Here is an 83,948-nt window from a genome sequence, read left to right as displayed (position 1 = left end):
ACCAGCGAGACCGAACGCGAACAGGCCTACGACCAGTGGCTCCACCACTACAATCACCACCGACCCCACACAGGCATCGCAGGCCAAACCCCCTCACAACGCGTTCACAACCTCACGAGGAAGAACAGCTAGGGCAGGCGGTGCTGGCGCGCCCGTCGGCGGCGCTCAGAAGTGCGAGCTGGAGCCCGCCCCCGAGAAGCCGCCCCCGGAGTAGCCCCCGCCGGAGAAGGAGGACCCGGAGAAGCCGCCTGAGGAGCCGCTGCTGGCGGGCGTATAGCTCACCGCCGAGCTGTAGCCCGTCACCAGCCCCGAGATCGGCGAGGAGAACTGGGAGGACGAACCCGCCCCCGTCCACCGCACTCCCGAGGCGCTCGCACCGGGGGAGTCGGGGTTGATCCGGATCGTCGCGGCCGGGCTGTAGGAGGAGCGGTGCCCATCGAGCACCCACCAGCCCGCGTAGTGCGCGGAGCCGAAGCGGGCCCTGCGGGAGTAGTCGCTCTCGTAGCGCTGCAGCCGCGTGCGCCCCAGTGAGGAGGTATCGGCCTCCAGCGCCCTGCGCGCCAGGGAGTCGGCGCGCACGCCGACCTCCTGGGAGGTCGCGTCCAACTCATCGAGAGCGGCCGACGGGGTCAGGCTGCCGTGCGCGAGCGCACCCGCCATCTGAGCCAACCGGTCGCTGCGCTGGCGCACCCAGGCCCGGTCCGGCTCGACGTCAACACCGCTGTTCTTCGAGGCCACCGAGGCGCACAGCGATTTCAGGGAGGCCAGGTCCTCCTGGACCGGCCCCAGCTCGTTGTGCCAGGCCTTCTGCCACCCCTCGGACAGGGTGAGCAGCGCCGCTGCGTTGGCGATCGCGTCGTCGAGGGAGTCCAGCTCACGGGCCTGCTCCTCCATCGCCCGGGCCTTGACCCGCAGCCCCATCTCGAACCACTGGGCGCCCCGCCGCTCCCCGAACCCGTTGAAGGCGCGGGTCAGGCTGGCGTAGCGGTCCTCGAACCAGCCGAAGCGCGCCAGCACCTGCGCCCCATGGGCGTCGTCGGCGGGGATGAGCTCGGCCCGGATCCGGGTGACGTCATAGTCCGTGGTCACCTGCGTGTAGTGCCGCGAGGCGCGCTTGAAGCGGCTGCGGGCCTCGCCCCGCGCCCACAGCATCCACCCCAGGATGATCACCCCGCCGCCGACCCCCAGGATGCACAGCAGGACGACTGCGGTGTCGGAGGGAACCGGCCTGCCGATCACCTCCGCGCTGGTGCGCGCCATCGCCTCGATGCCCCCGGCCCAGTCGGCGGCCCGGAAGCGGCTCTTGGCCGACTCCTGGATCTGGGACTGGATGCCCAGGTCTACCTTGACGTCCTCACCGAAGTAGCACCCCACCCAGCGCCCCGAGGGCGAGACCGCCAGGATCACCAGGCCATCGGCCCAGTAGTTGGGGTTGTCATCGATCCAACCGGGCTCATTGGCGCGGGCGTACTCCAGGACGGCGGCGTTGAGATTCTCGTCGTACCCCACATCGAGGGTCACCACCGCCAGGCGCACATCCTGGCGGAAGCGGACCTCCTCCAGGTCCTGGCGCACCGCATCAGCTTGAAGCACCTGCGCCTCATCGTGCACCTCCACCTGGGGGACGTGGCTGCGGCCGAAGGGCCACAGGGCCCACAGGGGCAGCCCCACCAGCAGCACCAGGGCCAGGATGAGCCTGAGGCTCAGGGAGGCGAGAGCTCGCAGCCCGCCCCAGCGGATGATCAGATCGGACATGTCGCCCTCCGATGAGAGTGGGGATGGGAAGCGCCACCAGGCTAGTCGCCGGCAGCGCCCCCGCGCTCAGGACCGGGCGGCGACGGCCTCGATCTCCACCCGCGCCCCCAGGGGGAGCCCGGCGACGGCGAAGGCGGCGCGGGCGGGCAGGGCCTCACCGGTGAAGTAGCGGGCGTAGACCTCGTTGACGGCGGCGAAATCGGCGATGTCGGCCAGCAGGACGGTGGTCTTGACGACGTCGTCGTACCCCAGGCCCGCCTGGGCGAGGATGGCGCCCACATTCTTGAGCACCTGCTCGGCCTGGGCCTGCACGTCGCCCTCGACCAGCGTGCCGGTGGCGGGGTCGAGCGGCACCTGACCGGAGACGAAGACCAGTGAGCCGGCGCCGTCCCCCGTGGAGACGCCCTGGGCGTAGGAGCCCACAGCGGCGGGGGCGCGGTCGGTGGCGATACGGGTGACGGTCATCATTCCTCCATTGGTTCTCGGAACAGTCCTGGGAGCGCGCGCAGACGAGGCGCAGTCGACGCAGGCACGGCGGGCGACCCGGGCAGGGGGGCGCCCGCGCCCGGCCCGCTCCCACTCTAGGTGCACTTCCCCGGGAGATGGCCAACGGCGGCCGGCGGAGCTCGGTGGCGCACGGCCCGCGGTGCCGGCACCTGGGCGCCGCGGCACCGGGGAGCCCGGCGAGGAGCGGGCTGGACCTCACGTGGCGGCCGGGGCGTCACTTCGCGACTTGGACGGTACTTGTAGGTGTCGCTCTTTGCGCGAAGTGACGCCTCTGTCGCGAAGTGACGCCCAACCGCACCCCACCACCAGCCCTGGCCCGCTACCAGCCCCACACCGCCTCAAGCCCCCACCCTCCCCGCCCACAACCCCCAGAGGGCGCACCTAGGACCATTGCCCCGCCGCGAGCACCCCGCATGTCCGCGCTACGAGACGCCGTGATGCCCGGGCAGCGAAACGGGCTGACGGCTCCAGTGGCCCGTGACACACTGCCCCCATGCATCCACGCGCAGGACAACCAGCCCAGCCCGACGACCTCATCGATGTCGATGAGGTCCTCTCCGCCTACTACGACCTCGTCCCCGACCCCGCCATCGCCTCCCAGCGGGTGGTCTTCGGCACCTCCGGACACCGCGGCTCCTCCCTGGACACCGCCTTCAACGAGGCGCATATCGTGGCCACCACCGCCGCGATCGTGGAGTACCGCCGATCCCAGGGCACCGACGGCGTCCTGTACCTGGGGCGCGACACCCACGCCCTGTCCGAGCCCGCCTGGCGCACCGCCATCGAGGTGCTCTCCGGCGCCGGGGTGATGACCGCCATCGACGCCCGCGGCTCCTACACCCCCACCCCGGCCGTCTCCCACTCGATCCTCCTGGCCAACGGCGCGGGCACCGAGGCCGGCGTGCGCACCTCGGGGCCGGGCCTGGCCGACGGCATCGTCGTCACCCCCTCCCACAACCCGCCCCGCGACGGCGGGTTCAAGTACAACCCGCCCACGGGCGGCCCCGCCGGCTCCGACGCCACCGGGTGGATCGCGGCGCGCGCCAACGAGCTGCTGGACCAGGGGTGGCGCGAGGTGCCGCGCGTGCCGATCGCCGAGGCCCTGGACGGCCCGTACGTGCTCAAGCACGACTACCTGGAGACCTATGTCGCCGACCTGGACAGTGTCATCGATATGGAGGCGATCCGCGAGGCGGGGGTGCGCATCGGCGCCGACCCGCTGGGCGGTGCCGCCGTGGACTACTGGGGGGCGATCGGGGAGCGCTACGGCCTGGAGCTGACGGTGGTCAACCCCGAGGTCGACCCGGCCTGGCCCTTCATGACCCTGGACTGGGACGGCAAGATCCGCATGGACTGCTCCTCCCCCAACGCCATGGCCTCCCTGCGGGGGATCATGACCCCCGACGCCGAGGGCCGCACCCCCTACGACGTCGCCACCGGCAACGACGCCGACTCCGACCGCCACGGCATCGTCACCCCCGACGGGGGCCTGATGAACCCCAACCACTACCTGGCCGTGGCCATCGACTACCTCTTCACCCACCGCCCCGGCTGGGCCCCGGACTGCGCGGTGGGCAAGACCCTGGTCTCCTCCTCGCTCATCGACCGCGTGGCCGAGGCCATCGGCCGCCCCCTGGTGGAGGTCCCGGTGGGCTTCAAGCACTTCGTGCCCGGGCTGCTCGATGGCTCCCTGGGCTTCGGCGGGGAGGAGAGCGCCGGCGCCTCCTTCCTGCGCAAGGACGGGACGGTGTGGACCACGGACAAGGACGGCATCCTCCTGGCCCTGCTGGCCAGCGAGATCATCGCCGTGACCGGCCGCTCCCCCTCCCAGCTGCATGCCGAGCTGGTGGAGCGCTTCGGGGACAGCGCCTACGCGCGCATCGACGCCGCCGCCTCCAAGGAGGAGAAGGCCAAGCTCGCCGCGCTCTCGCCCTCCGATGTCACCGCCACCGAGCTGGCCGGTGAGGAGATCACCGCGCGCCTGGTGGAGGCCCCCGGCAACGGCGAGGCGATCGGGGGGCTGAAGGTGACCACCGAGTCCGCCTGGTTCGCGGCCCGCCCCTCGGGGACCGAGGACGTTTACAAGATCTACGCCGAGTCCTTCAAGGGCGCCGACCACCTGGCCCTGGTCCAGGAGGAGGCCAAGAAGGTGGTCTCCGCGGCCCTGGGCGGCTGATCCCCTCCCCGTCCCGCCGAGCCCCCCCGCTTTCCTCACCGATACCGACGGCGCTCCCGCCCGGTTCGCTGAGGGGTGCCGGGGGCTCGGCGCAGGTGCGGGCAGGGTCATCGTCTCGGGGCGCAACCCGCTGCGCCGGCGGGTCGCCGAGGACCTGGGCGCCGTGGCGGTGGCGCCCGAGGATGCCGCGTCGGCGGTGGCTGAGGCGAGCGGCGGATGGGGCGCCGACGTCGTCATCGGGGCCATCGGGGCCGAAGAGCTGGAAGACGCCTCCCTGGAGCTGGCGGCGCCCGGGGGCGGGGCAGCTGGTTCGCGGGATTCCCCCGGGGCTCGCGCGCCTCGATCCAGCCCAACACCGTGCACTACGAGGAGCTGACGGTCTCCGGGGGCTCCAATGCCATGCGGGCCGATGTGCATGACGCCGTCGCCCTGCTGGCGGGCGGGATCCTCGACGAGGCGCCGATCGTCACCCACACCTTCGGCCTGGACCAGTGGCGCGAGGCCATGGAGGCGGCCCGCGACCACACCAGCGTCAAGATCGCCATCGACCCGGGGCGGGCGACGCTGAGATGACCGGGCCCCGTGGCCGCGCGGGCGCTACTGGCCACGCCCGGTGAGGGGAGCACAAGAGGCGGGACGATAGGCTGCTCCATGTGAGTCAGTCCCGCCCCTCCGGGCCCTCCCAGCGCAGGGTGGAGCGCCTCTCAGACCAGCACGGCGTCCCCGAGCAGGCCGCCGTCAGCGCCAGTGCGCCGTCGGAGCCGGCCGGGCCGCGCTCCGCCCCCTCCCACCAATCACGGCCCGGCCCCTCTGACGACGTCATGCTCTCAACAGGCCGGCCCCGGCCGGCCCCGCCGCCCACCCAGGAGCAGATCCGGCGCCAGCCCGGCCGCAAGGCATGGGTGCCCAACCAGCACGGCGCCTGGTCGATGCTGGTGCTCCCACCGATCGTCGGCTGGGTGGTGGGGGGCTGGTCCTGGGTGAACCTGCTGCTCCTGCCCGCCTGGTGGGGGGCCTACCTCACTTACTGGGCGTGGTCGCAGTGGCTGCGCACGCGCTCGCCGCGCCGCCGCGCCCTCATCCTTCTGCCGCTGCTGGTCTACACGGGGTGGACCGCCCTGCTGGCGCTCATCACCCTCATCGCCGCGCCCTACCTGGTGCAGTGGGCGGTGCCGCTGGCGCCCCTGTTCGCCATCGCCGTCCACCAGGTGTGGCGGGGCCATGAGCGCTCCCTCATCTCGGGGCTGGTCACAACGGCGGCCGCATCCCTCATGGCCGCGGTCACCTACAGCCTGGCGGTGCGCGGCGCGGGCGGCTTCCTGGGCCTGGGGGCGGGGGCCTCCGAGCTGCCGGGGGGCTCCCCCAACGGCGCGCTGACGGGCTGGCCCTGGATGTGGCTGGTCACGGGCCTGACGGCGGCCTACTTCTGCGGGACGGTGCCCTACATCAAGTCGATGATCCGCGAGCGCTTCAACTACCCGCTGCTGGCCGGTGAGGTGGCGGCCCATGCGGCAATGGCCGGGGTTACGATCTGGCTGGCCTCGGGCGGCTACCTGCCGGTGGCGCATGCGGCGCTGTGGGTGGTGCTGGCGCTGCGATCCCTGGTGATGCCCCTGTGGCAGTGGCGCCTGGTGCGCACCCGCCACCGCCCCCTGCGGCCCGGGGTGCTGGGGATCGTCGAGGTCGTCATGTGCGTGGCCTTCCTGCTGACCCTGTCCACCCCCTGACTTTCGACAATTTGCATGAGATCGTACTTCTCCAGGCCTGGAGAAGTACGATCTCATGCAAATTGTCGAAAAGAAGGGGTTAGCACTCGATGACGTTGACGGCCAGGCCGCCGCGGGAGGTCTCCTTGTACTTGGCGAGCATGTCCTCCCCGGTCTGGCGCATCGTCTCGATGACCGTGTCGAGGCTGACGGCGTGGCGCCCCTCCCCCCACAGGGCCATGCGCGCCGCGTTGATGGCCTTGACCGCGGCCACCGCATTGCGCTCGATGCAGGGGATCTGCACCAGCCCGCCCACGGGGTCGCAGGTCAGGCCCAGGTTGTGCTCCATGGCGATCTCGGCGGCGTTCTCCACCTGGGCCGGGCTGCCGCCCAGCGCCTCGGCCAGGCCGGCGGCCGCCATGGAGGAGGCCGACCCCACTTCCCCCTGGCAGCCCACCTCGGCCCCGGCGATGGAGGCATTGGTCTTGATCAGGCCCCCCACGGCGGTGGCGGCCAGCAGGAAGCGGCGGGCGCCGTCGTCGTCGGCCCCGGGGATGAAGCGCTCGTAGTAGGCCAGGACGGCCGGCACGATCCCGGCGGCGCCGTTGGTGGGGGCGGTGACCACGCGGCGCCCCGCCGCGTTCTCCTCGTTGACGGCCAGGGCGAACAGGTCCACCCAGTCCATGCCGCGCAGCGGGTCGGCCATGGCGAAGGCCTTGCCGGGGCCGAGGGCCTGGGCCTGGAGGCGCTCATGGAGGGCCTTGGCGCGGCGCCGCACCCCCAGCCCCCCGGGCAGGGTGCCCTCGGCGCGGATACCGGCCTCGATGCAGGCGCGCATGGTGGAGCGCAGCCGGTCCAGGTAGGCGATGACCTCATGGCGGGGCCGCGCGGAGATCTCATTGGCCAGCACGACGTCGGCCACCCCCAGCTCCTCGCGCCGGCAGATATCCAGCAGCGCGGCCGAGGTGGTGAAGGGGTAGGGGGCGGGCGTGGCGTGCACCTGGGTGGCCGAGGCGGTCGACAGGGCCTGGATCGAGGGGGCACCGGGGGCGCCCACGTCCTCCATGACGAAGCCCCCGCCCACCGAGTAGTAGGTGCGGCGCAGGATCTCGCTTCCGTCGGGCCGGTAGGCGGTCAGGGTCATGCCGTTGACGTGGTAGGGCAGGACCCGGCCGGGCAGGAACTGGATGTCGGCGGCGGGGGCGAGGGGCACCGGCCCGACGCCGTGGATGACCAGCTCCTCGGCCGCCTCGACCTGCTCCATGTGGGAGGCGCAGACGTCGGTGGGCACGGTCTCGGGCTCGTGGCCCGCCAGCCCCATGAGGACGGCCCGATCAGTGGCGTGCCCGCGGCCGGTGGCGCCCAGGGAGCCGTAGAGCTCGATGGTCAGGCGGCTGACGGCGGGGGCCGGCCCCTGCCCGGGGCCGACGGCGCTCAGGGCCTGCGCCAGCGCGGTGGCGTAGGCGCGGCCGGCCCGCATGGGGCCCACGGTGTGGGAGGAGGAGGGGCCGATGCCGATGCGCATGAGGTCGAAGACGCTCAGGGGGCGGGGGGCCCGCTCGGCGGGCAGCGCCCCGGCCATGAGGGCGGCGGGGGTGGTCTCCTCCAGGGCCGTGGAGACCAGGGCCTCGTCAGGCTCGACGGCGATGTCGCGAATCGTCATCCCACCATGATGCACCACGGGCACCACGCCGTGACGCCGCGTCGCAGCCGCGGGCCACCAGCTCGTTCCCGCACCCGCTCACCCCACGACGTCGGGGCGGCAGGCGGCAGCCAAGCCCTTGAGACCCTCATGCTCAAGACGATCGAGCACCTCTTCTACCGTTCTCGGCGCACCTCATCGGGATCCAGGTCGTATGGCCTGCGCGTCTGACACCATGTCCGACAGGGCCTCCCGGGCGTCACGGCGCTGGCGCCTCTGGTACTCCAGCACATCCGCGAGATACAGGCGGCGATGCTGACGGACCCTCTCACAAGGGATCTCCCCAGCATCCAGCATCCTCACAGGATCCCAGTCACCCCCGACCAGCCCACTGACCCTCAGTCGGTGGAGCGCACCAGCCACCAGGCGGCGTAGGGCGGCACCGGCACACGGCCGTCGCCGGCGCCCTCCAGGGAGGCCGAGCCGAAGGGCACCGTGTCGGTCAGGACATCACTGGCCCCCATGACGCCCAGCTCGGCCAGCCGGGCCGCCGAGACCGAGCGCCACTCGGGGGTGACGTTGTAGACGCCCACGAAGCTGCCCCGCGGGTGATCGCGGTGGGTGACCAGCACCCCGGGGTCGTCCACATCCATCACCCGGGTGCGGGTGCTGGCCTCCAGCTGGGGCAGGCCCGCACGCACGCGCGCCATGCGGGCCAGGTCGGTGAAGACCCTGCCCTCGGCGGTGGAGCGGTCGTGGCGGTTGGCAGCGCGGGCCGTATCGAGCCGCGGGCGCCCCGCCCACCGGGTGTCGGCCTCATGGCCCGGCTCGGTGTCCCAGTTGGGGTCGTTGGGCTGGGCGAGCTCATCCCCACTCCACAGCACCGGGATGCCGCCCCAGCCGTAGATGATGGCATAGGCCATGCGCATGGCGTTGAGGCGCTCCTCGCGCCAGGTCCACAGCTCCTCGGCCTTGAAGCCCGGGGCGTCGTCGGACACGCCCTGCCAGGCCTCGTCGGCGGCCTCGATGCCGATGAGGGAGGCCGCGGTGCCGGCGATGCGGCGGTCCCCGGTGGCCGGGTTGTGCTGGAAGACCAGTCCGCGCGCGTCACTCCAGGGCCACTGGCCCCGGTACCAGTCGGCCAGGAAGGCGCGGTGGTCGTAGCCGTTGAGGCCGACGGCGGCGGCGTCGCCGTCGTCGATCGCCCAGCCGATGTCGTCGTGGCAGCGCAGGTAGGTGATCCAGGTGGCCGACGACGGCTCCACCGGCAGGCTCTGGAGGGCCTCAACCGCCAGGGTGGTGTCCCGGGCGGCCAGCATCGACCAGATCTGGACCATGAGGGAGTTGTGGTAGGCCAGGTCGGAGACCTTGCCGGTGTACTTGCCCTGCCCCAGGTACTGGAGGAGCTCGGTGGGGGCGACGATCGCCTCGGCCTTGAGGTCCACCGCCGGGCAGGCGATGCGGGTCAGGGCGCGCAGCACCTCAGTGATCGCGTGGACCTCGGGCTGGCCCTGGCAGTCGGTGCCCTTGCGCTTGATGGTGAAGGCGATGGCGTCCAGGCGCAGCACCTCCACCCCGCGGTTGGCCAGGTCGAGCACGATCTGGGCGTACTCCTCCATGACGCGGGGGTTGCGCCAGTTGATGTCCCACTGGAAGGAGTTGAAGGTGGTCCACACCCAGCCGCCCAGCTCCTCGTCCCAGGTGAAGTTGCCCGGGGCGAAGTCAGGGAAGACCTCGGGGAGGGTCTGCTCGTAGGCGTCGGGCTCGGTGCGGTCGGGGAAGATGAGGAAGTAGTCGCGGTAGCGCTGCTCCCCGGCGCGGGCGCGCCTGGCCCACTCGTGCTCGGCGGCCACATGGTTGAGGACCAGGTCCACCACCAGGGAGATGCCGGCCTGCCGCAGCTCGGCGGTCAGGGCCTCCAGGTCCGCCATGGTCCCCAGGTCCTCGCGGACGGTGCGGTAGTCGGCCACGGCGTAGCCGCCGTCGGAGTCCCCGGGGCGGGGGGTGAGCAGGGGCATGAGGTGGAGGTAGGTGACGCCCAGTTCGCGCAGGTAGTCGATGCGCTCCTCCACGCCGCGCAGGGTGCCGGCGAAGCGCTCGGTGTAGGCCGCGTACCCGATGCGGCCGGGGTCCTGGGCCCAGGCGGGGTCCAGGGTGCGGGCCAGGTCGAGGCGCCGCAGCTCGGGATCCCTCTCGGCGTAGGCGTGGGCGGCGCGCTCCACCAGGGTCATGGCGGTCTCCGCGGCGGCCTCCCCGTACAGGACGGTCAGGCCGTCGAGCAGGTCGGGGTACCAGCGCTCGACCCGGGTGAGGAAGACATCGCGCTCGGCGGCCTCCAGCGGGTCCAGGGCGTGGAAGACGAGGTCGTACAGGGCTTCGGGGACGGGAGTGGCGGCGCTCATACCTCTATCCTCCCCTGTCCGGGGCCCTGACGGAAGCAGTCCCGGGAAGGCCACGCGATGGCGCCGTATCCCGGGCTGCCGGGGCGCCACGCGGGCCCGCGCGCCGGGGTCGACGACGGCACACCCCGCGGCGGGGCGGCCGCACCGCCCCCGACCCCCGACTGCTAATAACTGCTAATCTTGCCAGAACTAGCAGTTCGGAGTGCCAGCCGCCCCACACCCCCGCCCGAGCCCCTGAGGCTGCCCGCATCAGCCCTCAACTGCTAGTTGCTGCTAATCTTGACTGGATTAGCAGCAACTAGCAGTTGAGGGCTGAGATGAAGACACCGGTCCCGCCACCCAAGCCGTACGCCGAGCTCCTCACCACCACGACCCAGGACTCCCACCTCCTGGCGATCCTGAGCGACCCGCGCCTCTCCTTGGACCCCGACTACCACCCTTGGGAGTGGTTCCTCCGCCATGAGCCGCCCGCGGGCTTCACCCGCCAGGAGTGGTGGCTGGCCGTGCGCGGCCGCCGCATGCAGGCCGCCCGCACCACCCCCTTCACCCTGAGCGACGGGACCCCATTGACCTACAACCTCCCCGACCCCCTTCTCAGGCTCATCGATGACGCCTCCTCACGTGCCAGCGGCCAGATCCAGATGCCTGAGCCCATCGCCAATCCCGCCAGTCGCGACCGTTACCTCATCTCCTCACTCATCGAGGAGGCCATCACCTCCTCCCAGCTGGAGGGGGCCTCGACCTCCCGCGTGGAGGCCAAGCGAATGCTGCGCGAGAACCGCCGCCCCCGCGATCGCAGCGAGCAGATGATCCTCAACAACTACGAGGCGATGCAGAATATTCCCGCCTTGCGCGACGCCCCCCTGACGCCGGAGCTCATCTGCCAGATCCATCGCCAGGTCACCCAGGGCACCCTCGATGACCCCGACGACGCCGGGCGCATCCAGCGCCCCGGAGAGGACCGCGTGCGTATCTACGGGGGCCGGATCACCTCCCGTGGTGAGCAGGTGCTCCATGTGCCGCCACCCGCCGAGGAGCTGCCCGAGCGCATGAGGATCCTGTGCGCATTCGCCAACTCATCGGACTCCCCAGGCAGTGGGCAGCCGTACATGCCCCCGCTGCTGCGCGCCATCACACTCCACTTCATGATGGGCCACGACCACTACTTCGCCGACGGCAACGGGCGCACCTCCCGGGCGGTCTTCTACTGGTCGATGCTGCGCCAGGGGTTCTTCCTCACCGAGTACCTCTCCATCTCCAGATTGCTGCGGCGAGCACCAGCGGAATACGCACGATCCTTCCTCCACACCGAGTACGACGAAGGAGACCTCACCCATTTCTTCCTCTACCAGGCGGAGATCATCTCCCGGTCCATCGATGAGCTCAGCGCCTACCTCACACGCAAGTCTGGGCAGGTCTCGCAGGCGAGTCGCCGACTGCGGGACCTGGAGCTCAACCACCGTCAGGTCAGCCTCATCGAGTCCTTCCTGCGCGATCCCGGGGCCTCGGCGACGGTGGCCGGGCATCAGCGCACCCACGGCGTGTCCACCCAGACCGCCCGCACCGACCTCCAGGACCTTGAGGCGCGCGGGCTGCTCACCTCCGCCAAGCAGGGCCGTCGCGTCGTCTGGTACCCAGTCGCCGACCTTCCCGATCGCATCGGCGCCTGACCGGCTGCACATCTTCACCGGCCCGCCCCGCCGCGCACCCGCAGGATCCCGCGGATCTGGAATCCGCCACCGCACCACGAGCGCCTGAAGATGTGCAACGCGACTGCCGTTGCACATCTTGGGCCCTGGAATGCCTGGATCAGCACGGCACGATGGCGTGATTCCGCGGTTCCTCCACCGATAGGGCACCCGAAGATGTGCAGGGCCGGCAGAGCGGCAGGCAGGAGTTGGCCGCAGGGGCCGGGCGGGTGCACGCTAGGGGCATGACTCGTATCGCACTGGCCATCGCGGGCTCCGAGGCCTCCGGCGGCGCCGGGGCCCAGACCGACCTCAAGACCTTCCACCAACTCGGTGTCTTCGGCTGCACGGCCCTGACCTGCATCGTGTCCATGGACCCCAAGGACGCCTGGAATCACCGCTTCGTCCCGGTGGACCCCGACGTCATCGCCGACCAGATCGAGACCTGCGCCACCGTCCACTCGCGGATCGACGCCGTCAAGATCGGCATGCTCGGCACCGCCGCCACGATCGAGGTGGTGGAGGCGGCCCTGAAGGAGCACGACTTCCCCATCGTGGTCCTCGACCCGGTGCTCATCTGCAAGGGCCAGGAGTTCGCCGGCGCCCTGGAGGTGGACAACGCCCTGCGCTCCCGGATCCTGCCCCGCGCCACCATGACCACCCCCAACCTCTTCGAGGCGGCCACGCTGGCGGGCATGGAGGAGATCACCACGGTGGACCAGCTCAAGGACGCCGCCAGGCGCATCCACGACCAGGGCGTGCCCAATGTCCTGGCCAAGGCCGGCCCGAGCCTGGGCACGGGCACCGCCCTCGATGTCTTCTACGACGGCGCCACCTTGGAGGTCCTGGAGGTGCCGGCCGTGGGGGACGAGCGCGTCCACGGCGCGGGCTGCACCCTGGCCGCCGCCGTGACCGCCGAGCTCGCCAAGGGCGCCACGCCCCTGGAGGCCGCCGTGAGGGCCAAGGAGGTCGTCGCCTCCTCCATCGAGCACGGCCTGCGCGGCAACATCCCCTTCCCCTACGTCTACCAGGGCGGCTACCAGCAGTCCTGAGGCCCCGCTGGCCGACGACCTGACTCGCCGCCCCCACCGGCCCCGGCAGGGGCGGTCCCGGGACCGCCCCTGCCCGAGCCCCGCTCAGCCGCGCAGGCGCACCGACAGGCAGGTCACGCAGCCCTCGAGCTTCTCGAACTCGGAGATGTCGACCTCGGTGACCTCGTAGCCGCGGTCCCGGAAGAGCTGGGCCGAGCGCGGCGCGTCGGCGGCCATGAGGATCCGGTTGCCGCCCAGCAGCACCACATGCGCCCCCGACTCCTCGGGAACGGCCAGGAAGCGCTCCCACACGCCCGGGTCGTCCACGAGGGGCTCATAGCCGATGACCGTGCCGTCGGGCAGGGCGGTGACCGCCGACTTCAGGTGGAGCACCTTGGTCAGGGGCACCGCGATGGTGGTGGCCCCCTCGGCGGCCAGGTGCTCGGCGAGCTGGCGCACCCCCTCGGCATTGGTGCGCCCGCCCTGGCCCACCCACACGGTGCCGCCGAACTTCAGCACATCCCCGCCGTCGAGCGTCCCGGGCGCCTCGATGCGCCTGATCGTGTAGCCCTGAGCGCGCACGGCCTCCTCGGCCGCCTCCACCTCGGGCTTGCGCTCGTCGGCCCCCGGCCGGGTGATGACGGCGGTGCTGCCGTAGACGACGACGGCGTCCTCGACGAAGACGGCGTCGGGGCAGTCGGGGGCCGGGTCGACCTCGATGGTCTCCCACCCCGCCTCGCCCAGCGCCGCGACGTAGTCCCGCCACTGGCGCTGGGCCAGCTCCAGGTCCACCTCCGTGCGCTCGATATGGGTGACCAGGCCCTCCGCCAGCCGCGGGCCGGGCCTGCGCACCAGCGCCTTCTTCCTCTCCACGCTCTCCATCGAGACCTCTTCCTTTCCGTTGGGCTCCTCGTGGCCTTCGCGGTACCAGGCCGGGTGTGGTAGAAAACTCACCTGGTATGAATCCTCATGCAGGCCACTGCATCCTTGGAGGATACCTGATGTACTCGATGAGGAGGCTCTATGAATACGCCGACCCCCACCGCCTCTGAGCACGGCGCCGCGGGCTCGGGCCCCACCAGTGCCTCCGAGGAGTCGGGCTGCCTGCACCGCAACCTCAAGATCCGCCACGTCAACCTCATCGCCATCGGCGGTGCGATCGGCACGGGCCTGTTCGTGGGCACGGGCCAGTCCATCTCCGCGGCGGGCCCCGGAGGGGCGGTCCTGTCCTACGGGATCATCGGCCTGGCCATCTTCTTCATGATGGGCGCCCTGGGCGAGATGGTCACCCACCGGCCCGTGGCGGGGGCCTTCGAGACCTATGCGGGCTCCTACGTGGAGCCGGCCCTGGGCTTCACCGTGGGCTGGATGTACTGGTACTCCTGCGCCATGACGATCGCCGTCGAGCTCGTGGCCAGCGCCATCATCATGAAGTACTGGTTCCCCGACTCGCCCTCCTGGCTGTGGAGCACGCTGTTCCTGACCATCATCCTGGTCCTCAACCTCTTCTCGGCACGCATCTTCGGGGAGTCGGAGTTCTGGTTCGCCGGGATCAAGGTCATCACCATCATCGTCTTCCTCATCGTGGGCGTGGCGATGATCGTGGGCATCATCGGCGGCCACGAGACCGGCTACTCCAACTGGACGCGGGGGGAGGCGCCCTTCGTGGGCGGCGCGGCCGGCACCTTCTCGGTGCTCATGGCAGCGGGCTTCTCCTTCATCGGCGTGGAGTCCGCCGCGGTGGCCGCCGGGGAGGCGGAGGACCCGCGCAGGACGATGCCCCGGGCGATCAACTCGGTGTTCGTGCGCATCATGCTGTTCTACATCGGCGCCATCGCCGTGGTCTCCACCCTGGTGGCCTACACCGACCCCAACCTCCTGAGCGCCTCGGAGGACAACATCGCCGCCAGCCCCTTCACCATCGTCTTCGAGCGGGCCGGGCTGGCCCTGGCGGCGGCCCTCATGAACACCGTCGTGCTGACCTCGGTGCTCTCGGCGGGCAACTCCGCCCTCTACGTGGCCTCGCGCCTGCTGTACTCCATGGCCTGCGCAGGCCGGGCGCCGCGCGTGTGCAGCCGGGTCTCGGCCCACGGGGTGCCGGTGTGGGCGGTCCTGGCCACGGTGGCGGTCTCGATGCTGGGCTTCCTGTCCTCCCTGGTGGGGGACTCGGTGGCCTACACCTGGTTCTACAACGCCACGGGCCTGACGGGCTTCATCGTGTGGGTGGGGGTGTGCCTGGCGCACCTGCGCTTCCGCGCCGCCTGGCGGGTCCAGGGCCACGCAGCGGCCGAGCTGCCCTACAGGGCCTGGCTCTTCCCGGCGGGCACCTGGTTCGCGCTCATCGTGTTCATCGCCGTCATCCTGGGCCAGGGGGCCGCCCTGATGCTGGCCGGCTTCACCTGGTACGGGCTGCTGGTGGCCTATGTGGGCCTGCCCATCACCCTGGTCCTGTGGCTGGGGTACCGCCTGGCTCGCGGCTCGCGGGTCATCCCGCTCCAGCGCATCGACCTGTCGGCCTCCGACGTCCAGGAGTAGGCCTCGCGGAGCGAGGGGCCGGCCCCTCGCTCCGCCGCTCTACTCGTAGGCGGGCTCGGGGGTGATGTCGCGCGCCATGTTGGCGAAGCGCGACAGGTGCCCCTGGAAGGCCACGGGAATGGTGCGGGTCTGGCCGTTGCGGTGCTTGGCCACGATGATGTCGGCCTCCCCGGGGCGCTCCTCGGGGCTGTAGTACTCGGGGCGGTGCAGCAGCATGATGATGTCGGCGTCCTGCTCCAGGGAGCCGGACTCGCGCAGGTCGCTCATCTGGGGCTTGTTGCCGGTGCGCTGCTCGGGCCCGCGGTTGAGCTGGGCGACGGCGATGACCGGGATCTCCAGCTCCTTGGCCAGCAGCTTGAGGGAGCGGGAGAACTCCGAGACCTCCTGCTGGCGCGACTCCACCCGCTTGCCCGAGCTCATCAGCTGGAGGTAGTCGATGACCATGAGGCCCAGGTGGTGCTGCTGCTTCATGCGCAGGGCCTTGGAGCGGATCTCGGGCATGGTGAGGTTGGGGGAGTCGTCGATGAACAGGGGGGCGTTGGACACCGGGTTGTAGGCCAGGGCCACATCGGTCCAGTCCCGGTCCTCCATCTGGCGCGAGCCGCGCAGCTTGTTCATGTCCACCCCGGACTCGGCGGCCAGGATGCGCATCATCAGCTCCATGCGGCCCATCTCCAGGGAGAAGTAGCAGCTGGCGATGCCGTGGTGGATGGAGGCGGCGCGGCAGAAGTCGACGGCCAGGGTGGACTTGCCCATGGCGGGGCGGGCGGCCACGATGATCATCTGGCCCGCGTGCAGGCCGCCGGTGAGCTCGTCGAGCTCCAGGAAGTCGGTGGGCACGCCGGTCATGGCGCCGTTGTCCCGGTTCTGGGCGGCCTCGATCTCCAGGTTGGCCTCGTTGAGGAGCTCGGCGACCGGGATGTAGTCCTCCTTCTCCCCCTCGTGGTGGGCCACGGCGTAGACCTCGGCCTCGGCCAGGGTCACGAGGTTGGCGATGTCCCCGGCGTCGGTGGAGTAGCCCAACTGGGTGATGCGGGTGCCGGCCTGGACCAGTCCGCGCATGAGGGCCTTGTCCTTGACGATGCGCGCGTAGTAGCCGGCGTTGGCGGCGGTGGGGACGGTGGCCATGAGGGAGGCCAGGTAGGGGGCTCCCCCGATGCGCTCGAGCTCCCCGCGCCGGGCGAGCTCGTCGGCGACGATGAGCGGGTCGGCGGGCTCGGAGCGGTTGTAGATGTCGACGACGGCGTTGAAGATCGACTCGTGGGCGGAGCGGTAGAACTCGGGGCCGCGCAGGACGTCGATGACGTCGGTGATGGCCTCCTTGCTCAGCAGCATGCCCCCCAGGGTGGCCATCTCGGCGTCGAGGTCCTGGGGCGGCAGGCGGTCGAAGGCCCCGTCGTAGGCCTCGTAGCGGGCAACCGGGGCTCCACCCTCTCCCTGGTCCCTGCCGTCCCTGTCGTCCATCCCGGAGCCCTCCTCACGTCCCGTGCGCAGCCGCCGCGCTGCCCGCGCCGTCCCGGCGGCAGGCCGCTGGGGCGCCGCTGACGGGCAGCCGGCGGGCAGCCGATGAGCAGCTGGCGGGCGTTGCGCGCGCGTGACCATAGCGGCTGCAGCAGCGCCTCGCAAACGCTCCGCCGATGAGGGCTGGGGATATCTCAGGAGCGCCTGTGGACTCCGCCCCCGGCCCTGTGGAGGATGGGCGGTGACCTGTGGGCGCAGGTGTGCACGACCCTCCTGAACAGCGCCTGAACAGACAGAAGAACGTTGACATCCCAAGGAAAAGTGCCGTCAGGCAATCCATAGGAAGTTCCCACCGGATCACAACTTGGATCTGTGGATAAGTGTGTATCTCTGTGGACAAAGGTGATTCTGGACTTGAGGTCCGCGATGTTTGTGGGAGTCCCACAGCCTCATTGGCAGAGGTTTTCCCCAGGCTCGTACTCTCTTATTGGCGTCAGCCGCTTTGCCGCATGCTTGCAGCATGCTCCCAGGTTCAACTGGTGCGGCCCCGCCGGCTCACTTGAGGGGATCCACAGGCGGCACCCGCCCGCGCGGTGCCTCAGCGCCCCGGCCCTCGCCCTCCGCCTCCACGGCGCCGGCCCCGGCTGCATCCCCGGCGTGCGCATCGCCGTCGCCCCGCCGTGGCCGCACCGGGGCGGCTGCGACCGCCCGGGGCCCGACAATAGGGGCGTGCCCCTCACCGCTCGCCGCACCGGCCCCGACTCAGCCCCCGGCCTCAACCGCCGCATCCTGTCCCTGGCACTGCCCGCCCTGGGCGCCCTGGTGGCTGAGCCGCTCTTCGTCCTCATCGACTCGGCGATGGTCGGGCACCTGGGGGCCACGAGCCTGGCGGGCCTGTCCCTGGCCTCGACGATCCTGACCACGGCCGTGGGGCTCTTCGTCTTCCTGGCCTACTCCACGACGGCGACGACGGCGCGGCTCTTCGGGGCGGGGCGCCGCCGTCAGGGGCTGCGCGCCGGCGTGGACGGGGTGTGGCTGGCCCTGCTCCTGGGTCTGGGGGCCGCCGTGGTCCTGGGCGCGGGCGCCTCGGGGATCGTGGCAGTGATGGGGGCCGAGGGCGAGGTGGCCAGTGCGGCGAGGGCCTACCTGTGGGCCTCGGCCCCGGGCCTGCCGGGCATGCTCGTGGTCTTCGCCGCCACGGGGGTGCTGCGGGGCCTGCTCGATACGCGCACGCCCTTCATCGTGGCCTGCGCGGGGGCTGTGCTCAACACGATCCTCAACGCCTTCCTGCTCTACGGGCTCGGCTTGGGGATCGCGGGCTCCGGCGCGGGCACGGCCATCTCCCAGACTCTCATGGCGGTGGCCCTGGTGGCGCCGGTGATGCGCGCGGCTCGCGCCGAGGGCCTGGGCCTGCGGCCGGGCCGGGCCGGGGTGAGCGGCTCACTGGTGGAGGGGCTGCCGCTGCTGGTGCGCACGTTGAGCCTTCGGGCGGCCATTGTGGCGACGGTGTGGGCCGCCACCGCGCTGGGGCCGGTGCCGCTGGCGGCCCACCAGGTGGCCTTCACCCTGTGGAGCTTCGCCGCCTTCGCCCTCGATGCCCTGGCGGTGGCTGCCCAGGCACTCATCGGCACCGCCCTGGGCCAGGCGGACGCCGAGCAGACGAGCACCGGGCCAGGGGACGCTGGCATGACCGGCACTGGGTGGACGGATGCTGAGTCCGGGGAGGCTGGGCGGATGGGCGCTGAGCAGGCGCAGCAGAGCGAGCCGGACGGTCGGGCCGCCCCGGATCATCCGGCCGCCAGTCCTGGGGCCGACGTCCCCGGGGGCCTGGGGGCGGCGCCGATCGATGCGGTGCTGCGCCGGAGCCTGGCCTGGGGCGTGGGGACGGGCGCTGTCATCGGCCTGGTCCTGGCGGCGGCGAGCCCTTGGCTGCCATGGGTCTTCACCTCCGATGCGTCCGTGAGGGCCCTGGCGGCGCCGGTGCTGGTCATCATGGCCTCGGCCATGCCGCTTGCCGGTGCGGTCTACCTCTTCGACGGCGTGCTCATGGGGGCGGGGGACGGGCGGTACCTGGCCCGGGCGGGGCTGCTCACCCTGGTGGTGTACCTGCCCCTGGCGGTGGCCGTGGGGCAGGGGTGGGTCGGTGGGGGCCTGGCCGCGCTGTGGCTGGCCTTCGCCTGGGTGTTCATGGGGGCCAGGGCCGTGACCACGGGCCTGCGCGCCCGGGGCGGCGGCTGGCGGGCCTGAGCTCCCGCTGGGCCGCCAGGTCTCCGGATCGCAGTGCTCGTTTCACCATGCGCTCGGTGGCCGGGCTCTCACGGGCGGCCGTCCATCGGCGGCACAGGTCGAGGGCCCAATCGAGGCGGGTCCTGGCGGCGTCGTTGATCCAGTTGGCCACTGAGTCCTGCACGTAGCGAGAGGGGTCGGCGCACGGCGATGAGGAAGCAGGCCCACCCCCGCACGGTGTCACTGGGGTGGGAGGCCAGCCGCTCCACCTCGACGGCCTCGGGGCGATCAGCCAAGGCTGCTCCGAGGTGCGCCATACGCTTGAGGATGCCCAGGGTCTGGGCGCGGTCGGCCTCGGCGAGAAGGTCATCGTCAGCCTCGGACACAACGGCGCGCAGCAGCAGGGACTGGCCTCTGGTCAGTGCCTCGGTGAGCGTGCGCGCAGGCGCCGTCCCGGCATTGAGTGCCTCAAGATGCGCCGGGTCGATATCCCCCATGAGCGCCGCGCCTCGGCGCCCCAGGATCCACTCCCCGCGGGCGGTCAGCGAGGCCGGGGGTGGACGGCAGTGACGGCATGCGCGCGAGCCTACTGGGGCCACTGCGGCGGAGCGATACCTCATCGCCGTCAGGCTGGAGCCTCGTCTCCGTTAACATGCCGGGCCCTTTCGAGGTTCTCCCGAACAGCGACAGTCGTCGGATGATCGGAGCCCAGCACCCGCTCACAGTCTGCCAGGGTCCGCTCATACAAGGGAACCGCACGCTTCAGATCCCCAACCGACTCATAGGCGCCCGCCAGGTTGTTGCGCGAGACCAGAGTGCTGGGGTGGTCCACACCCAGCACCCGCTCATGATCAGCCAGGGTCTGCTCATACAAGGGAACCGCACGCTTCAGATCCCCAACCGCCCCATAGGCATAGGCGAGGTTGTTGCGCGAGACCAGAATATCAGGGTGATCCGCGCCCAGCACCCGCTCACAGTCTGCCAGGGTCTGCTCATACAAGGGAACCGCACGCCCCAGATCCCCAACCGCCCCATAGGCATAGGCGAGGTTGTTGCGCGAGACCAGCGTGCTGGGGTGGTCCGCACCCAACACCCGCTCATGATCAGCCAGGGTCTGCTCATACAAGGGAACCGCACGCCCCAGATCCCCAACCGCCCCATAGGCGCCCGCCAGGTTGTTGCGCGAGACCAGAGTGTCGGGGTGGTCCGCACCCAACACCCGCTCGCGATCAGCCAGGGTCTGCTCATACAAGGGAACCGCACGCCCCAGATCCCCAACCGACTCATAGGCATAGGCGAGGTTGTTGCGCGAGACCAGCGTGCTGGAATGATCAGGACCCAGAACCCGCACCCGGTCAGCCAGCACCTGCTCGAAGAGAGTGACGGCCTCACCCAGGCGCCCCACCGCCAGATAGGCATAAGCCAGGTCCATGCGGGCATCCAGCACAGCGGGATCATCCATCTCTCCGGGCACGGTGACCCCCACCGTCGCGAGCACGGCCTCCGCCTCCTCCAGCCGCCAGGCGCTCGCCAGCCAGCGCACGAGCATGAGCCGGCTCTCCAGGACCGCCTCCTCGGCATCGAGCCGCTCAGCCCGTTCCACCCACTGGCCTGACTCCGGCTCGTGGGGCACCTCGCCCATCTCCCGATATGCGAGTTCAAGGAGGTCCAGGCGGATGGGCGCGAGCCGGCGCTGAGGACCGGCCCGGTGCTCCAAGGCCTGGCGCACTGTGCTCGACAGATCCATGACGGGCCCCGCGTCCCCCTGCTGAGCCGCCGCCAGCGCATCCTCCACCTGCCCTAGGAAGGCCAGTGAGGGCTTGCGCGTCACCGGGAGGCTCGTCAGGTGCTTGGTCAAGCCGATCGTCTCGTCCCCAGAGAGGATGCTCATGGCCATCTCGCAGTAGGGCGCGGCGCTCCCCTCCTGCCCTGCGGCACCAAGCTCGGACAGGTCGTACCACCCGGTGAGGAAGTCCACGACCAGCCGCAGCGGCTCCCCGCGGGACTCCTTGATCTGGAAAGCCAGCCGGGCCAGGGGCTCAGCCAGCTCGTAGTAGGTGCGGCGCCCATCCAGGAGATCCGCGAAGATCGTGTCCGCGGGCCGCAACCACCCGCGGTCACCGAGGTCGATCACCGCCCTGGCGACGGTCCGCTGGTCGATCTGCGTGCGCCGGGCGATCTCCTTGACCGGTAGGGGCCGGTCCGCACTGGCCAGCTCGGAGACAATGAGCCGGTGCTGGGGCGACAGGCGGGCGAGGCGCTCCTGGTAGTAGGGGGTCAGGTCATCGAACCGGCCCAGGAGCAGATCGACCAGGTGGTTCAACTGCTCCACCGTCAGTGCATCGCCCAGGAGTGCCCACAGGCGCGGCTGGCCTCCGGCAAGATGGGCAATGGTCCTGATCTTGGCCAGGGCGGCGGGCGTCTTCAGCTCCTTGAGCAGGCTCTCATTGTCCTGAGCGCCGGCCAGGGCCGTCAGCATGGCGATCGCCTGCTCGGGCGTGAAGGGATCGAGCCTCATGGTGTCGAAGTAGCCGAACAGCGGCAGGTCCTGGGAGACCAGGTTGTGGTCCAGCCGCGTGGTTGAGCCAATGACCAGGAGGGCGGACTGGGTCTGCAGGAAGTGGCGGAAGCGCTGCTGCCCCAACTCCCCGATGGACTCCAGAACCTGGTCCACGTTCTCCATGAGCACCAGCACCGGCCCCTCCGCCATGAGGCCACGCAGGCGGGCCACCGCCTCCTCCTCGCTCAACGCCCCCAGGTCCTCGTGCTCGACCAACTCCCGGAGCATGGCCAGCACCAGATGACGGTAGGAGACGATCGTCCAGGGGTCCTCGGGCAGCCAGGCAATGCGTATCCCGGCCCCCAAGGCGCGGGTGCGATGGTAGACCAGGGAGATGAGGTGGGTCTTTCCCGCGCCCCGGGGCCCCACGAGGAGCGTGTGGTGGGGGCTCCGCGTGCTCCCAAGTTCCTGGACGCGGTCCATGAGCCGGTCCAGAAGAGGCTCGCGGACCACGAAGAGCCTCTCAAGGTGCTCCGCCGGCATGGTGGAGGGCGTGAATCGCGAGGTCCTCATGAGGCCGCCGCCCAGATCCGATAACGCCGCGCCCAGATGTACTGCAGCGCCGGGTAGCGCCACCGGCAGGCCATGCCCTGCTGCACGTACTCCAGGTAGTGGTCATTGATGAGTGCATCCAGGACGTCCTGTGACGCCTTATCCGGACACAGGTCCTTAACGGGTTTGGGCTCACGGTCAGGGGACAGGCAATCGTTGAGCAGGCGCCGAGCCAGTTTCAGGGAAGAAGGGTCGTAATACACGTCGAGGCGCTCCAGAAAGTGCGCGAAGACCTGGTGCTGGTCCGGGTCATCAATGCTCCGCTCCCAGCAGGCCCGCATCCCAGCAGCGTCCAGGCGCGCCACATGAGCCTGATCCACCAGGCTCATGACCTGGTGCATGAGGAAGGGGATGCCGTCGGTGAGACGCACCAGCTCAGCGGCAACCTCCGGGGCCGGATCAAGCCTCGCCTGGGCGGTCCCACCGATCCTGACCCCAAGCAGGAGGCGCTGGGCCAGCTCTTCGGCCTCCTGCCACTCCAGGGGCCCCAGGGTCAGGGGATGCAGGTCATTAACGTCCCCTGAGGTCGCCCCCACAGTGCGCAGCACGTGATGGAAGCCGATGGAACCGGTGACGATCCACCGGACCCCTCTGAGGTTCTGGCGCAGGTACCGCATGGTCTGGAGCAGCGCCCGCGCACTGTCTCCATCCTCCTTGGAGGCGATGTTCTTGATGGCCAGCGGCACCTCATCCATGAGGATGATCGGGGTCTTCCCGCTGCCAGTGCCCTCCAGGGACCCGAGGATCATCCTCAGGAGATCCTGCGGCGGCATCTCCCTCATCGAGGGCTTGATGGTCACCCACCCGAGGTTGATGCTGTCGATGTTCCCAACGAGGGTCGCGATCATCTTGCGCACCCGCTCTGGCAGATCTGCTCGTTTTCCGAGTCCCTCGATCGTCCGCTCGATGAACCCTCTGGCCGTATCCACCCCCTCGTAGTCAATGAGGTAGGACTCGAACCCGTCCTGAGACTCGGCGAAGTAGTGCAACCAGAAGGTCTTACCCATGCGGCGCGGGTCACACAGCAGCAGGTTCTTCCCGCCGTGCAGCGACCGGAGCGCATGGTCCGTGGTCTGCCGGCGCCCGACGAAGAACTGTGGGTCCAGGAGATTCCCGGGCTGGGGGCGGATGGGACTCAGGCGTGCCTGGTTCATGATCGTCCTTTCGTACGTGACCCATCACGTACGAGTGTACGTCAGCCTCCACGTACATTTCTACGTGCTTGGTCACGTACATCATGGGTAGCTCGACGGCCCAGCCCGAACCGCGACCTGCCGGCTCGTCTGCCGGGGACGCCATGCCTTACCCCAGATACTCAAAACTCGATGCTTGGCGGCGAGCTCGTAGACAGAACTCACCACCAAGCATCGAGCTCGGTGTAGTGCGGGGCCAACGACGACCTGCTGGCTCCCCATGGGGCCGGCGTTATGCGAGCCGGAGCAGGGGCAGGCCGCGGCCTGCCCCGGGGGCCTCAGCGAGCAGCGACGACGTTGACCTCGATGGGGGCCACGACGTCGGAGTGCAGGCGCACGGAGGCGCTGTGGCGGCCGGTGGACTTGATCGGCGGGACGGCCTCGATCTTGCGCCGGTCGATGGTCGGGCCGCCGGCGGCCTTGACGGCCTGCGCCAGGGCGGCCGTGGTCACCGCGCCGAAGAGGCGGCCGTTGGCGCCTGCCGAGGCGCTGATGGTCACGACGTTCTCGGTCAGCCACACGCGGGCGCTCTGGGCCTGCTCCAGGGACTCGATGGAGCGGCGGCGGCGAGCCTCAGCCATCTGGTCGATCTGGCGCTGCGCACCCTTGGACCACGGGGTGGCCAGCTTGCGCGGCAGCAGGTAGTTGCGGGCGTAGCCGTCCTTGACGTCCACGACGTCACCGGCGCTGCCCAGGTGGGACACGTCGTGGGTGAGGATGAGCTTGGTGGTCATGAGGTCCCCTCCGTTCAGCGAGCAGAGCTCGAGTAGGGAAGCAGGGCCATCTCACGCGCGTTCTTCACGGCCTTGGCGATCTTGCGCTGCTCCTGGACGGAGACGCCGGTGACGCGACGGGCGCGGATCTTGCCGCGGTCGGAGATGAACTTGCGCAGGGTGGCGGTGTCCTTGTAGTCGATCTTGCCGACCTTGATGGCCTTGACCGGACCGACCTTCTTCTTGGGCTTGCGAAGTTGGGGCTTCGCCATGGTGGTACTCCTTGGTCTGAGCGCTCAGGCGCTCCACGAGATGAATAGTGGGGGGAACGGGAGAGTCGGCCCTGCCCGGCAGGATCAGAAGGGGGGCTCGTCCCCGAAGGAGGTCGAGCCTCCCGTGGCCCACGGATCGTCCGGGGCGCCGCCGGCGGGGGCGTTGTAGCCGCTCTGGCCGCCGAAGCCGCCGCCCTGACCGCCCTGGTTGTAGCCGCCCTGGCCCTGCTGGCCTCCGAAACCGCCCTGGGGCTGGCCGCCGAAGCCTCCGCCCTGGCCGCCCTGCTGGCCTCCGAAGCCGCCCTGCCCGCCGCGGGGCTGGCGGGCGACCTGGGCCTTGGCGTAGCGCAGGGAGGGGCCGATCTCATCGACCTGCATCTCCACCACCGTGCGGTTCTCGCCCTCGCGGGTGGTGAAGGAGCGCTGGACCAAGCGGCCCTGGGCGATGACCCGGGTGCCCTTGGTCAGGGACTCGGCCACGTTCTCAGCGGCATCACGCCAGATGGAGCAGCGCATGAACAGCGTCTCGCCGTCCTTCCACTCCTGGGCCTGGCGGTCGAAGGTGCGCGGGGTCGAGGCGATGGTGAAGGAGGCCACCGCAGCCCCCGAGGGGGTGAAGCGCATCTCAGGATCCGCGGTGAGGTTCCCGATAATGGTGATGACAGTGTCTCCGGCCATGGGTGTTCTCCGTTCCCGGTTGAGGCTCAGGCCTCGGGACGCAGCAGCTTGGTGCGCAGGACGGTCTCGTTGAGGCCGAGCTGCCGGTCCAGCTCCTGAGCGGTCTCAGGAGTGGCGGTCAGGTCGGCGACGACGTAGAAGCCCTCGGACTTCTTCTTGATGTCGTAGGCCAGGCGGCGCTTGCCCCAGACATCGACCTTGTCCACCGAGCCCCCGCTGCTGGGGACGACCTGCAGCAGCTTCTCCAGCAGCTGGGAGACTGTGCGCTCGTCCGTCTCGGGGTCGAGGATGATCATGATCTCGTAGTGACGCATGCTTGGTACCCACCTCCTCTGGTCTCAAGCGGTCACGGTCCTTCCGTGACAGGAGGGTGATGCGTGCGGCGCGCTGTCGGGGCGACCCGACAGTGCGACCAGTCGGCCACACTACCGGAGAGCCCCACCGGCCGGAACCCGAGGGGGCGGGCCGACGACGTGCCATGCAACACGTCGTCGGCCCCCCGGGCCGCCCCCCCCCGGGCCCCCCCCCCCCCCCCCCCCGGCCCCCCCCCCCCCCCCCGCCCCCTCCTCAGGCGCCGGCGCCGGACTCAGCCGTCGCGCTCGTTCTGATTGCCCCGGTTCTGGTTCCCCCGGTTGTTCGGGCCGGCGCCCTGGCCCCCACCGTTCTGGCCATTGTTGTTGCCCTCCGGGTTCGGATTCGGGTTCGGGCCGCCCGGGGGCTCGGGCAGCTCCTCCCAGCCCGGCGTGCCCAGGCCCCCGCCGTTGCCGCCGGTGGGCTCGGCATTGCCCGTCGGCTCGGGCGGGGCCTCGGCCGTGGGCTGCTGCTCCTCGGGCGTGGCCTCGGCCGTGGGCTGCTGCTCCTCGACCGTGGGCTCGGCCGTGGGCTGCTCCTGCGGCTGCTCGGCGGTGGGCGCCGCCGTGGGCACCTGGGTCTGGTAGTCCTCAGCCACCTCCCCGGGCTCGCCGTACAGGGAGCCCCGCGAGTACGAGGCGTCGGTGCGCGGCGGGAATTCCTCGACGGGCACGTCCTGAAGCGCCTGGTCCATGTAGCCGATGAACAGGTCGGCGGGGTAGGTCGATCCGGTGATCTCCGGGTACTCGCCCCAGGGGGTGATGGACTCCTCCTCCCCGTTGGGCCCCGACTGGTAGAGCGTCACGGCCGTGACCACCTGGGGGGTGAAGCCCACGAACTGGGCGGACTTGTTGTCCGAGGACGAGCCGGTCTTGGCGGCGATCGGCCGGCCCAGGACCTGGACCTTCTCCGCACTGCCGTAGCGGACCACCTGCTGGAGGGCGTAGGTCGTGTCGGCCATGACGCCCTCATCGAAGGCCCGCTCGCCCTCCGTGGGCCCGGTGTAGGCCGCCGAGCCATCGGGCTTGGTGGCCGAGGCGACGATGTGGGTGTCGTGGCGCATCCCCTGCGAGGCGAAGGTGGCGAAGGAGCTCGCGATGTCGATGGTGTGCGGCGAGGCCGAGCCCAGGACGTTCTGCACGAAGGCGTCCATGCCCTGGGTGTCCTCGGGGTAGCCGGCCCGGATCGCCACCTTGTTCGTCTCCTCCGGCCCCAGGTCGGCATTGAGCTGGAGGTAGGGGGTGTTGATCGAGTAGGCCGTGGAGTCGATGAGGTCCCGCCAGCCGTAGGAGGCGCCCTGGAAGTTCTGGAAGGAGTGCCCGTCGATCGTCATGGGCGAGTCGCCGCGGTAGCCGTTGGACAGGGTCAGCCCGTTCTCCAGCCCGGCCACCAGGGCGAAGGGCTTGTAGGTGGACCCCGCCTGGGCCACCGCATCCGTGGAGGTGTTGACCTGGTTGGTCAGGTAGTCGGGCCCGCCGTAGAGGGCGAGGATGCCCCCGGTCTTGGCGTCGATGGAGACCATCCCCACCCGCAGGTTCTCCGAGTACCCCTCGGGCAGGGACTGGGCGGTGGAGACGATGGCGTCCTGATCCGCCTTGTCGATGGTCGTGGTGATCTTCAGGCCGCCGGTGTCGATCTGCTGGTCGCTCAGGCCCGCATCCGCCGTCAGCTCGGCGCGCACCATCTGCAGCAGGTGGCCATTGGGGCCCTCATAGACCTGCTCATTCTTCGGGGTGATGGTGGCGGGGAACTGGGCGGAGTCGTAGTCGGCCTGGGAGATGTAGCCATCGGCGAGCATGAACTCCAGGACGCGCTGCCAGCGCTCCTGGGCCTTCTCCGGGTTCTCCTCCGGATCCCAGCCGCTGGGCGCGGGCAGGATCCCCGCCAGCAGGGCGGCCTCCGAGACCGTCATCTCACTGGCGGGCTTGTCGAAGAAGGCCTGTGAGGCCGCCTCGATCCCGTAGGCGCCGCGCCCGTAGTAGACGGTGTTGAGGTAGGCGTCCAGGATCTCCTGCTTGGACTGCTCCCGGTCGATCTTGACCGCCATGATCGCCTGCTGGAACTTGCCGAAGTAGGAGTCCGTGGTGTCCACGTAGTAGTTCTTGACGTACTGCTGGGTCAGGGTCGAGGCGCCCTGGGTGTCCCCGCCGCGCAGGTTGTTCCACAGGGCTCGGGCGATTCCCTTGGGATCCACGCCCTTGTTGGTGTAGAAGCTGCGGTCCTCCGAGGCCACCACCGCCTGGCCCACGTAGTCGGGAATGGTCGAGCCGTCCACAATGGTGCGGTCGACCTCGGCGAACTCGCCCATGACGGTGGTGCCGTCGGCGTAGTACACCGTGCTGGTCTGCGCCTGGGCGAACTCGCTGGGGTCGGGGACCTTGATGGTGGAGTAGGCATAGGCGAACAGGCCGAAGACGGCCAGGACCGCCAGGAGGAAGCACCCCAGGACGAAGCGCCAGCTGGGGATCCACCGGTGGATGGGGCCCTTGCCCGCACGCGGGTAGTTGAAGAACCGACGGGCGCCGGTGCGCGCCGGCTTGCGCGCCTTCCCCGCTCGGGCCGCCTTGCCCGCACCGCCGGACGCCGCGGCCTGGGCCATCGTGCCGCCGGCCACCGGGGAGGCGGCCATCGTTTGAGTCGCCTGACCGCCCGCTGAGCCCTTGATGGATGTGCGGGCCGGCCTGGCGGGACCCTGCCGGTCCGCATTCGCCGCCCGGGCGAGCTTGCCGCCGCCAGGACGCGGACCCGCCCCGTTCCTGCTGTCTGCCACGCGTTCCTCGTTTCCATTGACCGACACGGACCGGCACCGGAGGCCGCGGGCGGGCGTGCGCCGACCACGGCGACCATGATGGTTGCCGAACTGTTGTCAAGTATGGCGCTCCCAGGGCCTCCATGGATAGCGGAAGAAACCCAGGAAACCTTCAGGATCTCCCGAGATCGTCTCAGGCCGCCGCTCCTCGACGACGGGGCGAGCGCCGTCGTCGGGGCGCCGGATGGGCATGAGCGCAAGCCAAGACCCGCGCCGGCCACCGCCTGCGGGGCGCGCCACGGGGCCCGCCCCGCAGTGAGCCAGGCGCCACCGCTATGACCAAGACCTCCACGAGCCCCCGTGGACCTCAATCGCCCCCGGTGGACCTCCACGGATCCGCACGCGGCCCGCCCCGATCCACGACCGGAGCGCCGAAGAGCCGACGCCCCCGACGACGCCGGGGCGAGGACCTCTCCAGCCCATGGCCCGGCCCTCCGGCGCCACCCGAAGGTCCTAGAGATCAGATGAATGAAGGCCCCGCCGGCCACTCCCCCGGTCTTCTCACGGAGAAGAAACCAGAGGATCGGCGTGCCGTCCGCCCCGCCGTCCTACGGTGGATGGAGCCGGGCTATGCGCGCCCCGACCCGGGACCGCCATGGGAGGAGCCCCTCGAGCGGGGCCTCAACGGCATCGACCCGCCCCACCTGGAGGCACCGCAATGGACACAGTCGTCATCCTCCTCCAAGTCACCATCATCCTGGCCTGCCTGGTCCTCGGGGCCAAGAAGGGCGGGATGGCCCTGGGCCTCATCGCCGGGATCGGATTGGTCATCCTCGTCTTCGGCTTCCGCCTTGAGCCCGGGGAGCCGCCGGTCTCCGTCATCCTGACCATCCTCGCCGTCATCGGCTGCGCCGCCACCCTCCAGCAGTCCGGCGGGCTGGACGTCATGATGCAGGCCGCCGAGCGCCTCCTGCGCAGGCACCCCGAGCATGTGACCATCCTGGGGCCACTGGTGACCTGGACGCTCACCGTCCTGTGCGGCACCGGGCACGTCGTCTACACGATGCTGCCCATCATCGCCGATATCGCCATCAAGAAGAGCATCCGCCCCGAGCGCCCCATGGCGGCCTCATCAGTGGCAGCCCAGATGGGGATCACCGCCTCACCGGTCTCCGTGGCCACCGTCTCGATCGTGTCGATCATCGCCGACCACACCGACAAGCACTGGTCGGTCCTCCAGATCCTCATGATCTCCATGCCCGCCTCCCTCGCGGGCGTGGTGCTGGCCGCCCTGTGGTCCATGCACCGCGGCAAGGACCTGGACGAGGACGAGGAGTTCCAGCGCCGCCTGGAGAACCCCGAGTTCCGGGCATCCCTCTCCTCGGGGTCCGAGACCCTCATCGGAAAGACCTTCCCCGTCGAGGCCAGACGGGCCACCTGGATCTTCCTGGGGGCGATCGCCCTGGTCGTGGTGCTGGGCGCCTTCGACGCCCTGCGCCCCTCCTTCTGGAACGAGGAGGACAGGGCGTTCGAGCCGCTGAGCATGAACCTCGTCATCCAGATGGTCATGCTCTCCGCCGGAGCACTCATCCTGCTGACCTGCAATGTCAAGGCGGGCAAGATCGCCTCCACCACCGTGTTCAAGTCCGGGGCCACCGCCATGTTCTCGATCTTCGGGGTCGCCTGGATGACCGAGACCGTGGTGGGAGCCCACCTGGAGGCGCTGGAGTCAGGGCTCACCGGCATCCTGGCCGATCACGTGTGGATGTACGCCATTGTGCTGTTCATCATCGGCAAGCTGGTCAACTCCCAGGCCGCCGGGCTGCTCATCGTGGCTCCCATGGCGCTGTCCCTGGGGGTCGACCCGGTCGTCGTCGTGGGCTTCATCGGCGCCTCCTACGGCTACTTCATCCTGCCCACCTACCCCTCGGACCTGGCCGCGATCGGCTTCGACCCCACGGGCACCACCCGGATCGGCAAGTATGTCGTCAACCACTCCTTCCTGGTGCCCGGCCTCATCGGTGTGGCCACCTCCTGCCTGGTCGGATCCGCCCTGGCCCAACTGCTCCTGCGCTGATCCCCGGCCGGCCCACCCGGCCGGGGCAGCGCACGACCGCAGGAGCGCGCGCCGGCCCCCGCCTCCCAGTACTCGGACGGCTCCGGCCCCAGTGGCGCACCGGCGGCACGGCGTCGCTACCCTGAGACCATGAACACCGTTGCGGCAACAACATCAGCCATCGCCCTGCGCCTGGAGCTGCTGGGCCTCCCCGTCCCCGCCGATGCCGTCCATGCCGAGACCGACCGCCTCATGTCCCCGATCCTGGCGCGCCAGCGTGAGCTCTCCCGCCGTCTGGCCCACCGCCCCTGCGCCGCGGACAAGCGCATCCAGTCCTTCCTCGACTCCTACCTCGACGGCGCCCCGGCCGCCCCCCGACTGCCGCGATCCACCTTCGTCCTGGACCAGCCCGGCCTGGCCCGCGAGCTGTCCCTCCCCGTGGGCGCCACCAGCTTCGAGTCCGACTACGTCTCCAGCTACCGCATCCTGGGCGGGGTCCTGCACAACCCCCGCAACGACCGGCGCACCACGGCCGGCGTCTTCCACATCGCCGAGGGCGGCCTGCCCATCCCCGACGACAAGATCGCCGTGCCCCGCGACGCCTTCGCCCAGCTGCTGGCCCGCGCCGTCGAGGCCCCCGACAGCCTCCTGACCCTGCCCTGGAGCGCCCACCAGGACAACCCCGCCCGCGCCTGGGTCTCCCTGCTGCTGCGCCCCGTCGTCGTCCCCGAGGTGCCCGGATTCTCCGCCCAGCGCACGATGGAGACCCGCTTCATCGCCCCCGGCGGCCTGGTCTCCAACCTCGACTTCGTCGAGGGCATCTTCGGCAATGCCGGCGACCCCTACCTGCCGGAGAACGACTCCTCCCTGGCCCCCGAGTCCTGGACCGGGCACACCGGCTGCGTCATCCTGGCCCCGCACCTGACCCGGGTCACCAAGAAGGAGCTGGGCCTGCCCCGCTGGGAGGAGGCCACCGAGCGCCAGCGCCGCGACGGCATGTGCTACCGGGACGAGGGCGAGCTGTACAACGGCGGCCAGGCCTTCAAGTGCTGCGCCCGCGACGAGCGCGGCGTCATCGTCACCATCATCGCGGACAACTACTTCGGCTACTGCAAGAAGGAGGTCAAGACCCAGATCGGGTACTCGGCCAACCTCTTCGGCTGCGTGGAGGAGGAGCACGCCGGCGGCGCCATCGCCTTCCCCCGCTACAACCTGGGCCAGGAGTACACCGAGAAGCACACCCCCGCCGAGGCCACCGTGGCCGGGGTCATCGAGCTCAGCGGCGGCCGCTTCCAGGCCCGGCCCGAGGGGCACGCCGTGGACCCCTCCGATGGGAGCATCATCATCGTCCCCGGCGGCGCCCACTACTCCATGCGCACCCAGACCGTCACCTGGCCCCGGCCCGACGGCGCCACCGCTTCCATCCCCCTGCTGGTGGGCACCACCTACATCACCCCCTCGGGCTACCGCGTCCACGCCAAGCACCGCGAGGGCGACCCCAAGCAGTGGCACCTGGTGGGCACCGCCCCCTGGGCCACCCACGCCCACAAGCCGGCCACCGTATCGGGCGGGGGCAAGTCGGAGATCTCCAAGTCGCTGCTGGACGCCTTCGTCTTCGGCGAGGCCTACATCGGAGACGTGGAGGCCGATCTCGACGCCGTCCAGGCACTCCTGGACCGCGACTACTCCCAGCGCTTCGCCGATCCGCAGGCCAACGGCAAGGACCACCGGCCCATCCTGTCCGCCGAGCGCTCCCTGGGCAGCGTCATCAAGCTGTTCACCCCCTCCTCGGCCTTCAGCGAGGACCACAACGCCTTCCTGGGCCGGATCCCCGCCCACATCAAGGAGCTCGTCTTCACCGTCAAGCGCTACTACCAGCCCGACTGGGGGCAGCAGTGGCGCCACCACTTCTCGGTGGGGCTCATCAACGGGCGCCAGGGCAACTCCCTGCGCCTGGATGGGGAGGTCGTCAAGGTCAACATGCTGCGCGTGGGCTTCGAGGCCGACGGCTCCTGGCGCCTGCTGTCCCTGCGCCCCGACTTCTCCCCCGCCGCCAAGGTCCAGACCGAGGACGACATCACCGCCTCCATCACCGTTCCCGGCGGCCTGCGCTCCACCGCCGGCGCCAGCGCCTCGCGCAAGTTCGTCGCCAACTGCGAGCGCCTGCTCTTCCAGCGGCCCGACGACGCCATCGTGCGCGGCTACGACAAGCAGACCGAGGCGGATATGGCCGCCCCGGGGCCCGAGGGCATCTTCGTGTCCAACTTCGAGCCCCTGACCCCCGCCGATGCCCGCCGCATGCTCGACGACGCCCCCGGCCTGTCGCAGTTCACGGCCCCCATGCAGGACCTGGTGCGCCGCGCGGCCCAGCAGGACGACGAGGAGGTCTACTGGGTCTCCTCGGCCGACCCGCGCCTGGTGGACGGCAAGCGCTCGAAGAACCCCCGCTACCTCCAGGTGCGCCCCGACCTGGCCCGCCCCCAGGAGGCGGCCCTGGCCGAGCTGTCCACGCACCTGTACCACGGGCTGCCCCTGGCCGAGCCGCTGCGCCACTACGTCGACGTCGTCGCCGCCGGGCGCCGCAACAACCCGCCGGAGGAGGGTGTGCCGGCCCTGTGCGCCTACAACCCCCTGCACTACATGGAGCTGCCCGAGCTGTTCATGGAGTTCATCTCCTCCATGACCGGCAAGTCGCCCTCGACCACGGGCGCGGGCAGCGAGGGGGCCCTGACCAAGGCGCCCTTCAACGCCCTGCCCGCCATCTACGACCTCAACGCGGCCCTGCTGTCCTACGCCCTGGGCGGCTACGACGGCTGGCTGTCCTCCGCGGGATACATCGGCCCCAAGGTGAAGGTCGCCCACGACATCTCGCTGCTCATCCCCGAGATCTTCTCGCGCATGAGCGCCGAGGAGCGCGACGCCGGGGCCCTCATCGAGCACGGGTTCCTGGAGCGGATGGAGGACTTCACCCACGAGGGCCGCACGATTGAGGCCTCGCGCCTGGGCTACCGCATGAACCAGGCCTTCGCCTCGACCTTCTTCGGGCGCATCTTCCTGCACCCCGACGTGGTCTTCACCGAGGAGATGCTGTGCCCCGAGCTGCAGGACCCGGCCGTCTTCGCCGACTCGGTGGAGGTCATCGTCACCACCCACAAGGTGGTGGCCGAGCACTACCGGGCCGACGGATCCATCGAGTGGGCGGTGCCGCCGCTGCGCGCCCTGCTGGAGATCATGATCGACGGCACCAGCCGCGAGGGCTGGACGCTGGCCAGCCCCGAGTTCCGGGCCCTGTTCGAGCGCGACGCCATCCTCGCCTCGGACTGGTACGCCGACCGCCTGGATGCCAAGGTGGCCCGCGACACCCGCCAGGCCCGCCAGGCCATCGAGGACCTCACCCGCTTCTCCACCGCGGAGAACAACGAGGAGGTCGCCGCCCGCCTGGACACCGAGGGGCGCCTGGCCGAGGCCCGCGCCTGGCTGGACGAGGTGACCTCCCCGGCCTACCGCGAGCACCTGGTGGGCACCCTCGGCCTGGAGCCCTCCCTGGGCTGAGCCAGGATCGATCGAGACGGTGGTGGGGCCCGGCCCGCCCCCGCCCCCCCCCCCCGCCCGCCCCCCCCCCCCGCCCCCCCCCCCCCCCCCCGCCCCCCGGCCCCCGGGGCCCCGCCGGGCCTGGCCCCACCCGCGGCCGACGCGTTTAGCCTGGGGGGGGGGGGGGGGCCCGGCCCCCCCCCCCCCCACCACCGTTGAATGCCGCCCAAGAGCACCCCACCCCGGCCCCGTTGCACATCTTCACCGCCCCCATCAACCTCAGCACACGACGACCCCACCGACGACCCGAACCACCGAATCCCTCATCCGCCGCGGTCGCCCCGCCAGCCCCATCACCATGACCATGAGAACCCCACCGCACCATCAGCACACTCCATCCACTCAGCAGCCAGAACCACCCTCATCCTAGTTCGTCTCGAGGAGATTCATAGCCTTCTGGCTGGGCATTCTTCGAGCCGGGATGTTCTGCTACTATTTCGACCGCCCACGGAAGCCAGCGCCTTCGCGAGACAGGGCAACTTCGTCGGCCTGCCACATCCACCTGAAGGGCGCCCCGACCTGGAACCGCCTTGGGGCTGATCCAATGCTCCTGTCGGACTCAACGGTAGCCGGTCCGCCGCAGAAGGTGATTCTGCAGTGAATCGGTCCCCCATGAGAAACCGCACTGTGCGCTCCATGCGGGAGGCAAGCAAGTAGGTATCAGGGAACCAGGCGCAAGTGCGCAGGTGGGCGACGAGCGCCTGGGTAGTCGGGACCGCTCGTAGCGCAAGGCGCTGCCCGGCTCATCGTCGTCGAAGCAGGGCGTGCGAAGAAGGACGCCGGTTGACCGGCGGCAACCGACAGATCGGCGCTCCTGGCATCGGGGGCGCGATCACGCGCCCAGGTGGTCAGGGTCCTGGTGGTCACGCCGCCCCCCGCCAGGGCTGCTCGCATCAGGCATTGGCGCTGTCTGCGAGCCGGATCCTGGTGGTCTGGATTGTCGACCGATCGCAGCGATCTCGAAGTCGACGTCGTCTGACGGAGCCGTGCCTGACCTCTGCTGCATATCTGCCGCCTTCGCCTCATCAAGGCTGATCTCGGGAAGGAGGATGCGGCGCTCCCAGCTATCCACGGCACCGTCCCGGCAGCTGGACGGCAGCGATACCATCGCGGACTCGAAGGGACCGTGCTGACTGTTCGCAGCGCTCGGGCCCTCCACCCAGGCGGGTGTCACCAGCTCCGCGGTGCGACCCATGCTCGTGAGCGCCTGCGCGGTATCGGCGCCCACGAGGACTTCAGGCTGCGCAGACGTGCCCGCAGGTGAAACGGATGGGCCTACCTGCTGATCCGCGGGCGGGTTCGCAAGGACACGGAAGGACCTCCATGAAGGTTCTCGAAGGAGTGCGTATAACCGGGGATACACGCTGTCGAGCAGGACCACGCAACCATCTTCCCTCCGGCGTGGTGCCCTCACCGCCGTTCATCACCGGCCAGGAGCGCCCCACCCCGGCCCCGTTGCACATCTTCACCACCCCGACCGGCCTCCGATCCCCACCTTCCCGCATGATCCCGTCCAGCCCGCCGCCGAAGATGTGCAGCGGCCCTCGCGTTGCACATCTTCACCGCCCCCACAGGCCTCCGATCCCGACCTTCCCGCATGATCCCGTCCAGCCCGCCGCCGAAGATGTGCAACAGGCGGATGCGGCCGATCCCACAGACGCCAGGGGAGAAAGCCCTCGCACGAGCCCGCCCGCCTCTGATGTGATGGGGCCGTGACCGCATCATCATCAGCCACCACTGTGGCGCCCACCGATCACCCCTGGGCCCAGCCGGCCGACGCCGTCGCCGCCGCCCTGGGCACCGACGCCTCCACCGGCCTGAGCGCAGCCGAGGCCGCCCGGCTCCTGGCCGAGCACGGCCCCAACGAGCTGCCCTCCAAGCCCCCGGTGCCGGCCTGGAAGCGCTTCCTGGCCCAGTTCAACGACCCGCTCGTCTTCCTCCTGCTGGGGGCGATCGTCATCTCGGCCATCGCCTGGGTGCTGGAGGGCGCCCACGGCGTCCCCGTGGACTCGCTGGTCATCCTGGCGGTAGTCACCCTCAACGCCGTCCTGGGCTTCGTCCAGGAGAGCAAGGCGGCCGACGCCGTGGCGGCCCTGTCGGAGATGACCAAGGCCACCTCCACCGTCCTGCGCGACGGGGCGCGCCTCGTCGTGCCCTCCTCCGAGCTCGTCGTCGGCGACATCCTCATCCTGGGCGAGGGCGACCAGGTGGGGGCCGACGCCCGACTGCTGTCCGCCGCCGCCCTGCGCGTGGTGGAGTCCTCCCTCACCGGTGAGGCCGACGCCATCACCAAGTCCTCCGACCCCGTGGCCGCGGACGCCGATCTGGCCGACCGCACCGGCATGGTCTACCGCGGCACCTCCGTGGCCCAGGGCACCGGCAAGGCCATCGTGGTGGCCACCGGCGGGGACACCGAGATGGGTGCCATCGCCCGCATGCTCGACGCCGTCGAGGAGGAGCCCACCCCGCTGCAGGAGGAGATCCACCAGATCTCCAAGATGCTGGGCATCATCGTGGTCGTCATCGCCGTGGTCGTGGTGGGCACCCTGCTCATCCTGGCCGATGACCGCAGCGCCGAGACCGTCATCCACGCCCTGCTGCTGGGGGTCTCCCTGGCGGTGGCGGCCGTGCCCGAGGGCCTGCCGGCCATCCTGTCGGTGGTGCTCGCCCTGGGCGTCCAGCGCATGGCCCTGCACAAGGCCGTGGTCAAGAAGCTCACCAGTGTGGAGACGCTGGGCTCGGCCTCGGTCATCTGCTCGGACAAGACCGGCACCCTCACCCGCTCGGAGATGACCATCCAGGAGGTCGTCACCGCCTCCGGCACGGCGGTGGTCACCGGAATCGGCTACGCCCCCGACGGCCAGGTCTCCCCCGACGCCGATCGCGACGGCCAGCCCGACGCCGACCCCCTGGAGGGCGCCCTGGCCGACGAGGTCATGGTGGTCCTGTCCGGGGGCACGCTGGCCTCCGACGCCGAGCTGAGCGTGACCGACGAGGTGTGGAGCGTCGTGGGCGATCCCACCGAGGGCGCCTTCCTGGTGGCCGAGAAGAAGCTCGGCACCGATGGGCACCGCGAGGGCCGCTTCGAGCGCGTGGGCGAGGTGCCCTTCACCTCCGACCGCAAGATGATGTCCGTCCTGCACACCGACACCAAGCACGGGATGATCATCATCTCCAAGGGCGCCCCCGACGTGCTCATGGAGCACTGCGCCCAGGTGCGCATCGACGGCGGCGCCCAGCCGCTGACCGATGAGATCCGCCAGCGCTTCACCGACCACATCGCCGACATGTCCGGGCGCGCCCTGCGCACCCTGGGCGTGGCCTACCGCGTGCTGGATGAGGCCGAGGCCGCCCGCGTCAGGGCCGCCGGCCAGGGCGACGCCGACTTCTCCGACATGGAGCGCGACCTGGTCATGGCCGGCGTCGTGGGCATCATCGACCCGCCCCGCCCCGAGGCGGCCACGGCGGTGGCCGAGGCGCACCGCGCCGGGGTGCGTGTCCTCATGATCACCGGCGACCACCCGGCCACCGCCGGGCGCATCGCCGCGGACCTGGGGATCGCCGAGCGCGGTGCCCCGGTGCTCACCGGCCGCGAGCTGACCGTGATGGACGATGAGGCGCTCCGCGAGGCAGTCGCCGGGACCAGCGTGTACGCCCGCGTGGCGCCCGAGCACAAGATGCGGATCGTCGATGCCCTGAAGTCCCAGGGGCACACCGTGTCCATGACCGGCGACGGCGTCAACGACGCCCCCGCGCTGCGCGCCGCGGACATCGGGGTCGCCATGGGGATCACCGGCACCCAGGTGACCAAGGAGGCCGCCACCATGGTGCTGGCCGACGACAACTTCGCCACCATCGTGGACGCCGTGCGCGAGGGCCGGCGGATCTTCGACAACATCAAGAAGTTCCTGCGCTTCCTGCTGTCCTCCAACATGGGCGAGGTGCTCACGGTCTTCTGCGGCGTCGTCCTGGCGGGGGTGATCGGCCTGTCCGACCACTCCGAGACCGGCGTGGTGCTGCCCCTGGTGGCCACCCAGATCCTGTGGATCAACCTGGTCACCGACTCCGGGCCGGCCCTGGCCATGGGAGTGGACCCCAGCGTGGAGGACGTCATGGGCCGCCCGCCGCGCAAGCCCACCGACCGCGTCGTCGACGGCGCCATGTGGGCAGGCGTGCTGCTCGTGGGCGCTGTCATGGCCTTCTCCACCCTGGCGACCCTGGACATCTTCCTGCCCGGCGGGCTGATCGAGGTGGGCGTGTCCACCGACGACCTGGCCACGGCGCGCACCGCGGCCTTCACCACCCTGGTCTTCGCCCAGCTGTTCAACACCCTGAACTCGCGCTCGGAGACCGTCAGCGCCTTCCGCCACCTCTTCGTCAACAAGTGGCTGTGGGGCTCCATCGCCCTGGCGATCGTGCTGCAGGTGGCCGTGGTGGAGATCCCCCTCCTGCAGACGGCCTTCTCCACCGCGCCGCTGGACCTCACCCACTGGATGGTCGTGGTGGCCATGGCCTCCCTGGTGCTGTGGGTCGATGAGATCCGCAAGCTGATCATGCGCGCCCGGGGCTGAGCTCCCCGCGGGTGGGCGTGCCCGTGCGGGCCCGCCCACCCGGCGACGGCTGGCGTCCAGGCCATGTCGGCGCGACGATCTGCTTGAGAGCCCGGGCGCGGTCGGTGACGGCCCTCCGCCCGGGCCCCGCGTCTCAATCGGCAGGTGCCCCCACGGGGAGCTGCAGGTGCGGCTCCGCGGCCTGACCCACCGCAGGCCGTGCGGTGTCGTAGGCCTCGCGGGCCCCCAGGACCTGCTCGGCATGCTGCTGCGCCCACTGGCGCAGAGCGGCCACCGGCGCCCTGAGGCTCAGGCCCAGCGGTGTCAGGTCGTAGTCGACGCGCGGCGGCACGCCCCCGGCCTGCGAGCGCGTGACCAGGCCGTCGCGCTCCATGGACCGCAGGGTCTGGGTGAGGACCTTGGGAGTCACCCCGCCAACCCGGCGCCGGATCTCGGTGAAGCGCAGCGGCCCCTCCTCCAGGGCGGTGACGACCAGGGGCGTCCATCGATCCACGACGTGGCGCAGCACCGTGCGCGAGGGGCACCGCGGGGACATGACATCGAAATCGATGAGCGAGCCCTCCGGGCGCTCCGCACCGGAGGAGGGCGCGGTGATCTCCGCAGCCGGCCTCCGTGCAGGCGGCTCGGGCGCCGAGGCGGGCGTGGGATGGTGGAGGTCGGTCACAATCACTCCTTAGTATCCTTGAGGTACTCGATACCTAAAGCATACCGTACGGATTGCGGCCCACTCCCGGGCCGCAATCCAACCGCACAGGAGGAATCATGAGGATCGCAGTCATCGGTGGGACCGGGATGATCGGATCGCGCGTCGTGGCCGAGGCGGCCGCCCGCGGGCACGAGGTCACCAGCGCCACCCGCTCGGGCCGGCCGGTTGAGGCCGCCACCACGAATGCCGTCGTGCCGCTGTCCGACACCGAGGGGGTGCGCCAGCTGCTGGCCGACCACGACGTCGTCATCATCACCACCTCCCCGGACCGCAGCGGGGGCCCCGTGGAGCCCACCATCGAGGAGCACCGGGCCCTGGTGGACTCCCTGAGCGCCGACCCCGTGGGCCGCCTGGTCGTGGTCGGCGGCGCCGGGGCGCTGGAGACCGAGCCGGGCTCGGGCCTGCTCATCAAGGACGCTCCCGGCTTCCCCCAGAAGTTCTACCCCGAGGCCAACGCCTACGCCCAGATCCTCGAGCTCTACCGGGCCGCCGGCCCCGCCCTCGCCTGGTCCATGGTGGCCCCCTCGCCCCTCATCGCACCCGGCCAGCGCACCGGGGAGTACGCCCAGGCCACGGACTCCCCCGCCGGCCAGCGGGTCTCAGCAGAGGACATGGCTGTGGCACTGGTCGACGAGGCCGAGACCGACGCCCACCGCGGCATCCGCTGGACCGTGGCCTCCGAGGGGATCACTGCCGGCTGAGGCGGCCCCGGCACCGCCCTCAGCCGCCTGGGCGCCGCCTGCGGGCCTCGGCCCAGGCGCCCAGGCGCAGGACGATCAGGCTGCCGGCCTCCGCGGCCACGGCCACCGCCCCTGCCCACCACCAGCTCAGGTTCACCGCGAGGGACCAGAGCAGGACCGCCATCAGCATGATCACGACCGCCGCCGTCACCGGCCCCAGGGCACTGGTCCCGGCGGGCGCCGCCTCACAGCCGGCCGCCCCGGCACCGGTGGGGCGGCGGGCCGGGACGAGGAGCCCGGCTGCCAGCGCCCCCGCCCCCACGAGGGCACCGGCAGCGGCACAGGCGGCGGCGTGCAGCAGAGGCTGGGGTGCCCCGCCCAGGCGCAGGCCCAGGGCCAGGGCCAGGGCCCAGGGCGTGAGGGCCAGGTCCAGGACCAGGAGCACCAGGCCCGCCCAGGCGCCGGGGCGCAGGCGGGCGCCCCGCGGGCCGTGGGCGTGGCGCAGCGCGATGTGCCCGGCGCCCAGCGAGCAGACAGCAGCAAGCCACGGAAGGGCGGGAACGCCCGCCCAGCCGGCAGCCAGGAGCGCCAGGAGTCCGCCCACGATGAGGGGGCCCTCAAGACGCAGCATGGCCCGCACATGCTCGGCCATGACGACAATCTCGGCGAGCCAGGCGGGGACGTCCTCGTCGTCGATGCTGGTCGCGATGCCACCGCCGCCCATGCCCGCCGGGTCCCCGGCGCCGCTGGCACCCGTGCGCGGCCGCCCACCAGCGGGCTGAGCGGTCCCAGCGGGCTCAGACCCCGCCGAGGGGTGGGTCCGCGCCTCCGGCGGCTCGGCGCGCCCGCGACCTGCGCGCTCCGAGGAGAGCTCATCGCCGGGCGGGCCACCGGCTTGCCCGTTGCTCATGCCGGCCCCGACGCGGCCACTTCCGCTGACTCCCTCGGGTGGTCCACAACCGCCGGCTCCGCTGAGGCCGCCGGCTCGACACTCGCTGCCCGCGGCGCCGATCCCCTCTCCCCCGCAGGCTGGGCCCCCGGCCGGCGCAGGCAGAGCACGGCATCGGCGCGGCGGCCGGTCTGGCCCTGCGGTCCGGCGGCCTCGCGCCAGCGCTCCTCAGCCACCACCGCCTGCCAGCCCGCGGTGGCCTCGCCGATCTCCTCCAGGAGCTCAGCGGCGGTGTAGGTGCGGGCATGGTGGGTGTGCCAGGGCGGGTTGATGGCGTGCACCGCCACCAGGAGATGACCGCCGGGGGCCACACGCCCGGCGGCGTCGGCCAGCAGGTCGCCCAGGCGCAGGCCGCCCTCCTCGGGCCCGCCGTGGACGTAGAAGCAGGTGACCAGGTCGAAGGGGCCCTCGGGCAGGCCCTGGCCCCCGTCCTGGGCCAGGGCGCTGATCCTCTGGTCCAGGCCCCGGCGGGCAGCCTCCTGGCGCAGGCGGGCGATGGCGGTGGCCGACAGGTCCACCGCGGTGACCCGCCATCCGCGCTCGGCCAGCCACAGGGCGTCGGCGCCCTCCCCGCAGCCGATGTCGAGGCCGGCCCCCGGCTCCCAGGCCCCGGCGAGCTCCGGCAGCCAATCGTTGGGATGGCCGGACCACAGGCGATCCACGGAGGCGTAGCGCGCCTCCCAGTGCGCGGCGCGTGAGGTCGTCATGGGGGGAGCCTAACGGGTCACCTGCCCGGCACCACGGCGGGAAGCGGCCTGACAGGGCGGCCGGTGTCCGAATCCCTGACAAAGGGCCCTGACCGGGAGCACCTGCCGATGAGGAACCGCGGAATCCCAAGGGTGCTATGACCGCGCAGATCGCGCGCGCTCACCTTTGTCAGGGATCTGGACACTCCGGGCCGCTGTCGGGAGCCGCTGTCGGGAGCGCCCTGCGCGGGCGGGCCCCGCGCCCCTCAGGGACGTCGCGCCCGCAGCCGGAAGCGCCGGGCGGTCAGGCGCACCGGCCCGCCCCCGCTCTCGCGGTGAATCCGGGCCAGGGTGGTGGCATAGCCGCACACGCTGAAGTCCTCGGGGACGTCCCAGGGCACGTAGCCCCAGTACTCCACGAGGGCCTCAACATCGGCCAGCTCCAGAGGGCCCTCCCAGGCCTCGCAGTCCTCAACCACCAGACCCGCCTGCCGGCAGCGCTCGGCGACGATGCCAGGGCGCACCTCGGGGAACAGCGGCTCAGTGGCGAACCACCGGTGGGCCTCGGGGACCTCGGTGCCGTCGACCTGCTGGGTCAGGAGCAGGCCGCCTGGCCGCAGCACCCTGGCCGCATCGGCGGGGACGAGGGCCTCGTGGCGGTTCATCACCAGGTCGATGGTGGCCTCGGGCACCGGCAGGGGGTCGGGACCATCGGCATCATGGGCGAGGACCTCGACCGCGGGCTCCAGTCCGCCCAGGCGATCGCGGGCCACCGGAAGGTTGTCCTGCCAGCCCTCGGTGGCCAGGACCTCCAGGGCCCGGCGCTGGTCATCGCCGAGCTGCGCGAGGAGCCCGGCCAGGCGCTCGCCGCCACCGGTGCCCATGTCCAGGACTCGTGGCCGGCGGGCCTCCCGGCCCTCCAGGGCCCGGGCGGCCAGGGTGCGCAGGGCCTCCAGGCACTCGGCCTCGAAGTCCCAGGGCGCGCTGCCCATGGTCATCCGCCCGGACAGGGAGGAGAAGTCCCAGCCGACCATGCGCGCCGCCCGGTGCGCGCGCTCCCAGCGCTCGATGAGCGCGGGCCCGGGCTCGGCGCGCTCGCAGCGGAAGCGGGGGACGCCGGGCCAGCGCGGATCCGGGGGCGCCGGCGCCGCCTGGAACCCGAGGGCGCGGTAGAAGCCGAGGGCGTCGCCGTCCGTCTCGGCCACAATGCTGGAGCCCAGCAGGGCCAGGCGGTCCACCAGCTCGCGGCCCCTTCCCCGACCGCGCTGCGCCTCATCGACGGCGATGTACTCCAGGACGACCCTCTCCCCCTCGATGGCAGCAGCGGCGAGGGAGGTGGGGCGCCCCCGCGGTCCGGTGCCGAGCACGGTCATCGCGGGCAGGTCCTCGGCCAGGAGGCGGCGCAGCTCGGCCTGCGGCTGCCCCGCCGCCAGGCCCATGAGGGCCAGCGCCTCGCGGCCGGCAAGATCGATATCGGTCAACTCGCGCACTGAAGCCTCCACCCCATCCATGCTAAGTGCCGAGACGGCGATTCCCCCCGGACCCGCACGCAGATAAGGTTCACCTTACTAGCGTGGGGCGCCGGGCCCCGGAGAGGAGGAGCGCCATGGGACGGGGGATCCAGGGGGCGGTGCTCAAGATGCTGCGCGCCCCCGAGCACGCACTGGAGGTCACCGGGGTCCGCGAGCGCGAGCCCTACACCGAGCTGAGCGTGCGCTGCCCCGGCCTGCTGGGCGCTCAGGCCCAGGCCCTGCCGCCCACCACCTGGGTGCGCATGTGGATCCCGGAGGGCGGGCGGGAGTACCAGCGGGCCTACACCCTGATTCGCATGAACCGCCAGGAGGCCAGCGCGCGGATCCTGGTCCTGCATCACAGCCCCGCGGGCCCGGCCTCCCGGTGGGCGCGCTCCGTCCAGCCGGGTCAGACGGTGGGCATCCAGGTCATGGGCGGCACCCGCTACCGGCCCCCGGCCCAGGACGAGCGGATGCTGCTGGTGGGCGACCCGGCCTCCGCCCCCGCACTGGCCGACGCCGTGGAGGCGGCCCCGCCCTCATGCCGCGTGGAGGCGGTCATGCTGGCGGGCGCGGGGGGCTACCTGCCCCGGGCCGGGCGGGAGCACGGGTGGCGGATGGTGGATCCGCAGTGGCCGCAGGCCGGGCAGCTGGCCGCTGTGGATGAGGCTCTTGGGGCGCTGGGCTCGGCGACCTGGGCCTGGGTGGCCCTGGAGAGCAGCCTGACGCGCCTGGTCCGGCGCCATCTGCTGGATGCGGGACTGGCACGCCGCGCCATCCAGTGCCAGGCCTACTGGATCCGCGGCCGGGCCATGGGCGTGGCCGCGGAGACCGGCCGGCGGTGAGAGGGGCGCGATTGGGCATCACTTCGCGACAAGGGCGTCACTTCGCGGAATGGACGTACCTTGTAGGTGTCGTCCACGTCGCGAAATGTCGCTCTTTCCGCGAAGTGACGCCTCACGTGAGCCCCGCAGCCCTCCCGGGCCAGCGCCGGCCCGTTCGCCATCGTCCGGGGCCCGCACCGATGGGGCCGCGGCCAGTGCCCGCAACACGGCCGCGCCCCGTGCGGTGGGGATGATGCGGCGATGCTGCCACAATGAGCCGCATGGTCGATCTGTCCACCGTGTCCCCGCCCATCGCCCTGGGCCCCCTTGACGGCCGCTACCGCGCCGCCACCGCTCCCCTGGTCAACCACTTGTCCGAGGCCGCCCTCAACCGGGCGCGCCTGCAGGTGGAGGTCGAGTGGCTCATCCACCTGACCGACGGCGGCGCCCTGCCCGGCGCGCCGGCGCTCTCCGAGGCCGAGAAGTCCTATCTGCGCGGAGTCGTCGAGGGCTTCGGGGCCCAGGACATCGCCGAGCTGGCCGAGATCGAGGCCGAGACCCGCCATGACGTCAAGGCCGTGGAGTACCTGCTCAAGCGCCGCCTGGCCGCCGCGGCCACCGCCCCCGGCGTGGTGGGGGCCGAGGGCGGGCCCACGGTGCTGCCCGGCGTGGGCGAGATCGTCCACATCTTCTGCACCAGCGAGGACATCAACAACCTGTCCTATGCCCTGACCATCCGCGCGGCCATCACCCAGGTGTGGCTGCCCGCCGCCCGGGGCCTGGTGGAGGATCTGGCCGCGATGGCCCGCGAGCACGCCGGGGCCGCCATGCTCTCGCGCACCCATGGGCAGGCGGCCACCCCCACCACCCTGGGCAAGGAGATGGCGGTGCTGGCCCACCGCCTGGGCCGCCAGCTGCGCCGTGTGGAGGCCGCCGAGTACCTGGGCAAGATCAACGGGGCCACCGGCACCTACGGCGCGCACGTCGTGGCGGTTCCCGGGACGGACTGGCAGGCCGTGGCCCGCTCCTTCGTGGAGTCCCTGGGCCTGACCTGGAACCCCCTGACCACCCAGATCGAGTCCCACGACTGGCAGGCCGAGCTCTACTCCGATATCGCCCGCTTCAACCGCATCGCCCACAACCTGGCCACCGACGCCTGGACCTACATCTCCCTGGGCTACTTCCGCCAGCGCCTGAGCGCCCAGGGCTCGACCGGCTCCTCGACGATGCCCCACAAGGTCAACCCGATCCGCTTCGAGAACGGGGAGGCCAACCTGGAGGTCTCCTGCGCCCTGCTGGAGACCCTGGCCGCCACCCTGGTGACCTCCCGCCTCCAGCGCGACCTGACCGACTCCACCACCCAGCGCAACATCGGCGTGGCCGTGGGCCACTCCGTGCTGGCCATCGACAACATCCGCCGGGGCCTGGCCGGGCTGGATGTGGACCGGGCCCGCCTGGATGAGGACCTGGAGGCCTCCTGGGAGGTGTTGGGCGAGGCGGTGCAGCAGGCCATGCGGGCGGCGGCCGTGGCCGGGGCCAGGGGCATGGCCGACCCCTACGAGCGGCTCAAGGAGCTCACCCGGGGCAAGCGGGTGACCGCCGAGGGGATGCGCGAGTTCATCGCGGGCCTGGGCCTGCCCGACGACGTCGAGGCGCGCCTGGCCGCCCTGACGCCGGCCGCCTACACGGGCCTGGCCGCCCACCTGGTCGAGCACCTGGAGGGCTGAGCGGCCCCGGCCTCAGGGCGCGGGCGCCGTCGAGCCCCTCTCCACCAGGGCGGTGGGGACCTCGATGTCCGGTCCCTCCTCGACGCCGAGCGCCAGGCGCGCGGCCATCCTCCCCACCTCGGCGAAGTCGAGGCGCACCGTGGTCAGTGCCGGCTGGGCGGCCGCGGCATGCGGGTGGTCGTCCATGCCCACCACGGAGACGTCCTCGGGCACGCGCAGCCCCTGGTGCTCCAGGCCCGCCATAAGCCCCAGGGCCAGGTCGTCATTGCCGCACAGCACCGCCGTGGCGCTCCAGGAGCGCAGGGCCGCAGCGGCCCGCATGCCCGTGGCCACCGACCAGCCGATGGCCACGGGCTCCAGGGGCGTCAGGCCCTCCTCCCGCATCACCTGCTGCCACCCCAGCAGCCGCGGGTCCGGGTGCCCCGCCGCGGGCACCCCCACGTAGGCGATGCGCCGGTGCCCCAGGCCGATGAGGTGCCTGGTGGCCTCCATCGCCCCGGTGCGGTCATCGGTCCACGCCCGCGGCAGGCCGCCGGCCCCCTGCTGGGGGTAGCCGCCCGCGACCGCGACGGGCAGGTCGATCGGCAGGTGGGAGAGCAGGGCGGCGCTGGGCGAGTCGAACTCCAGGACCACGACGCCGTCGGCCCGAAGGTCCCGCTCCCCCAGGAGATCGTCCAGCCAGCTGTCCGCGGCGCCGGTCATCACATGGACCGACATCTCCGCCCCCAGGTCCTGGCCGGCGGCCAGGACCCCGGACAGGGTGGCCCAGTACCCGGTGCGGCTCAGGTCGGTGGCCAGGGCCAGCAGGCGCGGCTGGGTGCCCCGGGAGCGGCTGTAGCCCAGGGCCATGGCGGCCTCCAGGACCTGGTCGGTCGAGGAGGGCCGGGCCGCCCCGCTGCCGTCCCCGCGCGTCAGCGCCCGCGAGGCGGTGGCCTTGGAGACTCCGGCCCGGGCCGCGACGTCGGCCAGGGTCGGGGGCCGCCAGGGCCTGCGCACCCCGCTCATCGGCGGCCTCCCCGGCGGGATGCTGCCGGGGCGCCCAGGGCCTCTATGCCCATCCTGCCGGATCGCCCCACCGAAGTCCCCACTGCCATCATGCGCGGCACTCTAGCCGACCCGCGGGCCTACGCGGCCTCCAGGCGCCAGGGGTGCGGATCGCCCGAGGAGTCCCACCCCAGCACGGGCCGCCCCTGGCTGACCACCAGTGGCAGGCCGCTGAGCTTGGACAGCAGCTGGAAGCCCCCGCCCGCCTCCAAGCAGTGCCAGCGCTGCCGACTGCCCTGGGAGTCCGGGCCCGTGGGCGCCCCGGCGACCGCCCGCACCGAGGTGCCGCTGCCGCCGTCCTTGTGCTCCAGGCCCAGGACGCCGCCCTCCGGGCCGGTCAGGACGCAGGTGAGGTCATCCTGGCGGTCCAGGATCCAGATCGCGGAGTCGTCGTCGCGATCCTCGGCGAGCACGACCCCCTCGCCGGTGCGGGTCAGGCACAGGCCGGTCGCGGGGTCGATGATGCGGATCCACCGCTCGGGCGAGGGGGTCCTGGTGTCCAGGCAGTAGGTGTGGACGTAGTCGATGTCGAAGGTGGCCGGGAGGCGGGAGTCGACCGGCCGGCCCCGATGGCCCTCCAGGCTCAGCACCACGTGGCGGGACATGCGCCACAGGGAGGGGTCCGGTGCGGGCAGGTCCCAGGCCAGGTGGCGATCCCAGTAGAAGCGGATCCTGCCGTCGCGGCGCTCGACTCCGTACATGTGGTAGTCCTGCGACACGTCGAGCCGGGAGGCGTACTCGCGCCCCCCATGGGCGATGTGGCCCCCGCCCGCGGGCCACAGGTGGGTGGCCATCGACATGGCGTGGTCCTTGAAGGTCTCCTGAACATCGATCTCAGGATTGGGGTGGGTCATGAGGGTGTCGGTCCCCTCCAGGGTGGAGGATTGCAGCCAGATCGCGGACAGCACATTGGCGGCGGTGGTCAGCGCCTTGGCCCGCACCTCCACGTAGCTGCGCACCCCGGGGGTGTCGAAGACCGACTCCACCGCCCCGAAGGTGTAGTCCTTGCCCCCGTAGGGCTCGCGGCGCGCGTGGAGGCGGAGGTTGTCCCTGGAGACATCGGCGTTCTCGTCGCGGAAGGCGCCCACCCCCGAGGTGGGGTACCACAGGCCCCTGCGCCATCGGGAGGGGTCGATGGGGGCGGTGAAGTCATCACTGAGGGAGGGGATGCGAAGCCACTCCCCCAGGTCGATATCCGTCCCGTCGGCATGGGCGGGGGAGGACAGCACCGGGGCCTGGACCACTCCCCCCAGCACGGGGGCACCGGCCATGGCCGCGGCAGTGATGAGGATGCTCCTCCTGGCAACAGTCATCGTTCACGCTCCTTCGCGTATCAGCGGGTGAGCCGATCGTAGACCGCTGTCGACCAATAAATACGGGGAGGCTTGGCCAAACTGAAACAGGTGTTTCATGTCATGTGGACTCCCCCCTCCCCCGCTCCCTACCGTGTCCCTCGTCATTCACCGAGACCGCCGAGCAGGCGCGTCCTCGCCGTGGAGGTCGTCACGGACTCCGCCAGCCCGCCCCGGCGCCCCCGCCGGGAGCCCGCCATGCCGGAGGGCCCGTGCCCGCACCTGCACACCCCTGGCCTCGTGCCCTTCCGGCCCGAGCGCCACCTGCGTCAACGACGCCGCATGATTGGAGAAGAAATGAGGCCCATGGGCACCCTGACCCCCCTGATGAGCAGGCCTATCAGCAGGCGCACCTCCCTATCCCTGGCCATCGGCGGGATCGCCGCACTGTCCCTGGCCGCATGCTCCGACCCCGGCGAGGGCTCCGGGGCCGGCCAGGACGCGCCCGCCTCCTGGCCGGCCGCCACCGACAAGCTCGACGGCGTCGAGCTGACCCTGTGGGCGGCGCAGTCCTCGGCCGCCATCCCGGAGAAGGTCGCCGCCGCCTTCGAGGAGGCCACCGGGGCCACGGTCAGCATCGTGACCATTCCCGACCCCTACGAGCAGGGCGTGCAGACCAAGGTCGCCACCGGGGACGTCCCCGACCTGGCCATGTGGCAGCCCACCGCCTCCCAGCTGCTGGCCCTGGGCGCCAAGGAGCGGCTCCAGCCCCTCGACGGCGCCCCCTGGGAGAAGGCCACCCAGGACAGCGTCCTGGCGGCCGGCGGAACGCTCGACGGCACCCGGTACGCCGCCTTCATCTCCGCGCCCTCCATCATGGGCGTGTGGTACAACAAGCAGGTCTTCGCCACCCACGGCGCCTCGGTGCCCACGAGCTTCGAGCAGCTGCTGACCCTGGCCCGGGACCTGAAGTCCAAGGGCGTGACCCCCTTCTACGAGATGGGCGGGGAGTGGTGGGCCTCGCAGTGGGCCGTCCAGGTCCAGCTGGCCGAGGCCGCCAAGGACGGCCTGTGGGATCGGGTCAACGCCAATGAGGACCAGTTCACGGGCAAGGACATCCAGGGCGCCATCGACACCTACAACTCCATGATCGAGGAGGGCCTGTTCAACTCCGACATCAAGACCGGGACCTTCGACCAGCAGGCCAAGGCCGTCCTGTCGGGGGAGGCCGCCATGGCCATCCAGGTCACCAGCCTCCTGGGCAACATGGCGGCCCAGGCCGACACCGCCACCCTGGACTCGACCATCGGCTTCTTCCCGATCTCCGCATCAGGCACCCTGGCCACCTCCATCCCCGACCAGACCAACGCCGTCGTGGCCTTCAAGAGCGGGGATGCCAAGCGCGAGGAGGCCGCCCGCCAGTTCCTCACCTACTGGCTCTCCGAGGGCTACGCCGACTTCATCAAGGACCAGAACACCGTCTCGATCATCAAGGACGTCCAGACCCCTGACACGGTGCCCGCAGCGCTGGTGGAGTCCAACAAGGCCCTGGACTCCTCGGTGGGCTCCATGCAGTCCCTGGCGATCGCCAACCCCGACCTGGCCAAGAACCTGGGCGACATGATCGCCGGCACCAAGACCGCCGCCCAGGTGGGCCAGGAGACCCAGGCCCAGTTCGCCCAGCTCGCCAAGGCCATGGGCGCGAAGGGGTTCTGATCCCGATGGCCATCTCAGGACGAGCACCGCGGCACCGCGCGGGCTCTGCGCACCCGTGGGGATTCGTGGTACCGGCCTTCGCCGTGCTCGCGGTGTTCTTCCTGACCCCCACGGTCTACAACTTCGTCTACGCCTTCACGGACTGGTCGAGCTTCAAGACCGCGATCAACCCGGTGGGCCTGGAGAACTTCTCCGAGCTGTCGGCCTCCGGCTCCCTGCGCCGGGCCCTGGTCATCACCCTCCTCTACGCGGCGGGCGTGGCCGTCTTCCAGAACCTCTTCGGCCTGGGGCTGGCCCTGCTGCTGGAGCGCGACACTCGCGTGAACAAGATCGCCCGGGTCGTGTTCTTCATCCCCGTCATCATGTCCGCCCTGGCCGTGGGCTACATCTTCCAGGCCCTGCTCAGGCCCGAGGGCGGGCTCAACCAGGCCCTGGGCCTGCTCATCGGCTCCCCGGTGCGCATCGCCTGGCTGGGCTCGACGACGTGGACGCTCCTGGTGTGCATCCTCATCCACTCCTGGAAGTGGATGGGCATGTCGATGCTGGTCTACCTGGCGGGCCTGAAGACCATCGACGCCCAGGTGCTGGAGGCGGCCCGGCTCGACGGCGCCAGCCCGTGGCAGACCCTGCGGCACATCCGGGTCCCCCTCATCGCCCCCGCGGTCACCTTCAACGTGGCCACCGCCCTACTGGGCTCGATGAACTCCTTCGACATCGTCCAGGCCACCACCGGGGGCGGCCCCGGCGGCTCCACCGAGCTGCTCAACCTCTTCATCTTCCGCACCTTCGGGCAGGGCCTGTACGCCCAGGCCACCACGATGAGCCTGGTGCTCTTCGCGGCCGTGGTCGTCCTGGCCTTCCCCGTCATCGGGATGCTGCGCCGTCGAGAAAGGAGCGTCGCATGACCCGCCCCCACTCACCCGCCCAGCAGTCCTCCCGCCCGGCGACGGCGCGCCGCCTCCTGCCCACGGTGGTCCAGCCGGTGGTGGTCGTGCTGCTGGCCGCCTCCCTGGTGGGAGTGCCCCTGTGGACCGTCCTGGTCACCGCCGGCAAGTCCCAGGCCGAGGCGCTGTCCCCGGACCTGTCCCTGCCCTCGCGCTGGCAGCTGTGGGACAACCTCTCCGAGGTCGCCGTGCGCAGCGAGATCGGCCCGGCCTTCCTGGGGAGCCTGCTGCTGCTGATCCCCTCGGTGCTGGCCGTCCTGGTCCTGGGGTCGATGGCCGCCTGGATCCTGGCCCGGCGCTCCAGCAGGGCTGCCGCCGTGGTCTACGCCATCGGCATCTCGGGGATCATCCTGCCGCCCGCGGTGGTGACCCTGGTGCTGCTGCTGCGCCAGCTGGGCCTGGCGGGAAGCGCGGTGGGCATGGTGTGCACCTACACCGGCATGTACCTGTCCACGGTGATCTTCTTCGTCACCGGCTTCGTGCGCACCGTCCCGGAGTCCCTGGAGGAGGCGGCCCGGATCGACGGGGCGGGCCCGGTGCGGGTCTTCCTCATGATCATCCTGCCGCTGCTGCGGCCGGTGCTGGCCACCGCCACGATCCTCATCAGCCTGTACGTGTGGAACGACGTCTTCTACGCCCTGTTCATCGTGGGCGGGCGCCTGGACACCCTCCCCCTCAACCTGTTCGCCGTGGCCAGCGCGGGAGTGCACCTGAACAACTGGCACCTCATCTTCAGCTATGTGCTGCTCATGAGCCTGCCGCTGATCGTGCTGTTCGCGATCTTCCAGCGCAGCATCATCTCGGGCATCACCTCCGGGGCGGTGAAGTAGCCGGGGCGGCGGCCCGCCGAGAGGCGGATGCGGGCAGTGCGGGGCCCGGACGGCGGCAGGGGATCACCGCCATCCGGGCCCCGCACCCCTGCATCCCGCAGCCGGGGCCCGGCAGCCCTAGCCCTGGAGCAGGTAGCGGGCGCACACCCCGGCCACGCACTCCTCGGCGGCGTTGAGGCCCAGGCGGTTGATGTCCATGTGCAGCAGGTCGATGGCCCGGCGCCCCTGCGGCCCCGCCCCGATCCGGCTGATCGCGATCGCGGCGTCCTGGGCGGGCTCGTCCACCGAGCCCGCCCAGGTGCTCCACGCCGCCAGGTCCCGGCCGTCATAGCCCAGGACCTGGCGGACCAGGGGGTCCAGCGCGGTCCCATCGCGCAGCTCCTCGGGCAGGCGCCGGCCCCAGGTGCGCAGGTGGAGGGCCAGGAGATCAGCCGGGTCCAGCGGGAGCTGGCCGGCCGCCCGGGCCAGGAGGCGGGCCGCCAGTGCCACCCGGGGCACCGGGCGCGGGACCTGCCAGACCCGGTGGGTCAGGCACCACCGGGAGGAGGCCTCGAAGTGCCGCTCGGCCGCCTCCACCCCCGCCCCGGGCCCGTACTTGCCGTACTCCGGGCCGTAGACCGCCAGGCTCGCCCCCGCCCGGCCATCGACGGCGCGGGTGAGCGGATCGGGCACCAGGCGCTCGACCGTGCGCACCGGTGCGGCCCGTGAGGCGTCCTCCAGGGCCCCGAGGCGGGCGGCGATCTCATCGAGGTCATCCGGCCCGGCCTTGACCCGCAGCCGCACGTGGTGCCCGCGCAGATCGATGAAGCGCAGGAAGTGCGCCGAGAGGATCGGCCAGTGGGCGCGGACCTCCTCCAGCCATTGGGCGACCCGGGGAAGCAGGGCATCGGTGTCATCGCCCCCGCCGCAGTACAGGCGCACGAACAGCCAGTCGGCCCCGGCGCCCTGCCGCTCCTGCGGCGGCGCCTGCCCACCCGTGCCCGCACCCGTGCCGCCCCGCCCCGGGACGGCGCCGGGCGCCCCGCCGGCGCTCATGCGCCGCCTCCCGGGGCCTTGGGCCACTGGATACCGATGAGGTACTCCACCACGGTGGCCTCCCCGCCCGGCGTGCGCCCCCGGTGCTCGGCCCTGGCGGGCAGCGCCTCCACCAGGCTCAGGTGCTCGGCCCGCGGGTCGATCCACCCGCGCAGCGCCAGCAGGGACACCGGTGAGCACAGGTCCACGTAGCGGGGCTTGTGCTCATCGAAGGTCGCCCCCCGGGAGGGCAGGTGCTGGTGGACGTAGACCTCCCGGGGCAGCCCCCACTGCTCGCGCAGTCCCCCGACCCGCACCAGGCCGGCGGCCGGGTCGCGCTCCAGCAGGGAGGTGACCATGGCCGCGGGCAGGGTCCAGGACTCGCGGCGGGTGACCAGGCGCCCGTGGACGGCGCGCGGCTCGTGCAGGACGGCATCGGGCAGCGGCCCGGTGCGCTCACGGCTGCGGCTGAGCCAGTGGTCGGAGAAGGGGGCCAGGCGGGCCCACGGGTCCCCCAGCAGGGCCAGCCAGGCCAGGTAGCCGCCCAGGCGGTGCTGGGGGATGAGCCCCAGGTAGGCCAGGCCCACCGGCCCCTGCCCGTCGGCCAGGAACAGGGTGCTCGTGCCCGGGTCGTGGACCAGGCGCAGGCGGGCCAGGTCCACGGCCTGCGGGCTGGGAGGCTCGCCGGGCAGGCCCACCGGGGGCAGCACTCCGCAGGAGACGGCCTGGCCGGTGTGGCACTCGGTGGCGGCCTGCAGCTCCAGGACGCGCTCCAGCCCCCAGTGCTCGCGGATGCGCTGGGCCAGGCGCTGGCGGTAGTCCTGGCCCAGCAGGCGGTGGAAGCGGGCCTGGAGGGCGCCGTTTCCGCTGGTCAAGGCGTTGACCACGGTCAACTCGCGGGTGGGCGGGGCCGATGCGGTGGTCACGGGCTGGAGGTAGGCGCCCAGGTGGCGGGGGCAGGCGCTCAGGCCCCCGGGCATGGCGGCGCGCTCGGGATCGGGCCCAGCGGTGTAGTCCCAGGTGGAGGCGCGCAGCATCCCGGCATCCCCGTCGGGGGCGTGGGCCAGGGCCATGAGGAAGGCCAGGGGGTCCCGGCACACTCCCCCGCTGCCGTAGCGGGCGGTGAAGCGCTCCACCATGAGGTCGTAGATGTGCGAGCGGGTCACCCAGGGGTCGGCCAGCCCGGCCAGGGTCTGCGCGTCCTGGGCGAAGCGCTCGTCGTCGGCGGGCTCATCCCAGGCCACCTCGGACTCGCGGTCCTCGTAGAGCAGGCCCGAGGGCCTGGTGCCCAGCTCGCCGTCGGGGAAGATGCGCTGGGCCAGGCGCCCTGCCCTGGTGAGCAGCTCGGCGCGCCGGGGGCCGGGGGCGTCCTGCACGGCGCGCCCCAGCCCTGCGAGCCATTCCAGGTCCTGGCCCCAGGCGCGGCGCTGGGCCTGGGAGAGGGTGCCCGCCAGGGCGGTGAAGGGCTCCTGGCCGCGCTGCCAGGGGATCCGGGGCCGCACGGCGCCCGAGGCGAGCAGCCGGCTCAGCCGCAGCCCGGGGTCCCGGCCCCCCAGGAGCCGCATGGCCTCGGCCACGCCCACCGGGGCGGGGTCGGGCCGCCCGGCCGTCAGGGCCGCATGGCAGGCCAGGAGCCACCGGGCGGGCTGGATCTCCTCCCGGCGGAAGTGCATCCCATCGGCGTAGTCGTACTCGGCGACGGCCGCCAGCGGCAGGTCCTGGGCCCGACCCGCTCCCGGCGGCGCCTCCCGCCGGCCCCGGCGGCCTTGCGCGCCGGGGCCCTCCGGCCCCTCCGAGCCCCGGGGGAGGGGGGCCCGCGTCACCGGGACGCTCTCCAGGCGCAGGAGCCCGGCCGGGTCGACCTGGCGCGCGGTGGCGGCCAGGATGCCATGGGCCAGGTGGACCGCCGTCGTGCACAGGCTGCGGCCACGGGCGGGACGGCCGGCCTCGGCCACCGTGGTCAGGCCGGAGAAGGGACTGGTCTTCAGGGCCGTGCGCGTGGCCAGGGTGTAGAGGCTGCGCAGCATGCGCGGGTCGTTGAGCCGGGGGCCGCGCGCGCTCAGCACCGCCACCAGTGCCGGGGCGGCCACCGCCAGGGAGCTGAGGTAGCCGGGCTCCTCCAGGCCGCGGGCCAGCAGGGCGCGGGCGTGGGCGAGGTCGGCCTCCACCTGCGCCTCCAGCAGGGCGCGGGCCTCCTGCCGCTCGTGGACCAGGTCGTCCCACCCGCGCAGCAGGGCGGCGATGCCCGGGGGCAGCTCCGCCCGCACCTGGGCGCTCACGGCGGTCCGCCGGCCCTGGTAGACCCTCCTCTTGGCGCGCAGGACGGCCCGGCGCTGGGATGTGGCCAGGGTGGGGATGGCCTCGTAGAGGGGGTCGAGCATCTGCTGGCCGGTGCGCTCCAGGTCCTCCTCGAGGCGGCGCAGGTGGTCCAGGGCCGCGATGAGGCCCGGCTGGGGCTCGGGCACTGCGCGCACGGGCAGGCCTCCCAGGCGCACGAGGGTGGGGTAGGCGATGACCGGCCCGCTGTGCGCCGCCGCCTCCGGGTGCGCGGGCGCCTCCGGGGCTGCGGGACCGGCTGGGATGCGAGGGCGCGCCGGGGGCTCGCGGCCCGGCCCGTCCTCGCCCCGCGACGGCGGCGCGGTGCGGTGGCCGGGATCAGGGGGTGCGGGGAGGGTCATGAGAGCAGGCCTTTCGTGGCATTGAACAGGATGAGCAGCAGCCACAGGACGCTCAGGCAGGTGAAGGCGATCCCCAGCATCACGCACAGCAGGCCGTAGGTGAAGTACCCCCAGCGCACCGCCGGGCCCCTGACGGCCAGGGCGGGGGGCAGGGGCTCGCGCCGCAGGGTGCTGCGGAGGACGAGCATGGACCGGCCCCGCAGGTTGACCGAGCCGGTCAGCGCCTCCACCGCCGCCACGCCGTCGGACTGGGTCAGGGGGTGGAGGTTGGTGAGGAGCATGGTCAGCTGGAAGGCGCACAGGGTCAGGGCCACCTGCCTGACCGTGCCCGTGGAGGCCGCGGCGACCGCCGCCTCCAGGCCGCACACGACGCCGTCGGAGCAGATGCCGGCCAGCGCGAGCATCGCCCGGCCCCAGCGGGAGCGCACCTGGTAGGAATCGGTGCGGTCCACGAAGGCGATGGGCACGACCCAGAACATGATGGCCACCCCCAGGCCGCGCACGGGAGTGCCCAGGTAGCCGGCGACGATGGCGTGCCAGGACTCGTGGCCCAGGATGCTCACCAGCTGGATGAGCACGGCGGCCAGGACGACCCCCATGCCGGGGCGCGGCCCGCCGGACAGCAGCCACAGGCTCATCGCCCCGGCGGCGAAGCCGGTGGCGGAGGCCAGCAGGAACAGGATGCTCAACGCCCGCACCGGCAGGTGGTGCAGCAGCCTGACCACGGGCGCCACCACGCGGCGGTAGGAGCGCATGATGATGAACCGGGGCAGCAGCCAGCCGCCGTTCCAGCGCGGGGGCTGGGCGTGGGCGTGCTTGCCGCGGCGCGGTGGTGCCACGTGGCGCCCCTGGACCGGCTTCCTGGTGTAGTCCCCGTCCCGGCCGGGTGCCCCGGCGCCCTCCAGGAGCCGGTTGGTGCGCAGGACCTCGACCATGCGGGTGATGCGCTGGGCGCCGGCCTCGTCGATGTCCTGGGGCAGCTGGTCGATGATCGCGGGCAGTGAGCGCCGACCGTCGAACTGGCCGACGATGACCGCGGCAGCCGCCCCGAGGCGGTGGTACTTGCCCGAGTCGGAGTCGAAGAGCATCGGCTGGTCGTCCATGCCGACGATCAGGGACACTCCCCGGCGCAGGCGCGGGATCTCACCGGTCGCGGTCATGCGGGCTTGCGCCTCCCTCGGAATGGCGGTTGCGGTCGGGGCGGTGGCCCGCTGCGGGGCGCAGGCGCCCCAGCGCGGTGCGGGCCGGTGGTGGAGTGGCGGTGGATTGACTGGGGTGAGTGGAGTGGCGGTGGGCGGGCGCCCGGATGGGCTCTGGGCCCCGCCCACCACCGGGGCGTCGTCAGCGGGTCGAGATCAACAGGAGGTTGTCGACGCGCAGGCGGCGCAGGCCTCGCACGAGGCCGAGGCGGCGCAGGCCTCGCATGAGGCCGAGGCCGCGCAGGACGGGCACGAGGCGCAGGCCGCGCAGAACATGCAGCCCAGGGAGTTGCCCTCGGGCAGCTCCTCGACACCGAAGTCGCTGTCGGCCAGTGTCAGATCGATCGTCTTGCTCATATGCTGTTCACCTCCTTTCCTGGCATGCGTCGCTGGTTGGGAGCGGGGCCCGCGGGCCCCGTGGAGGGGTCCGGCCTGGCAGGGCCGGGCCCCTCGCCCCGCGGAGCGGGGCGGTCCTGGGTGGGCGGCCCGGGCGCCGGGGCGCCGTCGAGGACGGCGGGGCGGCGCTCACGGGGACCGCTCCTGGGCGGGGTGGGCCACCGTGACGGCGAACATCTGGTGGCGGCTCACGCCGTCGGAGTCGAGCAGGTGGCGCACCTCGGAGGAGGCGAATCCGGCGAAGACCGTGCCCACCAGGCCGCGGGCCACGGCCCGCAGGTGCACCGAGTAGATGAGGGAGGCGCAGCGCCCCATGGCATGGCGGTAGCCGTGGGCCCCGCCCCAGGCCTCGGCGGCCTCCAGGTCGGCTGCCGCGGAGACGATCGCCCCGGCCTGGGCGAACTCCTTCTGCACGGTCATCCCCTCGACCTGCTCGGGGGCGGGCAGGTCCGCCACCAGATCTGCCCCCTCGCGCCGCACCCGGTAGATGCCCGGCTCCGCACCTCGGGGCCGCAGGAGCAGGACGAAGACCTCCGGGCCGCCCGCGCCCCGCCCCTGCCAGGCGCCCTCCTCCTCCATGAGGGCCTCGCGCACGGTGGCCAGCAGCAGGCCCGCCTCCAGGGGCTCGGGGCTGTAGGCGGTGGAGGAGGAGCGGCGCTCGAGGGTGCCCCGCAGGGTGTGGAGGTAGGGGCTGGACCGCCCCGCCCCGTCCAGGTCCTGGGCCTCCAGGGCGTCTGGGACCAGGCAGCGCAGCTCGCGGCGCGGCCGGGCCCGGCGCGCGGCGGCGGGATCCTGGGCGGGGGGATGGGAGAAGCCGGTGATGATCTCGCGCAGGGTCTGGTAGTCAGAGCGCATGGCCTTCTCCCAGGTCGACGACGGCGCAGATGGGCTCGCGGGCGGGGTCGGCTCCCAGGGCGGCGGCGATCTCCTGCTCCTGCCAGCGGGCCCGAGCGCGCAGGGGCACGCCCAGGGCGCGGGCCACGATGCGGGCCGTCTCGAAGGAGCAGCCGCAGTCCTGGATGGCGATCCGCAGGGCGAAGGCCAGGTACTTCCTGGCCACCTTGTCCACGTTGCCGGTCAGGACCAGGCGCACGCCGACGTCGTCGGGCAGCTCCACCGGCGGCCCCAGCCGGGCCAGGACGTGGTCGCGCTCGACGTAGGCGTAGGTGCCGGGGGCCGGCGGGCCGGCGGGGGCGGCCGGGGCGGCCGGGGCGACGGCGCCGGAGGGGCCCCGGAGGGCGGGCTCGGCCCCGGACCGGCCGGGCACCAGGAGGTAGGCGGTGACTGAGCCGATGTTGCCCCCGGCGGCGGTCCACCGGCGCAGCTTGGCCCTGGCCTCCTGGGCCGACGGCCGGGCGCCGGGGGCCAGGGGCTCGCGCACGCCGACGGACAGGGCCAGGATCGTGGCCAGCTCCTCCAGCGACGGCGCCCCGGCGGCCCGGGCGCCCTGAGGCTCCCGGCCCTCCGGGGCGGCCTGGCTGCTCCCGGCCCGCGCTCCGTCATCATCGGCGGGGGGCCAGGGCCGGTCCAGGGCACTGAGGCCGGCGGGGGGCAGCGGCGTGCGCGGGCAGGTGGGCCAGTCGCGGAACTCGTGCTGGAGGCGGACGTTGGAGGGCTTGTAATGCTGCTGGTGGCCCTTGGAGTCCACGAAGGCCGCCGGGGGGATGGCCACGGACTGCTCGTAGCGGGCGCCCACGGGGGCGGGGCCGGGCGCCGGATCGGGCGGGTCGGGGCGCCGGCCCTCCTGCGGGTCCGCGGGAGGCGCGCCGCTGATGGAGCACACGGGGCAGCCCGGGCGGGTGACCACGGGCCGCTCCGTGGTGGACAGGGTCTCCAGGTCGGTGCGGCGCACATCGCCGGGCAGGTGGGTGATGGTGGCCCGGGCGATCAGCGCGGCCACCGCCCGGGCGGCCATGCCCACGGCCAGGTCCTGCCGGGCGGGCCCCGGCTCCGGGCCGGGGCCCGGCTCCGCGGCGGTGGCGCACTCCAGGCAGGGTGAGAAGGCGGGGTCCACGTAGGGGCCGACGGTGACGGCCTCCTGCTCGGCGCGCACGCGCAGCAGGGGGATGCCCCGCTCCCAGCAGTGCCGGGCCACCGCGCCGGCCGAGCCCTCGTCCTCACCCGCGGCGCGGCCGGCCCCGTGCGCGCCGGCACCACCGCCAGCGCCGCCGCCCTCCCGGCCCCCGCGCTGCTCAGCACTCCAGCCGGCGGTCTCGACGAGGACCACCAGGGTGTCCCCGGGGCCCGGCCGGCCGGTGCGCACCGGCAGCGTGGGCTCCAGGGCCTCGGCGAGGCGGCCGGCCAGATCCTCATCGCCCACGATGGCCACGCGGGCGGCGGCCAGACGGCGGGCGGCGTCCTGCCAGGAGTCGTTGACCCCCGTGGAGTCGCCCAGGCGCGAGAGCAGGCAGGCCAGCTCGGGCGCCGGGGGCGGGCCGGTGAGCGCCTCGGTGTCGCCCTCCTCGACGATGCCCCCGGTCCACAGGAGGCTGACGGCCTCGAATGCCGCCTGCTCCCCGATCCCGGTGTCCTGGCCGATCTGCTCCAGGGTGCGCGAGCCGTCGCAGGCCCGCAGCAGGTCCCCCATGTGCTCGCGGGCGAAGGCGCCTGCCAGGACCTGGCTCTTGCGGGCGCCGTCGATCACCCAGGTCCCCTCCTGGGAGCGGGGGCGCAGCCCGAGGCGCACCACGGGCTTGCGGGGGATGCGGAACTGCAGGTCGTGGCGGGCGGCCCGACCGACCTCGCCCGCGCTCATCGTGGATGCGGCCATTCAGACCACCGCCTGCCGGGACCGGCGTCGGGGCAGCAGGCCCGCGAGTGCGGGCAGGCCGTCGCGCCGGTGGGCGTAGCGCGCCGAGCAGGTGGGGCAGCGGTCCACGGCGACCGTGGAGGCGCAGGAGGTCGAGCCGGAGACCAGGTCCAGTGCCCACACCTGCCCGCCGAGCCCCCGGCCGGGGTCGTCGGCGGGCTCGGGGGGAGCGCCGTCGGCGGGCCGGGCCTGGCGCTCCAGCAGGTCCAGGGCCATGGAGACCAGGCCCGCGCCCAGGACCACGTGGTGGTGGGCGTATCCCTGCGGCAGGGGGCCCAGTCCCTCGGGCAGGGGCCGGTAGCCGTGCTGGCGGCGGCGCCGCTCATAGCAGCCGTAGCAGGCGGTGCGGCCGGGGATGACCAGGGGGCCGCAGCGCAGCTCTGTGGGAAGCAGCGTCAGCCCCAGGGAGGGCAGTCCGCGGGTGAAGGACAGGGCGTCGAGGTCCTCGCGCAGGCCGGTGCGGTCGGGGTCCGCGACCAGGACCAGGCGGTCGGCGTAGGGCACGACGGCGCTGACCAGGCCCTTGTCGACGGGCAGGACCACGTCCTGGGGCCGGGCCAGGCGCCCGACGACGGCATGGCCGAAGCCCCCCTGGGGCAGGTAGGCCGTGATCGGCGGGGGTGCGGTGGTCGTGGGTGCCATGGGTGCTCCTGGGTCGTGGTCAGGCGAAGGGCTGCCGGACCGGGTTGATATCGGCCTCGTCGTGGACCTCCAGTCCCATGGCGCGCGGGGCCTGGTAGAGGCGAGGCGTGGCCAGGTACCTGGCGTGGTGGCTGAAGGACAGCGGCATGGCCTGCGGGATGAGGGCCTTGATGACGTGCATGCCGACCTGCCGGGCCTCGTCGGTGGTGATGTCCACCACGAGGGCCTCGGCGCCCGCGCGCTCCAGGCCGGCCACCACCCGCGCGAGCGGGTCGGCCCGGGGGCCGCCCTCCAGGCGGCCGACCTCGCCCAGGGCGCGCAGGGGCCGGGGTCCCTCCAGGAGGAAGTCGAAGATCCCGCGCTGGGAGGGGTCGGCGCTGGCCAGCGCCCCGCCCACGACGGTGAGGTCCTTGCCCTTGAGGTCCTGGGCGCGCGGGCTGCGGGCGTGGCTGCGCAGGGCGATGCGCAGGGAGGCGAGCTCGCGGTGGATCTTGGCCAGGGCCCGGTGGGGGTCCAGGTCGCAGGTGGCGGCCACGACCTGGGCCAGCTCGGGGTCGGTGCGGGAGGTCTGGACGGCGTAGAGGATGGGCGCGCCGTAGTCGGTGGTGGCGTCGCGCAGGTGGAGCTCGAGCTCGGTGGAGGTGCCCACGCGGTGGTACTCGGCGGTCAGGGGATCCAGGAGGGCGGGATCGACCACGACGCTGGGCAGCCGCAGGCGCTGGAGCCAGGTCAGGGCGATGGCGTCGCGCTCGATGACCTCCAGCAGGCCGCCCAGGACGGCTTCGCGCAGGTCGGAGTGGGCGGCGGTGCCGGTGGAGATGGGGTTGGTGAAGCGCTCGGAGGGGCTGAGGGCGGGGAAGTTGAGGTAGACCAGGATGGCGGGGATGAGGACCTCCCGGCCGCGGGTGAGGGACCATCCGCGCACCCAGCGCAGCGGGATCCTGGGATCGGGGGCGATGAGCCCGCAGTGGGGATCGGCTAACTCGGCCTGAGAGCAGGCGGGCCACTGGTCGGGGGCGATGGCGTCGGGGCCCAGGCCGGCGGGGGTGTCCCAGATGAGCTCCTCCTCGCTCCAGGCGCAGCTGGAGTAGCGCTCCAGGGACTCCACGATGGCGATGCGGCGGGCCCGCTCGGCGTCGATGGCCCCTCCGGCGCCGTCGAAGTTCCCCGACTCCGGGCTGTGGGCCCAGGTGCGCTGGGAGCGCAGGACCGCGGAGGGGTCCCCCAGCGCCCCGGTCCAGATGGAGAAGGCGGGCTCGCCGGCGGCCGGGGGCAGCTCAGCGGTGCGCGAGACCAGGCCGAAGGGGGACTCCAGGCGGTCGGCGCCGGCCAGGGAGGGGGGCGGGTCCTCGGTGAGCGCGGATCGGTACACGGTCCCTCCTCTTGAAGCCGCAACTTTCCCGGAAGAATGTGGTTCCCAACCCAGTGATACCCCGTCGAGGCAGATCATGTCCCGGCTGGTCATGCGCCCGCATCGGCCGTGTGTCTATGGCTGATGCAATGTTGGTGGGACCCGCCTCAGTCTTTTGTTGTAACGTTCTTTAACACGGCTCCGCGGCCGCCCCAGTATCTGCGGGACCTGCAGGCGCTCATTCCCGCCGAGGCTCGGGGCGGTGTTCCCCGGCCAGTCGCGCGACTGGCCGACCGCGGCCCGTGACGACAAGTTAAGGAGACTCATGGGTTCCCTTCCTCCCCCGATCGGGGTCGCCCTCATCGACGACGACGCCATGGCCTTGGCCTGCCTGCAGTCCTACTTCTCCCCGGATTCCGGCATACGGGTCCTGACCGCCACGCGCTCGGCGCACGAGCTGCTCGGCTTCCTCCAGTCCCACCAGGTCGATGTGCTCATCGCCGCGGTGCACATGGAGGGCATGGGCGGGGTGGAGATCACCCGGGAGGCGCTGCGGGCCTCCCCGGGCACGCGCGTCATCCTGCTGACCACCGTGGAGACCGACGACAGCCTCCTGCACGGCCTGGGCGCGGGGGCCAGCGGCTTCCTGCTCAAGAGCACCCCCGCCCAGGAGATCCTCTCGGCGGTGCGCACGGTCCACGCGGGGGCCAAGGTCGTGGCCCCCACGCCGACGGCGCGGCTCATCGACTACGCGCTGGCCTCGGTGCACAGCGCCGATGGCAGCGTGTCCCTGTCCGACAGGGAGCATGATGTCCTGCAGCTGCTGTGCGAGGGCGCCTCCAACCGTCGGATCGCCTCATGCCTGTCCATCGCCGAGGCCACGGTCAAGACGCATGTCTCGGTGCTGCTGAGCAAGACCGGCACGAGCTCGCGCCTGGAGCTCGTGGTGTGGGCCTTCAAGCACGGCTATGCCTCGGGCAGGCCCGCTCTCCCGGCCCCGTCCCCCGCGACCGGCCACCACCCGCCCCGCAGTCCCGGTCTCTGAGCCGGTCCTTGAGGCGGATCCTCAGCCCGCGCAGCTGCGGATGACGCCGAACAGGATGAGGGCCGCGATCCCCAGTGCCGCTGGCGGGATCCTGCTCCCCTGGGCCGTCGGGGCCGTCCCGGGCATGCGGGCGGGGCCCTGGCCCGTCCTCCACGGCGGTGCCGGGTGCTGATCGGCGGGGTGCGGCAGCGGTGCTGCGGCTCCGGGAGCGCCCGCCTGCTGCATGAGGGCGCCCAGGCTCTGGGCGGCCCGCCCCACCGCGCCAGGAGGCGCCTCCGTCTGCGGCCCCGGTGCCGTCTGCGGCCACCCCGGCGGTGGCGCTGCGGGTCGAGCAGGGGCCGGGCGGGCAGCCGTCTGCGGACCTGCGGGGCCCGGCACCGCGTAGCCGACCATCGGGGCGGGCCGGGGCGGCCGACCGGGCCCACCGGCGGGCGGCTGGGCGGCGGGCGCAGGGCCGCTGCCGCCGGGGGGCCTGGTCCGGCCCTCGCCCCCGCGCGCCGCGACGGCGTCATCATCCTCCTCCCAGGAGGGCACGACCTCGAACAGGGGCGAGCCCATGAGGGGGTCGCCCAGGACCGAGCCGAAGGGCTCCTCGTCGAGCCCCGGCTCGCAGGGCTCCCAGCCGAAGGGGGCCAGGGAGTCCTCCGCCTCACCTGGCTCGGCCCGCGCACCGTCAGGAGCGCCGCCGGGAGCCTCGGGAGCCGGCATGCGGGCGATCCACTCGCGCAGCTCGGGCGAGCAGGCGGGGTTGGCCAGGATGGCCGGCCTCAGCTCGGGGCGGTTGCCCGCCAGGACCATGAGGCTGCCGGCCGAGGCGCGCGGATCCTGGGCGGCGGTCAGGTCGAGGCGGTCGCGGGCACCAGGACGATGAGCAGTGGTGGCCATGCACCGAGCATCCCACGTGGCGCCCGCCAATGGAGTACCCCTCGGGGGTACTTGTCCCCACTACCCCCGAGGGGTATCCTCGGAGGCGATCAGGCCCATCGGCACAGCGAGAGGGGAGTCATGGCCGGATACACCGGCTCCAAGGAGGACCACCTGGGGCGGCTGCGCCGCATCGAGGGGCAGGTCCGGGGCATCTCCCGCATGGTCGAGGAGGACGTCTACTGCATCGACGTCCTCACCCAGATCGCCGCGGCCACCCGGGCCCTCCAGGCAGTGGGCCTGGGACTGCTCGAGGAGCACATGAGCCACTGCGTGCTGTCCGCCGCCCAGGCGGGCGGGGCCGAGGGCGAGGCCAGGATCCGCGAGGCCTCCGAGGCCATCGCCAGGCTTGTACGATCCTGATCACCCGCACCGGCCCGCGCCCGGGCGCCCACCGCGCCGCCGGGCACGGCCGCACATCTGGCAGCACTCCCAAGGAGAGGCATCATGGCTGAGTTCACCGACGACGGCATTGACCGCACCACCACCCTGAAGGTCTCGGGACTGACCTGCGGCCACTGCGTCGCCCACGTCACCGAGGAGCTGGAGGCCATCGAGGGGGTCAAGAACGTCTCCGTCCTGCTCAACAAGGGGGGCCAGTCCACCGTCACCGTGGTCTCCGACGTCCTGCTGCCCGACAGCGCCCTGGCGGCCGCCATCGACGAGGCGGGTGACTACACCCTGGACGCCGTCGAGCGCGACAGCTGAGCGGTCGAGCGGGCGCCCCGGCTGCACATCCTCACCCTGCCACGGCGGCGCCCCGCCCCCAGAACCGCGGAATCCTGCGGACCATGACGAGCACTGGCCCGCGAAGATGTGCAACTCCCAGGAGGGAACCATCATGAGCGAGCCCGGATTCGAGCCTCGCGGCCCCCACGGCGCCGGTAGCGCCACCAGCAGCCCCAGCGCCACTGTGGACCTGGCCGTGGGCGGCATGACCTGCGCCAGCTGCGTGGCCCGGGTGGAGAAGAGGCTCTCGCGCATGGAGGGGGTCAGCGCCACGGTCAACCTGGCCACCGAGTCGGCCCATGTGAGGCTCTCCGCGCCCGTGAGCGAGGCCGAGCTCATCGCCACCGTGGAGCGGGCCGGCTACACCGCTGCCGTCATCGGCCGCTCCGGGACCGGCGCGGATGCCACTGGCTCCACTGACCCCGCCCCGTCCGGCGACGCCCCATCGGGCCCCGATGGCGCGATCGCCGGCGCTTCCTCCGGCGCAGCCGCCCAAGCAGCCCCGGCAGGCTCCGCCGCAGCCCCGCCCCCCGCGGGGGCCGCCCAGGCTCCCGGGGCGGCCGCGCCCCCGCCGCCCCGGGAGCCGCTGGGCGCCTCGCACCTGGTGCGGGCCGCCGACCTGCGCCGTCGCCTGCTGGTCAGCCTGGTGCTGTCGGTGCCGGTGATGGCCCTGTCGATGCTCCCCGCCCTGCAGTTCACCGGCTGGCAGTGGGTGGTGGCTGCCCTGGCCCTGCCGGTGGCGTCCTGGGGGGCCTGGCCCTTCCACCGGGTGGCGTGGGCGGGGGCGCGCCACGGGGCCTTCACCATGGACACCCTGGTGAGCCTGGGGGTGGTGGCCTCCACCGCCTGGAGCCTGTGGGCCCTGACGCTGGGGGGCGCCGGGGAGCTGGGCATGCGCATGTCGATGGGCCTGGATCAGCTGCTGCCGCGCGCCCAGGGCCACCACCCGCACCTGTACTTCGAGTCGGCGGCCTGGGTGACGACCTTCCTGCTGGCGGGGCGCTATGCCGAGGCCCGCGCCAAGCACCGCTCGGGCGACGCCCTGCGGGCGCTGCTGGAGCTGGGCGCCAAGGAGGTGACGCGGGTGCGCCCGGGCGCCGGCGGGGCGCGCGCCGAGGAGCGCATCAGCGTGGAGGATCTGGCGGTGGGCGACCTGTTCGCGGTGCGCCCCGGGGAGAAGATCGCCACCGACGGCGTGGTGGTCCAGGGGCGCTCGGCGGTGGACGCCTCCATGCTCACCGGGGAGCCCGTGCCCGTGGAGGTCGAGGAGGGCGACGCCGTCACCGGCGCCACCGTCAACACCTCCGGTGCGCTGCTGGTGCGCGCCACCGCCGTGGGCCAGGGCACGACCCTGGCGCGCATCGGGGCGATGGTGGTGGAGGCCCAGGCCGGCAAGGCACCCGTCCAGCGCCTGGCCGACCGCATCTCGGCAGTCTTCGTGCCGGTGGTGCTGGTGCTCTCGGCCCTGACCCTGGTGGGGTGGCTGGCCGCCGGCGGGGGCGCCCAGGCGGCCTTCACCGCGGCGGTGGCGGTCCTGGTCATCGCCTGCCCCTGCGCCCTGGGGCTGGCCACGCCCACGGCACTGCTGGTGGGCACGGGCCGGGCCGCCCAGCTGGGGGTGGTCATCAAGGGCCCGGAGGTCCTGGAGTCCACGCGGGCCCTGGACACGATGGTGCTGGACAAGACCGGGACGGTGACCACGGGCCGGATGAGCCTGGATGCCGGGGCCAGCAGCGGCCTGGATGATGGGGCGCTGCGCCTGGCGGGCGCCGTCGAGGCCGCCTCGGAGCACCCGGTGGCGGCGGCGATCGCCTCGGGGGCCCGTGAGCGCCTGGGGGCGCTGCCGCCGGTGGAGGACTTCAGCAACCACGAGGGCCGCGGGGTCAGCGGCACGGTGGAGGGGCGGGCCGTGGCCGTGGGGCGCCCCGCCTGGCTGGCCGAATCGGGGGTGGAGCTGCCCGGCGCCCTGGCCCGGGCGCTGAGCGAGGCCGAGGGCACCGGGGCCACGGCGGTGGTCCTGGCCGTGGGGGCGGGGCCGGGAGCCGATGACCTGCGGGCGGTGGCGGTCCTGGCGGTGCGCGATGCGCTGCGCCCCTCCTCGCGCCGGGCCGTGGCCCAGCTGCGCGACCTGGGGCTGCGCCCGGTGCTGCTGACCGGGGACAACCCCCGCGCCGCCCAGGAGGTGGCGGCGCAGGTGGGGATCGCGGCCGAGGATGTGCATGCCGGGGTTCTTCCCGGCGGCAAGCGCGATGTCGTCGCCGCCCTGCAGGACCGGGGGGCCGTGGTGGGCATGGTGGGCGATGGGATCAATGACGCCGCGGCCCTGGCCCAGGCCGGGGCGCGGGGGCTGGGCCTGGCGATGGGCTCGGGCACGGATGTGGCCATCGAGGCCGCGGACATCACCCTGGTGCGGGCGGATCTGGAGGCGGTGGTGGCCGCGGTGCGCGTGAGCCGGGCGACCCTGCGGGTGATCAAGCAGAACCTGTTCTGGGCCTTCGCCTACAACGTGGCGGCGATCCCGCTGGCGGCGGCCGGGCTTCTCAACCCGATGATCGCCGGGGCCGCCATGGCGGCCTCCAGCGTCATCGTGGTGGCCAACTCGCTGCGCCTGCGCCGGGCGGGCTGAGGCTGGTTGGCCCGGCGGGCGGGACGGGCGGAGCCGACCGGGCGGTGTCATGGGCGCCGGGCCCGGGCCTCACGACCGGGACCGGTGAAAATGCGGGGCCGACGGGGGCCGACCCCGACGAAGCACGCCGGGCAAGGGCCTTACTACCTGGGGTGATACCCGGGTACCGGGGGTTGTCGTGATCTTGTCGTGATCTTCCGGCTGTTGTAGCGTCATTGATTATGAGCGGTCTCACAAGCGTTCGGATCCCGGTGTATCAGGGTCGGCCTCCGGAGTTGTGGGAGCGGGCTGCCGCCTCCTACCGGGGCTGGTGGCAGCGCCATCTGTCCTTGGCCCGGGGGCTGGCCCGGCTGGTCTGGGCGCTCTACCTGGTGGCGATCCCCTTGTTCCTGCTGGCGCTGCTGGTGGTGCCGCGGCTGTGGGTGGCGCTGGTGCCGGGGGTGGTGCTCATGGTCAATCTGGGCACGATGGCGCTCCTGGCGCGCACGCGCACGATCGCGTGGCGGTCGATGACGGTGGCCTACTCGGTGGGGGTGGCCTGGGCCTTCTTGGTCGCGATGGCGACGGCGGCGGTGGCGGGGCTGGGGGGCCTGTCCATTGAGGATGACGGGGCGATGGTGGCGCTGGCGGCCTTCGTGGAGGAGCCGGCCAAGCTGGTGCCGCTGGCGGTGGTGGCGGTGGTGGCCCCGGGGCGGATGCGCCGTCTGGCGGCGGTGGACTGGGCGCTGCTGGGCTTCGCGCTGGGGGCTGGTTTCACGGCGGCCGAGGATGGTGTGCGCAGGCTCCAGGCCCCGGGCCTGCTGGAGTCGCTTCTGGGGGAGACGCGCTTCTCCTATTCCCTCAATCCGTGGAGCTCGGGCAGCTACAGCATGGCGCTGTCGGATGCGGTGAGCGTGGGCCATCAGGTGCACACGATGATCGTGGCCGCCGGGGTGGGCCTGGGGATCGCCCTGTGGCGCAGGCGCGGCGGGTTCCGGGTGGCGGCGGTGGGGCTGGTGGCGCTCATGCTGGCCTGGGTGATCGCCGATCATGCGGGCTGGAATGCGACGGTGGCGTGGGGGTCCTGGACGGTGGACGGCGTGGAGGGGATGCCGTGGTGGATCACCCTGCTGTGGTTCTTGAGCCTGTGGGGGCAGACCGAGGCCCTGGCGGCCTTCGCGCTGTTCGTGGTGTGCCAGCTGGTGGATGCGCACCGTCGGGCGTGGGCGGGGGTCTATGGGTGGACACTGCCGGGGGCGCCCTCGTTCCGCTATCCGCGCCTGGAGCGGGTGCCGGCCTGGGTGCGGCCCGTGGTGGTGGGGGCTGTGGCGTGGGCGGGGTATGCGCGCAGTGATCTGGCCCTGGTGGTGTCGGCCTATGGGGATCTGCGCTGGGGCCGGGTGTGGGCGATCATTGGTGGGCGCGAGATGGCTGAGCAGGTCCGGGGGGTGCGCGCCGATGCGATGGCGCAGGCGGCCGTCGGCGGTGAGCCGGGTGCTCGACGCCGTTTCGCCCTGGCTGCGGGGCTCATCGGGGTGGGGGCGCTGTTGGTCTGCGTCCTGTACGGGCTGTGGACGGCCCAGGCCATCGGCCCGAGCATGAGCGGTGAGGGCGATGGCCTGTTCTTCGCCAGTCTCCTGGATGTCCTGGGCCAGTGGTGGGCGGATATGGGTCCGCTGGCGCAGATCCTGTTCACCGCGTGGGCGGTGGCCCTGCTCCTGGCGATGGGCGGCTCCTTCGCCTTCGCCCTGGGGGCGGCGGGAGTGCTCACCTGGTTCTTGGGGCATGGGCGGGGGCTGGCTGCGTTCCTGCGTGATCCCCGCTCGGCGGCGGAGAACTATTTCACTACCGTCACGCCCGGCCAGTTCCTGTGGGACATCGCCGACTTCGCCCTGACCTTCGTTCCCGGGTCCGCCCTGGGCCTGGGCACGGAGCGAGGAGCACGATTAGCATACGAGGCGCTGGCCACCAGCCGCGCCGCACGCACCCCGAGCCACCTCGATGAGATGGCCCAGCTCTTCGCCAAGCACACAGACGCCACCGCCGCATGGCACGCCGACAAAGCCAGATTCGCTGAGATCGCCGGACAGTACGGCATCACCGACCTCGGAAGATTCGGAAACGAAAGCCTCCAAGAAGCCGTTACCCATATCCGAGCCAAAGGAGCAAACCCAGCCGAAATCAGGGAGTTAGAAGAACTCGCTGAATCCATCCCAAAGAACGGTTCTGAGGCTCGACGGGCGGCCGAGCGTGTCGGGGAGCACGGTGGCAGGCATGCTCTCAATGTTGAGGGCTACCGTACACCTGATGCCTTCCGCACTCCTCCAGACGGGAAGGGGCCCGGGCCCTTCCATGTCGATGACCTCGCCGTCTCCCAGAGAGGGGATGAGCTGGTCATCCCAGAGTACAAGGGCGGCCAGAGCCGGTACCAGCCAAACAAAACCTACCCCCTACGCGAACTGGATCCGTCAATAAGGGCACCGCAGGGCTCGCCCAACTACGTCATGGACCGGATGCTCAGCGACGAGCGCGTCATCCAGCACCTCCACGACCACCCAGACCTGTGGCAGTCCATCAAAGAGGGACGCACCTCACTACGAGCCGACGTCTACCAGACCCCCATCCATGGCGAGACCTCACTGGTTCACTCCGAGTCCTTCAGCCCCTCACCAGACTTCATCGCTAAAATGGACCACAAGATCACCAGCCTTCGATAAACCACCACCACACAAGGAACACCCATGACCGACTTCCGCACCCTCCCCGTCGAGGAAGCCATCGCCTGGATCCGGGCCTGGACCGATCACACCTGGCCCATGAGTATTCAGGAAGCCTTCACCATCCGCGACAACCTAGGATGGAAACCATTCCCCAATGAGCCCGACTTTTTCACCACCCCACTATCTCGAAACGGACACTGGGGAGGGTACATTTTGCAGAGCAAGGATGTCGGAATCAAAGGTGTCAGCTTCGATCTCTCCTCACCCCCATCAATGTCACCTGAAATGGACGAAAGTGGCATGCAATCAGCAGAAGAGGCGCTCTTCCTATACGCAAGCCCCTTAAAACAACTATGGGGACCGGGGAAAGTGAGGACGAGCACACAAAAAACGACCCATCTTCGTTGGACGTTACCCAACAAGGTATCTACTTCACTCATTCGCGCCAATGTTCTTATCAACGTCACTATCGACTCACCTTGGCGCACCCAAATCAAAGAGGACTACGATCGGGCAATGGAGGACTGTGAGTGAGTTCCGCACCCTGCCGGTAGAGGAGGCAGTGACCTGGATCCGGGCCTGGACCGACCGCGTATGGCCAATGACCCTCCACGAGGCCCTGGCTATCCGCGACAACCTGGGATGGAGGCCGTTTCCCAATGAGCCTGACTTTTTCACCACCCCACTATCTCAAAACGGACACTGGGGAGGGTACATCTCAAAAAGTAACGAGTTCGACATCAAAGGCATCAGTTTCGATCTTTCCTCTCCTCCCTCACTTGAAATTAACGAGCATAATATACGCGCAGCGAATGAAGCACTATTGTTGTACGCTAAGAATCTCGATAGGATATGGGGGTCGAGACAGATTCATACGAATACGCGAGAGACGGTTCATTTTCGTTGGAAATTGTCTAACAGGGTTTCTGTCTCAATTATTCGAACCAATGTTCTCGTCGGCGTTGACATTGATTCACCTTGGCGCACCCAGGTCTCGGAGGAGTACGACCGTGCAATGGAGGACTATGAGTGAGTTCCGCACCCTGCCGGTAGACGAGGCTGTAACCTGGATCCGGGCCTGGACCGACCACACCTGGCCAATCAGTCTGCAGGAGGATTTCGCTATTCGAGACCACCTTGGCTGGAAACCATCGCCACAAGACCCCACATTATTCACAACCAGACTCTCCAACAACGGAAAAGAGGATGGATTCATCCTAGAAAGCAGCGAGTCAGGCATTAAATGCGTACGTTTTCACCTCTCCTCCAAATACCCTTCTGATGGCAACGTGAAGGTCGCACAATTATCGAGTGCAGCCTATTCTCAGTATGTGGCTACACTAACGCAGTTATGGGGCCATGGAGAATCGTCAGAAGAACTCGGAGTACCCCAAGTTAGTTGGACGCTGCCAAACAGGACATCAGTATCAATATTTGGCCTTGACAACCTCATCAGCGTCACCATCGACTCGCCGTGGCGAACTCAGCTCAAAAAGAAGTACGAACGGGCGGCAGAATACTATGAGTAAGTTCCGTACCCTACCGATAGACGAGGCTGTCGCCTGGATCCGAGCCTGGACCGACCACACCTGGCCCATGAGTCTTCAGGAAGCCTTCGCCATCCGCGACAGTCTCGGATGGCAGCCCTCATCGCAGGAACCCAGGTACTTCACCACCAAACTATCCATCGACGGAAAAGAAGACGGCATCATCTTCCGGAGCAATGAATTCGGCATCAAAGGTGTACGCTTCAGGCTTTCCTCTAGATGCACGTCTGACGATAACGATCAAATCAACAGGCTATCTCATTCTTCCTACTCTCAATACGTCTCTTCCTTACGACAACTATGGGGACCCGGAGACTCATCAGAAAGTGATGGAGTGACTGACTCAAGTTGGACGTTGCCAAACGGGCTATCAGTATCTATATTTGGCATGAACGGTCTCATTACCATCGAAATTGAATCCCCCTGGCTCACTCAGATCACCCAGGAATATGACAGGATCGTGGGACGTAACGACTGAGTTCCACACGTTCCCGGTAGAGGAAGCTATGACGTGGATCCGGGCCTGGACCGACCACACCTGGCCGATGACTCTTCAGGACGCCCTCTCCGTATGCGATTCCCTCGGCTGGACACCATCACCTAAAGATGCGCATTTTTTTATCACAAAATTATCCATGAATGGCCAAGAGGATGGACTAATCCTCCAGAGCAACCAGTTCGGGATCAAGGGAGTCAGTTTTAACCTCTCATCATTTCCCAGAGTCGGCAAGGATGATCGCAACATCGCTAACGCGGCTACCTCGTATTCACAGTGCATCGGTTCACTGGAACAATCATGGGGAAGAGGAAAGCTCACAACGGACACGGATGGAGCCTCACTCTGTCGCTGGACACTGCATAACGGAGTCTCTATCTCCATTAGCAGAGTCAACGCTCTCATCGGTGTTAATATCGACTCGCCATGGCGAACTCAGCTCAAGGAGGAGTACAATCGAGTGATGGAGGATTATGAGTAAGTTCCGAGCCTTGCCGGTGGACGAGGCCGTAACGTGGATTCGGGCCTGGACCGATCACACCTGGCCCATCACCCTCCAACAAGCCTTCGCCATACGCGACCGCCTCGAATGGGTCCCATCACCCCATGAACCACGTTTCTTTACAACCAAACTGTCCCTAAACAGAAGAGAGAACGGACGAATTTCCCGAAGCAATGAGTTTGGGATTACGGGTGTCAACTTTAGCCTATCGTCAACTCCTTCCTCAGAGGAAATTGAACAGAAGAAGATAGCTCACGCAGCGTATTCGCATTACATCAACGCCCTGCAAAACCTTTGGGGTCCGGGAACTACATACGGAAAGTCGCACTTTCGTTGGGTCCTTTCCAATAAGGTCTCTATTTCTATCATCCTAACAGGTACACGTATCGGCGTAAAAATTGAGTCACCGTGGTTAACTCAGGTCACAGAGGAGTATGATCGGGCGATGGAGGACTATGAGTGACTTCCGCACCCTCCCCGTCGAAGAAGCCATTGCTTGGATCCGGGCCTGGACCGACCACACCTGGCCAATCAGTCTGCAGGAGGCTTTCGCTATTCGAGACCACCTTGACTGGAGACCATCGTCACAAGACCCTACGTTGTTCGCAACCAGACTCTCCAACGACGGAAAAGAGGATGGATTCATCCTAGAAAGCAGCGAGTCAGGCGTTAAATGCGTACGTTTTCACCTCTCCTCCAAATACCCTTCTGATGACAACGTGAAAGTAGCGCAATTATCGAGTGCAGCCTATTCTCAGTATGTGGCTGCATTAACGCAGTTATGGAGCCATGGAGAATCGTCAGAAGAATTCGGAGTGCTCCAAGTTAGTTGGACGCTGCCAAACAGGACATCAGTATCAATATTTGGCCTTGACAACCTCATAAGCGTCACCATCGACTCGCCCTGGCGCACCCAACTCAAGGAGGATTACGACCAGGTAATGGAGGACTATGAGTGACTTCCGCACCCTGCCGGTAGAGGAGGCAGTGACCTGGATCCGGGCCTGGACCGACCGCGTATGGCCAATGACCCTCCACGAGGCCCTGGCTATCCGCAACAACCTGGGATGGAGGCCGTTTCCCAATGAGCCTGACTTTTTCACCACCCCACTATCTCAAAACGGACACTGGGGAGGGTACATCTCAAAAAGTAACGAGTTCGACATCAAAGGCATCAGTTTCGATCTTTCCTCCCCTCCCTCACTTGAAATTAACGAGCATAATATACGCGCAGCGAATGAAGCACTATTGTTGTACGCTAAGAATCTCGATAGGATATGGGGGTCGAGACAGATTCATACGAATACGCGAGAGACGGTTCATTTTCGCTGGAAATTGTCTAACAGGGTTTCTGTCTCAATTATTCGAACCAATGTTCTCGTCGGCGTTGACATTGATTCACCTTGGCGCACCCAGATCTCGGAAGAGTACGACCGCGCAATGGAGGACTATGAGTGACTTCCGCACCCTCCCCATCGAGGAGACCATCGCCTGGATCCGGGCCTGGACCGACCACGCATGGCCCATGAGTCTTCAGGAAGCCTTCGCCATCCGCGACAGTCTCGGATGGACGCCCTCCCACCAAGAACCCCGATACTTCACCACAAAACTCTCCACGAACGGCAAAGAGGACGGCATTATCTCCCGAAGCAACGAATTCGGAATCAAAGGAGTAAATTTTAAACTTTCAACAACACCCTGCCCCGAGGAAAACGAACAGACCATCCAGATGTCAATCACAGCCTACTCTCAGTATGCTACTGCCCTGCAGCAGCTCTGGGGACCCGGCCAGCCAGGAAAAGGACCATACGCATCATCCCAACTCCGCTGGACCCTACCCAACAAGGTCTCCATTTCAATCATCCTCACAGCTCCACTCATCGGCATCGATATCGACTCACCCTGGCGGACTAAGATCTCGGAGGAGTACGACCAGGCAATGGAGGACTATGAGTGACTTCCGCACCCTGCCGGTAGACAAGGCTGTGACCTGGATCCGGGCCTGGACCGACCACACCTGGCCCATCACCCTCCAAGAGGCCCTCACCATCCGCGACAGCCCAGGACGGCCCTGCGGGCCCCAGTCAGTCCTCGATACCAGTGAGCTCCGCGTCGGGGTGCCTGCGCGAGAAGTCGTGGAGCAGTGCATTGACCTCGCGCAGGTCCCCGTACAGCCGATCCTGGATCGCCGAGAGCTCGGCATAGATCTCATGGTTCTCCATAGTCGGCTCCGTGACATCCGTGAAGTGGCACATGTGGGAGGCCGCCGTCGCCACCTCCGCATCACCGAAGACCCCCGTGGCCGCCATCGCGATCACCGCGGCCCCCAGCGCCGAGATCTCCTCCTCCTTGCAGTTGGTGATCGGCAGGCCAATAGCATCAGTCATGATCTGGCGCCACAAGGGCGAGCGCATACCGCCACCCATGCCGCGGATCTCCCTGAGCGCCAACCCGGTGGAAGACTCCAGCTTGCGCAGCGAGCGGGCCATCTCCAGGCTCGTTCCCTCCAGGATCGAGCGGTACATCGAGCCCCTGCCATGCGTGCCCCGCCAGCCCACCACCCCGCCGCGCGCCACCGGATCCCAATGGGGCGACTGCACTGCCCCCCAGTAGGGCATCGTCACCAGGCCCCCACTGCCAGGGGGCCTGGCCGCCGCCAGCGCCTCCAGCTCCGGGTCGGGGGCGCCCGCCAGCTCCGGCCTGCCGAAGGCCTGACGGAACCAGGACGACAGATACGCTCCCGAGTTCTGCACCAGTTCCAGGATATAGGTATCGGGCACCCCCGCCGCCTCGGTCCTGAACAGCTTCTCATACCGGTACTCCCGTGACGGCACCCCCGCCACCACCGCCGTCCCCATATTGAGGAAGGCGGTATCAGGGGTCATCGCAGCCGCCCCCACCCCGGCGGCCTGGCCATCCCCGCAGGCGGCGATGACCGGGATCTCCCCAATCCCCCACTCCTGGGCGAGCTCGCCCCTGAGCCGGCCCAGGGCCTGCCCGGGCTTGACCAGATCCGCCATCTGCTCGCGCCGCACCCCCGCAATGCCCAGCAGGCCGTCGTCGTAGTCCAGGGTCCTGATATTCGACAGCCCCAGGGAATCCGCGCAGGCGGCGGAGTCCACCCACTGGCCGGTGAGGCAGAAGGTGAGATACCCCGAGACCGTCGTCACCCGGTCGGCCGACTCCAGGGACTGCGGCTCGTGCTCCTTGAGCCAGGCCATCTTGTACAGCGCCGGGGTGACATCCGCCGGGCGGCCGGAGAGCTCGTGGATCCGCGCACTGCCCAGGCGCTCGACCTGCTCGGCGGCGCGGATATCCAGCCACAGGATCCCATCGCGCACCGGCGTGCCATCCGCCATGAACGGGGCGAAGGACTCGCGCTGGTGGGTGATGCCCAGGGCCCGGACCCGCTCCCTGTCCACCGGGGTGAGCTGGGCCAGGGCCCGGCCGATCGCGTCGCGGGTGGAGGTCCACCACTGCCGCGGGTCGTGCTCGCCGAAGCCCTGCTGGGGGGAGAGCAGGTCGATGCCCTGCCTTCCCAGCGCGAGGATCCTGCCGGTCGTATCGACGACGATCGCCTTCGTGCTGGTGGTGGAGGAGTCGATGGCGATAACGAGTGGGTCCATGTCAGTACCTCGATTCTGCGGCACGGGTGCGCCTCGATGCCCATCCGCGGCTTGCCCGCAATGGTCGGGAATGGTCGGGAATGGTCAGGAAAGGCCCTGGAAGAACGTGTCCCAGGGCATCTCGAGCGGGGCGTCCTTCTCCACCACCGAGTACAGGAAGCGGCACAGGGGGTAGTCCTCCGGGCCGATGAGGCCGCGCTCGGCCTGGCGCTCCAGCGCCCCGCCGATGACCTTGATGGCGGCGACCCCCTCCAGGGTCACCTCCTTCATGTAGCGGTCCTGCACCTCGGAGAAGGGGATGCCCTCGCCGACGAAGGCGCCGGCCTTGACGTTGCGCCCGCCCATGGAGGTGACGAACATGTCCCCCACCCCGCCGAGCCCATCGCCCGTCTCCGGCTTGCCGCCCATCATCGTGATGAGCGAGCGCAGCTCCTTCTGGCCCTGGGCGAAGACCGCAGCGCCGTAGTTGTACATGACGTACGGGTCGTCCTCCTTGCCGGCCTTGCGCAGGAGCCCCTGGGCGAAGCCCGCCGCGAAGGCGTACATGTTCTTCGTGGCGGCGCCGGTCTCATGCCCGACGAAGTCCGTCGAGGTCCACACGTGGTAGTAGTCGGTGCGGAACAGGTCCGCCAGGTCGTCCACGTCCTCCTTGTCGCGGCCGCAGAACACCACGCAGGTGTCATGATGCACCGCCACCTCCCCGGCGATCGAGGGGCCCACGATGGCATTCCAGGAGATCTGCTCGGCCAGGTCCGGATCGAAGTAGGAGCGCAGCACCTCCGGCAGGATGTGCAGGGTGCCGTCCTCGTCGGCGCGCATCCCCTTGGTCACCACCAGCAGCCTCTGGCCCGGCCGCATCATGCTGGCCAGCTGCTTGCCCGCCCACTCGACCCCGAAGGAGTTCACGCCGCACATGACGACGTCCGCCCTGGCGATGACCTCCTCGGCCTCCTCCAGCTGGTAGGCGCTCACGCCATCGTTGACCGTGAGCCCCAGCACCGGGTGGACGCCGGTGCGCTGGATGGAGTCGATGATCTCCCGATCCAGGAAGGTGCCGATGAGATCCACCTCATTGCCGTTCTCCGAGGCCGGGAACGACAGGGCCGTGGCCATGATGCCCGAGCCCAGTACTGCGATCCTTGCCATGATCGCCTCCTTTCCTGCGCGGATGACTGCAACCGCGCGATCAGATCACTGCTCGGGGGCCCTGTCGCGGAAGATGCGGGCACGGATGTCCTTGAGGCGGTGCATCGGCGAGGTGCCGTTGTAGCGCCCGAAGAGATCGTGGAGCTCCTTGTAGATGGCGTAGAGCTCGTCGTACTTCCTGGAGGCCTCGGGCCGCGGCTCATAGGCGTGCCTCTCCACCGAGGACATGGCCTCCGCCGCGGCGAAGACATCCGGGTACACGCCGGCGGCCACCGCCGCGAAGACCGCCGAGCCCAGGGCCCCGGTCTGCTCGGCGGTGGACACCGAGATCGCGCGGCCGGTGATATCGGCGAGCATCTGCATGTAGAAGGGGTTCTTCAGCAGGCCCCCGGCGGCCACGATCTCATCGACCCTGATGCCGTGCTCCACGAAGTTGTCGATGATGACCCGGCACCCGAAGGCCGTGGCCTCCATGAGCGCCCGGTAGATCTCCTCGGGCCGGGTGGCCAGGGTCTGGCCGATGATGAGCCCCGAGAGCCGCGCATCGGCCAGGATCGAGCGGTTGCCGTTGTGCCAGTCCAGGGCGATGAGGCCGTGCTCGCCGATCTCCTGGTCCCGGGACCTCTCCACCAGGAGGTCATGGACCGAGATCCCCCGGGAGGACGCCTCCTGGGCGTAGGCGGCGGGCACGCAGTTGTCGATGAACCAGGCGAAGATGTCCCCCACGGCGGTCTGCCCGCCCTCGAAGCCCCAGTAGCCGTCCACGGCCCCGCCGTCGACGATCCCGAAGACCCCGGGGCAGTCGCGGTACTCCTCACCGTTGAGGACATAGCAGGAGGAGGTTCCCAGGATCGCCGTGAGCTGGCCGGGGCGCACCGCGTTGGCGCCGGCGACCACCACATGCGCGTCGATGTTCCCCGAGGCCACGGCGATGCCCTCGGGAAGGCCCGTCAGCTCGGCCATCTCCTGGCTCAGGCCCCCGACCCTGGCGCCCAGCGGCAGCACCGGCGCCGACATCTTGTCCTCGAACACCGTGCCGAAGCCGGGCCGCACGGCCTCCAGGTACTCCACGGACGGGTACTTGCCGTCCTGGAGCATGCGCTTGTAGCCCGAGTCCCCGGCCGCCTGGGTGAGCCTGCCCGTCAGCCGCCAGGTCAGCCAGTCCAGCAGGTTGCACACGACGTCGGCCTCCTCGTAGACCTCCGGCGCCATCTCGAAGACCTCCAGGACCTTGGGCAGGAGAAGCTCGGAGGACAGCACGCCGCCGTAGCGGCCGAGCCACGGCTCCCTGCGGGCCTCGGCGACCTTGACCAGGCGGGTGGCCTGATCCTGGGCCCCGTGGTGCTTCCACAGCTTGACGTAGGCGTGGATGTTGTTCTCAAAACCGGGCCTCTCGCACAGGGGGACGCCGTCCCCGTCGGTGAAGAAGACCGTGGCGGAGGTGGCGTCCACGCCGATCCCGACGATCTGCGCCGGATCGACGCCCGCAGCCTTGACCGCGGCGGGGACGGACTCGCGCAGGACCTTGATGTAGTCGTCGGGGTTCTGCAGGGCGAACTCCGGGGGCAGGACCTGGTTGTCCCCCGCGGTGAGGGTGCGGTCCATGACGCCGTGGGGGTACTCGGTCACATGCGTGCCGAGCTGCTCACCAGTGGCCGCATCAACGACGACGGCGCGGCCGGAGAGGGTCCCGTAGTCGATACCGACGATGCACTTCCTGTCGGGCATGAGGCTTCTCCTTGAGGTACGGGGTTGAGGTGGCGGGTCACTCGGAGGGGTGGCGGTGCTGCCCCCAGAACCCCTGGGGTGAGAACAGCTCGTCGACGACGTCGTCGAACACGCCGAGGTCGGTGAGGATGTCGAGGACCGTGTAGCGGTCGCGGATCATCCTGGCCTTGCGGTGGGTCTGGCGGAATCGCTCCCAGTCGATCTCGATGAGCTCGGGGTGGTAGGGGGCGCCGACGGCCCTGAGGCGGTCCATGACCTCCTGGGGGGGCATGAGCTGGGCGCGGCAGCGCTCCCGCAGCTCGGGCCATGTGGCCTTGAGCAGCTCGATCCGGGCGGCGAGCTCCTCGCCCTCGACCCGCTTGGCCAGGCTGTGGCGCACGGCCTCATCCTGCATGCGCTCCTGGAGGCTGGCGCGCACCTCGGACTCGATCTCCTCGGGGGGCCTGACGGCCTCCAGGGCCCGGTCGATGTCGAAGTCCTCGGCCTCCATCCTCAAGAAGGCCTCCCAGATGGCGCAGGAGGCGATGGTGCCGATGCCGACCTTGAACCCGTGGGACAGCGGCGGCTCCCAGTCCAGTCCATGGCCCTCCATCTCCCAGGTGTGGGAGAACTGGTGGCCGGCGCCGGAGGCGGGGCGGGAGGACTGGGCCGCCTGCATGGCCAGGCCGGACATGAGATTGCCGGCCATGAGGCCCTCGATGGCGCGCTTGTCCCCGCCGCCGATGGCCTCGGGTGCGGCCAGGGACTCGCGCAGCGGGCCCTGGACCAGGTCCCACACGTAGTCGTCGATGGCCTCGATGCCCAGGGCGTCGGCGAGGATCCAGTCGGCCCCGGCGGGGATCTTCTCGATGAGGTCGCCGTAGCCGGTGGCGGTCAGGCGCTGGGGGGCCTCGCAGACGATGTCGTTGTCGGCCACGAGCCCGGCGGGGGCGGGGCAGGAGCGGGTGATCTTGAAGCCGTCGCGGGAGATCGATGCCCCGAAGGAGGCGAAGCCGTCCACGGAGGCGGCGGTGCACACGTTCATGTACGGGCGCTTGAGCTCTCCCGAGGCGAGCTTGGCGATGTCGTTGAGCGTGCCGGCGCCGATGGAGCAGATGACGGCGCCCTCCAGGGCGGCGAGGTGGTCGCGCAGGACCTCGACCGCCTCGTAGCCGGCGTAGAGGGTGGGCGTGCCGGGGAAGAGGTAGGGCTCCTCGGCGAGCTCGACGCCGGCCCCCCTCAGGGACTCGACGACGGCCGGGCCCGTGGCGGCGAAGGTGTTCTCGTCGGCGACGACGAGCGCTCTCGCATCGGGGAACAGCCGGGCGAACATCGCTCCGGCCTGCGATGCGACCCCGTCGCCGAAGGCGATCTCCTTGGTCTCGGTGGCCGTTGAGAGCGCCTGGGAGATGAGACTGCTGGACATTTCTTCCTCCTTGCGTGGGACCGGGTGCAGCGGACCCCGCACCTGGATCCCTGCCGCTGCGGGCCTTCAGGGCTCACCGGTGGGGCTGCTACGGAACCCGAATAGGGGTTCCTGTCAATTCTGAGAAAAACATCGTTGTTCCTTACGAGCTGGTGGGCTCCTCCGCTCGATGCGCGCGGCCCATCCTTGGGATCCGCGCATGCGCTGCGTGCCCGCCGGGATCGGATCGGACCCGCGTACCCTCGCAGGTGACGACCCGGAATCACAGCGATGCCCGCTGTTGCCGTGGCCCGATCAAGGCTAACGACGCCGTTGATCGGAGCGCAACCATGCACCGGGGACTGCTCCATTGGTGCAGCCCGCCGTCAGCCCCCTGCACCTTTACCCGTGTCAGCTGCACCGCCTGCGCGCCGCACGCACCGGCTCCCGCGATCATCCCCCGCCGCCCCGCCCGGTCCTCCCCCAGGACGAGTCCCGCCCCGGCGCCGCCTCATAGACTGAGCGTCATGACAGACCCGGCTGACGGCCCCACGCCCGTGGAGGCGCCCGTGGCGCAGACGCCTGCGACCTCCCCCGTCGGCATTCCCGCGATCGGCGTGACCGCCGCCGTCGAGCCGCGCCCCGCACCCCGGGCCACCGCCCCCACCAGCTCCACCCTCCTGGTCGACGCCGCCACCCACCGCCTGCGGCGCACCGGCGACCTGCTGGACATGACCCTGACCGCCCTGGGCATCGGCGCCGTCCTCATCCTGGCGATCTACGCCCACCAGACCACCACCGGCGTCACCCAGGACGTCCAGAACGCGCTGGCCGTGGTCCTGCGCCGGATCCTCATCTTCCCCCTCCAGGCCATCGAGGGCCTGGCCACCTTCATCATCCCCCTGGCGGTCCTGCTCGACCGGCTCCTGCGCCGGGCCTGGCGCAGCGCGGGGGAGGCCGCCCTGGCCGGCGTCGTCGGCTTCCTGGGCACCCAGGCGGCCATCGCGGCCATCGCGGCCTGGGGCCCCGATGCCCTCATCTCGGGCCTGACGGTCACCGCCTCGGGCAGCGCCCAGGTCGGGGTCTCGGCCGTCCTGGCCACCCTGGCCGGGCTGCTCACCGGTGCCGGCGACCGCCATGGCTCCACCGTGGTGCGCAGCGGTTGGGCGGCCCTGTGGGTGATCATCGGCATGGCGGTGCTGCGCAGCGCCCTGACCCTGCCCGGGGCCATCCTCTCCGTGCTCCTGGGCCGCCTGGTGGGGCTGGCCGCCCGCTACGCCTTCGGCGTGGAGGACCGCCGCGCCCACGGCACCACTCTGGTGCGGGCGCTGCGCCGCGCCGGGATCGACGCCGTCCGCGTCGTGCGCATGGACCACGCCCCCGGGGTGCGCGCCTGGACCGTGACCACCACCGCCCCCCTGGGCTACACCGAGCAGGTCCGCGAGAGCCCCCTGGGCGCCCCCACCGAGGACGACGCCGTCGCGGCCCCCGCCCCCCGTGCCGAGGAGCCGGCCCACACCATCGTGCCCGCCGACGACGCCGACCTCGAGGCGGTCCTGGCCGAGGCCTCCAGCGAGGCGCTGTCCCAGGGGCGCGACGCCGTCCACCGCCTCTACGCCGTCTGGGACTCCCGGGGCCGGCGCAGGGACGTCACCGTCCTGGACGCCGACCGGCAGATGGCGGGATTCCTCAGCACCATCTGGGACCAGATCCGCATCAAGGGCCTGTCCCCCAACCGGGACCTGTCGCTGCGCCCCGCCGCGGAGCATGCGGCCCTGATGACCCTGGAGGCGCGCCGGGCCCTGGTGCGCACCCCGGGGCTCATGGGCATGGCCGAGGCCGAGGAGTCGGTCCTGCTGGTGACCGAGCATGTCGTCGGCGCCCGCTCCATCCGGGACCTGGGCGATGAGGCCAGCGACAGGGTGCTGGCCCAGCTGTGGGATCAGTTGCGCCACGCCCACGCCGCGGGCCTGGCCCACGGGCAGGTCGACGCCTCCAGCGTCGTCGTCGATGCCGCCGGGCGGGTGTGGCTCCTGGACTGGAACTCCGGGGAGACGATCTCCTCCGAGCTCTCCCGGCGGGTGGACCTGGCCCAGGCCCTGGCCCTGACCGCCCTGACCGTGGGGGTCGATCGGGCGATCGCGGCGGCCTCGCGCTCCTTGAGCACCCAGCAGCTGGCCTCCATCGCCCCCATGCTCCAGCGCGTGGTCCTGCCGCGCGAGACCCGCGAGGCCATGGGCCGGCGCGGGGAGAGCCGCCAGGTCCTCCAGGACCTGCGCGACGCCCTGGTGGCTCTGACCCCCACCGCTCACGCCGAGCCGGCCAGGCTCACACGCTTCTCCCCCCGCACCGTCATCATGGCGGTGGTGGCGCTGGTGGCCATCTGGACGGTCCTGGCCCAGCTGAACTTCGAGCAGGTCTCGGCGGCCGTGGCCGACGCCAGCATCTGGTGGATCCTGGCGGCCCTCGTCTTCTCCCTGGCCACCTATGTGGGGGCGGGCCTGACCCTGGTGGCCTTCAGCCCCGAGCGGCTCTCGGTGTGGAAGTCCACCGAGGTCCACCTGGCCAGCTCGGTGGTGGCGCTCGTGGCGCCCGCCGGCGTGGGGGGCGCGGCCATCAACCTGCGATTCCTGCACCGCAAGGGCGTGCCCACCGCCACCGGGGTGGCCACAGTGGCCCTGGTCCAGGTGGTCCAGTTCGTGGTCACCGTCATCCTGCTCATCATCCTGGCCGCCACGACGGGGCAGTCCACGGGACTGACCCTGCCCTCGGGCTGGGTGCTGGTGGCCGCGGGCCTCATCGTCATCCTCGTGGCGGGCGCGCTGCTGGTGCCCCGGGCCCGCACCTGGGCGTGGGCCAAGGTCGAGCCCACCTACCGGCAGGTGTGGCCGCGCCTGGTGTGGGTGATGTCCAACCCGGTGCGCCTGGCCGCGGGCATCGGCGGGGCGGTGCTGCTGACCCTGAGCTACATCCTGTCCTTCAGTGCCAGCCTGTGGGCCTTCGGCTACACCCTGTCCTTCTCGGTGCTGGCCATCACCTACCTGGCCTCCAACACGGTGGGCTCCGTGGTGCCCTCCCCCGGCGGTATCGGCCCGGTGGAGCTGGCGCTGACGGCGGGGCTCGTGGCCGCCGGCATCCCCTCCGGGGTGGCCCTCTCGACGGCGATCGTCTACCGCCTGGTGACCTTCTGGATCCCCATCCCCGTGGGCTGGCTCAGCCTGCAGCGGCTCCAGAAGAGCGGGGACCTGTGAGCGGCCCGCCCGTTGTCGTTCCTGACTCCTGGCACTCGGGGCTCATGAGTGCCCGCTCAGCATTCTCGCGCGAGCCTCTTGGCTGGTTCACCGCTCAGCCTCCACCCGCACTGCCGTATTAATCGAACCACGCGTCGTCGGAGTGGTAGATCCCATTCACAACCTTCATGAACTCAGTCTTCTCAACCTCTGTGAGTTCATTGGGGTGGAATCGAACGACGAGCCAGTTGGATTGGCGGGCATCGGGGAGGGAGCCGGCTGCCATCCTCGCATCCTCCTTGGACTCGAACTTCATGACGGTGCTCTCATCGGAGGCGGAGGCCCATACGCAGGGCAGGGCACTATGACAGGTCTGCGAGGTGACATCCTGGGGGTTGTGGAACAGGTAGCGCTCATGCAGGAACAGATCCTGCGAAATACTCTCACGGGAATCATAGATGACCGTTACATACAAGAGGAACGCGAACCCCGCCACGATCGCCATCACTGCAGCAATGGGCGGGCCGTACATCCTGAAGAAGACTCCCCCATCGATCGTCGCATCAGCCTTCCGGGCGGGCAGGAAGCCGGGCCTCCTCGTCAAGCCCGACACGTGAGATCCAGTCCACTCGAAGTTATCATGCTATATCGACGCACCTCTCACGTCATTCTTCGCGCGACTCATTATTCACTACGATGACCGCATCAATCAGAGTACCACTCAGGGAGGCTTATTCATAGGGGTGTTTAGGGTGTTTTGCCTGTGATTGCGTGTCGCTAGGCAAGGCGGCGGCTTGCTCTTGAGAGAGTCTTTGGTGCTTAAGCCAATTCAATCAAGAAGCAAACCGCCATG

General features: G+C 70.7%; 67 protein-coding genes. 33 read left to right on the top strand and 34 right to left on the bottom strand.

The genetic code is table 11. The features are described from left to right. A partial coding sequence (locus J5X07_RS08405; RefSeq protein ID WP_208478972.1) for an integrase core domain-containing protein occupies positions 1-132 on the top strand: 132 nt, incomplete at its 5' end. 33 nt (positions 133-165) lie between these two features. Here the strand turns inward: J5X07_RS08405 and J5X07_RS08400 are convergent. After that, complete coding sequence (locus J5X07_RS08400) at positions 166-1,755, bottom strand: DUF5129 domain-containing protein (protein WP_208479434.1); 1,590 nt, start codon at positions 1,753-1,755, stop codon at positions 166-168. A gap of 66 nt (positions 1,756-1,821) precedes the next feature. Further along, positions 1,822-2,220: a RidA family protein gene (locus J5X07_RS08395; RefSeq protein ID WP_208479432.1), complete on the bottom strand. Its 399-nt coding sequence runs from the start codon at positions 2,218-2,220 to the stop codon at positions 1,822-1,824. A 535-nt stretch (positions 2,221-2,755) separates the two neighbouring features. On the opposite strand from J5X07_RS08395, the gene pgm reads away from it, so the two are divergent. The 4 genes from pgm to J5X07_RS08375 all read left to right on the top strand — a co-directional run bounded on the left by pgm (position 2,756) and on the right by J5X07_RS08375 (position 6,165). Beyond that, positions 2,756-4,438 carry a phosphoglucomutase (alpha-D-glucose-1,6-bisphosphate-dependent) gene (pgm, locus tag J5X07_RS08390; protein WP_208479430.1) on the top strand — a complete coding sequence of 561 codons (1,683 nt, stop codon included), beginning with the start codon at positions 2,756-2,758 and terminating at the stop codon, positions 4,436-4,438. 109 nt (positions 4,439-4,547) lie between these two features. Then, positions 4,548-4,814 (top strand): hypothetical protein, encoded by a 267-nt coding sequence (locus J5X07_RS13500; RefSeq protein ID WP_208479441.1) that lies wholly within the window; start codon positions 4,548-4,550, stop codon positions 4,812-4,814. Beyond that, a complete protein-coding gene (locus J5X07_RS08380) occupies positions 4,796-5,011 on the top strand; it encodes a hypothetical protein (protein WP_208479428.1) in 216 nt (71 codons plus the stop codon). Before J5X07_RS13500 ends, J5X07_RS08380 begins: the two co-directional genes overlap by 19 nt. A gap of 80 nt (positions 5,012-5,091) precedes the next feature. Further along, positions 5,092-6,165 (top strand): YwiC-like family protein, encoded by a 1,074-nt coding sequence (locus tag J5X07_RS08375; RefSeq protein ID WP_208479426.1) that lies wholly within the window; start codon positions 5,092-5,094, stop codon positions 6,163-6,165. Positions 6,166-6,244: 79 nt separating this feature from the next. Here the strand turns inward: J5X07_RS08375 and J5X07_RS08370 are convergent, their stop codons facing one another. Continuing rightward, positions 6,245-7,807, bottom strand: coding sequence for an L-serine ammonia-lyase (locus J5X07_RS08370; protein WP_124933059.1), 1,563 nt, complete (start codon positions 7,805-7,807; stop codon positions 6,245-6,247). Between the two features lie 377 nt (positions 7,808-8,184). After that, positions 8,185-10,188 (bottom strand): alpha-amylase family protein, encoded by a 2,004-nt coding sequence (locus J5X07_RS08365; protein WP_208479424.1) that lies wholly within the window; start codon positions 10,186-10,188, stop codon positions 8,185-8,187. 317 nt (positions 10,189-10,505) lie between these two features. On the opposite strand from J5X07_RS08365, the gene J5X07_RS08360 reads away from it, so the two are divergent. Then, a complete protein-coding gene (locus J5X07_RS08360) occupies positions 10,506-11,858 on the top strand; it encodes a Fic family protein (RefSeq protein WP_208479422.1) in 1,353 nt (450 codons plus the stop codon). Positions 11,859-12,121: 263 nt separating this feature from the next. After that, positions 12,122-12,928 (top strand): hydroxymethylpyrimidine/phosphomethylpyrimidine kinase, encoded by an 807-nt coding sequence (locus tag J5X07_RS08355; RefSeq protein ID WP_124933062.1) that lies wholly within the window; start codon positions 12,122-12,124, stop codon positions 12,926-12,928. Between the two features lie 84 nt (positions 12,929-13,012). Here the strand turns inward: J5X07_RS08355 and ddaH are convergent, their stop codons facing one another. Beyond that, positions 13,013-13,861 (bottom strand): dimethylargininase, encoded by an 849-nt coding sequence (ddaH, locus tag J5X07_RS08350; protein WP_280527790.1) that lies wholly within the window; start codon positions 13,859-13,861, stop codon positions 13,013-13,015. A gap of 69 nt (positions 13,862-13,930) precedes the next feature. Here ddaH and J5X07_RS08345 point away from each other — a divergent pair, with 69 nt between their 5' ends. After that, positions 13,931-15,442 (top strand): amino acid permease, encoded by a 1,512-nt coding sequence (locus J5X07_RS08345; RefSeq protein ID WP_208479420.1) that lies wholly within the window; start codon positions 13,931-13,933, stop codon positions 15,440-15,442. Positions 15,443-15,481: 39 nt separating this feature from the next. Here the strand turns inward: J5X07_RS08345 and dnaB are convergent, their stop codons facing one another. Further along, complete coding sequence (dnaB, locus tag J5X07_RS08340) at positions 15,482-16,906, bottom strand: replicative DNA helicase (RefSeq protein ID WP_279596134.1); 1,425 nt, start codon at positions 16,904-16,906, stop codon at positions 15,482-15,484. 726 nt (positions 16,907-17,632) lie between these two features. On the opposite strand from dnaB, the gene J5X07_RS08335 reads away from it, so the two are divergent. Then, the gene (locus J5X07_RS08335; RefSeq protein ID WP_341769439.1) at positions 17,633-19,150 is read left to right on the top strand and encodes an MATE family efflux transporter; all 1,518 of its coding nucleotides are present in this window, start codon (positions 17,633-17,635) and stop codon (positions 19,148-19,150) included. Positions 19,151-19,218: 68 nt separating this feature from the next. On the opposite strand, the gene J5X07_RS08330 is transcribed toward J5X07_RS08335, so the two are convergent. The 8 genes from J5X07_RS08330 to J5X07_RS08295 all read right to left on the bottom strand — a co-directional run bounded on the left by J5X07_RS08330 (position 19,219) and on the right by J5X07_RS08295 (position 28,077). Further along, positions 19,219-19,749, bottom strand: coding sequence for a hypothetical protein (locus tag J5X07_RS08330; protein ID WP_208479416.1), 531 nt, complete (start codon positions 19,747-19,749; stop codon positions 19,219-19,221). A gap of 5 nt (positions 19,750-19,754) precedes the next feature. Further along, positions 19,755-22,202 (bottom strand): tetratricopeptide repeat protein, encoded by a 2,448-nt coding sequence (locus J5X07_RS08325; RefSeq protein ID WP_243896617.1) that lies wholly within the window; start codon positions 22,200-22,202, stop codon positions 19,755-19,757. Beyond that, the gene (locus J5X07_RS08320; RefSeq protein ID WP_208479414.1) at positions 22,199-23,395 is read right to left on the bottom strand and encodes a hypothetical protein; all 1,197 of its coding nucleotides are present in this window, start codon (positions 23,393-23,395) and stop codon (positions 22,199-22,201) included. Before J5X07_RS08320 ends, J5X07_RS08325 begins: the two co-directional genes overlap by 4 nt. A gap of 317 nt (positions 23,396-23,712) precedes the next feature. Further along, complete coding sequence (rplI, locus tag J5X07_RS08315; RefSeq protein WP_124933065.1) at positions 23,713-24,168, bottom strand: 50S ribosomal protein L9; 456 nt, start codon at positions 24,166-24,168, stop codon at positions 23,713-23,715. A gap of 14 nt (positions 24,169-24,182) precedes the next feature. Then, a complete protein-coding gene (rpsR, locus tag J5X07_RS08310) occupies positions 24,183-24,419 on the bottom strand; it encodes a 30S ribosomal protein S18 (RefSeq protein WP_124933066.1) in 237 nt (78 codons plus the stop codon). 84 nt (positions 24,420-24,503) lie between these two features. Continuing rightward, positions 24,504-25,097 (bottom strand): single-stranded DNA-binding protein, encoded by a 594-nt coding sequence (locus tag J5X07_RS08305; protein ID WP_208479412.1) that lies wholly within the window; start codon positions 25,095-25,097, stop codon positions 24,504-24,506. 26 nt (positions 25,098-25,123) lie between these two features. Beyond that, a complete protein-coding gene (gene rpsF / locus J5X07_RS08300; protein WP_124933068.1) occupies positions 25,124-25,411 on the bottom strand; it encodes a 30S ribosomal protein S6 in 288 nt (95 codons plus the stop codon). A gap of 272 nt (positions 25,412-25,683) precedes the next feature. After that, positions 25,684-28,077: a transglycosylase domain-containing protein gene (locus J5X07_RS08295; RefSeq protein ID WP_243896616.1), complete on the bottom strand. Its 2,394-nt coding sequence runs from the start codon at positions 28,075-28,077 to the stop codon at positions 25,684-25,686. Between the two features lie 838 nt (positions 28,078-28,915). Here J5X07_RS08295 and J5X07_RS08290 point away from each other — a divergent pair. The 3 genes from J5X07_RS08290 (at position 28,916) to J5X07_RS08280 (ending at position 38,415) form a co-directional block, all read left to right on the top strand. Next, positions 28,916-30,274, top strand: a complete 1,359-nt coding sequence (locus J5X07_RS08290; RefSeq protein ID WP_124933070.1) for an anaerobic C4-dicarboxylate transporter — start codon at positions 28,916-28,918, stop codon at positions 30,272-30,274. A 129-nt stretch (positions 30,275-30,403) separates the two neighbouring features. Further along, entirely contained in the window at positions 30,404-33,805 is a 3,402-nt protein-coding gene (locus J5X07_RS08285; RefSeq protein ID WP_208479408.1) for a PPi-type phosphoenolpyruvate carboxykinase family protein, read from the top strand. Between the two features lie 1,751 nt (positions 33,806-35,556). Continuing rightward, positions 35,557-38,415 carry a cation-translocating P-type ATPase gene (locus tag J5X07_RS08280; protein WP_124933072.1) on the top strand — a complete coding sequence of 953 codons (2,859 nt, stop codon included), beginning with the start codon at positions 35,557-35,559 and terminating at the stop codon, positions 38,413-38,415. 133 nt (positions 38,416-38,548) lie between these two features. Here the strand turns inward: J5X07_RS08280 and J5X07_RS08275 are convergent, their stop codons facing one another. Further along, positions 38,549-39,085 (bottom strand): winged helix-turn-helix transcriptional regulator, encoded by a 537-nt coding sequence (locus J5X07_RS08275; RefSeq protein WP_424924109.1) that lies wholly within the window; start codon positions 39,083-39,085, stop codon positions 38,549-38,551. A gap of 92 nt (positions 39,086-39,177) precedes the next feature. Between J5X07_RS08275 and J5X07_RS08270 the strand changes: the two genes are divergently transcribed. Further along, positions 39,178-39,822: an NAD(P)-dependent oxidoreductase gene (locus J5X07_RS08270; RefSeq protein ID WP_208479406.1), complete on the top strand. Its 645-nt coding sequence runs from the start codon at positions 39,178-39,180 to the stop codon at positions 39,820-39,822. A gap of 19 nt (positions 39,823-39,841) precedes the next feature. Here J5X07_RS08270 and J5X07_RS13275 read toward each other — a convergent pair whose 3' ends face one another. The 3 genes from J5X07_RS13275 to J5X07_RS13005 all read right to left on the bottom strand — a co-directional run bounded on the left by J5X07_RS13275 (position 39,842) and on the right by J5X07_RS13005 (position 42,938). Continuing rightward, on the bottom strand, positions 39,842-40,711 hold the full coding sequence (locus tag J5X07_RS13275) for a hypothetical protein (protein ID WP_208479404.1): 870 nt from the start codon (positions 40,709-40,711) through the stop codon (positions 39,842-39,844). Further along, a complete protein-coding gene (locus tag J5X07_RS08260) occupies positions 40,708-41,457 on the bottom strand; it encodes a class I SAM-dependent methyltransferase (RefSeq protein ID WP_208479402.1) in 750 nt (249 codons plus the stop codon). Before J5X07_RS08260 ends, J5X07_RS13275 begins: the two co-directional genes overlap by 4 nt. A 245-nt stretch (positions 41,458-41,702) precedes the next feature. Next, a complete protein-coding gene (locus J5X07_RS13005) occupies positions 41,703-42,938 on the bottom strand; it encodes a GNAT family N-acetyltransferase (protein WP_341769438.1) in 1,236 nt (411 codons plus the stop codon). Between the two features lie 104 nt (positions 42,939-43,042). Here J5X07_RS13005 and J5X07_RS08250 point away from each other — a divergent pair, with 104 nt between their 5' ends. Beyond that, on the top strand, positions 43,043-43,792 hold the full coding sequence (locus tag J5X07_RS08250; protein WP_208479400.1) for a siderophore-interacting protein: 750 nt from the start codon (positions 43,043-43,045) through the stop codon (positions 43,790-43,792). A gap of 260 nt (positions 43,793-44,052) precedes the next feature. Further along, positions 44,053-45,498: an adenylosuccinate lyase gene (purB, locus tag J5X07_RS08245; RefSeq protein WP_208479398.1), complete on the top strand. Its 1,446-nt coding sequence runs from the start codon at positions 44,053-44,055 to the stop codon at positions 45,496-45,498. A 12-nt stretch (positions 45,499-45,510) separates the two neighbouring features. Here the strand turns inward: purB and J5X07_RS08240 are convergent, their stop codons facing one another. Beyond that, positions 45,511-46,503, bottom strand: coding sequence for a LacI family DNA-binding transcriptional regulator (locus tag J5X07_RS08240; RefSeq protein ID WP_124933079.1), 993 nt, complete (start codon positions 46,501-46,503; stop codon positions 45,511-45,513). Positions 46,504-46,622: 119 nt separating this feature from the next. Then, a complete protein-coding gene (locus J5X07_RS08235) occupies positions 46,623-47,855 on the bottom strand; it encodes a glycoside hydrolase family 16 protein (RefSeq protein WP_124933080.1) in 1,233 nt (410 codons plus the stop codon). A gap of 345 nt (positions 47,856-48,200) precedes the next feature. Here J5X07_RS08235 and J5X07_RS08230 point away from each other — a divergent pair, with 345 nt between their 5' ends. The 3 genes from J5X07_RS08230 (at position 48,201) to J5X07_RS08220 (ending at position 51,324) form a co-directional block, all read left to right on the top strand. Continuing rightward, positions 48,201-49,550 carry an ABC transporter substrate-binding protein gene (locus tag J5X07_RS08230; protein WP_208479396.1) on the top strand — a complete coding sequence of 450 codons (1,350 nt, stop codon included), beginning with the start codon at positions 48,201-48,203 and terminating at the stop codon, positions 49,548-49,550. A gap of 65 nt (positions 49,551-49,615) precedes the next feature. Next, positions 49,616-50,455, top strand: a complete 840-nt coding sequence (locus J5X07_RS08225) for a carbohydrate ABC transporter permease (RefSeq protein WP_208479394.1) — start codon at positions 49,616-49,618, stop codon at positions 50,453-50,455. Further along, positions 50,452-51,324 (top strand): carbohydrate ABC transporter permease, encoded by an 873-nt coding sequence (locus J5X07_RS08220; protein WP_208479392.1) that lies wholly within the window; start codon positions 50,452-50,454, stop codon positions 51,322-51,324. Before J5X07_RS08225 ends, J5X07_RS08220 begins: the two co-directional genes overlap by 4 nt. 117 nt (positions 51,325-51,441) lie before the next feature. Here the strand turns inward: J5X07_RS08220 and J5X07_RS08215 are convergent, their stop codons facing one another. The 8 genes from J5X07_RS08215 to J5X07_RS08180 form a co-directional block, all read right to left on the bottom strand. Continuing rightward, positions 51,442-52,359, bottom strand: coding sequence for a thiopeptide-type bacteriocin biosynthesis protein (locus J5X07_RS08215; protein ID WP_208479391.1), 918 nt, complete (start codon positions 52,357-52,359; stop codon positions 51,442-51,444). Further along, positions 52,356-55,016: a lantibiotic dehydratase gene (locus J5X07_RS08210; protein ID WP_243896614.1), complete on the bottom strand. Its 2,661-nt coding sequence runs from the start codon at positions 55,014-55,016 to the stop codon at positions 52,356-52,358. Before J5X07_RS08210 ends, J5X07_RS08215 begins: the two co-directional genes overlap by 4 nt. Then, positions 55,013-56,176 carry a PqqD family protein gene (locus tag J5X07_RS08205; RefSeq protein ID WP_208479389.1) on the bottom strand — a complete coding sequence of 388 codons (1,164 nt, stop codon included), beginning with the start codon at positions 56,174-56,176 and terminating at the stop codon, positions 55,013-55,015. Before J5X07_RS08205 ends, J5X07_RS08210 begins: the two co-directional genes overlap by 4 nt. A gap of 195 nt (positions 56,177-56,371) precedes the next feature. Then, positions 56,372-56,572 (bottom strand): thiocillin family RiPP, encoded by a 201-nt coding sequence (locus J5X07_RS08200; protein WP_124933085.1) that lies wholly within the window; start codon positions 56,570-56,572, stop codon positions 56,372-56,374. Between the two features lie 168 nt (positions 56,573-56,740). Beyond that, the gene (locus tag J5X07_RS08195) at positions 56,741-57,466 is read right to left on the bottom strand and encodes a hypothetical protein (protein ID WP_208479387.1); all 726 of its coding nucleotides are present in this window, start codon (positions 57,464-57,466) and stop codon (positions 56,741-56,743) included. Continuing rightward, complete coding sequence (locus J5X07_RS08190) at positions 57,456-59,381, bottom strand: bacteriocin biosynthesis protein (RefSeq protein ID WP_208479385.1); 1,926 nt, start codon at positions 59,379-59,381, stop codon at positions 57,456-57,458. The genes J5X07_RS08195 and J5X07_RS08190 overlap by 11 nt, the downstream gene beginning before the upstream one ends. Continuing rightward, positions 59,382-60,062, bottom strand: a complete 681-nt coding sequence (locus tag J5X07_RS08185) for a cyclodehydratase (RefSeq protein WP_208479384.1) — start codon at positions 60,060-60,062, stop codon at positions 59,382-59,384. Positions 60,063-60,081: 19 nt separating this feature from the next. After that, entirely contained in the window at positions 60,082-61,434 is a 1,353-nt protein-coding gene (locus J5X07_RS08180; protein WP_124933089.1) for a YcaO-like family protein, read from the bottom strand. 304 nt (positions 61,435-61,738) lie between these two features. On the opposite strand from J5X07_RS08180, the gene J5X07_RS08175 reads away from it, so the two are divergent. Continuing rightward, complete coding sequence (locus J5X07_RS08175) at positions 61,739-62,458, top strand: response regulator (protein WP_208479382.1); 720 nt, start codon at positions 61,739-61,741, stop codon at positions 62,456-62,458. Positions 62,459-62,479: 21 nt separating this feature from the next. On the opposite strand, the gene J5X07_RS08170 is transcribed toward J5X07_RS08175, so the two are convergent. Then, positions 62,480-63,343, bottom strand: coding sequence for a variant leucine-rich repeat-containing protein (locus J5X07_RS08170; protein WP_208479380.1), 864 nt, complete (start codon positions 63,341-63,343; stop codon positions 62,480-62,482). A 120-nt stretch (positions 63,344-63,463) separates the two neighbouring features. Here J5X07_RS08170 and J5X07_RS08165 point away from each other — a divergent pair, with 120 nt between their 5' ends. The 13 genes from J5X07_RS08165 (at position 63,464) to J5X07_RS08115 (ending at position 73,938) form a co-directional block, all read left to right on the top strand. Further along, entirely contained in the window at positions 63,464-63,745 is a 282-nt protein-coding gene (locus J5X07_RS08165) for a metal-sensitive transcriptional regulator (protein ID WP_124933092.1), read from the top strand. An 84-nt stretch (positions 63,746-63,829) separates the two neighbouring features. Continuing rightward, positions 63,830-64,090, top strand: a complete 261-nt coding sequence (locus J5X07_RS08160; protein WP_208479378.1) for a heavy-metal-associated domain-containing protein — start codon at positions 63,830-63,832, stop codon at positions 64,088-64,090. Between the two features lie 133 nt (positions 64,091-64,223). Further along, positions 64,224-66,737: a heavy metal translocating P-type ATPase gene (locus J5X07_RS08155; protein ID WP_208479376.1), complete on the top strand. Its 2,514-nt coding sequence runs from the start codon at positions 64,224-64,226 to the stop codon at positions 66,735-66,737. 275 nt (positions 66,738-67,012) lie between these two features. Then, positions 67,013-69,433 (top strand): protease PrsW, encoded by a 2,421-nt coding sequence (locus J5X07_RS08150; protein ID WP_243896613.1) that lies wholly within the window; start codon positions 67,013-67,015, stop codon positions 69,431-69,433. A 24-nt stretch (positions 69,434-69,457) separates the two neighbouring features. Beyond that, the gene (locus J5X07_RS08145; protein WP_208479374.1) at positions 69,458-69,970 is read left to right on the top strand and encodes a DUF6301 family protein; all 513 of its coding nucleotides are present in this window, start codon (positions 69,458-69,460) and stop codon (positions 69,968-69,970) included. Then, entirely contained in the window at positions 69,963-70,469 is a 507-nt protein-coding gene (locus tag J5X07_RS08140; RefSeq protein WP_208479372.1) for a DUF6301 family protein, read from the top strand. Before J5X07_RS08145 ends, J5X07_RS08140 begins: the two co-directional genes overlap by 8 nt. After that, complete coding sequence (locus J5X07_RS08135; RefSeq protein WP_208479370.1) at positions 70,462-70,965, top strand: DUF6301 family protein; 504 nt, start codon at positions 70,462-70,464, stop codon at positions 70,963-70,965. The genes J5X07_RS08140 and J5X07_RS08135 overlap by 8 nt, the downstream gene beginning before the upstream one ends. Next, positions 70,958-71,461: a DUF6301 family protein gene (locus J5X07_RS08130; RefSeq protein WP_279596132.1), complete on the top strand. Its 504-nt coding sequence runs from the start codon at positions 70,958-70,960 to the stop codon at positions 71,459-71,461. Before J5X07_RS08135 ends, J5X07_RS08130 begins: the two co-directional genes overlap by 8 nt. Beyond that, on the top strand, positions 71,433-71,960 hold the full coding sequence (locus J5X07_RS13495) for a DUF6301 family protein (RefSeq protein WP_424924107.1): 528 nt from the start codon (positions 71,433-71,435) through the stop codon (positions 71,958-71,960). Before J5X07_RS08130 ends, J5X07_RS13495 begins: the two co-directional genes overlap by 29 nt. Continuing rightward, entirely contained in the window at positions 71,953-72,444 is a 492-nt protein-coding gene (locus J5X07_RS13490; RefSeq protein ID WP_424924106.1) for a DUF6301 family protein, read from the top strand. The genes J5X07_RS13495 and J5X07_RS13490 overlap by 8 nt, the downstream gene beginning before the upstream one ends. After that, entirely contained in the window at positions 72,437-72,940 is a 504-nt protein-coding gene (locus J5X07_RS08125; protein WP_208479367.1) for a DUF6301 family protein, read from the top strand. The genes J5X07_RS13490 and J5X07_RS08125 overlap by 8 nt, the downstream gene beginning before the upstream one ends. Further along, complete coding sequence (locus J5X07_RS08120) at positions 72,933-73,439, top strand: DUF6301 family protein (protein WP_208479365.1); 507 nt, start codon at positions 72,933-72,935, stop codon at positions 73,437-73,439. Before J5X07_RS08125 ends, J5X07_RS08120 begins: the two co-directional genes overlap by 8 nt. Further along, positions 73,432-73,938 carry a DUF6301 family protein gene (locus J5X07_RS08115; RefSeq protein WP_208479363.1) on the top strand — a complete coding sequence of 169 codons (507 nt, stop codon included), beginning with the start codon at positions 73,432-73,434 and terminating at the stop codon, positions 73,936-73,938. Before J5X07_RS08120 ends, J5X07_RS08115 begins: the two co-directional genes overlap by 8 nt. A 127-nt stretch (positions 73,939-74,065) precedes the next feature. Here the strand turns inward: J5X07_RS08115 and J5X07_RS08110 are convergent, their stop codons facing one another. From J5X07_RS08110 to J5X07_RS08095, 4 genes are all read right to left on the bottom strand, one after another. Beyond that, positions 74,066-75,607, bottom strand: a complete 1,542-nt coding sequence (locus tag J5X07_RS08110; protein WP_208479361.1) for a xylulokinase — start codon at positions 75,605-75,607, stop codon at positions 74,066-74,068. Positions 75,608-75,691: 84 nt separating this feature from the next. Then, positions 75,692-76,753 (bottom strand): NAD(P)H-dependent glycerol-3-phosphate dehydrogenase, encoded by a 1,062-nt coding sequence (locus J5X07_RS08105; RefSeq protein ID WP_208479360.1) that lies wholly within the window; start codon positions 76,751-76,753, stop codon positions 75,692-75,694. A gap of 45 nt (positions 76,754-76,798) precedes the next feature. After that, a complete protein-coding gene (locus tag J5X07_RS08100; RefSeq protein WP_208479358.1) occupies positions 76,799-78,481 on the bottom strand; it encodes a ribulokinase in 1,683 nt (560 codons plus the stop codon). Between the two features lie 37 nt (positions 78,482-78,518). After that, positions 78,519-79,886, bottom strand: coding sequence for a sn-glycerol-1-phosphate dehydrogenase (locus tag J5X07_RS08095; RefSeq protein ID WP_208479356.1), 1,368 nt, complete (start codon positions 79,884-79,886; stop codon positions 78,519-78,521). 506 nt (positions 79,887-80,392) lie between these two features. Between J5X07_RS08095 and J5X07_RS08090 the strand changes: the two genes are divergently transcribed. Continuing rightward, positions 80,393-83,116, top strand: coding sequence for a lysylphosphatidylglycerol synthase transmembrane domain-containing protein (locus tag J5X07_RS08090; protein ID WP_208479354.1), 2,724 nt, complete (start codon positions 80,393-80,395; stop codon positions 83,114-83,116). A 118-nt stretch (positions 83,117-83,234) separates the two neighbouring features. Here the strand turns inward: J5X07_RS08090 and J5X07_RS08085 are convergent, their stop codons facing one another. Beyond that, on the bottom strand, positions 83,235-83,708 hold the full coding sequence (locus tag J5X07_RS08085; protein WP_208479352.1) for a hypothetical protein: 474 nt from the start codon (positions 83,706-83,708) through the stop codon (positions 83,235-83,237). Between the last annotated feature and the right edge of the window lie 240 nt (positions 83,709-83,948).

This window comes from Actinomyces bowdenii, assembly GCF_017592395.1.
GTDB classification, from domain to species: domain Bacteria; phylum Actinomycetota; class Actinomycetes; order Actinomycetales; family Actinomycetaceae; genus Actinomyces; species Actinomyces bowdenii.
This window is presented reverse-complemented; position numbering and strand designations above follow the sequence as displayed.

What these genes read in the sequence shown, in the direction of transcription:
- J5X07_RS08400 (WP_208479434.1), bottom strand. Translation starts at nt 1,755, where the DNA reads ATGTCCGATCTGATCATCCGCTGGGGCGGGCTGCGAGCTCTCGCCTCC.
- J5X07_RS08395 (WP_208479432.1), bottom strand. Translation starts at nt 2,220, where the DNA reads ATGACCGTCACCCGTATCGCCACCGACCGCGCCCCCGCCGCTGTGGGC.
- pgm (WP_208479430.1), top strand. Translation starts at nt 2,756, where the DNA reads ATGCATCCACGCGCAGGACAACCAGCCCAGCCCGACGACCTCATCGAT.
- J5X07_RS08370 (WP_124933059.1), bottom strand. Translation starts at nt 7,807, where the DNA reads ATGACGATTCGCGACATCGCCGTCGAGCCTGACGAGGCCCTGGTCTCC.
- J5X07_RS08365 (WP_208479424.1), bottom strand. Translation starts at nt 10,188, where the DNA reads ATGAGCGCCGCCACTCCCGTCCCCGAAGCCCTGTACGACCTCGTCTTC.
- J5X07_RS08360 (WP_208479422.1), top strand. Translation starts at nt 10,506, where the DNA reads ATGAAGACACCGGTCCCGCCACCCAAGCCGTACGCCGAGCTCCTCACC.
- J5X07_RS08355 (WP_124933062.1), top strand. Translation starts at nt 12,122, where the DNA reads ATGACTCGTATCGCACTGGCCATCGCGGGCTCCGAGGCCTCCGGCGGC.
- J5X07_RS08345 (WP_208479420.1), top strand. Translation starts at nt 13,931, where the DNA reads ATGAATACGCCGACCCCCACCGCCTCTGAGCACGGCGCCGCGGGCTCG.
- dnaB (WP_279596134.1), bottom strand. Translation starts at nt 16,906, where the DNA reads ATGGACGACAGGGACGGCAGGGACCAGGGAGAGGGTGGAGCCCCGGTT.
- J5X07_RS08330 (WP_208479416.1), bottom strand. Translation starts at nt 19,749, where the DNA reads ATGAGGTATCGCTCCGCCGCAGTGGCCCCAGTAGGCTCGCGCGCATGC.
- J5X07_RS08325 (WP_243896617.1), bottom strand. Translation starts at nt 22,202, where the DNA reads ATGAGGACCTCGCGATTCACGCCCTCCACCATGCCGGCGGAGCACCTT.
- J5X07_RS08320 (WP_208479414.1), bottom strand. Translation starts at nt 23,395, where the DNA reads ATGAACCAGGCACGCCTGAGTCCCATCCGCCCCCAGCCCGGGAATCTC.
- rplI (WP_124933065.1), bottom strand. Translation starts at nt 24,168, where the DNA reads ATGACCACCAAGCTCATCCTCACCCACGACGTGTCCCACCTGGGCAGC.
- rpsR (WP_124933066.1), bottom strand. Translation starts at nt 24,419, where the DNA reads ATGGCGAAGCCCCAACTTCGCAAGCCCAAGAAGAAGGTCGGTCCGGTC.
- J5X07_RS08305 (WP_208479412.1), bottom strand. Translation starts at nt 25,097, where the DNA reads ATGGCCGGAGACACTGTCATCACCATTATCGGGAACCTCACCGCGGAT.
- rpsF (WP_124933068.1), bottom strand. Translation starts at nt 25,411, where the DNA reads ATGCGTCACTACGAGATCATGATCATCCTCGACCCCGAGACGGACGAG.
- J5X07_RS08295 (WP_243896616.1), bottom strand. Translation starts at nt 28,077, where the DNA reads ATGGCCGCCTCCCCGGTGGCCGGCGGCACGATGGCCCAGGCCGCGGCG.
- J5X07_RS08290 (WP_124933070.1), top strand. Translation starts at nt 28,916, where the DNA reads ATGGACACAGTCGTCATCCTCCTCCAAGTCACCATCATCCTGGCCTGC.
- J5X07_RS08285 (WP_208479408.1), top strand. Translation starts at nt 30,404, where the DNA reads ATGAACACCGTTGCGGCAACAACATCAGCCATCGCCCTGCGCCTGGAG.
- J5X07_RS08270 (WP_208479406.1), top strand. Translation starts at nt 39,178, where the DNA reads ATGAGGATCGCAGTCATCGGTGGGACCGGGATGATCGGATCGCGCGTC.
- J5X07_RS13275 (WP_208479404.1), bottom strand. Translation starts at nt 40,711, where the DNA reads ATGAGCAACGGGCAAGCCGGTGGCCCGCCCGGCGATGAGCTCTCCTCG.
- J5X07_RS08260 (WP_208479402.1), bottom strand. Translation starts at nt 41,457, where the DNA reads ATGACGACCTCACGCGCCGCGCACTGGGAGGCGCGCTACGCCTCCGTG.
- J5X07_RS08250 (WP_208479400.1), top strand. Translation starts at nt 43,043, where the DNA reads ATGGGACGGGGGATCCAGGGGGCGGTGCTCAAGATGCTGCGCGCCCCC.
- purB (WP_208479398.1), top strand. Translation starts at nt 44,053, where the DNA reads ATGGTCGATCTGTCCACCGTGTCCCCGCCCATCGCCCTGGGCCCCCTT.
- J5X07_RS08240 (WP_124933079.1), bottom strand. Translation starts at nt 46,503, where the DNA reads ATGAGCGGGGTGCGCAGGCCCTGGCGGCCCCCGACCCTGGCCGACGTC.
- J5X07_RS08235 (WP_124933080.1), bottom strand. Translation starts at nt 47,855, where the DNA reads ATGACTGTTGCCAGGAGGAGCATCCTCATCACTGCCGCGGCCATGGCC.
- J5X07_RS08230 (WP_208479396.1), top strand. Translation starts at nt 48,201, where the DNA reads ATGGGCACCCTGACCCCCCTGATGAGCAGGCCTATCAGCAGGCGCACC.
- J5X07_RS08220 (WP_208479392.1), top strand. Translation starts at nt 50,452, where the DNA reads ATGACCCGCCCCCACTCACCCGCCCAGCAGTCCTCCCGCCCGGCGACG.
- J5X07_RS08215 (WP_208479391.1), bottom strand. Translation starts at nt 52,359, where the DNA reads ATGAGCGCCGGCGGGGCGCCCGGCGCCGTCCCGGGGCGGGGCGGCACG.
- J5X07_RS08210 (WP_243896614.1), bottom strand. Translation starts at nt 55,016, where the DNA reads ATGACCCTCCCCGCACCCCCTGATCCCGGCCACCGCACCGCGCCGCCG.
- J5X07_RS08205 (WP_208479389.1), bottom strand. Translation starts at nt 56,176, where the DNA reads ATGACCGCGACCGGTGAGATCCCGCGCCTGCGCCGGGGAGTGTCCCTG.
- J5X07_RS08200 (WP_124933085.1), bottom strand. Translation starts at nt 56,572, where the DNA reads ATGAGCAAGACGATCGATCTGACACTGGCCGACAGCGACTTCGGTGTC.
- J5X07_RS08195 (WP_208479387.1), bottom strand. Translation starts at nt 57,466, where the DNA reads ATGCGCTCTGACTACCAGACCCTGCGCGAGATCATCACCGGCTTCTCC.
- J5X07_RS08190 (WP_208479385.1), bottom strand. Translation starts at nt 59,381, where the DNA reads ATGGCCGCATCCACGATGAGCGCGGGCGAGGTCGGTCGGGCCGCCCGC.
- J5X07_RS08185 (WP_208479384.1), bottom strand. Translation starts at nt 60,062, where the DNA reads ATGGCACCCACGACCACCGCACCCCCGCCGATCACGGCCTACCTGCCC.
- J5X07_RS08175 (WP_208479382.1), top strand. Translation starts at nt 61,739, where the DNA reads ATGGGTTCCCTTCCTCCCCCGATCGGGGTCGCCCTCATCGACGACGAC.
- J5X07_RS08170 (WP_208479380.1), bottom strand. Translation starts at nt 63,343, where the DNA reads ATGGCCACCACTGCTCATCGTCCTGGTGCCCGCGACCGCCTCGACCTG.
- J5X07_RS08165 (WP_124933092.1), top strand. Translation starts at nt 63,464, where the DNA reads ATGGCCGGATACACCGGCTCCAAGGAGGACCACCTGGGGCGGCTGCGC.
- J5X07_RS08160 (WP_208479378.1), top strand. Translation starts at nt 63,830, where the DNA reads ATGGCTGAGTTCACCGACGACGGCATTGACCGCACCACCACCCTGAAG.
- J5X07_RS08155 (WP_208479376.1), top strand. Translation starts at nt 64,224, where the DNA reads ATGAGCGAGCCCGGATTCGAGCCTCGCGGCCCCCACGGCGCCGGTAGC.
- J5X07_RS08145 (WP_208479374.1), top strand. Translation starts at nt 69,458, where the DNA reads ATGACCGACTTCCGCACCCTCCCCGTCGAGGAAGCCATCGCCTGGATC.
- J5X07_RS08135 (WP_208479370.1), top strand. Translation starts at nt 70,462, where the DNA reads ATGAGTGAGTTCCGCACCCTGCCGGTAGACGAGGCTGTAACCTGGATC.
- J5X07_RS08130 (WP_279596132.1), top strand. Translation starts at nt 70,958, where the DNA reads ATGAGTAAGTTCCGTACCCTACCGATAGACGAGGCTGTCGCCTGGATC.
- J5X07_RS13495 (WP_424924107.1), top strand. Translation starts at nt 71,433, where the DNA reads ATGACAGGATCGTGGGACGTAACGACTGAGTTCCACACGTTCCCGGTA.
- J5X07_RS13490 (WP_424924106.1), top strand. Translation starts at nt 71,953, where the DNA reads ATGAGTAAGTTCCGAGCCTTGCCGGTGGACGAGGCCGTAACGTGGATT.
- J5X07_RS08125 (WP_208479367.1), top strand. Translation starts at nt 72,437, where the DNA reads ATGAGTGACTTCCGCACCCTCCCCGTCGAAGAAGCCATTGCTTGGATC.
- J5X07_RS08120 (WP_208479365.1), top strand. Translation starts at nt 72,933, where the DNA reads ATGAGTGACTTCCGCACCCTGCCGGTAGAGGAGGCAGTGACCTGGATC.
- J5X07_RS08115 (WP_208479363.1), top strand. Translation starts at nt 73,432, where the DNA reads ATGAGTGACTTCCGCACCCTCCCCATCGAGGAGACCATCGCCTGGATC.
- J5X07_RS08110 (WP_208479361.1), bottom strand. Translation starts at nt 75,607, where the DNA reads ATGGACCCACTCGTTATCGCCATCGACTCCTCCACCACCAGCACGAAG.
- J5X07_RS08105 (WP_208479360.1), bottom strand. Translation starts at nt 76,753, where the DNA reads ATGGCAAGGATCGCAGTACTGGGCTCGGGCATCATGGCCACGGCCCTG.
- J5X07_RS08100 (WP_208479358.1), bottom strand. Translation starts at nt 78,481, where the DNA reads ATGCCCGACAGGAAGTGCATCGTCGGTATCGACTACGGGACCCTCTCC.
- J5X07_RS08095 (WP_208479356.1), bottom strand. Translation starts at nt 79,886, where the DNA reads ATGTCCAGCAGTCTCATCTCCCAGGCGCTCTCAACGGCCACCGAGACC.
- J5X07_RS08090 (WP_208479354.1), top strand. Translation starts at nt 80,393, where the DNA reads ATGACAGACCCGGCTGACGGCCCCACGCCCGTGGAGGCGCCCGTGGCG.